Genomic DNA, 111653 nt, shown 5'->3' on the forward strand with positions numbered 1-111653 from the left:
GTAGTACCAGGTGCCGAGTCCCGCGGCGACGACCACCAGGACGGCGGCGGTCGCTCCGAGCCCCTGGGCTATTCGGCGGCCTCTTCGGCCGCGGGGCGGGGCCGCGGCAGGACTCTGGGTGGCGTCGGTCATCGGTCCGGGATCTCTCTGCGCGCAACGGGAACTGGTGCCCGAGGGCAGGCACTTGCCGCCTCCACGGCATTGCGGAGGGGGCGTTCGTCACCACTTAGACGGCGCGGCGACGGGAATGGTTACACGCGAACCATCATTTCCGAGAGATTTTTCGAACCTCGAACCGGGGTGCCTCCGAACCGTCCGGTCAGCGGCCCGACCGGCGGCCCGGAGGATGGTTCGGCGGGGTCAGTCGCGGGCCGAGGAGTCGAGCATCCGCCGCAGCAGGTCCCGCAGTTGGGCCCGCTCGGAGGCTTCCAGCGCGGCCAGCGGCTCGCGGGCGAAGTTCAGCGATTCGCGGAGCTCGGACGAGGCGGACAGCCCCGTGTCGGTGGCGACCACCAGCTTCACCCGGCGGTCCTGCGGGTCGGACTCGCGGGTGACGAAACCGCGGCCCTCCAGCCGGTCGACGATGCCGGTGACGTTGGACGGCTCGCAGGAGAGGGTCTGCGCGATGTGCCGCATCGGCATCGGGCCGCGGCGCAGCAGCGCCAGTACCTTGGCCTGCGCACCGGTCAGCGAGCGGGCGGCGGCGGCTTCCTCGTACTCGCGGTGGAAGAGTCCGACCAGGCGCGCCATGAGGTCGACGACCTCCACGGTGATCGGGTCGGCGGTCGGGACCGATGCCTGCTCCATGACCTGCTCCTTCTCCATGGTGTCGAGTCTAGCTGAACAGTTGACAACATGAACCTTTCATCCACAGGATTACTTGAGTCAGTGAACGTTTCAGGTTGATGAGGAGTGTGTGATGGCAGAGCAGGACCTTCCCGCCACCGGCCGCGAGTGGCACCTGGCCGCCCGGCCGCAGGGCTGGCCGGTGGCGAGTGACTTCGCGCTGGTCGAGGCCCCCGTCCGGCAGCCCGGCCCGGGCGAGATCACCGTGCGCAACGCCTACCTGTCCGTCGACCCCTACATGCGCGCACGGATGAACGACGTGAAGTCCTACGCGCCGCCGTACGCGCTCGGCGCGCCGATGGACGGCGGCGCGGTCGGCCACGTGGTCGCCAGCAACGCGGAGGGCTTCCGGGTCGGCGACGCGGTGCAGCACTGGCTCGGCTGGCGCGAGTACGCCACCCTGGACGCCGCGCACGCCGTCAAGGTCGACCCCGAACTCGCCCCGCTCTCCGCCTACCTGGGCGTGCTCGGCATGCCCGGGCTCACCGCGTACGCCGGACTGCTGGAGGTCGCCTCGTTCCGCGAGGGCGACACCGTGTTCGTCTCCGGCGCGGCCGGCGCCGTCGGTTCGACGGTCGGTCAGATCGCCCGGATCAAGGGGGCGAAGCGGGTGATCGGTTCGGCCGGCTCCGCAGAGAAGGTCGCCACCCTGGTCGACGAGTACGGCTTCGACGCCGCCTTCAACTACAAGGACGGTCCGGTCGCGGAGCTGCTCGACCGGGCCGCCCCCGACGGCATCGACGTCTACTTCGACAACGTCGGCGGCGAGCACCTGGAGGCCGCGATCGGCGCCCTGCGGGTGCACGGCCGGGTCACCCTGTGCGGGGCCATCGCCCAGTACAACGACACCTCCGCCCCGGCCGCGCCGCGCAACCTGGTGCTGGCCATCGGAAAGCGGCTGCGCCTGCAGGGCATGCTGGCCGGCGACCACGCCGCGCTGCGCGGCCGGTTCGTCGAGGAGGTCGGCGGCTGGCTGCGGGACGGTTCGCTGCGCTACGGCGAGACCGTGGTCGAGGGCGTGGAGAACACCGCCGAGGCCTTCCTCGGCATGCTGCGCGGCGCCAACACCGGAAAGATGGTCGTCCAGGTCTGAGGATCCGACGATGTGACGATACGTCGACTGACGCTCCGTCAATCCGCCCCCACCGGAAGCGCGATCCGGTGGGGGCGCGCGTTTAGGTCCGTTCGGGGGAGGTGGGCGCTGTGGGGGTAGACCTCCCGGGGGAACCGACTAGCATGGGGTGAAAGCTTGTCCGTTTTGCTCGATTTGATGACCTAATGTCGAATAAGTTGAGCGTCACGGGGTAGCCACTCGTCAGTACCTACCGGCGACGGCGCGAGGCAGCTGGGGAAGGCGACCCTCGTCCACAGCCAGGAGGTCCCGGTGACGACACGTGGTGTGCTCTACATCCACTCCGCGCCACGCGCGCTGTGCCCGCACGTCGAGTGGGCGGTGGCAGGCGTCCTCGGCGTGCGGGTCAACCTCGACTGGATCCGGCAGCCCGCCGCGCCCGGCCACTGGCGGTCCGAGCTCTCCTGGCAGGGAGAGCCCGGCACCGCCTCCAAGCTCGCCTCCGCGCTGCGCGGCTGGCAGTTGATGCGCTACGAGGTGACCAGCGAGCCCTGCGCCACGGCCGAGGGCGAGCGGTACTCCTCCACGCCCGGCCTCGGCATCTTCCACGCCGTCACCGGCATCCACGGCGACATCCTGGTCCCCGAGGACCGGCTGCGGGCCGTGCTGCTGCGCTCCCGCAGCGAGGGCAGCGACCTGGAGGCGGAGATCGGCCGTCTGCTCGGCAAGCCGTGGGACGACGAGTTGGAGCCGTTCCGGTACGCGGGGGAGGGCGCGCCGGTCAGGTGGCTGCACCAGGTGGTGTGACGGAGACGGGGCCGGCCCGGCACTCGCTGGGAGTGCCGGGCCGGTCGCGCAGTGCCGCGCGCGGGTCTCAGACGGTGCGGAAGGCCAGCACCACGTTGTGGCCGCCGAAGCCGAAGGAGTTGTTGAGGGCGGCGATCCGGCCCTCGACCGGGAGCTTGCGGGGCTCGTCGCGGACGATGTCGGCGTCGATGTCGTCGTCCAGCTCGACCACGTTGATGGTCGGCGGGGCGATCCGGTGGTGCAGGGCGAGGACGGTGGCGACCGTCTCGATGCCGCCGGCGCCGCCGAGCAGGTGGCCGGTCATCGACTTGGTGGCGGAGATCGCCACGTGCTCCAGGTGCTCGCCGAGTTCGCGGCTCAGCGCCTTGATCTCCGCGGTGTCACCCTGAGGGGTGGAGGTGGCGTGCGCGTTGACGTGCACGACCTCGGCCTTGTCCAGCTCGTTGCGGTCGAACAGGTCGGCGATGGCGCGGGACACGCCGGCGCCGGTCGGCTCCGGCTGCGCGATGTGGTGGGCGTCCGAGGACAGGCCCTGGCCGATCGCCTCGCAGTACACGCGGGCGCCGCGGGCGGCGGCGTGCTCGGCGGACTCCAGCACCACGACACCGGCGCCCTCGCCGAGGACGAAGCCGTCACGGGCCTTGTCGTACGGGCGGGAGGCGTGCTCGGGGTCGTCGTTGTTCTTGGACATCGCCATCATGTTGGAGAAGGCGACGATGGGCAGCGGGTGGACCGCCGCCTCGGTGCCGCCGGCCACCACGACGTCGGCGCGGCCGCTGCGGATCATCTCGATCGCGTAGCCGATCGCCTCGGCGCCGGAGGCACAGGCGGAGACGGGGGTGTGCACGCCGGCCCGGGCACCGACCTCCAGGCCGACGTTGGCGGCCGGGGAGTTGGGCATTAGCATCGGGACGGTGTGCGGGGAGACCTTGCGGACGCCCTGCTGCTTGAGCACGTCGTACTGGTCGAGCAGGGTGGTGACGCCGCCGATGCCGGAGGCGATGACCGTGCCCAGGCGCTCGGGGGCCAGCTCGTTGGTGTCGGCGGTGGCCGGGCCCTCGAAGCCGGCGTCCTTCCAGGCCTCGCGGGCGGCGATCAGCGCGAACTGGGCCGAGCGGTCCAGCTTGCGGGCCACCGGGCGGGGCAGGATCTCGGACGGCTCGACGGCGACCTTGGCGGCGATCCGGACGGGCAGCTCGGCGGCCCACTCCTCGGTGAGGGCGTGGACCCCGGACCGGCCGGCCAGCAGGCCCTCCCAGAATGTGGCGGCGTCGCCGCCCAGCGGCGTGAAGGCGCCGATACCCGTGACGACCACGGTGCGGTTTTCAGCAGTCACTGGTTTCTTCTTCTCTCACGTTGAGCATCGAGCGGAGGGCCGGACGGGCCGGAGGGCCGGAACGAGCCGGGGGAAAGGGGGACGGCCGGGGCGCGACGAGCGCGCCCCGACCGGCAGCCTGACGGCTGGTCAGACGTTGGCGACGATGAAGTTCACCGCGTCGCCGACGGTCTTCAGGTTCTTGACCTCGTCGTCCGGGATCTTCGCGCCGAAGCGCTCCTCGGCGGCGACGACGACCTCGACCATGGACAGCGAGTCGACGTCCAGGTCGTCGGTGAAGGACTTGTCGAGCTCGACGTCCTCGACCGGAATGCCGGCGATCTCGTTCACGATCTCGGCAAGGCCTTCGAGAACCTCGGTCTGGGTAGCCATATCGGCTGCTCCTCTTCGTGTTGACGCGTGCGGTCAGGCGGACCGCCGCGGGTTTTCTTGGGGTGGTGCGGAGAAAAAACGCCTAGGGGAGAGTAACGACTGCTGCGGCGTAGACCAGTCCGGCCCCGAAGCCGATGATCAGCGCGAGGTCGCCGCTCTTGGCCTGGCCGCGCTCCAGCATCCGCTCCATGGCGAGCGGAATGGACGCGGCGGAGGTGTTGCCGGTCTCGACGATGTCGCGGGCCACCGGGACCTCGGCGGGCAGCTTCAGCGTCTTGATCATGGCGTCGATGATGCGCATGTTGGCCTGGTGCGGGATGAACGCGCCGAGCTGGTCGGCGGTGATCCCGGCGGCGTCCAGCGCCTGCTGGGCGACCTTCGCCATGTCGTACACCGCCCAGCGGAAGACCGTCTGGCCCTCCATCCGCAGCGCGGGCCACTTGATCTCCTCGCCCGCGCCGTTGACGGCGTCCGGCTTGGCGAAGGCGGTGTCCCAGGCCCGGGTCTGCGAGATCACGTCGGCCTGCGAGCCGTCCGAACCCCAGACGACCTTGCCGATGCCGGGCGTGTCGGACGGGCCGACGATCGCCGCGCCCGCGCCGTCGCCGAAGATGAACGCGGTCGAGCGGTCCGACTTGTCGGTCAGGTCGGAGAGCCGCTCCACGCCGATCACCAGCACGTACTCGGCGCTCCCGCCGCGCACCATGCCGTCGGCCAGGCTCAGGCCGTAGCCGAAGCCCGCGCAGGCGGCGGAGATGTCGAACGCGGGGGCGGTGCCGCAGCCGAGCCGCTGGGCGATCTCGGTGGCGATCGCCGGGGTCTGCTTCAGGTGCGAGACGGTGGCGACGATGACGCCGCCGATCTGCGCCGGAGCGATCCCGGACATCGCGATGGCCTTGGCGGCCGCCTGCACCGACATCTCGGCGACGGTCTCCTCCGGACCGGCCCAGCGGCGCTCCGCGATGCCGGACCGGGACCGGATCCACTCGTCCGAGGAGTCGATCCAGTTCAGCACCTCGGCGTTCGGGATCACCCGGGTCGGGCGGTAGCCGCCGACACCGTGGATGCGCGAGAACTGGGCGCCGGTGACCGGCTTGATGGTGGCACTCATGCGGACTTCTCCTGGCTGCCGTGCTCGGCCACGAGCTCGCGGGCCCGGTCGAGATCGGCGGGGGACTTCAGGGCCAGCGTTGCGACGCCCTTGACGTTCCGCTTGACCAGATTGGTGAGGGTGCCGGCGGGCGACAGCTCGATCACGGCGGTCGCGCCCAGCTGCTGCAGGGTCTCCATGCACAGGTCCCAGCGGACCGGGTTGGACACCTGCGCGACCAGACGGGCCAGCACCTCGGCGCCGTCGCCGACCACCTCGCCGTCCCTGTTGGACACGTACGCCACCGTCGGGTCGGCCACGGTCAGCGTCGGCGCCAGCTTCTCCAGCCGGGCCACGCCCGGGGCCATGTGCTCGGTGTGGAACGCGCCCGCGACCTTCAGCGGGATCAGCCGCGCGCCGGCCGGCGGGTCCGCCTTCAGCGCGGCCAGCTGCTCCAGCGTGCCGGCCGCGACGATCTGCCCGCCGCCGTTGTTGTTCGCCGGGGTGACCCCGTGCGCGGCGAGCTTCTCGGCGACCGCCTCGGGGTCGCCGCCGAGCACCGCCGTCATGCCGGTCGCGGTGGCCGCGGCGGCCTCCGCCATGCCGAGGCTGCGCTCGCGGACGAAGGCCAGAGCGTCCTGCTCGGACAGCACTCCGGCCAGCGCGGCGGAGGTGATCTCGCCCACGCTGTGGCCGGCCAGCGCGCCGACGGACGCCGGAACGCCCTGCGGCAGCAGCGCCTGAGCGGTCACCAGGCCGGCGGCCACCAGCAGCGGCTGGGCCACCGCGGTGTCCTTGATCTCCTCCTCGGAGGCCTCGGTTCCGGCGTGCACCAGGTCGAGACCGGCCACCTCCGACCACTGGCGCAGCCGGTCGGCGACGCCGTCCAGTTCGAGCCAGGGGTTGAGGAAGCCGGGAGTCTGGGCACCCTGTCCAGGGGCGACGATAACGAGCACGGTTCAACCCTCTCTCGCCGGACGCCGTGGGGCGGGTAGGCGACGATGACGAAGAAAAGCACGTCGGATTGTGGATTCCCTACAGTTCGATCAGCCCTGATCAGGCCCGGAACCGAGACGCCCCAGGGCAAGGGCGATGCGCAGGGTGAACGCCGAACGCACGTCCGACGGAGCATAGCCGGTGACATCAGTCACACGACGCAGCCGGTAGCGGACGGTGTTCGGGTGGACGAAGAGCATCCGGGCGGCGCCCTCCAGGGAGGACGCCTGCTCCAGATAGACACTCAGCGTCTCCAGGAGTGCCGAACCGGCCTCCTCCAGAGGTGTGTAGATCTCCTCCACCAGCTGACGGCGCGCCACCTCGTCGCCCGCCAGGGCGCGTTCCGGCAGCAGGTCGTCGGCCAGCACCGGGCGCGGCGCGTCCGGCCACGCCGCGCACGCCTTCAGGCCCTGCGCGGCGGCGTGCGCCGAGCGGGTCGCCGACAGCAGGTCGCCGACCGTCGGGCCGACCACCACCGGGCCCGGCGCGAACTGGCCGATCAGCGCCCGCGCGGCGTGCACCGGCTCCTTGTCGCCGCCGACCACCACCACCAGACGGCGGCCCAGCACCCCGGTCAGCACGTGCAGCTTGGCGTACCGGGCGGCGCGCCGGATGGCCTCGACCACCAGCTCGCTGTCGCCGTCCGGGGCGCTGCCCATCACCACCCGCACCTGGCTCGGCTGGCCCCAGCCCAGCGCCGCCGCCCGGGACAGCACGCCCTCGTCGGCGTCCCCGGACAGCAGCGAGTTCACCACCAGCGCCTCCAGCCGGGCGTCCCACGCGCCGCGCGCCTCCGCGGCCTGCGCGTACACCTGGGCGGTGGCGAAGGCGATCTCCCGGGCGTAGACCAGCACCGACTCGCGCATGCCCGCCTCGTCGCCGGGCGCGGCCACCTCCTCGATGGCCTCCTCCATCACCTCGATCGTGGTGCGGATCAGCTCCACCGTCTGCCGCAGCGTGATCGCCCGGGTCAACTCCCGGGGCGCGGTGCCGAACACGTCGGTGGAGATCGCCTGCGGCGCCTCCGGGTGCCGGTACCACTCGGTGAACGCCGCGATGCCCGCCTGCGCGACCAGGCCGATCCACGACCGGTGCTCCGGCGGCATCCGCCGGTACCAGGCCAGTTGATCGTCCATCCGGGCGATCGCCGCGGACGCCAGCTTGCCCGCCGACTTCTCCAGTCGCTTCAGCGTCGCCGCCCGCAACTCGGCCCGGTCCGCCGCGAGCCGGCGCTCCTCGGCGGTCATCCGGCCGCGGCCGGGCACCGCGGCGGCACGGGCGGCCTGCGCCGGACGTCTGGCGGACCTCTTCTCCGGGCCCCGGTCGGCGGGCCGCTCCGGGGCGGGGGGCTCGCCGGACGTCCGGTCGGATGCTTTGTCGGGTTTCGCTGAAGCGGATGGCACGGCACTAGCCTGCCTCACGCGGACGGGTGCTCGTGCACACCCCGCGCCGAGAAGACCGGTGGCACCGGTCACACCGGCTACCGTGGTGCCCGTGAGCGTGGATTCCTCGGCCCGGGACGGGCACCCCTTCGAAACCTCCGAACCCGCCTCCGCGGCCGGACGGAAGGACCGCGGACGCGCCGATCTGCGCCGCACCGGCGAGCGTTACCTGTCGGAACCCGCCGAAGGCATCACCACCCGGCACGCGTTCTCCTTCGCCGGCCACTACGACCCGAAGAACACCTCGTTCGGCGCACTGCTCGCCTGCAACGAGGAGACCCTCGCCCCCGGCGCCGGGTACGACGCCCACCGGCACACCGACACCGAGATCGTCACCTGGGTGGTCGACGGAGCACTCGCCCACCGCGACGACGCGGGCCACGCGAGCGTGGTCCGCCCCGGCATGGTCCAGGTCCAGTCCGCGGGGGCGGGCATCACCCACACCGAACGCAACCTCGGCGGGGCGACGGAGCCGGTGACGTTCCTCCAGATGTGGCTCCAGCCCGACCGGTTCGGCGTCGAGCCGGGCTTCGGCATCCGTTCCGTCCCGGCCGCGGACGGGCTGACCCTGCTGGCCTCGGGACACCCCTCGGACGACGCGCTGCGACTTCGGCGCACCGACGCGGCCCTCTGGCTGGTCCGGGCCGGCGCGTGGGCGGCGCTGCCCGAACTCCCCGCCGCCCCCTACCGCTACGTGCACGTCGTCGCGGGATCGGTCGGCTACCGCACCGTCCCCGGCCCGCAGGGCGGCGGGCGCTCGGCGAGCGCCGGCGACGCGATCCGGATCACGGGAGACGCGTTCGCGGACCCGACGGCAGGTGAGAGCGGCGTCGAGCTGCTGCTGTGGGAGATGCACTCGCCCTTGCAGTTCGGCTGAGCGCCCGCCCGCCTAGATCTCGGCGAGGACCGCGTCGCTGAGCTGCGGCCACACCTCCGCCGCCCACGGCCCGAAGTCGCGGTCGGTGAGGGCGAGGCAGGCGAGGTCCGCGGCGGGGTCGACCCAGAGGAAGGTGCCGGACTGGCCGAAGTGGCCGAAGGTGGCGGGGGAGTTGGCGGTACCGGTCCAGTGCGGGGCCTTGTGGTCGCGGATCTCGAAGCCGAGGCCCCAGTCGTTGGGGCGGCGGTGGCCGAAGCCGGGCAGGACGCCGTTGGTGCCGGGGAAGGCGACCTCGCGGGTCGCGGTGTGCAGGGTGGCCGGGTCGAGCAGCTTGGGGGACTGGAGTTCGGCCGCGAACCGGGCGAGGTCGGCGGCGGTGGAGAGGCCGCCCGCGCCGGCGGGCGCGCGGTGGGCGGTGTTGATCAGGGTGGCGTGCATGCCGAGCGGCTGGAAGACGGCCTCGGCGGCGTACTGGGCGAACGGGATGCCGGAGGCGTGCTCCAGGGTGGCGGCGAGGACGTCGAAGCCGGCGTTGGAGTAGAGGCGGCGGTTGCCGGGGGCGGCCATCACGCGGTGCTCGTCGAAGGCCAGGCCGGAGGTGTGGGCCAGCAGGTGGCGGACGGTGGAGCCGTCGGGGCCGGCCGGGTCGTCGAGCTCGAAGACGCCTTCCTCGACGGCGATCAGCACCGCGTAGGCGGTGAGCAGCTTGGTGACGGAGGCCAGCGGGAACAGGTGGTCCTGCGGTCCGTGCGCGCCGAGCAGAGCGCCGTCGCTTCCGCGTACGACCGCCGCCGCTGCGTTCGGTACCGGCCAGTCCTCGATCGTGCGCAAGCTCTGCATGGGCCGAACTCTAAACGACGGGTGGGGAGATCCGTTGTGCCAGGCTTGCTTGGAGTGCACTCCAACTGAGTAGCGTCGGAGTCGTCGTCGCCGAGACCGGGGGTCGAGTTCCAGATGGCAGCGTCGGAGCAGTGGAGTGAGCGGCTGTCGGGGTGCGAGCGGGCGTTCGGTGCGCCGAGCGCGGTGCCCGACCGGACGCCGCGGCACGGGATCAGCGAGGTGTCCGCGACCAGCGGACTGTCGGCGCACACACTGCGCTGGTACGAGCGGATCGGTCTGCTGGACCCGGTGGACCGCTCGCACGCGGGCCAGCGCCGGTACAGCGACGCGGACCTGGCCCGGCTGGCGTTCCTGACGAAGCTCCGGCTGACCGGGATGCCGGTGGCGGACATGGTCCGGTACGTCGAGCTGGTGCGGGACGGGGACGCCACCCGGGCGGAGCGCCGGCAGCTGCTGGTCGACCACCGGGCGGAGGTCCGGCAGCGGCTCGCGGACCTGCACGCCACGCTCGCCGTGATCGATCGGAAGATCGACCTCTACGGCGAGCCGCCCGCGGCCGGTACGGACGGCGACGACACGACGGAGACCACGGGGCATCGCCCGATCGAGGACAGGAAGAGCGCATGAGCAGCATCGAGACCACCCGGCTCGGCAGCAACGGCCCCGTCGTGGGCGTGCAGGGCCTGGGATGCATGGGGATGAGCGAGTTCTACGGGCCGACCGACACCGAGGAGGCGCTGGCCACCCTCGGCCGGGCGCTGGAGCTCGGGGTGACCCTGTTCGACACCGCCGACGTCTACGGTTCGGGCGCCAACGAGGAACTGATCGGCCCGTTCGTCCGGGCGCACCGCGACCAGGTGGTGCTGGCCACCAAGTTCGCCATCGAGCGGCGCGCCGACGACCCGGGCTACCGGGGCGTCAACAACGACCCGGCGTACATCCGGCAGGCCGTGGACGCCTCGCTGCGCCGGCTCGGCGTGGACGAGATCGACCTGTACTACATGCACCGGCGCGACCCCGGGGTGCCGCTGGCCGAGTCGGTCGGGGCGATGGCCGAGCTGGTCGCGGCCGGCAAGGTGAAGCACCTGGGCCTGTCCGAGGTGACCGGTCCGGAGCTGCGCGAGGCGTACGCGGTGCACCCGATCGCGGCGCTGCAGTCCGAGTGGTCGCTGTTCGCCCGGAGCCTGGAGCGCACCGCGGTGCCCGCGGCGGCCGAGCTGGGCGTGGCGCTGGTGCCGTACTCGCCGCTCGGCCGGGGCTTCCTGACCGGGGCGTTCGCCGACGCCGCGCAGCTGGGTTCGGACGACTTCCGGCGCTACCTGCCGCAGTTCACCGGCGAGAACGCGGCCGGGAACGCGGAGCTGGTCGCGCCGATCCGGAAGATCGCCGCCGAGCGCGGGGTGACGGCCGCCCAGGTCGCGCTGGCCTGGGTGCAGCAGCGGGCCGAGGTGCACGGCCTGACGGTGGTGCCGATCCCGGGCACCCGCAAGCGCAGCCGGCTGGAGGAGAACGCGGCGGCCGCCGCGCTGAAGCTGACGGCGGAGGAGCTGGCCGAGCTGGACCTGATCGGCGGCCGGGTGCAGGGCACCCGCTACGCGGACATGAGCAACACCTCGGACGCGCGCGAGGTCTGACGGGACGTCAGTTGCCGAAGGTCGCCGAGCGGCTGACGTCGCCGTAGTGGCCGAGGGCGATCGCGGCGAAGTTGTGCCGGCTGGCGGTGCCCTCGGCCAGGTAGCCGTTGTGGCCGCTGGCGCCCGCCGAGGAGACGGCCGTCGCGCCGAACGCCTGGGTGGTCGGGTCGGCGCCGTGGCCGAGGCCGCCGACCTCCAGGTACGGCACGTTGCCGATCCAGTCGCCGGGGTTGCGGGCCGCCCAGACCTGGACGCCGGTGCCGAGTTCGGCGGCCGACTCGACGCCCATCCCGGGGCTGCCGAACGCCACCAGGTCGGTGGGCTGCGCGCCGTGCACGGACGGCGCGGCGGCGCCGCACACCACCGAGCCGTAGGAGTGGCAGAGCAGCGCGGGCGGTGCCTCCGGCCGACTGGTCTGCCGCAGGCCGGCGAGCAGCCGCTCCAGGCGCGGCGCGGCGGCCTCGGCGAGCCGGGAGGTGGCCGCGTCCGGGCCGAGGCCCTGCGGGGTGACGTAGCCGGTCCAGGCGACCACCGCGGTACGGGTGCCGGGGGCCTGGGCGCGCTCCTCGGCGTACAGGGCGCGGCCCATGCCGGCGGGGGAGCGGAGCGGTTCGACGGCCTGGTCGAAGTGGCCGAGGTCGGCGTCCGAGCCGGGCACCAGGACGGCGACCCGCTGGGCGCTCGCCAGGTCGCCGTAGACCTCGGTGACCAGGCCGCGGCCGCGCGGGTCGAAGGCCAGGATCTGCCGGCCGGGGGCGAGCAGCGCCTCGGAGTCGTTGGCGCGGGAGACGGCCAGCGCGCGGGTGGCCGGGTCCAGGGTGCGGTCCTCGGCGCGTTGCCGGGCCCGGTCGCGTTCGGCGGCGACCGCCTCCCGGTTGGCCCGGTAGCGGACGGCCGGCGACGCGCCGTCCAAGTTGCCGACCACCAGCGGGTATTCGAGGATCAGCCGGTCGAGGTCGGCCTTCGTCAGCGAGGCGAAGAAGGCGGCCACGGCGGCCGGGGCGGCGGTCGCCGGGTCCGGCAGGGCGCGGCCGAAGGTGCCGTCGGCGACCCAGGCGGCGCTGCCGGCGGGCGGGGTGGTGATGGCCAGCTGCTCACTGGACGCGGTGGCCTGGGCGACCGCGGCCCCGGCGTCCACCAGCGCCGCGCAGCCCGCGAACACGCCGATCAGGATCCGCTTGACCCGCCTGCGGTGCATGGCGTCCACTCCCTCGGGCCGGGACATCGCAGCGGGACGGGCCCGATGGTGCTACGACTGCCAACTACTAGTCAGCCAGACTAGAGGGCGGCAGACGCGCCGGGCAGGGAGCAAACAGTGTTCCGCGTCACATTCCCCCGGACGCTACCCCTGGTACCCCTCCCGGACGCGTTTCGGGGCGATCGAACGCCACGCCTCGGTGAGCAGCTCGCGCAGCTCCTCCGGCTCCACCCGGGCGAGTTGCACCTGCACCCAGCCGAACCGGCCGGTGTACGGGGCCACCGAGTACACCTCGGGCGCGGCGGCGATCAGTTCGGCCTGCTCGGAGACCGTGGCCTTCACCGAGACCTGCCCGGACTCCGGGTGGCCCATCGCGAAGATCTTCCGGCCCACCCGGAACGTCTCCTGCTCCCAGGTGGTCTCCCGGTGCGCCTGCGGCAGCCGCAGCGCCAGCGCGATCAGTTCGTCGAAGGTCGCCATGGCCGCCAGGGTAGGGCCCCGCACCGACAGGGAACGGGTGATGACGCGTCGACGGATTGACGTGGCGTCAGACCGCGCCGAACGCGTACACCGCGAACAGCGCCGCGCCCGCCGTGGCCGCCGCCCGCCAGGCGCGGGACCGCCACGGGCCGTCGAAGCGCCGGGCCCAGCGGCCGATCAGCGCCAGCACCACCGCGAACACCGGCAGCCAGGCCAGCCGGGCGAGCGCCCACAGGCCGGAGTCCGGGGCGGTGGTCAGACCGGGCACCGCGCCCAGGTGCGAGCCGGCCAGCGCGGTCAGGAACATCGCGGTCTGGTGCCAGCAGAAGATCGTCATCGCGCCCAGGTTGACCACCACCACCGGCAGCCACAGCAGCGGCCGGCGCAGCGCCCGGCCCAGCCGGTCCTTCAGCAGCATCGCCGCGCCGCCCTGCACCGAGGCCAGCGCCAGCACCAGCAGGGACGGCGGGTGCGAGTTGGTGCGGGCCGCGCCCGGCACGCCCACCATGCTCGCCGGGTAGTGGAACACCAGCAGCAGCACCGCGAACAGCGCCGCCCCGCCGAGCGCCGTCAGCCACGCCCCGGCCCGGGAGATCCGGCCGTGCGCCCAGTCCACGCCCAACTGGTAGGCGAACAGCCAGCCCGGCAGCAGGTTCAGCAGGCTCAGCCACCCCGGCATCGACGCGCCCCACGGCCCGTACCGCAGCAGGTCCACCGCCGCGACGGCCGCCAGCAGTGCCGCCGAGGCCCAACCCCGGCTCCAGGCGCCGAACCTGACGCACAGCGGGGTGAGCGCCGTCAGCACCAGGTACATCGCGATGTACCAGAGCGGCTGCACCATCAGCACCGCCCCCGTCCGCACCGTGTCCGCCGGCACCCCCAGCCCGCGCAGCACCGGGATCAGCGCCGCCCACACCGCGGCCACCCCCAGCACCGGCCGGGCCAGCCGCAGCACCCGGCCGCGCAGCCACTCCCCGGCGCCCACCCCGCGCTCGGCCGACCGCCGCAGCGACAGCGCCGACGCCCGGCCGCCGACCAGGAAGAACACCCCCAGCATCTGCAGCACCCAGCTCAGCGGCGCCATGAACGACAGCGCCGCCAGCGGGCTCGCGTTGTGCAGCACGTTGTCCGAGACGGTGAACCCGCCGAGCAGCCAGTGGCCCAGCGGCACCGAGAGCAGGGCGACGGCGCGCAGGCCGTCCAGCGCGCGGTCACGGGTGGCGGGGGTCCTGGCATCGACGGTCGCCGCGGCGCGGCGAACGGAAACAGGCAGCATCGGACGTCTCCTCGACAGATCGTCAGGCGGTGGTGGTGGGGGAGCCGGTCGCGGCGAGAGCGGCGAACGCCGCCAGCGAGGCCGAACCGGGGGCGAAATAGTCGCTGTGGCCGTGCGAACCCGTCGACGGCAGCAGCTGGGCGCCGAAGCCGGGGGACGTCGGGTCGGCGCCGTGCCCGAACCCGAGGAACGAGACGTTCGGCACGTTCGAGATCCAGTCCTCCGGATTGCGGACCACCGCCCACACCGGCACCCGCACCTCGTCCGCCCGATCCAGGCCCACGCCCGGCGAGGCGAGCACTACCAGCCCCGCGACCTGCGCCGGATCCGGCGCGGACCGTCCGCACACCACCGAGCCGTAGCTGTGGCAGAACAGCGTCACCGGCCCGGTCACCGGGGCCAGCCCCGCCACCAGCCGCCCCAACCGTGACGCCCCCGCCCGGGCGAGCTCCTCCCGGGCCGCGTCCATCCCCACCCCGACCGGCGTGGTGTACCCCACCCACGCCACCACTGCGACCTTCTCGCCGCTCTCGGCACGCAGCGCCTTCGCCATCGCGGCGAGCCGGTCGGCGGTTCCGAGGTCGACGTCCGAGCCGGGCACCAGGACGGCGGTGCGGGTGTCGTGCGTCAGGTCGCCGAAGACCTCGGCGAGTTGGCCGCGGCCGCGGGGATCGAACGCCAGGAGCCGGCGGCCGGCCAGCTCGCGGTAGCGGGCGGCGTGCTGCGCGGCCAGTTCGCGCTCTTCCGCGGTCAGCGCCGGATTGTCGGCGCGGGACTGCTCACGGCTGCCCTCCTGGGCGACGGCGAGCGAGTTCGCCAGGTAGCGGAGCTCGATCGGCGCGCCGTCCAGGTTCCCGACCACCCGGGGGTGCCGGAACGCGAGCTGCCGCTGCTGTTTGGGGGTCAACCCCGAGAAGAGCGCCGCCACTTCGGCCGGCGAGGCCTTCGCCGGATCCGGCAGCCGCACCCCCAGCCCACCGTCCGCCACCCACTCCGCGGACCCCGGCGGCGGCCCCGTCAGCGGCGTCTGCGCATCCGCCGACGCCCACGACCCCACCCCCAGCACCGCCGCCAGCACCAACCCCGCAACGGCGGTCTTCCGACGCAGACGCGACAGCACCGCTTCCTCCTCCCGTTCGGCAACAGGGAGGAAGGTAGGAAGAGGGTGACCGAGGGGGCGTCAACCTGCGGAGCCAAGCGGGGAGTCATACCGGGGTGGGAGCGAGACCAGTGGGAGCACCGGTCTCGCTCCCACCCCCTACCCGCCGGGCTGGACCAGGCCGCTCTCGTAGGCCAGGACGACTGCTTGGGCGCGGTCGCGGAGGTTGAGTTTGGCGAGGATGCGGCCGATGTGGGTCTTGACGGTCTGTTCGGCGAGGACCAGGTGGGCGGCGATCTCCTGGTTGGAGAGGCCGCGGGCGATGAGTTCGAGGACTTCGGTCTCGCGCGGGGTGAGGCCGTTGAGGCGGAGGCGGGGGTCGCGGCGGGGAGTGGGGCGGTTCTGGGCGAAGTCGGCGATCAGGCGGCGGGTGATGGACGGGGCGAGGAGGGCGTCGCCGGCGGCGACCACGCGGACGGCGTTGATGAGGTCGGCGGGCGGGGCGTCCTTGAGGAGGAAGCCGGAGGCGCCGGCGCGGAGGGCCTCGTAGACGTAGTCGTCGACGTCGAAGGTGGTGAGCATCAGGACGCGCGGGCGGTGGACGGTGCCGGGCGGGGGGTCGAGGAGGCGGCGGGCGGCTTCGAGGCCGTCCATCTCGGGCATGCGGACGTCCATCAGGACCACGTCGGGGTGGGTGTGTCCGCTGACCTCCAGCGCCTGGCGGCCGTTCGCGGCGTCGCCGACCACGTCGATGTCGGCCTGCGCGTTGAGCAGGGCGGCGAAGCCGGCCCGGACCATCGCCTGGTCGTCGACGATGAGGACGCGGATGGTCATGCGGTGTTCTCCCCTGGGGCGGTGTCAACCCGCCGTGGCGGGACGGTCGATCGGCAGGACGGCGGCGACCCGGTAGCCGCCGTCGGCGGTCGGGCCGGTGTCCAGGGTGCCAGCCAGCAGCCGGACGCGCTCGCGCATTCCGGTCAGGCCGTGCCCGGTGGAGGCGGAGGTCTCGACGGCGGGGGCCTTGCCGGGCGCCGGGTCGTTCTCGACGTCCACGGTGAGCGCGCCGTCGGCCGCCGCGACCCGGACCCGGGCGGTGGCGCCGGGCGCGTGCCGGACGACGTTGGCCAGCGCCTCCTGGACGATCCGGTACGCGGACAGGCCGACGGCCTCGGGGACGGGGTCGAGCTTCCGGACGTCGTCGGCGAGGTCGAGTTCGGCGTGGACGCCGGCCTGGGCCACGGTGGCGAGCAGGCCCGGCAGGTCGGCGAGGCCGGGCTGCGGGGCCTTGTCGGCCTCGGTCTCGGCGGCCCGGAGCACCCCGAGCAGGCGGCGCATCTCGGTGAGCGAGCCGCGGGCGGCGGTGGCGATCTGCCCGAACTCGGCGACGGCGGGCTCGGGCAGGCCCTCGATCCGGTACGGGGCGCTGTCGGCCTGGACGGCGATCACCGACATGTGGTGGGCGACCACGTCGTGCAGCTCGCGGGCGATCCGGGCGCGCTCCTCCAGCAGGGTGCGCCGGGCGCGTTCGGTCTCGGAGATCTGCTCCTGGGCGGCGAGCAGCCGTCGTGCCTCGCCGCGGCCGCGCAGGCTCCAGCCGAGCAGCAGGATCACCCCGGAGAGCGCGGTGACCACCACCGAGGTGCCGTCGAAGTAGTCGGCGAAGACGGACCAGCTGAGGCTGTTGCCGACGAAGGTGACCGCCCAGACGGCGAGCAGGGTCCGTCCGCGTTCCCGGATCGCCAGGAACACCATCAGGAACAGGTAGCTCAGCAGGGTGGTGACCGGCCAGGGCCAGGCCTGGGTGGCGGCCTCGCCGTGGGTGACGATCGCGCCGACCAGCACCGACGGCGCCACCAGTTGCCAGGCGGTCAGCGGCCGGACCAGCGCCAGCGCCAGCGCCCCGGCCTGGACGGTGGCCAGCGCGGCGGCGAGGCCCCCGTTCACCCCGTAGAACCTGGTCAGCGAGACGATGCCGGTGGGCAGCAGCGCACCGATCATGGCCAGTACCACCACGAAGGGCAGCGCCCGGACCCATGCTCTGTGGGCGCCGGCCAGCGGCGGCCGGTTGCTCGGGACGGGCTCGACGAGGGCGCTGAGGAAGGTCTTCCAGGTGGTCACCGGCCCGAGAGTAGGCCGAGGTGGGGCCGGTGTCCTCATACTCCGGTCGGGTGCGGCCCTGATACCGCAGTACTACCGGGGCCCGGGGTCAGCGCCAGGAGCCGGCCAACGCCGGTCCGAGCTGGTCGAAGTGGCGCTCGATCAGGGACAGCATGCCGTCCATGCAGTGGCCGTGCTGGTCGGGCGCGGCGGCGTACGACAGGTGGGAGAGCCGCACCACGGTGCCGAACACGGCGGCGAGCAGCCGGGGGCGCAGGTCGACCGCCGGGTCGAGGCCCTCGCGGTCGGCGAGGACCCGGGCCACCTCGACCTCCTGGTGCAGGGTGTGCCGCAGGTGGGCGGCGAGCAGGGTGGGGGTGGACTCGATCAGTTCGAAGAGTTCCAGCGCGCCCGTGACGGTGCCGCGTTCGGCGACCCGGCCCTGGTCGAGCGAGTGCCACACCTGCCGGACCGCGCCGCGCATCGCCTCCAGCGGGCTCTCCGCGGCGGGCCGGCCGCGCAGCAGCTCCAGGAAGGTCTCCTCGGCGTCGGCCAGCACCGCCAGGGCGACCTCCTCCTTGTTGGCGAAGTACCGGAAGAAGGTGCGCTGGGAGACCTCCACCGAGGCCGCGATCTCGTCGACCGTGGTCTTCGCGTAGCCCTGCTGCAGGAACAGCCGGTGGGCGGCGTCGACCAGCGCGTCGCGGGTCTTCTGCTTCTTGCGTTCGCGCAGGCCAGCGGAGTGCGGGTGGACGGCGGAGACGGGGGTGGCCATGGTTCAACGATAGCGGTCTGCCACTTGTCATCAAGTGACACGAGTCACCGCTTGTCGATTGTCAGCGACTGACATAATGGCGGAGCCGCTCTCTCGTCACACCATACGAACGGGGATGTCCCGAGCCATGAGCCAGTCCGTCGTCATCGACAAGGAAGCGGCCCCGGCCGCCGGAGGGAAGCTGCGGGGACACCCCTGGCTGACCCTGCTCACCGTCGCCGTCGGCGTCATGATGGTCGCCCTCGACGGCACCGTCGTCGCCATCGCCAACCCGGCGATCCAGACCGACCTGAAGGCCAGCCCCGCCGACATCCAGTGGGTCACCTCCGGCTACCTGCTGGCCCTGGCGGTCTTCCTGATCACCGCCGGCAAGATCGGCGACCGGTTCGGCCACAAGTCCACCTTCCTGGTCGGCGCGGTCGGCTTCGCCGCCACCTCCGCCGCGATCGGCTTCGCCGGCTCGATCCAGCAGGTGATCTTCTTCCGCGTCCTGCAGGGCCTGTTCGGCGCGCTGCTCCAGCCCGCCGCGCTCGGCCTGCTGCGCGGGGCCTTCCCCGCCGAGAAGCTCAACATGGCGATCGGCATCTGGGGCGGCGTCATCGGCGCCTCCACCGCGGCCGGCCCGATCGTCGGCGGCCTGCTGGTCGAGCACGTCAACTGGGAGTCGGTCTTCTACATCAACATCCCGGTCGGCGTCGTCGCGGTGCTCCTGGGCGTGCTGATCCTCAAGGACGTGCGCTCCGAGAAGGCCGCCAAGTCCTTCGACATCCCCGGCATCGTGCTGCTCTCCGGCGCGATGTTCATGCTGGTCTGGGGCATCATCAAGGCCCCCACCTGGGGCTGGAGCGACCCCGCCACGCTGCTCTTCCTCGGCGGCGCGGTGCTCGCCCTGGTGGCGTTCGCGGTCTGGCAGAACTTCGCCAAGGAACCGCTCGTCCCGCTCGCCCTGTTCCGCTCGGTCCCGCTGTCGGCCGGCACCCTGCTGATGGTGCTGATGGCGTTCGCGTTCTTCGGCGGCATCTTCTTCGTGACCTTCTACCTGCAGAACGTCCACGGGATGGCCCCGGTCGACGCCGGCGTCCACCTGCTGCCGATGACCGGCATGATGATCGTCGGCGCCCCGGTGGCCGGCTTCCTGATCGGGAAGGTCGGCCCGCGCATCCCGATCGTCGGCGGCATGCTGCTCACCACCGGCGCGATGCTCGGCATGTCCACCCTGGACATCCACTCCGGCAACGGCGTCATGTCGCTCTGGTTCCTGCTGATGGGCCTCGGCCTCAGCCCCGTCATGGTCGGCGCCACCGAGGTCATCGTCGGCAACGCCCCGCTGGAGCTGGCCGGCGTGGCCGGCGGCCTCCAGCAGGCCGCGATGCAGGTCGGCGGCAGCCTCGGCACCGCCGTGCTCGGCGCGGTGATGGCCTCCAAGGTCACCAGCGCGCTGCCCGGCAAGTGGGCCGCCACCGGTGTGCCGTTCCCGGACGGCGAGCAGGGCGAGCAGCTCAAGCAGGCCGCGCAGCTCGGCATCGCCCCGCCGCTGCCGGAGGGCACCCCCCAGCAGGTCGTCACCGGCATCGCGGACGCCGTCCACTCCTCCTTCGTCAGCGGCATGGGCGTGGCCTTCACCGTCGCCTCCGTCGTCGCCCTCGCGGCCGCGGGCCTCGGCCTGCTCACCAAGCGCGGCGCGAACGAGGCCGGTCCGGCAGTCCACATCTGACGTGCGGTTGCTCTGCGCCCCTGACGGGGCGCGGGGACGGCGGAGCGGGTGGTGCGGTGGAGCGGCTTGCGCTTAGGCGTCGCCGCCCGCGGCACCCGGCTCGGCCGCGGCCACGTCGAGGAGCTGGTAGCGGTCGATCGCGGACTTGAGGACCGAGCGGTCGATCTTGCCCTGCTTGGCCAGCTCGGTGAGGGTGGCCAGGACGATCGACTGGGCGTCGATGTGGAAGAAGCGCCGGGCCGCGCCGCGGGTGTCGGCGAAGCCGAAGCCGTCGGCGCCCAGGGACTGGTACTGGCCGGGGATCCAGCGGGCGATCTGGTCCGGGACGGCGCGCATCCAGTCGGAGACGGCCACGAACGGACCCTCGGCCCCGGAGAGCTTGGAGGTCACGTACGGGACGCGCTGCGGCTCCTCCGGGTGGAGGAGGTTGAACTCCTCCGCCTCGACGGCGTCGCGGCGCAGCTCGTTCCAGGAGGTGGCCGACCAGACGTCCGCCTTGACGTTCCACTCCTCGGCGAGGATGCGCTGCGCCTCCAGCGCCCACGGCACCGCCACGCCGGAGGCGAGCAGCTGGGCGGGGATCTGGCCGGCGGCGCCCTCGGAGAGCTTGTAGATGCCCTTGAGGATGCCGTCGACGTCGACGCCCTCCGGCTCGGCCGGCATCTTGATGGGCTCGTTGTAGACGGTCATGTAGTAGAAGACGTCCTCGCCGTGCGGGTGCTCGGCGGAGGAGCCGTACATGCGGCGCAGACCGTCCTGGACGATGTGGGCGATCTCGTACCCGTAGGCCGGGTCGTAGGCGACCACACCGGGGTTGGTGGAGGCCAGCAGCTGCGAGTGGCCGTCGGCGTGCTGCAGGCCCTCGCCGGTCAGCGTGGTGCGGCCGGCGGTGGCGCCGATCACGAAGCCGCGGGCCAGCTGGTCGGCCATCTGCCAGAACTGGTCGCCGGTGCGCTGGAACCCGAACATCGAGTAGAAGACGTAGACCGGGATCAGCGGTTCGCCGTGCGTCGCGTAGGACGAGCCGGCGGCGATCAGCGAGGCGGTGCAGCCGGCCTCGGAGATGCCGTCGTGCAGCATCTGGCCGGACGGGGACTCCTTGTACGCCAGCAGCAGCTCGCGGTCGACCGACTCGTAGGTCTGGCCGAGCGGGTTGTAGATCTTGGCGGACGGGAAGAGCGAGTCCATGCCGAAGGTGCGGTACTCGTCCGGCGCGATCGGCACGAAGCGGTTGCCGATGCCCTTGTCCCGCATCAGGTCCTTGAGCACCCGGACGAACGCCATGGTGGTGGCGATGGTCTGGTTGCCGGAGCCCTTCTTGACCGCCTTGTACGCGTCGTCGCCCGGGAGTTCGAGCTTGCGCGGGCGGACCTTGCGGGTGGGCACGTAGCCGCCGAGCTCCTCGCGGCGGTCGTGCATGTACTGGATCTCTTCCGAGTTGCGGCCCGGGTGGTAGTAGGGCGGGTAGCCCTCGTCGAGCTGCTTGTCGGTGATCGGCAGGTGCAGCCGGTCGCGGAAGCGCTTCAGGTCCTCGACCGTCAGCTTCTTCATCTGGTGGGTGGCGTTGCGGCCCTCGAAGTTGGGGCCCAGCGTCCAGCCCTTGACGGTCTGCGCCAGGATGACGGTCGGCTGGCCCTTGTGCTCGCGGGCGGCCTTGAACGCGGCGTAGACCTTGCGGTGGTCGTGGCCGCCGCGGCCCAGGTGCTGGATCTGGTGGTCCGTCATGTTCTCGACCATGGCGCGCAGGCGCAGGTCGCCGCCGAAGAAGTGCTCGCGGATGTACGAGCCGGACTCGGTGGCGTAGGTCTGGAACTGGCCGTCCGGGGTGGTGTTCAGCTTGTTGACCAGGACGCCGTCGCGGTCCTGGGCCAGCAGCGGGTCCCAGGTGCGGTCCCAGACCAGCTTGATGACGTTCCAGCCGGCGCCGCGGAACTGCGACTCCAGCTCCTGGATGATCTTGCCGTTGCCGCGGACCGGGCCGTCCAGGCGCTGCAGGTTGCAGTTGACCACGAAGGTCAGGTTGTCCAGGCCCTCGCGGGCGGCCAGGGACAGCTGGCCGAGCGACTCGGGCTCGTCCATCTCGCCGTCGCCGAGGAAGGCGTACACCTGCGAGTCGGAGGTGTCCTTGATGCCGCGGTGCTCCAGGTAGCGGTTCATCCGGGCCTGGTAGATCGCGCCGAGCGGGCCGAGGCCCATCGAGACGGTCGGGAACTCCCAGAAGTCCGGCATCAGCCGCGGGTGCGGGTAGCTGGACAGGCCGTACGGCGCCTTGGACTTCTCCTGGCGGAACGCGTCGAGCTGCTGCTCGGTCAGTCGGTCCAGCAGGAAGGCGCGGGCGTAGATGCCCGGCGAGGCGTGACCCTGGAAGAACACCTGGTCGCCGGACTCGCCGTCGGCGTCCTTGCCGCGGAAGAAGTAGTTGAAGCCCACGTCGTACAGCGACGCGGAGGAGGCGAAGGTGGCGATGTGGCCGCCGACGCCGATTCCCGGGCGCTGGGCGCGGGAGACCATGACGGCCGCGTTCCAGCGCGTCGCGTTGAGGATCTTGCGCTCGATCTCCTCGTTGCCGGGGAAGAACGGCTCGTCCTTGGTGGCGATGGTGTTGACGTAGTCCGTGCTGCGCATCTCGGGCACGGCGACACGCTTTTCACGGGCGCGCTCGATCAGCCGCAGCATCAGGTAGCGGGCACGCTCGCGCCCACGCTCGTCGATGGCAGCGTCAAGCGACTCCAGCCACTCCGCGGTCTCCTCGGGATCGAAGTCCGGGACCTGGCTCGGGAGGCCGCCAATGATGATCGGGTTGCGATCGGATCCGGAAGCCACGCTGTTCCTTCACTGTCGGTCGAAACTGAGTTGTCGCGCCGCCTCCATCGTGCTACCGCGTTCGGAGATCCGTCATCTCTACCGATCGGTAACCGTTCCGCCGGTTGGGCGGTACGGTCAGGAGGTGGTCCGACCTGGGACCCCGGTCGGTGGATGGCCGCCGGTCGGGGTGAGGGCCAACAGAAGACTTTACGCCCGCACACGGGGCTGGCCCGAATGCCGTTCGCATCTCGGGCAGGCGTACGGCCTGTGCGAGGGTGGGAGACGAAGCGTCCTGGTCCGGTACGGATACGGACATTTCGGTGTGATTGGCCACACGGAGGGCGGCGTGTCGGCCCTCGACGCGTCAACCTTTGGGTGGGATCGGGGGTCGGGTACTTGCGCGAACCGCCGCTCCCGTGTGGACTACGGCCACAGCCTCGGCATGGATGCCGAGCCGAATACTGGAGGTTATTCCCGTGAGCGCGACCGCGGACCCCGCGGACAAGTCCAACCCGGCGCTTCGTCTGGGCTTCGAAGAGGGCCAGATCATTCAGGAGCTCGGGTACGACGACGACAGTGACCAGGAGCTCCGCGAGGGCATCGAGGACATCACTGGCACCGAGCTCGTCGACGAGGACTACGACGACGTCGCCGACGGCGTCCTGCTGTGGCACCGCGACGAGGACGGGGATCTCACCGACGTCCTGGTCGACGCCCTGGAGTACCTGGCGGAGGGCGGCCTGATCTGGCTGCTGACGCCGAAGACCGGCCGTGACGGGCACGTCGAGGCGCACGAGATCGCCGACGCCGCGAAGACCGCGGGCCTGTCACAGACCAGCTCGGTGGCGATCGCCAAGGACTGGGCGGGCACCCGCCTGGCCACCCCGAAGGCCTCGAAGACCGGCAAGCGCTGAGCTTCGAATCGTGACACGGGCCCCGGCGGAGTTCCTCCGCCGGGGCCCGTGTGCGTCGCCCCGCCACCGTGTTCGCTCAGGGCTGAACAGTACGTCGAACGGCCCGACGTCTCCCCCGAACGGCCGAACGGGCGCGCGCGGATGCGAAGATTCCCCTGCCCGCACCATCACGTCCCGGCAGGAAGGTTCCACCATGGCCATCGAGATCGGCGCCCAGGCCCCCGACTTCGAGCTGAAGAACCAGCACGGCGAGTCGGTGAAGCTGTCCGACTTCCGCGGCGAGAAGAACGTCGTCGTGGTCTTCTACCCGTTCGCCTTCACCGGCGTCTGCACCGGCGAGGTCTGCGAGATCCAGAAGGAGCTGCCGCGCCTGCAGAACGACGAGGTGCAGGTGCTCGCCGTCTCCGCCGACTCGCCGTTCTCGCTGCGGGTGTTCGGCGACCAGCAGGGCCTCGAGTACCCGCTGCTGTCGGACTTCTGGCCGCACGGCGAGGTCGCCCGCGCCTACGGCGTCTTCAACGAGGAGAAGGGCTGCGCGGTGCGCGGCACCTTCGTGATCGACAAGGAGGGCGTGGTCCGCTGGAGCATCGTCAACGGCCTCCCGGACGCCCGCGACACCCAGGAGTACCTGGCCGCCGTCGGCGCGCTCTGACGCCCCCTCGGCCCGGCGGGCGCCGATTTCCGGCGCCCGCCGGGCCGAGTCGCCGCCGAGGTCCGGGAACCCCGCACTACGATCGGGCCGTTGACGGATCGGGAAACCGACTTCTTGGAGGACCACGTGGGTGTCAGCCTGAGCAAGGGCGGCAATGTCTCGCTCACCAAGGAGGCGCCGGGCCTGACGGCCGTGGTCGTCGGCCTCGGGTGGGACGTACGCACCACCACCGGCACGGACTTCGACCTGGACGCCAGTGCGCTGCTCTGCACCGAGCAGGGCCGGGTCCGCTCCGACGCCGACTTCATCTTCTTCAACAACCTGAAGAGCGCCGACGGTTCGGTCGAGCACACCGGCGACAACCTCACCGGTGAGGGCGAGGGCGACGACGAGCAGATCAAGGTCCACCTGGACGGCGTCCCGGCCGACGTGGCCAAGATCGTCTTCCCGGTGTCGATCTACGACGCGGAGAACCGGCAGCAGAGCTTCGGCCAGGTCCGCAACGCCTTCATCCGGGTGGTGAACCAGGCCGGCGGCGCCGAGATCGCCCGCTACGACCTCTCCGAGGACGCCTCCACCGAGACCGCGATGGTCTTCGGCGAGCTGTACCGCAACGGCGCCGAGTGGAAGTTCCGCGCCATCGGCCAGGGCTACGCCTCCGGCCTGCGCGGCATCGCGCAGGACTTCGGCGTCAACGTCTGAGGTCGCGCCGGGCACGGTGCGGGCCGGGTCCGTCCGCGGAGCCGGCCCGTCGCCGTCGCTACTCCGGCGGCAGCGCCATCACCCGGTCGCCCTGGACGGCGATCAGCAGGTCGTCGTTGCCGGCCAGGTGCCAGGGCAGGTCGATCGAGGCGCCGGTCTGGAAGGTCCAGCGGAGCTTGCGGTCGACCACGTCCACCGCGTGGATGCCGCGGTCCGCGGTGGGCACGAACAGGGTGTCGCGGACCAGCACCGGGCTGTCCATCAGCACCTCGGTGGGCAGCTCCAGGTGCCACAGCTCGGTGCCGTCGGCCGCGTTGAAGGCCACCACCCGGCTCGGGGCGGTCGGGGTGTAGGTGGTGCCCTGGACGGTCATGGTCAGGCCGCCGAGCACCGCGTACACGACGTGCTTGCCGGCCGCGGGCGGCGAGTACCACAGGCGGGTGGAGCGGTCGGAGGTCTTCGCCCACACCTGCCTGCCGTCGGAGACCCGCACGCCCTGCAGGCCGTTCGGCTCGACGGAGCAGAACACCAGGCCGTCCTGCAGCACCGGCTGGTAGGTGGAGCGCGAGTCGGTGGTGGCGAACCAGCTCTGGGCGCCGTCGGCCAGTGAGCGGGCGACCAGGTTCTCCTTGCTGTCGGTGTACAGCAGGGTGTCCGAGGTCAGGTCGGAGCTGACCAGGTAGTCGGCGGTCTGGTTGCGGTGCTGGTTCCACAGCATCGAACCGTCCTTGCGGGACAGCGCCATGATGCCCTTGCCGGTCTTCGCGCCCGCGTCGGGCAGGCCGGACGAGTCCAGCGACAGGTAGGCGCACATCGCGTACACGGCGCGGTCGTCGGCGGCCAGCACGGTGTCCGAGGCGATCTGGGTGCCGTTCGGCTTCGGCGGCTCGGGGCGGTACTTCCACAGCACCGCGCCGGAGCCGGCGTCCACCGTGATCAGGTCGGCGATGGTGCCGTAGGAGACCGAGCCGCCCGCGACGGCCAGGTGGTAGGCCATCGCGTCCTTGGTGATCCACTTCTCGCTGCCGTCGGCCAGGTTCACCGCGACCAGGTCCGCGCCGCCCAGGTGCAGCAGGCCGGGGGAGAACGCCATGCCGAGGCTGCCGGCGCTGCTCGACGACAGCCGGTACGTCCACAGCGGGGCCGGCGGCACGCCCGGGGCGCGGGTGCTGCGGGCCGGGGACGGGGAGGCGGGGCCACTGGACGGCGGCGCCGGGTCGGGGTGCGGAGCGGCGCCGCGGCGGCCCAGCGCCCAGGCGGTCAGGCCGCCGGCGCCGGCCAGCACGGCCGCGCCGCCGCCCAGCAGCAGCGCCCGGCGGGACGGGCGGGCGGCCGCGGCGTCGACCGGCTCGGTGGCCGGCCCGTCCGGGGCGGCGGGGGCCGGGGTGCGGACCCCGAGCCGGACGGTGCCGGTCGGGGAGTCGGAGACCTCGGTCGGGGTGCGGACGGCCGGGGCGCGGCGCGGGTCGACGGGGGCGGCGACCCGGACGGGGTCCTCCAGGTCCATCACCTCGGCGGCGCGGGTGGCGATGTCGGAGGCGACCGCGACGGGCAGCCAGCCGGAGCGGGCCGGGGCGACCGACTCGCCGAGCAGTGCGCCGAGTTCGGCGGGTGAGGGCCGCTGCGCCGGGTCCTTGGCCAGGCAGGCGGTGACCGCGGGCCGCAGCGGCTCGGGCAGCGCGGTCAGGTCGGGGCGGTCGTGCACCACCCGGTACAGCAGGGACGCGGCGGACGGCGCGCCGCCGTCCTCGGCGTGGTCGAACGGGGCGCGGCCGGTGGCGGCGAGCACCAGGACCGACCCGAGCGAGAACACGTCGGAGGCCGGGCCGATCGGGCGGCCGCCGGCCTGTTCGGGGCTCATGTAGCCGGGCGAGCCGACCACCACGCCGGTGGAGGTCATCCGGTCGCCGTCCAGGGCCCGGGCGATGCCGAAGTCGATCACCCGGGGTCCGTCGGCGGCCAGCAGCACGTTGGACGGCTTGAGGTCGCGGTGCACCAGCCCGGCCGCGTGGATCGCCGTCAGCGCCTGCGCCAGGCCCACGCCGAGGGTGCGGACGCTGTCGACGGGCAGCGGCCCGTGGTCGTCGACCGCGTCGACGAGCGCGGGGCCGAGCACGTACGCGGTGGCCAGCCAGGGGGTCTCGCCGTCCTGGTCGGAGTCGACCACCGGGGCGGTGAAGGTGCCTCCGACGGAGCGGGCGGCGGTCACCTCGCGGCGGAAGCGCTCGCGGAAGTCGGCGTCGTGGGCGAGTTCGGCGCGCACCACCTTGACCGCGACGGTCCGGCCGCCGGCCGAGCGGGCCAGGTAGACCCGGCCCATTCCGCCGACGCCGAGTCGCGCCAACAGGCGGTAGGGGCCGACGGATTCGGGGTCGGTGCCCTCGAGCGGTTCGAACGGCATCGTGGCGATGCTCCCTCTGTTCGTCCTGGTGCGTCGGTGCCCGCGCGACGGTTCGTTCGGCGGCGGGGGCAGCGTACCGGGCGGGTTCCGGCCGGTTCCGGTCGGCGGGGAAACGGATGCGCGCTTGATAGATTCGGCCGCGATCCGCCCCCGGCCGGGGCGCGTGCGCGGACGGTTCCGGGCCCGCGGGGCCCACCGGTCGGGCCGGGCGGTGAGCGGAGTTCAGGAAGTTCAGTCGGGTGTGCAGCACTGCAGGGCCGTCGAGGGGCGTAGATCTCTTGGGGTGCGTCCTTCGGACGTGCCCGGTCGGACCGGCCCTCCCGGGCGGTCCGACGGCCGACCACCGCAGCACACCCCGGGAGCCCCGGAGACGGGAGCTGGGAGGAAAGTCCGATGACCGTCACCCTTGCCAAGGGCGGAAACGTCTCGCTGACCAAGGCCGCGCCGAATCTGACGCAGGTCCGGATCGGCCTCGGCTGGGACGCCCGGTCCACCACCGGCGCGCCGTTCGACCTGGATGCCAGCGCACTGCTGTGCTCCGCCGGTCGAGTCCTCGGCGACGAGTACTTCGTCTTCTACAACAACCTGCGCAGCCCCGAGGGCTCGGTCGAGCACCAGGGCGACAACCTCACCGGCGACGGTGACGGCGACGACGAGGTGGTCGAGGTCCACCTGGACCTGGTGCCGGTGCAGATCGACAAGGTCGTCTTCGCCGTGTCCATCTACGACGCCGACGCCCGGCTGCAAAGCTTCGGGCAGGTCTCCAACGCCTACATCCGCGTGGTCAACGTGGGCGACGGCAGTGAGATCGCGCGCTACGACCTCTCCGAGGACGCGTCCGGCGAGACCGCGATGATCTTCGGCGAGCTCTACCGCTACCAGGGCGAGTGGAAGTTCCGTGCCGTGGGCCAGGGCTACGCGTCCGGCCTGCGCGGCATCGCGCTCGACTTCGGCGTCAACGTTCAGTAAGCAGCCCGGAATCGGTCAATTCCGGTAGCCAGAAAGGTAACTGACCCCGTGTTCCTCCGTACGTTCGGATGGTCCTTCGCCATCACGATCGCCGGCCTGATCGCCGCCGGCCTGATCTGGGGGGCCGAAGGATTCGGCGTCGTCCTGATCCTCTCGATCCTCGAGATCTCCCTGTCCTTCGACAACGCCGTCGTCAACGCCACCGTTCTCAAGCGGATGAACGCCTTCTGGCAGAAGATCTTCCTCACGGTCGGCGTGCTGATCGCGGTCTTCGGCATGCGGCTGGTCTTCCCGCTGCTGGTGGTGGCGCTGACCGCGCACCTCAACCCGGCGACCGTGGTCCAGCTGGCGCTGGACTCCAGCAAGACCCACGACGGCCACACCTACGCGCAGTACCTGGAGATGGCCAACCCGGCGATCGCCGCGTTCGGTGGCATCTTCCTGCTGATGATCTTCCTCGACTTCATCCTGGAGGAGAAGGAGTTCAACTGGCTGCGCTGGATCGAGAAGCCGCTGGAGAAGATCGGCAAGCTGGAGGCCCTCTCCTCGGTCATCGCGCTGGTGCTGCTCGCCCTGTCGGCCCGGCTGTTCGCCGGTGATCGTGCCGAAACGGTCCTGCTGGCCGGTGTCTGCGGTCTGGCCACCTATCTCGCCGTCAACGGCCTCTCCGGGGTCTTCGAATCCGGCCTGGAGGAGCAGGAGGAGGCCGAGCACGAGGCCGAGCGCAAGGGCAAGTCGATCGTCCAGGTCGGCGGCAAGGCCGCGTTCTTCCTCTTCCTCTACCTGGAGGTCCTGGACGCGTCCTTCTCGTTCGACGGCGTGGTCGGCGCGTTCGCCATCTCGCAGGACATCTTCCAGATCACCCTGGGCCTCGGCATCGGCGCGATGTACATCCGCTCGCTGACCGTCTTCCTGGTCCGCAAGGGCACCCTGGACGACTACGTGTACCTGGAGCACGGCGCGCACTACGCGATCGGCGCGCTGTCGCTGATCCTGCTCGCCTCGATCAAGTTCCACGTCCCGGAGATCGTCACCGGCCTGATCGGTGTCGCCTTCATCGGCGCGGCACTGGCCTCCTCGATGATCCGCAACAAGCGGGAACAGACGCTGGAGGGCGCCGAACCGGCCGAGAGCTAGCCGGCGCCGCCCAACGAGAGAGCCGCCCACCGGGACGTCCCGGCGGGCGGCTCTCGTCGTGGTGCGGAGGATCAGCCGAGCTGCTGCTCGATCGCCCGGAGCTTGCGCTCCAGCGAGTCCAGCTTCGGCATCGACAGGGTGTCCTCGTCCATCGTCAGGTCGATGCTGGACGAGTACGAGCTGCCGGTGGAGGGCGATTCGACGGCGGCGCGGGGGCGGCGGCCGGCGTTCAGGGCGGCGGGCTCCAGGGCGGAGGGGCCGACCCGGTCGAGGGTGGTTTCCTCGGCGGCTAGGGCAGGCTCCGTAGCGGACGACGGGGAGTCGCCAGCGGCGGCCAGAGCCGGCACCTGACGGCCGTGCCGGGCCCGGCCCAGCATGCCGGTCTGCCGGGAGATCGCCTTCAGCTCGGCCCGCTCGCGGCGGTCGGCGCTGCGGGCGCGGACCTTGGCGTCCAGCTTGGCCTGACGCTCCTCGCGGACCTCCTCGACGGCCTCGTCCAGGCTGCGGACGTTCTCCAGCAGCATCAGCGACCAGGCGGCGTAGGTCTCGCGGGGGGCGCGCAGCCAGCGGACCACGCGGATCTGCGGCAGCGGGCGGGGCACCAGGCCCTGCTCGCGCAGCGCCGCCCGGCGGGTCTGCTTCAGCGCCCGGTCGAACAGCACGGCCGCCGAGATCGACATGCCGGCGAAGAACTGCGGGGCGCCGTCGTGCGCGCCGCCGCGCGGGGCGTGCACCCAGTTGAACCAGGCCGAGGCGACGGCGAACAGCCACACCAGCATGCGGGAGCCGAGCGCCGCGTCACCGTGGCTGGCCTCGCGCACCGCGAGCACCGAACAGAACATCGCGGCGCCGTCCAGGCCGAACGGGACCAGGTACTCCCAGCCGCCGGACAGGTTCAGGTTCTGCTGGCCGAAGCCGACCAGGCCGTGGAACGACAGCGCGGCTGCTACACCGGCGCAGCAGAACAGCAGCACGTACGACGCGCCGCCGTAGACGGCCTCCTTGCGGCGGCGGCGCTCCTCGCTGCGCTCCCAGGAGTCGTCGGACCCCTCGGCCTTGTTGTTCTTGAAACGCAGGAAGGCCACCAGGATGGCGGTGAACAGCAGGGCTGCGCCGCCGACCACGGCCCAGACCAGCTGTATGGAGGAGAGGTTCATCGCGGGGAGGGCCTCGGCTTTCCGCAGGGCAGGGGAAGTTGGAGGTGACGTGGCGCACGGGACAACGCACGGGACACCTGTGCGGAGAGACGATATCGCGTCCGAGGAGCGGGCATCGTACGGGAGTGACGAACCCTCTGCCAGCGGGCCCCGCCGGAGGGTTGACGTTGACTCAGGGACCGTCGGGTGGGTATTGGAGAGGCTGAGGACAGAACCGGCGCTGGGGGAGGACACGATGGTCTCGGTGTGGGAGTTCCTGAAAGGGGACCGCAGCGACAGCTTCGACACCGGAGGGCAGTTCAAGGTCACACTGACCAAGTCCCAGCCGCAGCACGCCATCACGGGCTCGGCCGCCACCACCGGCTACCTGTACATCAACCTGCACTGGTCGACCCGCGGCGCCGAACGCCCCACCGTGGGCCGCACGCTGCGCCGGTTCTTCGACCCGCGCATCCTGCGCCCGCTGGAGCCCGCCACCGCCGGCTCCGCCCCGCAGAGCGTGGACCTCGACCTGGCCTGCATGTACGAACTCGCCGACGGCAGCCGGGGCGTGGTGCAGCCGCTCGGCCGACTGTTCGGCGACCTGAACAAACCGCCGTACATCAAGCTCTCCGGTGACGACGTGTCGGGCGCGTCGTCCGGCGAGACCATGCACATCAACCTGGAGAAGAAGGACCAGTTCAAGCGGCTGCTGGTGTTCGTCTACATCTACGACGACACCCCGGCGTTCGACCGCACCCAGGCGGTGATCACGATCGTCCCGCAGAGCGGCCCGCGGATCGAGATCGAGCTGGACGAGCGGGCCGCGGCGGCCCGCTCGTGCGCGGTGGTGCTGATCGAGAACGACGGCGAGGGCAAGCTGTCGATCCGCCGCGAGGTGCGGTACGTGCACGGCTTCCAGTCGGACCTGGACCGGCTGTACGGCTTCGGCATGCAGTGGGAGCGGGGGTACAAGACCGCCGAGAAGCCCGGAAGTTGACGGCTCAGCGCGGCTGGAACTGCGGGCCCTGCGGCGGCAGCGCGAACGGCGCGCCCGGCTGCGGGGGCGCCGGCGCCTGCACGGGCTGCTGAACGGGCGGTGCGGGCGGCTGCTGCGGATAGCCGTAGCCCGCGGCCTGCGGCTGCGGCCGGCCGTACCCGCCGGCGGCGGCCGGCTGGGGGTAGCCGTAACCGCCCGCCTGCGGCTGCGGGTAGCCGTAGCCCTGCGGTTGCGGCTGCTGCTGCGGGTAGCCGTAGCCGGCGGCCTGCGGGGCGGGCGGCCGGTCGCCGGTCTGCGCGGCGTGGTGGACGGTCGGCGGCAGCGCGGGCGGCGGCGGGGCGAGGATCGGGGCGGGCGGCGCCGCGACCGGCTCCGGGGCCGATGCCTGGGTGGGCAGCGCCGGGGCGAGCGTCCAGTCGTCCTCGTCCACCGGGAGCGGCGCGGGCCGCTGCGGCGGCTCGGGGGCGGCAGCCGGTCCGGGCAGCCGCGGGTCGGCGGCCAGCGGGGCGCCGCCGTCGCCGCCGGAGTCCTCCACGGTGATGCCGAAGTCGGTGGCCAGCGCGATCAGTCCGTGCACGTACCCCTGGCCGACGGCGCGGAACTTCCAGCCGCCCGAGCGGCGGTACAGCTCGGCGGCGACCAGCGCCGTCACCTGCTCGTGCTCGTCGACGGCGAACTCGGCCAGCGCGGGCGTCCCTTCGGGCGCGCCGACGTCGAACAGCAGCACCCGCAGGTTCGGCACGGCGGGGAACGCCCCGCCCTCGGCGGAGCCGGCCAGCACCACCCGGTCCACCCCGGCGGGCAGCTTCGCCAGGTCGATCTCCACCGCGTCCCGGATCCAGCCGTCCGCGGCCTGCTTGGGCAGGTGGCGGACCAGACCGGACGGGTGCCGGGGCTGGTTGTAGAACACGAAGTCCAGGTCGTCGCGGACCCTGCCGTCCTCGGCCAGCAGCAGGGCCGAGGCGTCCACGTCCGGGATGCCCGGGGTGTCCGTCCAACGCAGGACGGCACGGACGGCGTTGGCCGTCAGCGGGATGTTGGCGCCCTTCGCCATCACATGCGTCATAGCGCACCATCCTGCCGCCTGCCCGGGGCCCGGGACAACGCGGGCGCGGCGTCGGCGGGCTCGGGCGACGGGGCGGCGGGCCGGGGGCGGTGGGGGCGGCAGGCCGGGGGCGATGTCGGACGACGGGGCCGAAAAGCTTGTGGGAATTCGATGTTTCGAACTGCTTCGCCGGCCTCGTCCGGCCGTACGATGGGCGGCCGGCGGCCCGGTGCTCCCGACTCCGCACGGTGACCGCGCCCCGGCGAACTATCCGGCCGCGCCAACCGTCCATGTGTCGAGGGGGCAGCCGTCACCGGCCCCCCAGCGGGCCCCACAGATCAGAGCGGGAGAGCACTTTGCGCCACTTCGGGCATCTCGCGGACGACGTCCGCAGCCGGCTCTTTCACGAGCAGCCCGTCGCCTTCGACCGGGACAGCGGGGCGGACGTCCTGGCCACCGCGCTCGGCGCCACGCTCTACAGCCCCGCCACCCGTCCCACCCTGGCCCGCGACATCCGCCGACAGGCCGCCCGCGGCGTGATCTCCATGGTGCTCTGCCTGGAGGACGCCATCGCCGACCACGAGGTCGACGACGCCGAGCACAACCTGGTCGCCCAGCTCACCGAGCTCGCCGGGCCGGAGGACCGGGACGCGGCCGCCGAGCTTCCGCTGCTGTTCGTCCGGGTGCGGTTCCCCGAGCAGATCACCGACCTGGCCCGGCGGCTCGGCCCCGCGCTGCGGCTGCTCAGCGGCTTCGTGGTGCCCAAGTTCACCGAGGACAGCGGACGGCCGTTCCTGGAGGCGCTGACCCGCGCCGAGGAGGCCGGCGGGCAGCGGCTGTTCGTCATGCCGGTGCTGGAGTCGCCCGAACTCGCCCACCTGGAGAGCCGCCGCGAGCAGCTGTTCGGCATCGCCCGGCTGCTCGACAAGCACCGCGAGCGGGTCCTCGCCGTACGGCTCGGCGTCACCGACCTGTGCTCCGCGTACGGGCTGCGCCGCTCGCCCGACCTGACCGCCTACGACGTGTCGCTGGTGGCCCAGGTGATCGGCGACGTGGTCAACGTGCTCGGCCGCGCCGACGGCACCGGGTTCACCGTCACCGGCCCGGTCTGGGAGTACTTCCCGCTCCAGGAGCGGATGTTCAAGCCGCAGCTGCGCCGCACCCCGTTCGCCGAGGCCACTCCGCCCGCCGACCGGGTCCGGCAGCGGCTGATCGAGCACGACCTGGACGGGCTGATCCGGGAGATCGAACTCGACCGGGCCAACGGGCTGTTGGGCAAGACCTGCATCCACCCCAGCCACGTCGCCGCCGTGCACGCGCTGTCCGTGGTGACCCACGAGGAGCTGTGCGACGCCCACGACATCCTCCAGCAGCACCGCGGCGGCGGCGGGGTGAGCCGCTCCGCGTACACCAACAAGATGAACGAGGCCAAGCCGCACCGGGCCTGGGCCGAGCGGGTGCTGCTGCGCGCCGAGGTGTTCGGCGTCGCGCGGGCCGAGGTGTCCTTCGCGGAACTGCTCTCAGCCTGCGTCTCCTGAACCCGGAAACGTCCCGGGAGCTGACTGCGCGTCAACCGATCGGAGGACGCCGGCCTCCACCGGGCGGTCACCGGATCCTCACCGATCGGTACGCGAAGCGTCGCCGGTCGGTCGATCCACGGGCCTCGGCGCGCCCCGTACGCTCGAACCCGGACGTGCAGCCGTGCGTCCTCACCGAGCCCCACCAGCACCACCAGCCCCACCAGCACCACCAGCACCACCAGCACCACCAGCACCACCAGCACCACCAGCACCACCCGTCGCCGTGAGGAGAGGAGTCCCGATGACCGTCGACACCACCGCCCCCGGGCCGGTCGGGGCCGACCCCTGGACCGGCCAGTGGGTCACCGACCGGCTGGGCGTGCGCCTCACCGGCGGGCCCGAACTCACCGCGCTGATCGGCCTCGCGCTGCGCCGCAACCCCAAGCGCGCCCACCTGCTGGTCTCCCAGGTGCTGGGCAAGCACGTCCCGCAGCGGCCCGAGGTGGTGCACGGCGCCGGGCTCGACCTCGGCCGCCGGGTGGCCGCGCTGCTCGGCCCGGCGGAGACCGCGCGCGCCGTGGTGCTCGGCTACGCGGAGACCGCCACCGCCCTCGGCCACAGCGTCGCCGACGGCCTCGACGCGCCCTACCTGCACTCCACCCGCCGCCCCGTGCCCGGCCTCGCCCCGCTCGGCGGCTTCGAGGAGGAGCACTCGCACGCCACCAGCCACCTGCTGCTCCCGGAGGACCCGGAACTCCTCGCCGGCGACGGCCCGCTGGTGCTGGTCGACGACGAGTTCTCCACCGGCACCACGGTCCTCAACACCATCCGCGCCCTGCACGCCGCCCACCCCCGCGAGCGGTACGTGGTGGTCGCCCTGGTCGACCTGCGCACCCCCGCCGACCGGTCCCGCCTGGCGGCCGCCGCGGCCGAGCTCGGCGCCCGGGTCGACCTGGTGGCCACCGCCGACGGCGGCGTCCACCTTCCCGTGGACGTCCTGGACCGCGCCCGCGCGCTCATCGACGCCGTCCCCGAACAGCCCCAACCCGCCGCACCGCAGGGCGAGTTGACCCGCCTCCCACTGCCCTGGCCGGACGGCCTGCCGGACGGCGGCCGACACGGCTTCACCCCCGCCCACCGCCGCCGGCTGGACGAGACGCTCCCCGCCCTGGGCGCCGCCCTCGCCGACGCCGTCGGCCCCCGGGCCCGCCGTGTCCTGGTGCTCGGCTGCGAGGAGCTGATGTACGCCCCGCTGCGCCTCGCCGACGCCCTGCAGCGCCGACTCCCGGACGCCGAGATCCGGTTCTCCACCACCACCCGCTCCCCGGTGTTCGCCCACGACCACCCCGGCTACGCGATCCGCACCCGGCTCGCCTTCACCGCCCACGACGACCCGGCCGGCGACGACTCCACCGAGCGCTACGCCTACAACGTCGCCCCCGGCAGCGACCCGGCCCGCCGGTTCGACACCGTCGTCCTGGTCGTCGACGACCCCGCCGACACCCCCGCCCTGCACCACGGCCCCGACGCCCTGCTGCCCCGCCTGCGCACCGCCACCGACCACGTGGTGCTCGCCGTTCTCCCGTCGTACCGCCCGGCGCCACCCGCCTGACGCCCCACCGACCGCCCGCTGCCCGAGCATCACCCCTGCGCACCCCACCGAAGGCCCGGCATGACCGCACACACCGCCCCCTCCCCGCCCGCCGCCCGCCCGCTGCACGGACCGGCCTTCTCCAGCTACCCGGCCGCCGACGTCACCTGGCTGCTCAAGGACCTCTCCGACGTCCACCTCGAAGCACCCACCGAGGAACGCGAGGAGGCCGTGCAGTCCGGCGGCGCCCACTACGCCGAGTCGCTGCCGGTCGAGTACCAGCCCAGCCCCGAGTACCAGCAGCTGTTCCGCACCGCGCTGGCCGCTTCCGCGACCCGGCTGGCCACCGCCGTCGGCGCGGTCGCCGAAACCCTGCTGCGCGAACGCGGACCGCACCTGGTGCTGGCCTCGCTGGCCCGGGCGGGCACCCCCGTCGGCATCCTGATCCGCCGCTGGCTCGCCCACGCCCACGGCCTCGACGTGCCGCACTACACCGTCTCCATCGTCCGCGGCCGCGGCATCGACCGGGTCGCGCTGCGCCACCTCGCCGCCCACCACCGCGCCGCCGACGTGGTCTTCGTCGACGGCTGGACGGGCAAGGGCGCCATCACCCGGGAGCTCGACCGGGCACTGGCCGGCACCGGCTTCGACCCCGACCTCGCCGTCCTCGCCGACCCCGGCAGCTGCGTGCGCACCTACGGCACCCGCGACGACTTCCTGATCCCGTCCGCCTGCCTCAACTCGACCGTCTCCGGCCTGGTCTCCCGCACCGTGCTGCGCGCCGACCTGACCGGGCCGGACGAGTTCCACGGCGCCAAGTACTACCGGCACCTGGCCGACGCCGACGTCTCCACCCGGTTCGTCGACACCGTCGCCGCCGCCTTCCCGGCCGTCGCCGACGCCGTCGCCGCCGAAACCGCCCGCCTCGCCACCGCCGACCGCACCCCCAGCTGGGAAGGCTGGGCCGCCGTCGAGCGGATAAGCGCCGAGTACGGCATCGACAGCGTCAACCTGGTCAAGCCGGGCGTCGGTGAGACCACCCGGGTGCTGCTGCGCCGCGTTCCCTGGCGGATCCTCGCCCGCCGCGGCGCCGGCCCCGACCTCGACCACATCCGGCTGCTCGCCGCCCAACGCGGCGTCCCCGTCGAGGAGATCGACCACCTGCCGTACAGCTGCGTCGGCCTGATCCACCCGCGCTACACCCGCGGCGCCACCGGCGCGGACGGCACCGCCGTCCACACCTGACCCTGCCCCCGAACGAAGGAGATCCCGCCCGTGCCGCAGTTCCTGGTCGCCAGCGACCTCGACCGCACCCTTGTCTACTCCAACCGCGCGCTCGCCCTGGACGTGCCCGACCGGCTCGCCCCGCGACTGCTCTCGGTGGAGGTGCACGACGGCAAGGCGCTCTCCTTCATGACCGAGACGGCCGCCGAACTGCTCGCCGAACTCGCCGTGCAGACCCCGGTCGTCCCGATCACCACCCGCACCCGCACCCAGTACGAGCGGATCAACCTGCCCGGCCCCACCCCCGGCTGGATCCCCCCGTACGCGGTCTGCTCCAACGGCGGCCACCTGCTCGTCGACGGCGTGCCCGACGCCGACTGGCAGCGCGAGATCCGCGCCCGGCTGGACGCGGCCAGCGCCCCGCTCCCCGAGGTGGTCGAACACCTCGCCCTGACCGCCGACCCCGAGTGGACGCACAAGCGGCGGGTCGCCGACGACCTGTTCGCCTACCTGGTGGTCGAACGCGCCGAACTCCCCGCCGGCTGGATCGACGACCTCACCGCCTGGTGCGCCGACCGCGGCTGGACGGTCTCCCTCCAGGGCCGCAAGGTCTACGCGGTGCCCGCGCCGCTCTCCAAGAGCGCCGCGCTCGCCGAAGTCCGTCGCCGCACCGGAGCGGAGACCGTCCTCGCAGCCGGCGATTCACTGCTCGACGCGGAGTTGCTGCTCACCGCCGACCACGGCTGGCGGCCCGGCCACGGCGAACTCGCCGAGACCGGGTGGGAGGCCGACGGCGTCACCGCGCTCACCGAGATCGGCGTCGCGGCCGGCGAGGAGATCCTCCGGCAGATGCTGGCCCGGGTCCGCGCCGGGGCGGTGGTGCCGGTCACCGGCTGACCGGCGACCGGCCGATGCCCGGTCAGCCGCAGCAGCCGCCCCCGCAGCAGCCGCCGCCCCCGCCGCTCGGGGCGGGGGCGGCCGCGCCGCCCGCGCCGGTGACGGCGACGGTCGACAGCAGCTTCACGGTGTCGGGGTGACCCTCTGGGCAGACGGCCGGGTCGTTGGCCTGGGCCATCGGGCGGCTGAGTTCGAACGTGGCTCCGCAGGAGCGGCAGCGGAAGTCGTAGCGAGGCATGGTCAGCAGCGTACCCAGGCCCGGCTGCGCGCAGGCGCCCCCTCGGCCGCGCCTGCGCTCAGTGACCGCGGATCATTGTGACGACCTCGGCCGCCGTCTCCCGGACCGCCGCCAGCTCGGTCAGGAACTGCCAGTAGTCGGGGTGCCGGCCGGCCTGCTCCAGCGAAGCGACCGCACGGTCCAGGCGGCCCACCGCCGCGTCCAGCGGCCCCGCGTGCCGGGGGTCCGGCGCCTGTCGGCCGGCCATCGCCAGCCGCTGGGCGTCGCGCAGCGCGAACCGGGCCCGCTCGATCTCGCGCTGCGGATCGTGCTGCACCTCGTTCAGCTGCCGCAGCCGCTCATTGACGGCCGTCACCGACCCCTCGGCCGTCTCCAGCAGCGCCCGCACGGTGCCGATCGCCGACGTGGCGTCCGCCCACCGCTGGTCGCCCCGGGCCCGCACCGCCTCCGTCAGCCGGGACCTGGCACTGCGCACCGCGTCGGCGGTCTGCGCCGACACATTCTGCAGGTCCTGCCAGCACGCCGTCGAGAACCGCCGCCGCAGCTCGCTCAACGCGGGCTCCACCGTGCCGGCCCGGTTCTCCAACGCGTCGATCCGGGTCCGCAACGTGCCCACCCGGCGGTCGATCTCACCGGCCCGCTCCGGCAGCTGCGCCGCCTCCGCCCGCACCGCCTCGGCCCGCCGCGCCACATCCTCCGCACGCTGGAGCGTGGCCGGCACGCCGTGCTGCGAGACGCCCTGGTTCAACCTGCTCAGCTCCGGCGCGAGTTCGGCCAGCCGCGCGGCCAGGTCGTCCGCCTTCAACCCCGCGCCCCGCGCCTGCTCCAACGCGACGGTCGCCGCCAGCAGCGCCTGCTTGGCCCGCTCCACCGCCGGCGTCACCCGGATCAGCTGCGCCTCGGCATGCTCCACCAGCGGCTGCAACCGGCCGACGAAGGTGCCGAGCTCGGTCCGCTTCGCGTCCAACTCGCGCTTGGCCTGCTCCAACTGCTGCTTGGCCCGGAACGCCGCCGACGGGTCCAGCTCGGCCGCCTCCAGGTCGACCGCGTCCAGCGCCCCCAAGTAGGCCACCGTCACCTGGTCGATCCGGGCCACCAGGTCCGCGTACTCCTGCTCCACCCGGCGGGAGGTGGCCGGCTCGCCCGCCGACTTCACCGTCTCCACCGCGAGCAACGCGTCCCGCTGCGCCGAATCCAGCTCGTAGAACGACTCCTGCGCCGCCTCCCGGGCCGCCCTGGCGTCCGCGCGCGCGCCGTCCCGCCGGCCGCCGCCCCACCAGCCGCCCCGACCCCCGCCACCGCCGCCGGCCACCCTCACCACGTGCTCCCTGCTCCGTCCCGTCCCACCACTCCGACCGCCATTCTTGCCGATCACCCACCCCACCCGGCACCCCCCGACGACACCCCCGTCCCCACAGGGCGGCGAACCACTCCCGGGACCAGGTAGTCTGTCCACTCGTCGTGCGACCGGCCCCACCGGTCCACCTCGACGCGGGCGCATAGCTCAGCGGTAGAGCGCCGCCCTTACAAGGCGGATGTCGGCGGTTCGAAACCGTCTGCGCCCACACTGAAGATGCAGGTCAGAGGCCCTTCCCCCGAATCCGGCGGAAGGGCCTCCGGCGTTGCGGCGCACCTTCCCGGACGCGTACGGTCACCTCTCCGCCACCGCGGTCGCTCGGCAGGCCCGTCATCACCTCGCCGTCGGCGTCTGCTCCGTCCTTCCCGAAGCCGAGCAGGCCGAGATTCTTCACATCGGCGCTGCCCAGTACTCCAGCTGTGGATCGTGATCACGGACGGGAGGGTCAGGCCCGGGACACTCCGAGGAACCGCAGCACGGCCAGGACGCGGCGGTGGTCCGCGTCGACCACGGGCAGGTCGAGCTTGGCGAAGATGTTGTTGATGTGCTTCGCCACGGCGCTCTCGCCGACCACCAGCGCCTGCGCGATGCCGGCATTGGAGCGCCCCTCGGCCATCAGGCCGAGCACCTCCCGTTCGCGGGGGGTCAGCCGCGCGAGCGGGTCGCTGTCGCGCCGCAGCAGCAACTGGGCGACGACCTGCGGGTCCAGGGCCGTGCCCCCGTCCGCCACTCGCCGGACCGCCGCCACGAAGTCGGCGACATCGGCGACCCGCTGCTTGAGCAGGTAGCCCACACCGCTGGTGTTCGCAGACAGCAGGTCGGCCGCGTACCGCTCCTCCACGTACTGCGAGAGCAGCACCACCGGCGTCCCCGGCCAGCGCCGACGGATCTCCATCGCCGCCCGCACCCCCTCGTCGATGAAGCCGGGCGGCATCCGGACGTCGATCAAGGCAAGTTCGGGCCGGTGCTCCGCCACTGCCGCCAACAGCCCCTCCGCGTCGCCGGCTTCCGCGGCGACCTGGAACCCGCCCATCTCCAGCACCTTGATCAGGCCGACCCGCAACAGCACCGAATCCTCGGCGATCACCGCGCGCACGGCAGCTCCGCGGTGATGGTGGTGGGCCCGCCGACGGGGCTGCTGACGTGGAAGGCCCCGTCGAGGGAGCCGACCCGCCTGGCCAGCCCGGTGAGCCCCGTGCCGGCGGCGTCGGCACCGCCCAGCCCGTCGTCGGTGACGCGCACTCGCAGCACCTCGCCGACCTGACGGACGATCACCTCTGCCTGCATCGCGCCGGCGTGCTTCGTCGCATTGGTCAGCGCCTCGGAGATCACGAAGTACGCGACCGACTCCACGGTGGGCGCCATCCGCTCCTCCAGATCGACCCGCAGCCGCACCGGCAGGGGCGTGCGGGCAGCCAGCCCGGACAGCGCCGCGTCCAGCCCCCGGTCTTCGAGCACGGCCGGGTGCAGCCCCCGCACCAGGTCATTGAGTTCGGCGATCGCCTCCTTCGCGTCCAGGTGCGCTCTCGTGATCACCTCGCGGGCATCGCTCGGCAGGTCCGGGCGGGTGGCGATGGCCAGACCCAGGTTGACCGCGAGAGACACCAACCGCTGCTGGGTGCCGTCGTGCAGGTCGCGCTCGATCCGGCGGCGCTCCGCGTCGACGGCCTCGATCAAGTCGGTCCGGCTCACGGCCAGCTGATCGACCCGCGCCTGGAGCCGCTGCGCCCGGCTGGGCCCGAGCAGGCCCAACGCCAGCCGCGCCTCGGCCCGGGCCACTGCCCGCGCCGCCCAGGGCAGGGCGCACAGGAGGAGGAGTCCGGCCGCTGTGCAGGCCGGCAGCTGGATCAGGTAGCCGAACCAGTCCTGGCGGATTCCGGCCGGCAGCGCCCATGCCCAGGCGTAGGCGACGGCGCCCGCCAGGCACGCCGCTGCCACCGCGAGCACCAGCAGCTCCAGCAGCGCGAGCAGCGGGCCCAGCACGAGGTGGTAGCCGATCTTGCGCCAAGGCCGCGTCGCCGCGAGCCACCGGGCGGTCGAGGCCCACGTCCATCGTTCCGGCGCGGTGAGGGAGGGCCGGGGAATGTCCACGCCCATGAGCACCCGGTAGCGAGCCCGCTGAACGGCCGTCAGCACCGGGGCGCCGAGCAGAACCAGGGCGGCCGACACGGAGGCCGTGAGGAGCCAGTTCCCCGTCCTGGCGGTAGTCGTCGCCGCCCAGGACCACACGGGCACCAGCGCCAGGTGCGGCAGCACACCAGCAGCAAGAAAGCCGGCGTCCCGCTGCGCCCGGAGGACTGTGCGCCTCAGTCCAGCTGGAATCGTCATGGCACGAAGCTAGGGCACCGAGGGAGGACGGTGCCATGAAACCTGTACCCGATTTCATGGTGAACCCAGTACCACCACTAGATCTTGATCCCGACCTGTGGGCGGACCGCATCCCTGGTCGGCAGGTCGGCTTCTACCCGGCCGCCGGCAGGTGGACCCGGGCCTGGTGAACAGGCGCTGTGCCCCGGTGAGCATCGTCGTCACGTTCTTCGTGGCACCGGACGCCGAAGCGGCCGCTGCTGTCGGGGAGGCCGGCCCCGACGGCCGTGGGCCGCAGCGTGATTCTGCCCGGCCTGGACGAGCACCGGGTCCGCCGCTGGACGTCCTGGCAGCACTGGACCGCGCCGGCCATGCTCGCGCACGAGTTCCGCGTGGTCACGGCCGCCATTGAACGGACCACCGTGACGGATCGCGGTCGTTCGCCGAGCCTGGATGCGACGGGCCTTTGACTCAGTCGAGTTGACGGATGATCAGGTCGGCGAGGTCGGAGAGGGAGTCGACCGTCCAGTCCGCGTCGGGTGCTCGGGTGGTCAGGCCGATCGGGCCGCGGCGGAGGTGGGCGGTGCGGAGGCCGGCTGCTTTGGCGGGGGTGATGTCGTTGGCCGGGTGGTCGCCGACGTAGACGGTTCGGGGGCGCTCGCCGTGCGCCCATTCGGCTACTCGCTCGAAGAAGGCCGGTGCGGGTTTCGAGACGCCCCACTCGCCGCTGGTGGCGATTGCGTCGGCGGGGAGGTCGAGTGCGCGCAGCAGGCCGGTGACGGCGGCGCTCTGGTTTCCGGTGATGCCCACCCACAGGCCGGCGTCCCGTAGTCGTCGGAGTGCCGGGCGAACGTCGGGGTAGAGGTCGCTCTCCTCCAGGCGCTCGCCCTGGCCGGCGGCCTGTCGGGCCTGCCACTCCGCGTCGATGTCGCAGTCCGGCCGCAGGATGCGGAGGGCCTCGGCGTTGTCGAGCCCTTGTGCGAGAACGTGGCCGACGAGCGCGGACATGGTGTGCGGGGGGACGTCGAACCAGTGGGCCCAGTCCGTCCAGTAGCGGGTGTCGCTGGTGAGGGTCTCGCCGATGTCGAACACCACGGCCTGGATGGTCATGCGGGGAGCGTAGCCAGGCGGGCCCGGCTGGTCGACACGGCGTCACACCGGCTGCCCGTCAAGGGCGTTGTCCCTGCACGCCCGCGCCGCGACGGTGGTCGCCACCGTGGCCGCCGCCACTCTGGGGACCCTCGTGGTGCCGGCCCAGGCCGAGACCGTGACCGCGGTCGAGAACGACTTCAACGGGGACGGCGAGGCCGACCTCGTTGTGGTGGGCAGCCAGGGTTCGCTCGCCCCCGGTCTCTGGCTCGCGGCGGGGACGGCGGGCGGCGGGCTCGCCGGCACTCCGAGCAACATCGGGGCAGCCGGAGTAACGGGCATGGGCGGGTCCAACCCGAGCCCCGAGGGCTACAACGGTCTGCAGGTGGTGGTCGGCCACTTCCGCTCCGGGTCGGGCCCCAACGACGTCCTGCTCTACGACCCGGCCTACGGACTGGGCAAGCTGCTCTACGGCACCGGCGACGGGTCTCCGCTCAACGAGTTGGTCGGCAAGGGCGTCGTCTCCGGCACCTTCACCTCGCGCACCACTCACGCGAATGCCACCTCCATAGCCAACGCCGGCCAGCTCTACACCACGGCGGCGCAGGGCGAGCCGAACCCCTTCCCGGCGCTGCTGAGCGTTCTCGACGGCGCGCTGTGGCTTCAGCCCACCTCGGCCCAGTCCGGCGGGTTCTTCCCGGCCGAGGTGGTTCTCGCCGACACCAATCCCACCGGCGCCGGCAACTGGAACGGCTGGAGCATCACGACGGCGCTGGTCGACGACATGCCCGCCCTGTTCGCCCGCTCCGAGGCGGGCGGTCAGCTGTACTACTACAGCCCGGCCGCTACAGCCCGGCCGCGCTGCTGAGCCTGACTCTCGGCACCCCTGCCGCGCCGGTCCTGGTCGCCGCCCAGGGCTGGGACGCCGCGGCGAAGCCGGTGGTCCAGGCCGCGGACGTCGACCACGACGGCATCGTGGACCTGCGGGCGGTCGACCCGTCCGGCAACGCCGCCACCTACCGGTTCGACGGGGCGACCCTCACCGCTCTGGGCAGCCACAACCTGCTCACCGGCGCGGACACGGCTCCGGGCGGGACCACGACGGCGCCCGGGCGGCACCCGCACAAGCCCGAGCCGCACAAGCCCGAGCCGCACGGGCACTGACGGCTCGCGGGGAGGGATTGCGGCGGCCGCCACCGGCCCGGTTGCATGGCGGGATGGAACGCAGCAGCGGGGCCGGGCGGCCGGTGGTGTACCTGTTCGGGGCGGGAGCGGGGGCGGTGTTCGGGCTGCCCGATGCTGTGCGGGAGGCCCGGGGGCGGGGGTGGGAGGTGGCGGTCGGGCTGACGCCGGTGGCGCGGGGGTGGTTGGAGGCGCAGCTGCCGCGGCTGGAGGAGGAGACCGGGTACCCGGTGAAGTCGGCGTACCGGTGGCCGGGCCAGCCGGATGTGCTGCCGGTGCCGGACGTGGTGCTGTTCGCGCCGGCGACGTTCAACTCCGTCAACAGCCTGGCGCTGGGCCTCACCACCTCCTGGGTGGTCGGCTACGCGGCGGAGGCGCTCGGCAAGGGCATCCCGGTGCTGGTGATGCCCTGCGTCAACACGGCGCTCGCCGCGCATCCCCAGTTCGCCCGCAGCGTGGCGACCCTGCGCGAGGCGGGCGTGCATGTCCTGCTCGGCGAGGAGGGCTTTGTGCCGGACGAGCCGGGCATCGGCGACGCCCGCCCGTACCCGTGGGACGCGGCCCTGCGAGCGGTGGAGCGGGTGTTGGGCGAGCGGGGAGCGGAGGGCTGAGACGGCGTGGCGATCGAGGCGGAGCTGAAGGCCCGGGTGGGGGAGCCGGAACGGCTGGTGGCGGGATTGTCCGCGTGGGCGGGGGCGGCCGGGCGGGCGGAGGTGTACCGGGACGTGTACTTCGACCGTCCGGGTGGGGAGTTGACGGCGGGCGGGGCCGAGCTGCGGGTGCGGACGGTGACGGGGGAGGCCGGGGCGCGGACGGTGCTCACGTACAAGGGGGCGGCCGTCGACGAGGTGTCGGGTTCGAAGCCGGAGACCGAGACGGCGGTGGCCGATCCGGTGGCGCTGCGGGCGATCCTGCGCGGCAGCGGCCTGGTCGAGACGGTCGCGTTCGAGAAGCGCTGCCGGAACTGGGAGCTGCTCCTGGACGGCCGTCCGCTGCTGGCGACGGTGGTGGAGGTGCCGGAGCTGGCCGGGGTGTTCCTGGAGGTGGAGACCCCGGCCGACGACGAGGCGGAGCTGCCGTCCGCACTGGCGGCCGTCCGGCTCGCGCTGCGCCGGCTCGGCGTCGCGGACGCGGACCTGACCACCGAGCTGTACACGGACGCCGTGGCCCGGGCGAGGAGCCGGGTCCGACGCGGAGCTCAGAGCAGCTTGCGCGGACCGACGGCGGGAAGCGGGTCGGACGGCTCGCGGTAGGCGTGCAGCAGGTCGTGCGCGCCGCGCAGCTTCGCGGCGAGGCGGGTGGGGAGGACCACCGTGTAGAGCAGTCCCTCGCCGCCGGGGCCTTCGACCAGCCAGGAGCTCCACGGCAATTGGAGGGTGGCGGCGGGGCTGAAGGCGATCGGACGCAGGCCGGTCAGCGGGAGGTCGTGCAGCCCGAGGCGGCACCAGCTGGAGAGGGTGAGGGTGCGCCGCGCGGGGTCGAAGCCGGCGGGGACGCAGTCGGCGATCCGGTCCCGGCCGACGCGCCGCAGGAAGTTCAGGTTGCTCCGGGTGGAGAGGTGCTTCCCGGTGAACTCCTCGACGGCGGTGCGCAGCTCGGCGGCGTACCGGGCGGGGGTGGTGCCGGGCCGCCAGGGCAGGCGGATCTCGCCGAGCAGGTTGCCGAGGGCGCCGTCGGGCAGGCCGAGCGGGCGGCGCAGGTTGACCGGCATGGTGAGGGTCTGTTCCTGGTCCCGGTGGCCGTCGAGTTCGCGCAGGACGTGCATCAGGTGGGCGCAGAGCGCGTCGTTGACGGAGAGCGGGCGGCCGGCCTCGGCGGCCAGGGCGGCGCGCAGGCGCTGGGTCTCGGCGGGGGCGAACCAGATCTGCGCGGTGCGGTTGGCGAGGCCGGCGGCGGCGACGGTACGTCGCAGTTCGGCCGCCTCGGCGGGTTCGGGCAGCCGGAGGGAGGGGACGCCGCTGTCCTCGGCGGGCAGGTGGGCGTCGAGCTGGCGTTCGCGGTCGGCGGTGGGGGCGAGGGCAGGCGGTTCGGTGCCCTCGGTGCAGGCGGACCAGGTGCGCAGCAGCAGGGCGAAGGTGTGCATGTCGCCGACGGCGTGGTGCCAGGAGATGCCGAGGGCGCAGGTGCCGTCGGTGAGGCGGTTCAGTCGGACGGTGAGCAGCGGCAGGGGTTCGCGCCGGGCGTCGGTGGCCCGGACGTGGTCGACCAGGCCGCTCGCGGGCAGTGCCATCCGGTCGAACGCCTCGGTGAGGGTGTGGGGCGCGTCGGCGACGGTGAACGGGACGCCGGAGTCGTCGGTGTCGATGAAGAGGTCGCCGTCCGCGGCGGTGCGCAGGCGGCCGGCGAATTCGGGCAGCCGGGCCAGGGCGCGGGCGAGGCCGGTGGCGAGGGCGTCGGCGTCGAGCGGCCGGTCGTAGAAGAGGACCACGGAGACCGGAAGGTCGGCGAGCAGCAGGTCGCCGACGGAGCAGCGGACCGGCCCGGGGCCGGGTCGTCCGGCCCGGACGGTGCGGATTTCGGTGTCGGACGTCAGCGCGCCGGTCATACCGGTCCCCTCCCTGGAGTGACGGGGGAACCATAGGGGCCCGCGGGCGGGAGAAACCAGAGGTGTTCGAACGGTTGCTGACGTGTCGTCCGGGCCGCCGGTTCCGTTCCGGGCAGGTATGTGGTGTTTCTCATATCGATGCCCGAAAGGGCCGGAACGGGGTGATGTGCGGTTTTCGTCCCGGGGTGAAAGGCCGTTAACAGAGCTGAAATAAAGGCGATCCCGCCTAAAGGATCATGCAATCAACGGAAGCCAAGCCTACCAGCAGATGAAACGCAGGCGAACGGTCGGCTTCTGCCGTGGTCTGCTGCGGAAACAGTGGGGGTTACGGTTCCCGCATGGTTCAGCTCGACAATCGCCCGGGAGCCGGCGCCGACGTCGCCACCGGCTCGGACGCCCCCGGCGGCGTCCGCTCCAAGGGCCTCAACAGCAACTCGATAGGTCTGCTCGGCAACGCCGTGATCGGCGTCTCCACGGTCGCCCCGGTGTACTGCCTGACGACGACGCTGGGCACCACCGTGGCCGCCGTCGGCCTGCAGATGCCGGCGCTCTTCCTGGCCGGCTTCCTGCCGATGCTGCTGGTGGCCTTCGCCTACCGGGAGCTGAACAAGGCGATCCCCGACAGCGGCACCTCCTTCACCTGGACGGTGAAGGCGTTCGGCCCGAAGATCGGCTGGATGTGCGGCTGGGGCCTGGTGATCGCCACGATCATCGTGCTGTCCAACCTCGCGGGCGTCGCCACCGAGTACCTGTACCTGCTGCTCGGTGAGATCACCCGCAGCGACTCGGTCACCGCGCTCAACGACAACAAGCTGGTGCACGTGGTCACCTGCCTGGCGCTGATCGCGATCGCGACCATGATCAGTTACCGCGGCATGACCGCCACCAAGGGCGTCCAATACGCCCTGGTGGGCCTTCAACTCGTCGTCCTCGGCCTGTTCGGCGTGATGGCGATCGTCAAGGCCTCCGGCCACGGCGCCGCCGGGTCGCTGCACTTCTCCTGGAGCTGGTTCAATCCGTTCGCGGCCAGCTCCTTCACTGCGTTCGTGGCTGGTCTGTCGCTCTCGCTGTTCATGTACTGGGGCTGGGACGCCTCGCTGAGCGCCAACGAGGAGACCGGCGGCAGCGAGAAGACCCCCGGCCGCGCCGCGATGCTCGCCATGGTGGTCCTGGTCGGCTCCTACCTGTTCACCGCCGTCGCGGTGCAGATGTACGCGGGCGTCGGCACCACCGGCACCGGCCTGGGCAACCCCGAGACCTCCTCCAACGTGCTCGCCGTGCTGGCCGGCCCGGTGATGGGCCCGGCCCTCGGCGTGCTGCTGTTCGTCGCCGTGCTGGCCTCCGCCTCCGCCAGCCTGCAGACCACCTTCATCCCGGTCAGCCGCACCGTGCTGGCGATGAGCGTGTACGAGGCGCTGCCGTCCTCCTTCACCGAGGTCAACGAGCGCTACAAGACCCCGGGCCGGGCGATCGTCACCGCCGGTGTCGGCACCGGCGCGTTCTACACCGTGATGACCATGGTCAGCTCGCACGTGCTGGCCGACACCATCGCCGCGCTGACGCTGATGATCTGCTTCTACTACTCGCTGACCGCCTTCGCCTGTGCCTGGTACTTCCGCGGCGACTTCCGCAACTCGGTCCGCGACGCGGTGCTCAAGGTGATCTTCCCGCTGATCGGCGGGCTCACCCTGGCCGCGATCTTCAGCAAGTCGCTGGTCGACATGATCGACCCGTCCTACGGCAGCGGCAGCTCGGTGTTCGGCGTCGGCTCCGTCTTCGTGGTCGGCGCGGGCCTGCTGGCGCTCGGCCTGGTCGTGATGGCCGTGATGACCCGCCGCAGCCCGGCGTTCTTCCGCGGCGAGGTGCTCACGCGTGAGACCCCGGCCCTGGTCATCCCCGACTGAGCCGAAGCAGGGGCTGCGCCGACCGGGGCGCGGTGAACTGCGCGACAAGCGCCGGCCCGTCCGTCAGGTCGCGATCAATGGCACGTCGTTGCCTGCGTCGCGATCCTGCGGTCGGTGCCCTCCGCTTCGCGCAGTTCGCCGCGCCCCGGTGTGTTCCGGGCCGGCCGCCGTCAGTAGGCGACGGTGAAGCGCTCGCCGATGTGCTTGGGCTGCTCGATCTCGTCGACGAGGGCCACCGCGTAGTCCTCGGTGGAGATGCGGCTCTCGCCGTCGGCGCCGATCAGCAGGTCTTCGAGGGCCTCGCGGTAGGCGCCGGTGCGCTCGCCGGGGGCGATGGTGCCGGCGGGGGAGAGGTTGGTCCAGCGCAGGTCGGTGACGGTGCGGAGGAAGTCCAGGGCGTCGCCGTGGGCGTGCATGATCTGCAGCAGGAACTCCGGCAGGCCCTCGGTGTCCCACACCTGCTTGCCGTCGGGGGTGCGCAGGGAGCCCGCGCCGCCGACCGTGACGAGTCGCGGGGTGTCGGTGCCGAGCGTGCGCAGGCCCGCCACCAGGGACTCGAAGGACGGGGCGATCAGGGCCTGGTGGCCCGGTCCGTCGCCGCCGCCGACCGCGCTGACCACCACGGCGGAGCCCTTGGCGTGCTCGGCCACCGACGCCGGGTCCAGCACGTCGCCGACCGCGACGGTGAGCGCCGGGTGGGTGACCGTCAGCTTCGCGGGGTCGCGCACCACGGCGGTGACGGTGTGGCCGCGGCGCAGCGCCTCGGCCAGTACGCGGGAGCCGATGGTGCCGGTGGCGCCGTACAGGGTGATGGTGCTCATGGGGGTTGTCTCCTCTTGCCGTTTTCCGTCTGCTGTTCGACCGTACGGCGGGTGTCTGCGGGTCGGCGAGGTGCCGGGCCGACAGGTCGTGGTGAAAAACGGACAGCGGAGGGAGGGGGGTCAGCCCAGGCGGAAGAGGGCGCCGTGGTCGGCGGTCGCGGCGGCGGCGAGGCCGAGGGGCAGGTCGAGGCGGGTGCGGGTGAGCTGCGGCGCCGGCGCTGGTCGAGGGGGCCTCGTGGAGCGGGTCGCGATCGTCGACACGGTGCGCACCCGGTTGCGCCTGATCAACCTGGGGAGCCGTCACCGGAAGGCGAGTTGACGAACTGTTGAGGGAATTTCGGGCATGCGATGACTCTTGACATCGTGTCATGGGCGCGCCAATTTAGGGGAACTCCAGTGGGACCCCACACCCCGAGAGGCAACCCTCATGAAGAAGCCGCTCATCGGCGCGCTCGGCACCGTCCTGCTCGCCGGGACCGCCCTGGTCACCGCCACCCCGGCGTCCGCCGTCACCGTGAACCTGGCCGGGACGGTCGCGCTCAGCAACTGCTCCGGCTCGCTGATCCGGATGCCCGGCTCCGTGGACACCGACCCCGGCCTGATCCTCACCAACGGCCACTGTCTGGAGACCGGCATGCCGGCCGCGGGGCAGGTGATCACCGACAAGGCGTCCACCCGCAGCTTCACCCTGCTCAGCGGCAGCGGCAGCAGCCTCGGCACGGTGCGCGCCAACCGGATCGTCTACTCGACGATGACCGACACGGACGTCACCATCTACCGGCTGAGCACCACCTACGCGAGCATCAAGAAGACCTACGGGATCTCCCCGCTGACCATGTCCACCACCCACCCGGTGGCCGGCAGCGCGATCAAGGTGCCATCCGGTTACTGGAAGACCATCTACTCCTGCAACGTGGACGGCTTCGCCTACCAGCTCAAGGAGGGCGGCTGGACCTTCAAGGACTCGGTCCGCTACACCTCCGGCTGCAACATCATCGGCGGCACCTCCGGCTCCCCGGTGGTCGACGTCAACAGCGGCCAGGTCGTCGCCGTGAACAACACCATGAACGAGGACGGCCAGACCTGTACGTTGAACAACCCGTGCGAGGTCGACCAGAACGGGGCGGTGACCATCCACCCCAACATCGGCTACGCCCAGGAGACCTACACCATCCCGAACTGCTTCGCCCCGGGCAACGTGTTCGACCTGACTCGGGCAGGCTGCGTGCTGCCCCGCCCGTAGCCGAGCCCGCCGCGCGCAGCCACCCGCGTACCCCTCCGCGGGTGGCTGCGCGCGATCGGCGTCACATGAAGCGGCGCAGCAGCCGGGACTTGCCGGACGTGAACGGCGGGTAGGCGAGCCGCAGGGTGTCCAGCGCCAGCGGCTTGGACAGCACCGCCTTGGTGTGGCTGAACGTCTCCACCGAGAGGCGGCCGTGGTAGCCGCCCTGGCCGCTCTCGCCGACCCCGCCGAACGGCAGCCCCGGGACGGAGAGGTGGGCGTTCGGGATGCCGAAGGCCAGCGCCCCCGAGGAGGTCTCGGCGGTCAGCCGGCGCCGGGTCTGCGCGGAGGACGTGAAGGCGTACAGCGCCAGCGGCTTGTCCCGGGCGGTGATGAACGCGATCGCCGCGTCCAGGTCGGGGACCCGGACGATCGGCAGCACGGGGCCGAAGATCTCGTCCCGCATCACCGGCGACTCCGGGTCGACGTCGGCCAGCACCGTCGGCGCGAGGTAGCGGGTGGCGCGGTCGTGCTCGCCGCCGGCGACGGTCCGCCCGTCAGCCAGCAGCGCCGTCAGCCGGTCGAAGTGGCGCTCGTTGACGATCCGCCCGTAGTCCGGGCTGCCGGCCGGGTCCTCGCCGTACATCTCCCGGATCGCGGCGGCCAGTTCGGCCTCCAGCGCCGGGCCGGTGTCGCCGATCGCGAGGACGTAGTCGGGGGCGACGCAGGTCTGGCCGGCGTTCATGAACTTGCCCCAGACGATCCGGCGGGCCGCCGCCGCCAGGTCGGCTCCGGGGTCGACGACCGCCGGGCTCTTGCCGCCCAACTCCAGCGTCACGGGCGTGAGATGACGGGCGGCGGCGGTCATCACGATCCGGCCGACCGTGCCGTTGCCGGTGTAGAAGACGTGGTCGAAACGCTGCTCCAGCAGGGCGGTGGTCTCCGGCACGCCGCCCTCGACCACGGCCACGGTCTGCGGGTCGAGGACCCGAGGCAGCCAGTGGGCGAGCGCCGCGGAGGTGGCCGGGGCGAGCTCGCTGGGCTTGACCACCGCGCAGTTGCCCGCGGCGATCGCACCGACCAGCGGGGCCAGCGCCAACTGCAGCGGATAGTTCCACGGGCTGATCACCAGCACCGTGCCCAGCGGCTCGCGCACCGTACGGGCCCGGGCGGGCGCCAGCGCCAGCGGCACCGGGACCCGGCGCGGGCGCAGCCAGCGGGCCAGGTGGCGCAGGGTGTGGTCGATCTCGTTGACGGTGAAGCCGATCTCGGTGAGGTACGCCTCGGTCGGGCTCTTGCCGAGATCGGCCTTCAGCGCGGCCGCGAACACCTCCTCCTGCTCGACCAGCAGGCGGCGCAGCGCGCGCAGTTGGGCCTTGCGCCAGGCGAGCGGCCTGGTCCGGCCGGTGGCGAAGGCGGCGTTCAGGCGGGCGACGGTGGTGGCGGCGTCGGCGCCGGAGCTGTCGGCGGCGGGGTGGGGCGCGGTGGGCGTGGAAACGCCGGTGGAAGCGTTCATGCCGTCGAGCATAAACGAAACGAAGTGATTTCGTTTCGTTTTGCGCCCGTCGTAGGCTGATGCCATGACCCGCACCGCACCCCCCGCCTCCCCGGACGACCCGCGCACGCTCCGGCGGCCGGCGGCCGAGACCGCGCCGCGAAGGGGCCGCCCCCGCGACGCCGCACGCGACCGGGCCATCCTGGACGCCACCCTGGCCGTCCTCACCGAGAGCGGCTACCGGGCGCTGACCACCGCCGCGGTCGCCGCCCGCGCGGGCGTCTCCACCGCCACCCTCTACCGCCGCTGGTCCTCCAAGGACGAGCTGGTGATCGCCGCCGCCGCCACCCACGTCGAGGACGTCCGCACCCAGCCCGACACCGGCACCCTGGCGGGCGACCTCCGGGTCCTGCTGCGCGACAAGGCCGCCGCGCTCACCGGCGAGGCCGGCCGCCTGATGCAGGCCCTGGTCGGCGAGGCCGCGCAGAACACCGCCTTGGCCGACGCCCTCACCGCGGCCTTCCTCGAACCCGTCCACCGCCGGGTCGGCGAGGCCGTCCGGCGGGCCGCCGAACGCGGCGAGATCGACCCCGTCCCGGACGCGGACCTGCTCGGGGCGGTGGTGGTCGGGCCGCTGATGAGTCGCTTCCTGCTGATGCCGCGCCCGGACCAGGTGGACGCGGCGACGGCGCAGGCCACTGCGGACCGCTTTCTGCCGTTCGCGCTGCGAGCTGTCGGGGCGGGCTGACGGAAGGGGCCCGAAACGGTGGAGGGCTCAGCGCCGGCGGCCTTGGCCCCGCCGTTCCCCGGGTCCCTGATCGCGGCCCCTGACTGCCTGGACCAGGGCGGCGGCCGTTTCGGGCCAGTGGGTGTGGTCGAAGCGGAAGCCGGCGTCCAGCAGTCGGCCGGGGGTGACCCGGCGGCTCTTGAGCAGCAGTTCGGTGTCCGACCGGAGGGCGAACGCGCCGAGTTCGGCCATCCAGCGGGTCGCCGGGAGGCCCACCGGGATGCCCCGGGCGGTTCGGATCGCGTGCATGAAGTCGCGGTGGGGAACGGGGTTGGGGGCGGCGAGGTTCACCGGGCCGGAGAGGTCCTCCCGGGCGGTCAGGAAGTCGAGTGAGCGGACCAGGTCGCGGCCGTGGATCCAGGACATGTACTGGGCGCCGCCCGCGATCGGGCCGCCGAGGCCCAGGCGCGCCAGGCGCAGGACGAGGTCGAAGGCTCCGCCGCGTTCGGGGCTCATCACCATCGCGGTGCGCAGCGCGACCTTGCGGGTCCGCGGGGTGTCCGCCTCCTCCTGGGTGCGTTCCCAGGCCTTGGCGATCTCGACGCTGTAGGCCCAGTACGCGGGGACGCCCGGTTCGGCGCCGCCGAGCAGGCCGGTGGCTTCGTCGTTGGGTGCGTCGAAGCGGTGGGCGTAGATGGTGGCGGTGCTCATCTGGAGCCAGGTCCTGGGCGGTCGGGCGGCTCCCGCGATGGCCTCGCCGACGATCCGGGTGGAGTCCACGCGGGAGTCCATCATGGTCCGGAGGTTGGCCGGGGTGTAGCGGCAGTCGACGCTCCGTCCGGCGAGGTTGACCACCAGGTCGCTGCCGTCGACGGCCTCGGCCCAGGGGCCGAGGGTGCGGCCGTCCCAGTGGATCTCCCGGCCGCGGTCCGGCCCTCTGGTCAGGATCAGCACTTCGTGGCCGGCGGCGGTCCACTCGCGTTCCAGCAGTCTGCCGACGTGCCTGGTGCCTCCGGGCAGCACGATCTTCATAGAAGCCCTCCCTCGGTGTCTCCGGGGTGAGCCCAGCAAAAAGTGAACGCGTTCAAAACCTGTCGCAGGCCTTTCTGAAGAGCTGAATCGGTGCTTCAATCCTTGGTATGGCCTATCGACGCACCGCCGCCGTCCAGGCCCGGCTCGACGGTCAGCGCGAGGCCGTCCTGCGGGCCGCCGTCGCCCTGCTCGCCGAACGCGGCTACGCCGGCTGCTCGATGGCGGCCGTCGCCGACCGGGCCGGTATCGCCACCGGCAGCATGTACCAGCACTTCGACGGCAAGGCCGATCTCGCCGTCACCCTGTTCCGCACCGTCTGCGGCCGGGAGATCGCCGCCGTCACGGAGGCCGCCGAACGGGCCGCCGACCCGCTGGACGGGGTCGCGGCAGTGGTCTCCACGTTCGCCGCCCGTGCGCTGAAGTCGCCCCGGCTGGCGTACGCGCTGCTCGCCGAACCGGCGGACCGGGTGGTCGAGGCCGAACGCCTGGTGTTCCGGCGGGCGTTCCGGGACTTGATCGCCGGCCGGATCGACCGGGCCGTGGCGAAGGGGCAACTCCCCGTCCAGCGCGCCGAACTGACCGCCGCCGCGATCGTCGGCGCGGTCGGCGAGGCGCTGGTGGGGCCGCTCACCGGCGGGCAGCCGCCGGAGACCGTCCTGCCCGAGCTCGTCACCTTCACCCTGCGCGCCCTGGGAGGGCACTGATGGCAAGCACGCACGAGGTCACCAACCAGGTCCCCGACCCGTACGGCCACGACGTCGCCGAGGATCCCACCCTGCTGGCCGCCCTGGGCCGGGCCGGCGCCGGCTGGGCCGCGGACGAACTGCACGCCCTGGGCCGCCTGGCCGGCACCGAGCAGGCCGCCGACTGGGCCCGGCTCGCCAACGACAACCCGCCGGTGCTGCACACCCACGACCGCTACGGCCACCGCATCGACGAGGTCGAATTCCACCCGTACTGGCACGAGTTGATGCGCACCGCCGTCGAACACGGCCTGCACGCCGCGCCCTGGCAGGACGAGCGGCCCGGCGCGCACACCGCCCGCGCCGCCAAGTTCTACGTCTGGGGGCAGGTCGAGGCCGGGCACACCTGTCCGATCTCGATGACGTACGCCTCGGTGCCCGCCCTCCGCACCAGCCCCGAACTCGCCGCCGCCTACGAGCCGTTGCTGGCCGCCCGGGAGTACGACTTCGGGCTGCGCGAGCCGCACGGCAAGCGCGGGCTGATCGCCGGCATGTCGATGACCGAGAAGCAGGGCGGCTCCGACGTCCGCACCAACACCACCCGCGCCGTCCCCGCCGGCGACGGCACGTACCGGCTGGTCGGCCACAAGTGGTTCACCTCCGCCCCGATGTCCGACCTGTTCCTGACGCTGGCCCAGGCCCCCGGCGGACTGTCCTGCTTCGTGCTGCCCCGGGTGCTGCCCGACGGCAGCCGCAACGCGCTGCGCCTGCAGCGGCTCAAGGACAAGCTCGGCAACAAGTCCAACGCCTCCTCGGAGATCGAGTACGAGGACGCCGTCGGCTGGCTGGTCGGCGAGGAGGGCCGCGGCGTGCGGACCATCATCGAGATGGTCAACATGACCCGGCTGGACTGCACCATCGGCGCCGCCTCCGCGATGCGGTACGGCGCGCTGCGCGCCCTGCACCACGCCACCCACCGGCGGGCGTTCGGCAAGGCGCTGGTCGAGCAGCCGCTGATGCGCAACGTGCTGGCCGACCTGGTGGTCGAGTCGGAGGCCGCCACCGCGATCGCCATGCGGCTCGCCGAGGCCACCGACCGGGCGCTGGCCGGCGACGAGCAGGAGGCCCGGTTCCGCCGCCTGGGCCTGGCCGTCGCCAAGTACTGGGTGTGCAAGCGCGGCCCCGGGCACGCCGCCGAGGCCCTCGAATGCCTGGGCGGCAACGGCTACGTCGAGGAGTCCGGGATGCCCCGGCTCTACCGCGAGGCGCCCCTGGTGTCGATCTGGGAGGGCTCCGGCAACGTCGCCGCCCTCGACGCGCTGCGCGCGATGGCCCGGCAGCCCGAGTCGGTGGCCGCCGTGTTCGCCGAACTCGACGCCGCGAGCGGACTCGACCGCCACTTCGACACCGCCGTCGCCGACCTCCGCAAGGACCTCGCCGACCCCGACCACCTCGAATACCGCACCCGCCACCTGGTCGAACGCCTCGCCCTCACCCTCCAGGCCGCCGCCCTCCTCCGCCACGGCCACCCCGCCGTCGCCGAGGCCTTCACCACCACCCGCCTCGCCGGCCGCTCCGGCCTCGCCTACGGCACCCTCCCCACCGGCCTCGACACGCAGGCGGTCCTCTCCCGGATCCCGTCCCTCCCGACCGGCGCGTAAGCCCCCGCCGGGGCCCGGCAGGGCCCCGGATAAGCGCTGCTAGCGTGGCGGACGATTTCTTTCCGGTGGTTTTTCGAAGGGTTGCGGCGGCGATGGCCAAGTTCCTGCTGAGTCTGCATCTGGTGGTCGCCGTGCTGGCCGTCGGTCCGGTCGCGGTGGCGGTGAGCATGTTCCCGCGGAAGGCGAAGGCCGCCCTGGTGGCGGGGCCCGAGCAGGTGACGGCGCAGGCGTCGGTGCGGTTGCTGCACCGGATCAGCAACATCTACGCGCTGATCGGGATCGCGGTGCCGCTGCTGGGCGTCGGTACGGCGCAGGCGATGCACGTGCTGGGGAACGGCTGGCTGATCGCGTCGATCGTGCTGACGGCGATCGCGGCGGGTGTGCTGCTGCTGTTCGTGCTGCCCGGTCAGCAGGCCACCGTGGACGCGCTGGACGCGACCGAGAACCAGGAGGCGGAGACCACCCGGGCCACCGGCATGCTGAAGATGCTGCCGATGACCGCGGGGCTGTTCAACCTGCTGTGGGTGGTCGTGCTGGTGCTGATGGTCATCCGGCCGGGGTCGACGAACGGGGCGTGACGCCGCGCACCTCCAGCCCGGCCAGCAGTTCGGCGGTGGCGGCCGCGACGGCGGCCACCGCCGCGTCGAACACCTCCCGGTTGTGCGCGGCGGGCGCCCGGAACCCGGAGATCTTCCGGACGTACTGGAGTGCCGCCGCGTGCACGTCCTCGGGGGTGGCGTCGGGCGTCATTGGCGGGCGGAGCGTCTTGATGCTTCGGCACATGCCTCCAGTCTGCTCCGCCCCGCCGACAACGGGCCGGGCCGCCGGCCCGGCGCCACGGCTCCACCGAGCCGGACGGCTGCCGCCCCGACTCCTGGGCGCTGCCGGTGGACGCCGAGAAGCCGGGCGCCGCGCCCGAGCCGGAGGATCAGCGGTGGTTCAGAGCTCGCCGAGCGTCGTCGGCAGGGTGGCCGCCGCCGTGAACACCACCTGTTCGGTGGTGAGTTCGAGGTAGTGCAGGTCGCCGTGCCGGTGCTGGGCGGGCGGGTCGAGGGGGAGTGCGGACAGGTCGATTTCGGGCAGGCTGTCGAGGGTGGCCCGCCCGAGCTTGATCAGGGCTTCCTTGCGGACCCACTGGCGGAGGAACGCCCGGGTCGGGTCGGGGTGGTCGCGGATGAGCGCGGCCTCGGCGGGGCTGAGCACGTGGCTGAGCGAGGCCGGGTCGGTGGTGCGCGGGCCGAGGTGTTCGACGTCCACGCCGATCGGGACGGGGCCGGCCGCGGCGGCGATGATCCCGCCGGTGTGGGACAGGCTGAGGTGGGTGCCGGGGCGGTCGGTGAGCAGGGGCCGGCCGTGTCCGGTGCGGCCGCAGCCGGGGCACTGCTGGCCGAAGGCGATGTCGGCGGGGTCGATGCCGAGGTGCGCGGCCGCGCAGTACCGGACCAGCAGGTGGGCGGCGACGTAGTCGTCGCGGTCGGCGGGGCGGCGGAAGCGGTCGGCGCGTTCGCGCTCGTAGTCGGCGAGCAGCCGTTCGTCGGCGTCCGGCCGGGCGAGGACCTCGGCGGTGGTGGCGAGCAGGGCGAGCGGATGGTTCGACACGGGTCTCCTTGTCCAGGCGGGCGCCGTCATCGGTGCACCAGCAACTTAGTCCGTTCGAGTGATCTTTCTGCGTGTCAGTTGTCAGACGGTCGGGTTTTTCCCGCCAACACCACTTTGCTGGCCGGGGTTCGCTGCCTGCTGACCCACCGTCAACGAAAGGGGTGTCCGTGCGACACGGCGCTCGTCCCAAGAGCCGGCTGGTCCGGTATGCGGCGGTGGCGGCCCTCGCCGCCGCCCCGCTCGTCACACTGGCCTCGATCGGGCAGGCGGACCAACTGGCCCCGCCGCTCGGTCCGTGCGTCGGCGACTGTCCGAACCCGTTCCCGGTGCCGGTGCACAACGGCCCGCCGGCGGGCACCGACAACACGATCAACGTCTTCGTCGGCGGCAACTACACGGTGGAGGGCCGGGCCGCCGAGGTCGAGGGGAAGGTCGTCACGGTCAAGGACCTCACCGTCGCCAAGGACGGCGGCGGCCTGTTCAACATGGGCGTGGTCGGCGTCGGCTCCCAGGTCGCGCCGCCGCCCGGCACCGACCACGTGACGGTCGGCGGCGCCGTCGACGTCGTCACCGGCAACCGGGTGCAGATCGGCGGCGGCGACCCGGCCCGCTGGGGCAACCTGGCCTTCGGCACCACCGAGAGCGGCATCCTGGAATTCTCCGGCCCCGGCGCGGCGCGCCAGGACCCGGCGGCGATCGACCCGTTCCTCGGCCTCACCACGGTCATCAAGGACGACTCGACGTGCATGGCCGAGCAGACCGCCACCGGCACGCTGAGCGTCGAAGGCAACCTGTACACCTTCACCGGCGACGGCCACAGCATGCGGCAGATCTTCAACGTCGACCGGAACATCGGCAGCGACACGGCCGCCGCCGACCTGGTGTTCGCCGGCATCCCGGCCGGCGCGACGGTGATCGTCAACATGGTCGGCCCGGACCCGGTGCTGATCCGCACCAACACCGGCTCCGGCTTCCCCGGCGACCAGCTCACCGACATGCAGCCGCTGCTGATGTGGAACTTCCCCACCGCCGCCGACGCGACGATCTCCGGCGGCGCCCAGTTCCAGGGCTCGATCATGGCGGGCAACGCGGCGGGCACCGTCACGCTGTCCAACCCGGGCACCAACGGCCGCGTCTACGTGGCCGGCAACCTGGTGCAGACCGGCACCTCCGGGACGGAGATCCACGCCTACCCGTTCAACGGCGACCTGCCGACCTGCGGGCAGAGCCCGTCGCCCTCGCCGTCGCAGAGCGAGAGCACCTCGCCGTCGCCGTCGCCCTCGGCGAGCGAGTCGGAGAGCCCTTCGCCGTCGCCGTCCGAGAGCGGGGGCCCCGAGCCGTCGGAGAGCGTCGAGCCCACCCACGGCGAGCGCCCGGAGCCCGGGCAGAGCCACCGGCCCGGTGGCGGGCTGGCGAACACCGGTAGCAGCCTGGTCGCCCCGCTGGCCGGCGGCGCCGCGGTGCTGCTCGGCCTCGGCGCGGCGGCCGTGACGCTGGCCCGCCGCAACCGCGGCCGCCGTCACTGACGCCCCGCGGCCGAACCGCCGAACGGCCGGAGCCCCCACGGGCCCCGGCCGTTCGGCCTGCGGTCGACGCGCCGTCAGGTGACGTCGCCGCGCCGGGCGAACCGGTCCTGCCGCCACTCCCCGGAGGCCAGCACCTCGCGCAGCGCCGTCGCCGCGTCGTGCACGTCCGCCCGGGACAGGTACAGCGGGGTGAAGCCGAACCGCATCAGGTCGGGCGCCCGGAAGTCGCCGATCACGCCGCGGGCGATCAGCGCCTGGACGATCCGGTGGCCCTCCGGGTGCCGCAGCGCCACCTGGCTGCCACGGCGCTCGTGCTGACGCGGCGTCACCGGCTCGACGTCCAGATCGGCCGTCAGCTCCAGGAACAGGTCGGAGAGTTCCAGGCTCTTGGCGCGCACCGCCGCCGGATCGGCCAGCTCCCACACGTCGAGCGAGGACTCCAGCGCGGCCAGGCCGAGCACCGGAGGCGTCCCGGTGAGGAACCGGGTGATGCCCTCGGCGGGCCGGTAGCCCGGCTCGAAGTCGAACTGCCGGGCGTGGCCGAACCAGCCGGTCAGCGGCTGCCGGGCCGCCGCGTGGTGGCGCTCGGCCGCGTACAGGAACGCGGGCGCGCCCGGCCCGCCGTTCAGGTACTTGTAGCCGCAGCCGACCGCGAAGTCCACGTCCGCCGCGTCCAGTCCGATCGGCAGCGCCCCGGCGGTGTGGCACAGGTCCCAGACGGCGAGCGCCCCGGCCCGGTGGATCCGCTCGGTGACGGCCGCCATGTCCAGCAGCTCGCCGGTGCGGTAGTCGACGTGCGAGAGCAGCACCACCGCGGTGTCCGCGTCGAGCACCGCGTCCAGCTGCGCCGCCGAGTCCACCAGCACCGGCCGGGTGCCCGGGTGCAGACCGGTCAGGCCGTCCGCGATGTACAGGTCGGTGGGGAACGCGTGCCGCTCGGCGACCAGCGCGCCGCGCCCGGGGCGCAGCCGCAGCGCCGCGCCGAGCACCTTGAACAGGTTGACGGAGGTCGAGTCGCAGACCACCACCTGCCCGGCCGCCGCGCCCAGCAGGTGCGCGCCGAGCCGGTCGCCGAGCCGCCCGGGCTGGTGGAACCACCCGGCGTCGTTCCAGGACCGGATCAGCCCGTCGCCCCACTCCTCGGCGACCACCTTCGCCAGGTGGCCGGGCGTGCGGCGGGGCAGCGCGCCGAGCGAGTTCCCGTCGAGGTACAGCACGCCCTCGGGCAGTTCGAAGTGCTCGCGCAGCGGGTGCAGCGGGTCGGCGGCGTCGCGGGCGACGCAGTCCTCGCGGGTGGGAGCCGCGGTGTGAGTTGTCACAGTTCGTTCCTGACGGACCACAGTTCGGGGAAGACGTCCTGGTCGGCGGAGTGCTTCAGCCAGCTCAGGCCGGAGGAGCCGCCGGTGCCGGGCTTGCCGCCCATGGTGCGCTTGACGGCGGAGTAGTGGCGCTGGCGCCAACGGGTGACCCGCTCGGCGGTGTCGAGCAGCGCCTCGCCGAGCCGGGCCAGGTCGGCGAGCGCCGGGTCGGTGTACACGGCCCGCCAGGCGGCCTCGACGGCGTCGTCGTGGTCGCGGCGGGCTGCGGCGGGGGCCGCGGGTATCTCCAGGCCGCGGCGGGCCAGCACGGCCAGCGCCTCGTCGTACAGGCTGGGGGTGCGCAGCTCGGTGAACAGCTCGTCGTACTCGGCGGGGGAGTCCTGGTACATGGTCAGCAGGCGCTCGCTCTTGTTGCCGAGCAGGAACTCCAGCCGCAGGAACGCCGAGGACTGGAAGCCGGACGCCTCGCCGAGCACCGGCCGGAACGCGTTGAACTCGGCCGGCGTCATGGCGGCCAGCAGGTCCCAGGAGGAGACCAGCACGTCCTGCGCGTGCAGTCCGCGGCGCAGCGCGTCGCGGGCGGCGGTCAGGTCGTCCTCGCGCAGCGCGGCGCGGGCGGCGGTCCACTCGCGGTGCAGCAGGTCGAAGAGCAGCTCCATCACCTGGGTGGCGACGATGAACGTGTACTCCGCGGGCTCCGCGGAGCGCGGCTGCTGGAGCGCGTGCAGCTCGGTCAGGTGCACGTACTGCGCGTACGGGGTGGACGCGCCGCCCTTCTGGTCGCCGCCGAAGGTCAGGTGGGGCCGGTGGGTCTGCCCGGTCATGGCCGGTACCTCCTGGTTCCGCCCGCTCCGGGGTGCGGCGGGCGCCACCATTGTGCGGCGCGACGGCCTGCTCTTGAATGGGCGTCGTAGCCCGGTTGGCGGCATTGGCCTGCCGTTCGCAAGGTGCTGCGCCCCGATCGCCTGACGAACGCAAAGGAGCCGCCGATGGACGCGGTGGACCGGCTGCTGCTGGCCGAACTCCAGGCCGATGCGCGCCTGTCGTACAACGAGCTGTCCCGCCGGGTGAACCTGTCGCCGCCGGCGGTGGCCGAGCGGGTGCGCCGGCTGGAGGCGGACGGGGTGATCACCGGCTACCACGCGCACCTGGACCCGGCGAAGGCCGGGGCGGCGGTGATGGCCCTGGTGACGGTGCAGTGCTACGGCCCGCGCTGCGTGCTGCGCGATCCGGAGGTGGCGCACTGGCCGGAGGTGTTCCAGCTGCACCGGGTGACCGGCGGGGCGTGCTGCGTCCTGCTGGTCGGCGTCCCGGACATGCCGGCCTTCGAGCGGCTGACCGACCGGCTGGGCGGCTACGGGCAGCCGACCAGCTCGATGATCCTCTCCAGCCCGGTGCCGTGGCGGGCGATCCGGGCGTCCTGACGGGACCTCAGTAGCCGTTCTTGGACGGGGCCAGGTGCACGCCGAGGCTCTCCAGCCCGTACAGGAACATCTCCACGCCGACGGCGGCCAGCAGCAGGCCGAGCAGCCGGGACAGCACCTCCAGCGAGGTGCGCCGGCTGGCCCGCAGCAGCGGGGCGAGCAGCAGGACGGACACGCAGTCCACGGCGATCACCGCGACGTACATGGCGGCGACCGTGGAGTGCCATTCGAGGGTGTCCCGGGTGAGCGACTCGACCAGCAGCGCGGTGATCGCCAGCGGGCTGGCCACGTACGGCAGCAGCAGTTGGCGGATGCCGTCGGCGAGCGGGTTGTCGAGGTGGCCCTCGCTGCTGCCGCCGCCGAGGTGGACGCCGAGCACCAGGGCGACGGCGTAGATGAAGAAGATCACCCCGCCGGCGATCTGCAGCGACTGGTCGGAGATGTGGAACAGCGCCGCCATGACGTCCGCGGTGTACGCCAGCACCAGGCCGACCACGGCGGCGACCACCGAGGACACCAGGGTGAGTTTTCGCAGTTCGGCCGGGGTGCGGCTCTGGCTGAGCTGGGCGAAGGCCAGCAGCACCTTGGGCGGGCCGACCACGGCGAAGAAGGTGACGAAGACGGTGCTCAGGTTGATCGCCGACATGCGCCCATGATGGGCGGTCAGCGCAGCCGGACGGTGACGCCACCCTGGCGCAGGACGTCGAGGACGGCGTCGAAGTAGGAACGCTCCTCGTCGTCGGGGCCGATCACCCGGCGGGTGAGCCCCTGGGCGGAGACCAGGGCGTGGCGCCAGATCAGCACGTACGGCGGCTCGGGGGTGAAGCCGCCGCGCAGGACGTCGGCGAGGGCGTCGAGGTTCTTGCCGTAGTAGTCGCCGGGGGCGTGCACGGCGCGGCCGAGTTCGGCCCAGAAGCTCGGCTCGTCGGTGACCCGGTCGCCGTGCAGGACGTACTCGGGCGGCTGCGGTGCGGTGGGCATCGGGAGTCTCCCTGCGGGGTGGGTCGGGTCGCCCGGATGGGTTCGCCGGGTCGAGCGGGGCCGGTGCGCACGCTGGGATGGGCCCTACGGTCTTCTCTTCACACCCAGGGGCAACACCATGTCCAGTCTGCACCGCAAGGATCTCGGTCTGTTGGCACTGCGCTCGGTCGTCGGCGGTGTCCTGTTCGCGCACGGCGCGCAGAAGCTGTTCGGCTGGTTCGGCGGCGGCGGCCCGGAGGCCACCGCCCAGGCCATGGAGCAGATGGGCTTCGAGCCGGGCGAGCGCAACGCCCTGGCGGCGGGGCTGGGCGAGGCGGGCGGCGGTGCGCTGCTCGCGGTGGGCCTGGCCACCCCGGTGGCCGGGTCGGTGGTCGCCGGGACGATGGCGGGCGCCATCGCGGTGCACTACCCGGCGGGCTTCTTCGCGCACGGCGGTGGCTACGAGTACCCGGCGCTGCTCGGCGCCTGCGGCCTGGTGCTGGCGGTCTCCGGCCCGGGCGCCTACTCGCTGGACGCGGCCTCCGGGCACGCGCTGGGCCGTCCGTGGGTCGGTGTGCTGGCGTTCGCGGCGAGCGCGCTGGGCGCCGTCGCGGTGGTGTCGCGCCGTCAGGACGCGATGCGCAGGCGGGAGGCCCGGGCCGCGGACGAGGCGGCGGGCGAGAACGGCACCGGGCTCTCCTGAGCGCCGCGACGAGAGAGGGAGATTCACTGATGGAGCGACGGATTCGGGTCGCCGCGGGCTGGACCGCGGCCGTGCTGGTGGGCGCTGCTGCGCTGGCCGGCTGTACGTCGAGCGGCAAGCCGGCCGGAACGGCGTCCTCGGCGTTGGAGGGCGGCAAGTCGGCGGTGGCCTCGGCCGCGGAGTCGGCACTGGGGTCGGCCACCGCCGCGATCGGCTCGGCTGCGGCCTCGCTGGGCGCCTCCGCGCAGGCCGCGGCGTCCTCGGCGCTGGCGAGCGTCAAGGGCGGGCTGAACGTGAAGGGCGATGTGGCGCTGGGGTCGGTGACCACCGAGTCGGACGGCAAGCTGTCGGTGCCGGTGACCGTCACCAACCACGGTTCCCAGGCGGGCAAGTACACGATTCAGGTCAACTTCGACGACGCGTCGGGGAACCTGCTGGACGCCACCGTGGTGACGGTGCCGGAGGTGGCTGCCGGGGCGACTGCGCAGGCCACGGCGCACAGCAACCGGTCGCTGAACACTCCCGTGACGCCTGTGGTGGCGAATGCGCTGCGGTACTGATCGGTCACCGAACCTTAAGCGGGGCGTAAGCGTCAGATCCCGCTCTTGACGGCCGAGTTGGTCTAGTCCATTTTACTTGGCAGGTGCAGGGAGCCCCTGGGCCGGCGCCGGTGGTTCAGACCACCGGCGCCGGTTCGGCTTATCCCGTACCCGGCGTTTTTGCAGGCCAACGCTCGATTCCCCCTGTCATGCCCCTGGCTGTGCGGCCCCACCTCGCACGGTTCGTATCCGGGTTTGTCAGGACCCCCACAACCAGGAGTCACGCAGCCATGCTTCGTACCGTTCCCCAGTCGCCCTCGCGGCGGCGCCCCAAGGGCTGGGCCGCGCTCGCGGCCGGCACTGCGGCGTCCCTGCTGCTCGGCGGCACCCTGGCGCTGTCCGGCGGCACCGCCCAGGCGGCCCCCACCAACTCGACCGGCGCGCCCGCCACCAGCGGTGGCATCAAGGTGGCCTACTTCGACCAGTGGTCGATCTACACCAACGGCTACTACCTGAAGACCATGAACGACACCGGCGCCGCCGGCAAGCTCGACTACCTGATCTACGACTTCGGGAACATCGACCCCACCAACCTCACCTGTTTCGAGGCCAACAAGGCCGCGTCGCAGAACGAGGACGACCCCAACGCGGGTGACGGCGCGGGTGACTCCTTCGCGGACTACCAGAAGAGCTTCGGCGCCGACATCTCGGTCGACGGCGTGGGCGACACCTGGAACCAGCCGATCGTGGGCAACTTCAACCAGCTGAAGAAGCTGAAGGCGAAGAACCCCAACCTCAAGGTGCTGCTGTCGATCGGCGGCTGGACCTACTCGAAGTACTTCTCGGACGCCGCGGCCACCGACGCGTCCCGCAAGAAGTTCGTGTCCTCCTGCGTCGACCTGTACATCAAGGGCAACCTGCCCGTGCAGGGCGGTTACGGCGGCCCCGGCACCGGCGCCGGCATCTTCGACGGCATCGACATCGACTGGGAGTACCCGGGCGGCAACGGCCACACCGGCAACCACTCCTCGCCGAACGACAAGCAGAACTTCACCTCGCTGCTCGCCGAGTTCCGCAGCCAGCTGGACGCCCAGGGCAAGACGGACGGCAAGACCTACGGCCTGGCGGCCGCGGTCGGCGCCGGTCAGGACAAGATCAAGTACGTCGAGACCGACAAGATCGGTCAGTACCTGACCTTCCTCGACATCATGACGTACGACATGCACGGCGGTTGGGAGGCCAAGGGCCCGACCAACCACCAGGCCCCGATCTACACCAACCCGAACGACCCGATGAACCCGGTCCCGGGCGGCAACGGGAAGTACTCGCTGGACAACGCCATCAAGGCGTACACCGTGGGTGACCCGCAGTACGGCATCGCGGGCGGCTTCCCGGCGAAGAAGATCAACGTCGGCGTCCCGTTCTACTACCGCGGCTGGACCGGCGTTACCGCCGGAAACAACCACGGCCTGTTCCAGCCGGCGACCGGCCCGGCGGCCGGCGGCTCCTACTCGGGCAACGTCGCCGGCATCAAGATGTACAAGGAGCTGAACGGCTTCGTCGACAACCCGTCCTACACGTACTGGGACGACGCCGCGAAGGCCGCGTACTTCTACGACGGCACCACCTTCTGGTCGGGCGAGAACGCCCAGTCGATCCAGGCCAAGCTGGACTACGCGCACTGCAACGGCCTCGGCGGCTCGTTCGCCTTCTCGATGTACGACCTGGGCACCCAGACCGCGCTGTTCGACAAGATGGTGACCGCGACCAACGGCTCCGCCGCGAACTGCCCGGCCGCCCCGAACTCCCCGTCGCCGTCGGCCTCCGCCTCGCAGTCGGCCAGCCCGTCGCCGTCCACCTCGGCCTCCTCCTCGGCCTCGGCGTCCCCGTCCTCCTCCGCCTCCCCGTCGCAGTCCGCCACCTCCGGCGCCTGCTCCGGTGCGCCGAGCTGGAACGCGGGCACCGTGTACGCCACCGCCACCAAGGTCTCCTGGAAGGGCCACTACTACACCAACAAGTGGTGGACCACCGGCGAGGACCCGAGCCTGAGCGGCCAGTGGGGCACCTGGACCGACAACGGCGCGTGCTGAACCCCGGCTGACCGGCAGTAGCCCTTGAACGCGAGGGGCGCAGGGAGATCACTCTCCCTGCGCCCCTCGTCGCGTTTCCCCGGCCGCCGCCTTCCCGTCGCAGCGGCGGGTCAGCAGGTCAGGTCGTCGGTGCGGCCGAGGGCGTCCGGCTGGGACTCCTCGATCCGGCGCAGCATCCGGGTCAGCGCCGCGGCCAGCTCGGGGCGGTCCTCGCCGGGGACGTCCTGGAGCAGGTCGCCCTCGAAGACGGCGGCCATCCGCATCAGCTCGATCCACTTGTCGCGGCCGATCGGGGTGAGCTCGATGATCACCCGGACCCGGTTGGCCTCGTCGCGCTCGCGGGTGACCAGGCCCTCGGCGACCATCCGGTCGATCCGGTGGGTCATCGCGGCCGGAGTCAGGCCGAGACGCTTGGCGAGCTCGCCCGGGCCGAGCCGGTACGGGCTGCCGGCGAACACCAGCGCCTTGAGCACCTCCCACTCGGCGTTGGTGATGCCGAGGGTGGCCAGCTGGCGGCTGTAGGCCACGTTCATCCGGCGGGAGAGTCGGGAGAGGGTGGAGACGATGGTCTCCACCTGGGGATCCACGGTGGGGAACTCCCGCTGGTAGAGGGCCACCTGTTCGGCGATGCCGAGTTCGGTGGCGGAGTCGGGCTCCGCTCTGCGTGCGCTCATACGGTCATTGTTCCACGCATGGTGCAGCTGTTAAGCCTTTGACTCGTTAAGGTTTCTATGCGTAGACTTTAGGTCTGAAATCTTACGGGGTAAAGCGAGGGCCGCAGGGGCCTGCTTTCGGAGTCTTCGAGGGGTGCCAAGTGAAGGAGTGGGGCGGCCGACTGCGTCGCGTCCAGATCGGCAACGCGCTCAGCGCGTTCGGCAGCGGCTTCACGCTGCCGTACATGTTCGTGTACGTGAGCGAGGTGCGCGGCCTCGGCTCCGCGGCGGCCGGCGCGGTGTTCACCGTGTTCGCGCTCGCCGCGCTGGCCGTGCTGCCGTTCACCGGCCGCGGCATCGACCGGTACGGCCCGCGCCCGGTGCTGCTGGCCGGCACCGCGATGGCCGCCGTCGGCGCGTTCGCCTTCGGTCAGGCCGCGAGCACGCCCACGCTGCTGATCTCCTCCTTCCTGTTCGGCGCCGGCGTCACCACCTGCCAGCCCGCACTCGCCACGATGATCGTCCGCTGCACCCGCAAGGCCGAGCGCTCCCGCGCCTTCGCGCTCCAGTTCACTCTGGTCAACCTCGGCATGGGCATCGGCGCGCTGGTCGGCGGCCAGGTCGTCGACACCGCCGACCCGGCCAGCCTGACCAGGCTCTTCACCATCGAGGCGCTGACGTTCCTCGGCCTGGCCGCCGTCACCGGCACCGCGAGGATGCCCGCGGCGGAGGTCGAGCCGGCCGGCCCGGCCGCGGCCGGGAGGAGCAGCGGGCTGCGGACGCTGGTCGCCGACAAGGCGATGCTGCGGCTGTGCCTGCTCGCGGGGCTGATCTTCTTCACCTGCTACGGCCAGTTCGAGTCCGGCGTCGCCGCGTTCGCCACCGACACCGTCGGCACCGCGCCCTCCACCCTGGGCCTGGCGATCGGCGCGAACGCGCTGACCATCGTGCTGCTGCAGATGTTCGTCGTCCGGATCACCGAGCGTCGCCGTCGCACCACCGCGATGGCCGCCGCCGGTGTGGTCTGGCTCGCCGCCTGGGGCATGGCCCTGGTCGCCGGCCTGATCCGCGAGGACGCGATGGCCGCGACGATCGCCATCGTCGCGATCTATGCCCTGTTCGGTGTCGGCGAGTCCCTGCTCGCCCCCACCATGGGCCCGATCGTCGCGGACCTCGCCCCGGCCCGACTGCTCGGCACCTACAACTCCGGCTACGCCCTGGTGAAGCAGACCGCCGTCGCGGTCGGCCCCGCCGTCGGCGTCCTGCTGGTCGGCTCCGGCACCTGGCCGCTCTACCTCGCCTCGATGGCGCTCTGCACCCTGCTGATCGTCGCCCTGGCAGTCCGCCTCCGCGGCTACCTGACGCCCGCACAGGACAACGTCCGGGTGCTGAACGTCCCGCAGCACGAGCTGCGCGAGCTGGAGGCCGTGGCCTGACGCGAAACCGGCCTGACGCGAAACCGGCCGCCCACCCGGGAGTCCTTCCCGGGCGGGCGGCCTTTTCGGGTCCGCGGGCGGGTCAGCGGCGGGTGGGCATCAGGAGGGAGAAGGTGTCCTCGCGGGCCGGGAAGCGGATGGCCAGCGGGGCGATCGGGCCGGTCAGTTCGAGGACCAGCTGGTCGGCGCCGCCCACGGCCTCCAGCAGGAAGTCCCGGTTGACGTGGACCAGCAGCTCGGCCGGGTCGGTGCCCGGGAGGGCGTCGGCGGCGGTGGCGGTGAGGGGAGCGACGGGGAAGTCGACGCCGTCCTGGGAGCGGGTCACCACGGACGGCTCGGTGGCGGCGAGCATGCTGCGCAGTTGGTCGGCCGTCAGCGTGAGGCGGTGGGTCGGCTCCAGGCGGACCAGGCGGCGGTAGTCCGGGAAGTCGTGCTCGACCCGCTCGCCGGAGAGCTCGCGGCCGGCTGCGCGGACGGTGAACTGCTCGCCGTCCAGGACGAGTTCCGCCTCCTCCGCATCCGCGAGCAGGGCCCGGGCGGCGTCCGTGAGGGCGGTCGGGAGCAGCGCGGAGACGGCCGGGCCGTCCAGCACGGCCGGGCAGTCGGCGACCGCCAGCCGGTAGCGGTCGGTGGCGACCAGGTGCAGCACGCCGTCCTCCGCGTCCAGGAAGATCCCCGCCACGGCGGGCACCGAGGCGTCGGACGGGGCGGCGAAGCGCACCGCGTCCAGCGCGGCGGCAAGGCGGTCGGCGGGAACGGTCAGTCGGGTCTGCGGCACGGGGAACTCCCTCGAATCGAGCGCGGCACGGACGGCGGAGAGCTCACGGCGGGCATCGGACAGGCCGTCCGCCAGCCGCCGCACATGCGCGTCCAGCTCGGCCCGGGCCTCGGCCGGCGTACCGGTCAGCACCCTGGTGATCCCGGCCAGCGGCATGCCCACGCGACGCAACCTCGCCAGCAGGCGGGCGTCCGGCAGCTGCTCGTCCGCGTACCACCGGTACCCCGACCGCGGGTCCACCACGGCGGGGGCGAAGACGCCGGCGCCGTCGTAGAACCGCAAGGCGCTGACGCTCAGTCCGCTGGCGCGGGCCGTCTCGCCGATGCTGCGCAATCTGCTCTCCACGCGGTAGACCCTGATGCCTCGACCTGGTCGAGGGTCAAACGTAAGGGGTGAGGGGAACCGCGTGACGAGCGCACGGCCCGTCCGGAAGGTCGCGATCACGTGCACGCCGTCGTCGGGCGTCGCGACCTTGCGGTCGGGTGAGTTCCCCTCCGTGCAGTTCCGCCCCCTCGGCTTTGCCCGGGGGTACCCCCGGCGCCCCCGCTTATGCATCCCTGCGCTTCTTGGCCGTTAGGATGCGGACATTGCGGACATGTCGTCAACTTGCGGACGGGAAGGGTATGGCGCTGGCGGTCGAGTCGCGGCAGGCGGTCGTGGGGGTCGCGGTGAGGCGGGACCGGTTCCGGTGGTGGGGGCCGCTCGGGGTGGCGGTGTTCGCGGGGGTGTTGCGGCTGTGGGACCTGCCGTACCCGAATGCGTTCGTGTTCGACGAGACGTACTACCCGAAGGACGCGTGGTCGCTGCTGCAGCAGGGCTACGAGGGGGTCTGGCCGGACAACGCGAACCAGTTGATCCTCGGTGTGCCGCAGGTGATCCCGCTCAGCGGGGCACCGGCCTTCGTCGCGCATCCGCCGCTCGGCAAGTGGGTGATCGCGGTGGGGGAGCACTTCTGGGGCCTGCACCCGTTCGGCTGGCGGATCACGGTGGCCGTGCTGGGCTCGGTGAGCGTGCTGATGCTGGCCAGGATCGGGCGCCGGCTGTTCCGGTCGACGCTGCTGGGGTGTGTCGCGGCGCTGCTGATGGCCGTGGACGGGCTGCAGTTCGTGATGAGCCGGGTCGGTCTGCTGGACGGCATCTCGGCGTTCTTCGTGCTGGCCGCGTTCGGCTGTCTGCTGATCGACCGGGACCGCACCCGTGACCTGCTGCGCGCAGCGCTCGCGGAGGGGGGCCGGGCCGGCGACGAGGTCCGGCTCGGGGTGCGTCCGTGGCGGGTGGCCGCCGGGGTGCTGCTGGGTGCGGCGTGCGCGGTCAAGTGGAACGGCCTGCAGATCCTGGCGGTGTTCACGGTCCTCGTCCTGCTGTGGGACCAGGCGGGGCGGCGGGCGGCGGGTGCGCGGCGGGCGTGGCGGTCGATGCTGCGGCGCGATCTGTGGCCGGCCGCGCTGTCGATGGTGGGCAGTGCGCTGGTGGTGTACGTGGTGGCGTGGAGCGGCTGGCTGGCGACCACGGGCGGTTACGGCCGGCAGTGGGCGGACGGCCGGGCGGGGCTGTCCCCGGCCCGGACGCCGCTGGTCGACATTCCGCTGCCGCAGGTGTCGATGAGCTGGGTGCCGGCGCCGCTGCGCAGCCTGTGGCACTACCACGCGCAGATGTACGACTTCAATACCGGCCTGTCGTCCCCGCACAGCTACCAGTCGAACCCGTGGAGCTGGCTGGTGCAGGGCCGCCCGGTGTCCATGTACTGGGAGCAGGTGCCGGACGGGCAGCGCGGCTGCACGTCCGCCGAGGGCTGTGCGAGCCAGATCCTGGCGCTGGGCACCCCGTTCCTGTGGTGGACGGCGTGCTTCGCGCTGGCGTACGTGCTGTACCGGTGGTTCTTCCGGCGGGACTGGCGGTCCGGCGCGATCCTGGCCGGGGTCGCCGGGGTCTACCTGCCGTGGTTCCAGTACCAGCAGCGGACGATCTTCTCGTTCTACATGGTGCTGCTGGTGCCGTTCCTGTGTCTGGCGGTGACGCAGATGCTGGGGGCGATGCTCGGGCCGGAGGGCTGCCCGCCGAGCCGCCGCCGGTGGGGCGCGGCCGGGGCCGGGCTGATCGTGCTGGCGATCGTGGGCTGTTTCGCGTATTTCCACCCGCTGTACACGGCGGAGGTGATCCCGATGTCCGAGTGGCGCGCCCGGATGTGGTTCACCAGCTGGATCTGACGGAACCCACAGAACGTGAGAACGCTTTCCGCAGGCGCGGGTTCGCAGTTGCTGCCGGTCACCTGGCCGCTCGGCGTGGCGTGCGCGGTGCTGCTCCTGCCGGACGGCCGCCGCGACCTCGTTGGTGCCCGCGCTCGACCAGACCCGCACCGTCGGCCTGGTCACCCTGCCCGGCGCGTTCGTCGGCATGCTGCTCGGCGGCGCGACGCCCGTCCAGGCCGGGGCGGTGCAGATGTTCGTGCTGGTCGGGCTGCTGGCGGTGGAGGCGGTGGCGGTCACCGCGGTACTGGAACCGGTCGGCTGCGGGCTGGTCGGCGGCCCGGGCGGCAGCCGGTAAACTCGCCGGGTTGTTGAAGGGGAGTAGCCCTCCACCGGACCGTCGACATACCGGCCCGTCCCTCGCGGACGTGCCCGGCGCCCGGGGCACCTCACGGGGTGTCGGCGAGACCTTCGGCCGCAGTGCTGTGACCATGAACCAGTGCTGCCGGGCCGAGGCGTCCCCTTCTGCGGGTGCCCGGGGCGCGGCGGCCCGAGACCGAGAGACCCCCGTATCCGATGAACAGCCTGACCATCGCCGCGCTCACGTTCGGCATCATCTTCCTCTCCGAACTGCCGGACAAGACCGCGCTGGCCAGCCTGGTCCTCGGCACCAAGTACCGGGCGAGCTACGTCTTCGCGGGCATCGCCGCCGCGTTCGCTGTGCAGGTCGCGCTCGCCCTGGTCGCGGGCAGTCTGCTGGCGCTGCTCCCGCAGCGCTGGGTGGAGGGCGTCTCCGGTGTCCTGTTCCTGGTCGGCGCGGGCATGCTGCTGTGGCACAAGGAGGACGAGGACGAGGAGGGCGAGGCCAAGGAGCCCGCGAACAGCTCGTTCTGGAAGGTGGCTGGCACCAGCTTCGTGATCGTCGCGGTCGCCGAGTTCGGCGACCTCACCCAGATCATGACCGCCAACCTGGCCGCCAAGTACGCCGACCCGCTGGCCGTCGGGCTGGGCTCCTGGCTGGCGCTGTGCGCGGTCGGCGGCATCGCCATCGTCGGCGGGCAGAAGCTGCTCCAGCACGTGCCGATGAAGGTCATCGTCCGGGTCGCCGCGCTGGCGATGATCGCGCTGGCCGGCTTCAGCCTGTTCAAGGCGATCACCGGCTGACACTGCGTCAAGCATGGCGCGGGGGTCAGCAGTTGGGGTTCTGTGCCGTCGACTCCAGCAGGGCTCGGGTCTGCGGGTCGTAGACACCCCGCTCGATGCCCTTCAGCGTGCTGCGGTTCTGCTGCTGGAAACTGGCCAGCGCGGTCTCCGTCCAGAAGCCGAAGCCGACCTGGTTGCTGCTGGTCCGGTCCCTGTCGAGGTCGCCGATCCGGTTGCAGCCGACCGTCATCAGCAGCCGCTGGAGCTGCACCACGTCCGGCCCGGTGTCGTTCCGCCGGAGTGTCCGGATCGGGGCGGACGAGGACGGCTGGGCGGTCGGGGAGGCGGACGGGCTGTTCGTGGCCGGGGCGGTGGTGACGGGCGCGGCCACCGGCTGAGTGCTGATGACGGTCTGGGACGGCCGGGCGGAGGTGCGGGTCGGCGACGGGCTGTTCGCGCTCGCCGACGCGTCCGGGGACGCCTCGACGCTGGGCAGTGCGCTCGGCGTGCCCTCGGCGGACGAGGCCACCGCCGGGCCGCTCGGCACGGGCAGCGCGTTGTCGACGGTGCTCGGCGAGGAGGACAGCAGCATCGCCAGGCTCGCGCCCAGTGCCGTCACGCCCACCGCGCCGCCCGCGATCACCAGCCGCTTGCGGTCGGCGCTGCGCCGCCGCTGCGAACGGCGCTCCGCCCGGCTGACCGGCGCGGCCGACTCCTCGTCGTGGAAGCTGAACATGCCCAGGTCGGCAGGCGGACGTGCCGAACCCGGGTCCGGGGGGATCGGCATGGCGGCCGGGTCGGGTCCGGCGGGCACCGGCGGGAGCAGCGCGGTGACGGGTTCGGGGCCGGCGGGTATCGGCGGGAGCAGCGCGGTCGGCGGTTCGGGCTGCGGCTGCGGCGGCGGCACCACCCGGCCCAGCGGGAACGGGACGCCCTGCTCGGTCTGCACGAACCGTCCGGGCGCGGCCGTTCCCTGCGGCGGGACGGACGGCAGCAGCTGCGTCGCGGCGGCGTCCGGCTCGGGGAGGGGCGTCTGCGACGGCGCGAACGGGCCGGCGGCCTGCGGGACGTGCGGCGGCAGGCCGGGCGCCGACGGCGGGACGGCCCCGGGAGCGGACTCCTGCGGCGGCACGAACGGCGCCCGGTCCGAGGGCGACTGCGCGGTGATCGGCTGCACCGAGGGCCGGCCGACCCGGGTCGCGAACGGGTCGGCAGCCGGGTTGCCGGGCTCCACCACGGGGGTGCCGGCGACGTACGGGCGCACCAGGTGCGGGCCGTCCAGCGGCGGGAGGACCGCGGTCTGCTCGGCCGGGGAGAAGGCGTGGCACGCGCAGCTGCCGGCCGGCCCTACGGTGCCGCAGCGGGGGCAGCGGTCTGCCGGCATCGGCCGGTCCTCCTCGGGTCGGAATCGAACGGGGTGATTATGCAGGACCATCCCACGGGGCAACAGGGACGCCCGGCGTCGGGGTGCATCCTGGCCGGTGCGAGCGGCCGTCCGGAAGCCGGGTCCGTCAGCCGACTGCGGCGCCCGCCAGCTCGCGGAACTGCTGCGGGCTGACCCCGCGGACCCGCTTGAACGCGGCGCTGAGCGCGAAGCCGCTGCCGTAGCCGACCCGGCGGGCGACCGCTGTGAGGGTGGCGTCCGGTTCGGCCAGCAGGTCGGCGGCCTGGGCGAGCCGCCAGTTGGTCAGGTACGCCATCGGGGGTTCGCCCACCAGGTCGGTGAAGCGCCGGGCGAGCGCGGCCCGCGAGACGCCCGTCTCGGCGGCCAGCTCGTGCACCGTCCAGGCGCGCGCCGGGTCGGTGTGCAGCAGGCCCAGCGCGCGGCCCACCACCGCGTCGGCGTGCGCCCGGTACCAGGCGGGGGCGTGTCCGGCGTCGCGGGCGAACCAGCTGCGCAGCGCGGAGATCAGCAGCAGGTCGAGCAGCCGGTCCAGCACCACCTCCTGGCCCGGCTCGTCCCGTCCGATCTCCGCCTCCAGCAGGGACACCAGCGGCGAACTCCACTCCTCGGCGGCCAGCCGCAGCACCGGCGGCAGCGCCCGCAGCAGCCGTCCGCTGACCTCGCCGTGCAGCTGGTAGGTGCCGCTGAGCAGCACCGTCGCGGCGTCCCCGGCGGTGCCCCAGGTCCGCACGCCCTGGTCGAGCTCCTCGCACATTCGCTCACCGTCGACGGTGGTCGACACCTGCCCCGGGTGGATCACCACCTGCGGCGCGGTCTCCGGCCGGTCGGCGACGGTGTACGGCTCCGGCCCGCGGACGATCGCCAGGTCGCCGACCCGCAGCGGCACCGGCGGCGCGCCGTCCGGGACGATCCAGCCGTCGCCGCGCACCGTGGTCAGCACCGTCAGCGGCGCCCGGTCCTCGATCCGGATCGCCCACGGCGGGTCGAACACCGACCGCAGCAGGAACGCCCCTTGGGCCCGGGGGCCGGTCAGCAGTGCGGCGAGCGCGTCCATGGCGGCCAGCGTAGACGTCCGGCGCCCGGCCGGGTGGACTCTCGCGCATGCCAACGAGCTTCTGGGCCATGGATCTTGAGCCTCCCCGCCGGTTGACTTGAGGGCATGACCACACGAACGGGGGCCCACGGCATGGCAGTTCTTCGCACGGTGACGCTGATCGGCGCGACCCTCACCGCAGGGCTCAGCGCGGGCCTGTTCTACTCCTACGCCTGTTCGGTGATGCCCGGCCTGGCCAAGGTCGAGGACCGCGCCTTCGTCGACACCATGCAGCGCATCAACGTGGCCATCCTGAACGGCTGGTTCATGCTCAGCTTCGTCGGCGCGCTGGTGCTCATCGTCGCCGCGGGCATCCTGCAGTGGCGCGGCGGAAACCGAACCGTCCTGCTGTGGATCGGCGCCGCCGCCGTCCTCTACCTCGCCATGTTCGTCATCACCAGCGCCGTCAACGTCCCCCTCAACGACAGACTGGCTGCCGCCGGCGCCCCCGACAAACTCACCGACCCGGCCGCCGTCCGCGCCGCCTTCGAGGACGTCTGGGTCCGCTGGAACGTCGTCCGCGCCCTCGCCGCCACCGCCGCCTTCGCCTGCCTGACCTGGGCGCTGGCCCTGTCGGGCCGCCACTCCTGACCTCCCGTCATGCCAACCGGACGGTGTGCGTGCCGTCCGGCGTGACGGTGAGCTCGAACTGCTCGAACCCCGGGCGGCCCCGGGCGTCCCACCACCGCCACGCGGCCTCCACCTCGTCCCACAGCCGGCGCGGGCCGGACTGCACCACCTCGAACTCCGCCCGCCCCGGCTCCCGATCGGCCGTCGCCCACAAGGTGACGGCCGTGTCGTGCAACCAGAGCGTGCAGGACCCGTCCGGGTACCGTTCCGTCAGCGGGAAGACCCCCGGCACCCGGGCGCCGATCGCGAACATCGCGTCCCAGCCGCCGAGTTCGTCCGGCGAGAGGGCGGTGGTGGACCGGACCCCGTCGGCGGGCCACGGCGCGGACAGGTAGGCGAGACTGCTCGGACGACTGGTGCGCTGGGCGCGCAGCCGCATGAACGCCGACGAGTGGACGAAGCTGCCGCGGGCGCCGCCGTCCGGCCGGGTCGTCAGCCTCACGACGGCCTCGCCGCCGTACTCCGGCCCCCAGGGAGCGACGATCACCGCGCCCGGGCGGCACTGTTCGATCCAGGCGCGGGGCACCTCGCGCACCGAGCAGGTGGCGATCACCCGGTCGAACGGCGCGGCCGGCGCGTGCCCGGCCGCGCCGTCGCCGACCACGGCGACCGGGGCGTACCCCGCTCGGGCGAGGCGGCGGCCGGCGTCGGCGGCCGTGGTTCTGTCGACCTCGACGGTGGCGACGTTCGCCGAGCCCAGACGGTGCGAGAGCAGCGCGGCGTTCCAGCCCGTCCCGGTGCCGATCTCCAGCACGCGGTGGCCGTCGGTGACGTCCAGTGCCGCGAGCATCGTGAACACCATCGTGGGCATCGAACTCGACGAACTCGGTGCGGCTCCCCGGGAGTTGCCGAGGTGCGCCCCGTCGTCCCACTGCGTGGTCAGCGGCACGTCCGCGTACACCGCCCGCCACCACGCGGCCGCGTCCTCCTGCCGGCTCACCGCGTCGCCCTGCCGCACCCCGTCCGCCATCCCCGGCCACACCGTGTCCGGCACGAACAGGTGACGGGGAACGGCGTGGTACGCCGCGAACCAGTCGGACCGCAGCGAACCGTTGGCGATGAGCGCGGAGGCCAGCCGCTCGCGACCCGCCGGTCCTGCACCGGTCGATGACCGGCGGCCAACTGCCGTCGCCAGGAGCGGGATTGCGTTTCGAACGCGCGAAGGCGGGCCGACGGCTCGGCCGCCGCCTCGGGCTGCCCGACACCGTCCGCCCAGGCCCGAAGGTCCTCGTGGGTGGCGGTCTGGCGGCCGGTCTCCAGCTTGCTGACCTTGGACTGCGTCCATCCGAGCCGGTCGCCCAGCTCGCGACCGGTGAGACCGCCCTCGGCCCGCAGCTCGCGGAGCCGCAGACCGAGGGCGTAACGGGCCTGTTGGAAATCGGTGGTCACTCGCCGGACGGCACCCCAGCCCGGAACTCGCGGTGCGGCACGGCGAAGTGCCAGGCGGCGTCCCGCTCCTGGCAGGCGCGGTTGACCAGGACCGGGTCGGTGATCACCTCGATGTCGGTCAGCACGTCGTCGGCGTCGAAGTGCAGCAGCGCGATCACCCGGGAGTCGAACACCCAGGCGTCCTCCAGGGGAAGGCCCAGCCGGTCGGCGTCCTTTCGCCACAGGTAGCGGACGTCCTCGCCCACCGTGCCGATCTGTTCGGCGTTGTCGAGCAGGTAGCGCTGGCCGAGGGTCGGCGGGTTGTCCATGATCCGCACCCGTTCGAACCGCTTGCCCTGCGCGGACTGCGCACGGCGGTTGCGCGCCCAGTCGTCGTCCATGTCCCACCCGGGATCCTCCCCGGCTACGAACCGGCGGTAGGTCTCGGTCTGCTCGTCCGAGCGGTACTGGCGGCGGGTCTCCAACCGGAAGGCCGTGTGCTGGAAGGTGTGGAACATCGACTCGAACTCGTCGTAGCTGATCATCACCGGCCCGCGCTCGGCGGCGCGCGGGGCGAAGTCCGCGAGCAGGACGCGGGGTACGGTCACGAACCCCGCGCCGGGCTTGATGTCGCGGAACTGGGCCACCTCCGCCGGGTCCGTGACGAGGTCGCCCTGCACGACCACCTGCCCGGTCTCCTCGTCCTCGTACAGTGTCGGGCAGCCGTCGCTTCCGGAGTTGCTTCCGATGTAGCGCAGTCGACGGGTCATCTGTCTGCTCCTCCCGTGGATGGTCGGCCTCAGAATGCCCGGGCGTCCGGCGGGGCAGGGCGCTGATTCGCGAATATTCGTCCGGAGGGGCCGGCATGACGAGCGTCACGGGAACCCGTGGATGGGTGCCGGACAGCTCATAGGAGTGATCACAGATATGCGAACCCGGGTGCGGGCCGGGGACCCGAGTGTGTTCGGGGAGTTGTTCGACCGCTATGCCCGGGCCGTCTACAACCATGCGTTCCGGCTGACGGCGGACTGGTCGGTCGCGGAGGACGTCATGTCGGCGACGTTCATGGAGGCGTGGCGGTTGCGGGGCAGGGTGGCCGAGGAAGGCGGGTCGTTGCGGCCGTGGCTACTGGGCGTCGCGACGAACCTGGCGCGCAACCACTGCCGCAGCAACCGGCGTTACCGCGCGGCGGCCGCGGCGCTCGCCGCGAGCGGGGCGTCGGTGGTGGAGGTGCCCGACCATGCCGAGGAGGTGGTCGGGCAGGTGGACGACCGGCGGCGGCTCGCGGCGACGATGGCCGCGATGGGCGCGCTGCGGCGTGCTGAGCGGGAGGTTCTGGTGCTGTGCCTGTGGGACGGGCTGGAGTACGCCGAGGCGGCCGAGGCGCTCGGCATTCCGGTCGGGACGGTGCGTTCCCGGCTTTCGCGTGCCCGTACCAAGCTGCGCAAGCTCGCGGATTCGGAACTGGCGGCGGAAAAACGGGAACCCGCCCGCCGTCCTCGGCAGATGAATGGGGACCGCGCGACAGCGGTCCGGCCCGTACCGGAAGGACACCGATGAACGCCAGCCCCTCCCAGCCGCGCCCGGCTGACCGGCCGGAGACCGATGGTTTCCTGCCGACCGTGGAGCGGGATCTGCCGACGGGTCGCCACCAGTTCCACAAGGAGCGCCTGATGGCCCAGATCCACGAAGACCCCGCCGTTTCCACCCCCGCCGCCCGGCGGCGCAACCCGTTCCTGCGCCGCGTCGTCCTGCTGCCGGTGGCAGCGTGCGTGCTGGCCGGCGCCGTCGTGGTCGGTGCGGGCCTGAGCCGGGGCAGTGACCCGGTCCGGTCCGCCGCCCCCGGCGCCGGTCCCGTCCTGACCACCGACATCCGCCCCGCGGACGCGCAGGGAGCCGTCCAGTTGCTCGACCGGATCTCGGTGGTCGCCCAGGAGACCACCGCCCCGCAGGCGCGTGCGGGCCAGTACGTCTACATCGAGTCGAAGGTCGCCGGCACGTCCGTGTGGTCGGTCAACGGCAAGGACTCGGCCGTCGGCGAGGCCCTGGACACCCGGCGGAGCTGGAAGTCGGTGGACGGCCACAAGGGTTGGCTGATCGATCGGCGGAACAAGGACGGCATCACCCTGGACACGACGGAGGCGCCGGGGCTCAACGCGCCGTCCTACGACTACCTGGCCGCCCTGCCCACCGACCCCGACGTCCTGCTGAAGAAGATCTACACGGAGACGGCGGGCCACGGCCCCGGCCCCGATGCCGAGGCGTTCACCACCATCGGCGACCTGCTGATCGAGAGCTACCCGTCCCCGCAACTCGCCTCCGCGCTCTACCGGGCCGCCGCCAAGATCCCGGGCGTGACCAAGGTGGACGACGCCGTCGACGCCGCCGGCCGCCACGGGATCGCGGTGGCCCGGTTCGAGCAGAAGACCGGCGTGCGCACCGAGTGGATCTTCGACAAGTCCTCGCTCGCCTTCCTCGGCGAACGCACCGTCCAGGTCGAAGGCACCTCCGGCAACGGCCTGATCAAGCCCGGCACGGTCATCTTCACCAACGCGATCACCGCTCGCGCCGTCGTCGACGGCGTGCAGCAGACCTCCGCGCAGTCGGCCTGACCGCTGCCGTCTCCCGCCACCCCCGCCGTCCTGCCGTGCCTTCGGGTTCGGGGGTGTGAGGTGGGGGAGGATGGAGGCATGAGCGTTGTGAAGATCAATGTGCTGACTGTTCCTGCGGAGCAGCGGGAGGTGTTGGAGCAGCGGTTCGGGTCGCGGGCCGGGGCTGTCGAGGGTGCGGACGGGTTCGAGTGGTTCGAGTTGCTGCGGCCGGTGGAGGGGACGGACCAGTACCTGGTGTACACGCGGTGGCGGGACGAGGCGTCGTTCCAGGCGTGGATGGAGGGCCCGATGAAGGCGGCGCACCAGGGCGGGGGCGACCGGCCCAAGCCGGCGGCGACGGGGTCGACGGTGTGGTCGTTCGAGGTGGTGCAGTCGGCCGGGCCGAAGGCGTAGGGGACGTGCGGGGCCGGTCCCGGGGGAGGCCGGCCCTACGCGGGGTGGAACGGGACGGCGATGTCGGCCACGTGCTCGTCCGGGCCGGCGGTGGCCCAGTTCGGGTAGTAGACCTCGCGGTTGGAGGCGCTTCGGGCGTAGCCGCGCAGGGTGAGCCAGGTGCCGACGGCGTCGTGGGCGGCAGCCATGGCCGCGAAGCCCGCCTGGCTCTTCGTGCGGGTGAGGTAGGCCTCGCGGTGGGCGGGTTCGATGCGGACGCCGATCTGCCCGGCGGGTCCGACCGCGTCGTGGGTGGGGGCGCAGACCTCGACGGGGCCGTCGGAGTCCTCGCTGACCAGGCCGTCGAAGACGGCGAAGATCGGTCCGGACAGGCAGGCTCCGGTTTCGCGCAGGTGGGCGAGGAGCAGTTCGGTCGACGAGGCGAGGAAGTCGGGGAGGTTCGCGGCGGTGACATGGCGTCGGGTGAACAGGACTTTCTGCTCCGCCACTTCGCGTTCGGCGATCTCGTCCATGCTCGGGCTCCTTCCGGTGAGGACTTCTCGGGCGTAGCCCACCGCGTCCCGGCGGGCCGTGTGCGCGGATTCCTGCTCGCGCCAGTACGCGGCGAGCAGCGCGGCGGGCTCCGCGCCGGGGGAGTCGAGCACGGTCGCGATGAGGGCCAGCGGCATGCCGATGGCGCGCAACAGGGCGATCCGGCGGGCGCGTTCGACCTGGGCGGGGCCGTAGCGGCGGATGCCGGTCCGCGGATCGGTCCGGGCGGGCGGCAGCAGGCCGCGGTCGCCGTAGAGCCGTAGGGCCTTGAGGCTGAGCCTGGTTGCGGCCGCGAGTTCCCCGATGGTGATCAGATCCTCTTGCACGGGGATCACTGTGCCCGCTGCCCCTGGGGGAGGGGCAAGCCGCCGGTCCGGCGGAGGACGCGGGGTGGGAGTGCGGTGGGAAGTCAATGCCGGTCAGTACGCCGCAGGTTGGAGGGCAGGGCCATCCTGCGGCGGTACGTGGGGCGGGGGTGGCGGAACGGAGACTGGAGGTGATCCGAGGCACTGATTCTGCACAGAGGACTGACATGGTTCTGCGAGACGGGCGAACGACTTCCCTGCTGACGGTGGGGGCGGTGGCGGCCGTGCTGGCGGCGCTCACCCCGGCGACGGCGTTCGCGGCGGGGGATCCGTTGCAGCGGTACGCGCAGCAGGAACTCCGTTGGGAGCGCTGCGAGATGGGCGGGCTCCCGGCGTTCGAGTGCGCGAAGGTGAAGGTGCCGCTGGACTACGCGAAGCCGGCGGGCCGGACGATCGAGATCGCGATCTCGCGGGTCAGGGCGGGGAGCGCGAAGGAGCGGCACGGGGTGCTGCTGATGAACCCCGGGGGGCCGGGCAGCCAGGGGCTGACGATGCCGGTGGAGATGGAGCCGCTGCTGCCGGCGGAGGTGCGGGCGCGGTTCGACCTGGTCGGGTTCGATCCGCGCGGGGTCGGGCAGAGCTCGCCGGTCGGGTGCGACCTGACGGAGGACGAGCGCAGCCTCCAACACCCGTACCGGGAAGCCACGTTCGGCAAGGACGTGGAGCGGGCCCGGTCGGTGGCCGACAAGTGCTGGGCGAAGGCGGGGGACGTGCTGCCGCACATCACCACCCGGAACACGGCGCGGGACATGGACCTCGTCCGGGCGGTGCTGGGCGAACGGCGGATCTCCTACTTCGGGTACTCGTACGGGACGTACCTGGGCGCCGTCTACACGCAGATGTTCCCGCAGCGCTCGGACCGGATCGTGCTCGACAGCGCGCTCGATCCGAAGCTCGCCTGGCGGGGGACCTTTCGGGGCTGGTCGACGGCGGCCGAACTCGCCTTCACCCGCTGGACGGAGTGGGCCGCCGAGCGTGACGCCACCTACGGGCTGGGGGCCACCGCGGCGGAGGTGCGCCAGACGTACTGGGGGCTGGTGGAGCAGGCCGGTCGGACGCCCGTCCCGACCGACGACGGGAAGGCGCTCGACGGCGACGCCATCCGTTCGGGGTACCGCGCGTTCGTGCAGGTCGAGGCCGTCACGCCGTGGATCGTCGCGCTGAAGGCCGCGGCTGCGGGCGGGCCGGCCGCGCCGGGCGTCCCGCCGGGCGTCGTGGACGACAACCAGACGGCCGTCACCTGGGCGGTGTTCTGCGGCGACACCCGCAGCTGGCCGCGCGACCCGGAGCAGTACCGGCGGGACGCGATCCGCGACCGGGCCACGTACCCGCTGGCCGGCGACCTGGGGGCGAACATCCAGCCGTGCGCGTTCTGGAAGTCGGCGGCGGTCGAGCCGGCCACCGCGGTCAACAACGACGTCGACGCGCTGATCGTGCAGAACCAGTGGGACCCGCAGGCGACGCTCGCCATGGCCCAAGGCATGCGGCGGGCCCTGCACGGCTCCCGGATGGTCACGGTCGCCGACGGCGAGGGCCACGGCGTGGTGGTGGCCGGCCCGTCCTGCGCGGACGGCGCGTTCACGCGCTACCTGACCACGGGCCGGCTGCCCGCGAAGGACCTCACCTGCGCCAACCGGTGACCCGCGCCGATCGGTGACCCGCAGCACCTAGTGGAAGGCCGCGCGGCGCGTCGCGCGGCGGAGGGCGCGCAGCAGGGGGCCGCCGACGGTGAGGCAGAGGACGGCGGTGAGGGCGGCGCGGGGGAGGTCCCAGCCGAGGGAGGTGGTGAGGCAGTAGAGGGCGAAGCGGGTGAGGTTGGCGGGGAGGGGGTCGCCGGGGACGAAGGAGATCGAGGTGGCCAGGCCGCCGATGTAGGGCCAGCCCTGAAGGTTCATCACGGTGCCGTAGCCGACGGCGGAGACGACGCCGTAGAGGGCGAGCACCAGGAGTTCGGCGCGGCCGCGCAGGCGGGCGGCGCCCGGGAGGAGGCCGGCGCCGAGGCAGACCCAGCCCATGGCGAGCATCTGGAACGGCAGCCAGGGTCCGACGCCGCCGGTGAGCAGGCCGGAGGCGAACATGGAGAGCGCGCCGAGGACGAAGCCGAAACCCGGGCCGAGGGCGCGTCCGGAGAGCACCATCAGGAAGAACATCGGCTCCAGCCCGGCGGTGCCCGCGCCGAGCGGGCGCAGCGCGGCGCCGGCGGCGGCCAGGACGCCGAGCATGGCGACGGCCTTGGCGTCCAGGCCGGGTGCGCCGGCGGCGGTGCGGCCCTCGGAGAGCTGGGCGACCAGGACGGCGAGCAGCAGCGGCAGCAGCAGGGCGAACAGCCAGGGCGCGTCGGTGGAGTGGCCGACCAGGTCGGAGTCGCGGGCGGCGAGCAGCGGCCACCCGAACGCGGCGACGCCGACCGCGGAGACCAGGGCGAGCGCGAGCGCCGAGCGCCGTCCGAGCGGCACGGGGCGGGCGAGTCCCCCGGAGGTCATGGCAACTCCCTGAGGGCGGCGGCGACTTCGGGGACGGTGAGGTACGGCGGGAGGATCTTCGCGGTCTGCGGGGCGAAGGTGGGCGAGGCGAGGACGACTTCGGGCGTGGGTCCGTCGGCGACGATCTCGCCCTCGGCCAGGACGGCCGTGCGGTGGGCGAGTTCGGCGGCGAGTTCGACGTCGTGGGTGGCGAGCAGGACGGTGTGGCCGTCGGCGGCGAGGGCGCGCAGGATCTCGACGAGGCGGGCCTTGGCGGCGTAGTCGAGGCCGCGGGTGGGTTCGTCGAGGAGCAGGACCGGCGGGCGGGCGGCGAGCACCACGGCGAGCGCGAGGGTGAGGCGCTGGCCCTCGGAGAGGTCCCGGGGGTGGCACCGGTCGTCGATGCCGGGGAGCAGGGCGGCCAGGATGCTCCGGCAGGCGCCGGGTTCGGCGCCGGCGTCCTGGTCGGCGGCGGTGCACTCGTCCGCGACGGTCTCGGCGTACAGCAGGTCGCGCGGGTCCTGCGGGACCAGGCCGACGGAGCGGATCAGGTCCTTGGGGCGGGACTTGTGCGGCGTGCGGCCGTCCACCCGGACGGTCCCGGAGTCGGGGGCGTGCAGGCCGACCAGGCTGCCCAGCAGGGTGGACTTGCCGGCGCCGTTGCGTCCCATGAGCGCGGTGATCTGCCCGGGGAACAGGGCGAGTTCGACGCCGCGCAGGGCCGGGACGGGGCCGCGGGAGACCACCAGCCGGGAGACGGTGGCGATCGCGGGAGCGGTCGGCGGGGCAGGGGCGGGGGCCGGCGCGGGCAGCCGTTCGCGCAGCGTCGCCGCGCGCCGGCGGGCGTTCCGGACGGTGAGCGGCAGCGGGTCCCAGCCCGCCAGCCGGCCGAGGTCGACCACCGGGGGGCGGACGGGCGAGCGGGCCATCAGCACGGCGGGGTCGCCGAGCACGGGCGGCTCGCCGGGCCCGGGCAGCAGCAGGACCTGGTCGGCGTACTGGACGACGCGCTCCAGGCGGTGCTCGGACAGCAGGACGGTGGTGCCGAGGTCGTGCACCAGCCGCTGCAGGACGGCCAGCACCTCCTCGGCGGCGCCCGGGTCGAGCGCCGAGGTGGGCTCGTCCAGCACCAGCACCTTGGGGTGGACGGTCAGCACCGAGCCGATCGCGACCCGCTGGCGCTGGCCGCCGGAGAGCGCGGAGAGCGCCCGGCCGCGCAGCTCGGCGAGGCCGAGCAGGTCGAGGGTCTCCTCGACCCGGCGCCGCATCACGGCGGGCGGCAGGCCCAACGACTCCATGCCGTAGGCGAGTTCCTCCTCGACCGTGTCGGTGACGAAGTGCCCGGCCGGGTCCTGGCCCACGGTGCCGACCACGTCGGCGAGTTCACGCGGCCGGTGGGTGCGGGTGTCGCGGCCGGCGACGGTGACCCGGCCCTCCAGCACGCCGCCGGTGAAGTGCGGCACCAGGCCGGAGACGGTGCCCAGCAGGGTGGACTTGCCGGCGCCCGACGGGCCGACCAGCAGGCAGAGTTCGCCCTCCGGAACGGTCAGGTCGACGCCGCGCAGGGCGGGTTCGGAGGCGTCGGCGTACCGCACGCCGACCTGCTCGAAAGTGATCACCGGTTGCTCCGGGGCGGCTCGGGGGTGACGAAGGCGGGCAGCAGACCGATCAGCGCGGCCGCGGCGGGCAGCAGCGGAAGCCGGGGCGCGGTCGGCGGCACCACCGACGGCGTCAGGGCCTCCGGCCAGCGGCCCGCGTACCAGATCAGCGCGGCCGCGACCAGTGCGCCCGAGGCGGCCGTCAGCCACTCCGGGAGCGCCCACGGGTCGGGCCGGTAACGCGTTCGGACGGAGCGCCGGCCGCCCAGGGCGAGCCCGGCGGCGGACGCGGCGACGCCGGCCAGCAGGACGGGCAGCGCCCAGGCGTGGCTGCCCGCGGTGAGCAGGCCGTAGGTGGCGCCGCACACGCCGAGCAGCCCGGCCAGCGTCAACGCCCCGGCGGTGCGCACCAGTCGGCGCGGCACGTCGGCGGTGCGGCCGAAGCCGCGGGTGTCCATCGCCGCCGCCAGCGCCACCGAACGCTCCAACGCGCCCTCCAGCACCGGCAGTCCGACCGACAGCACCGCGCGCATCCCCCGGTCGGTGCGCCCGCGCAGCCGCCGGGCCGCGCGCAGCCGGCGGACGTCCGCGACCAGGTTCGGCGCGAAGGTCATCGCCACCACGGCCGCCACCCCCACCTCGTACAGCGCGCCCGGCAGCGAACGCAGCAGCCGCGACGGGGAGGCCAGCGCGTTCGCCGCGCCCACGCAGGCCAGCAGCACCGCGAGGCGCAGGCCCTCGTACAGCGCGAACAGGATGCCCTCCAGGCTCACCGAACCGCCCAGTCGGACGCCCTGCGCCCAGGAGGGGAGCGGGAGTTGGGGCAGGGTGAACAGGACGTGGGTGCCGCCGACCGGGGAGCCCAGCACGACCGCGAACACCACCCGGGCGGCCAGCACCAGCAGGCCCAGGCGCAGGAACGCCGCGTACGAGCGGGCCCACGGGGCGTCGCCGCGCCGGGCAGCCACCACGAAGCCCGCCACTGCCAGGATCAGCAGCAGGAGCACCGGATTGGTGGTCCGGCTGGCCGCCGCCGCGAGGCCCAGCGACCACAGCCACCAGGCGCCCGGGTGCAGCTGCCGGGGCAGCGAACGGCTGTGCACCGCACCCGAGTTCGAGACCTCGGGGGCGGTGCGGCGCAGACGGTCGACGGACATGGTCAGCGGGTGCGGCGGCGACGGGCCTGCCAGAGGGCGCCGGCGCCCAGCAGGACCACCACGCCGACTCCGGCGATCACGCCGACGGCCGGTCCGCCGTCGCCCTTGTCGGCCGGACCGCCGGACCCGGTGGCGGAGTCGGAGCCCGCCGCGACCTGCTCTCCGCAGCCCGCGCGCGGGTAGCCGGCTATCGCGCACAGCAGCCCGCCGGAGTCGTAGCGCAGCGGCGCGGCCACCGCGGCCAGCACCTCTGCCGAGTTCGCGGCGGTCGGCACCGAGGCGCACACCGAGCGGGCCTCGGCGGGCTTCTCACCGTTCGGCGCGTCCTTCCCGGTGCCGAAGTCGAGCACCACGGCGACCCGCTTGTGGCCGCCGTCGGGCGCGGTGTTCGCGCAGATCGCGGCGAAGTCGGCGGGCAGCGACGGCCGCGGCGCGTCCTGGCCGCCGTCCGGGCTGAGCACGAACCGCCAGCCGTCCACCGCCCCGTCCGCCGGCACGTTTCCGGTCGGGCCGACCTGCTGGAACGCCCAGCCGTCGGCGCCGCCCTTCCAGAACGACCAGTACCGGTAGTCCGCGGCGTGCGCGGACCCGGCGGCCGGGCCGAGCAGCGCCGCCAGCACGCCCAGCAGGGCGACGACCGCCGCCGCGGGCAGGGGAGTTCGGCGGATCCGCCCGGTCACCGGTCCTGCTCCGGCTTCTCGTCCGACGAGGCGCCGCCGGTCGAGGCACCCCCGGTCGGGGCGTCGCCGGACGTGGCGCTCGCGGCGGCGGCGTTGTTGCGGCGGCGGTTGAGGCTGAGCAGGATGCCGGCGCCGATGCCGACGAGCAGGCCGACGGCGATCAGCCAGCCGGCCGAGAAGCCGCTGTTCTCGTCGGGTTCGGTGATCGCCGAGCCGGGCGCCCGGGTGGCCTGCGGGTCGCCCCCGACGGGGCCGACCTTCGGCTTGGGGCCGGAGTCGGCCAGCAGCTGCACCAGGTTGGCGCCGCCGAAGTTGTACGGGTCGAGCTTGGCGGCGCGGGCCGTCAGCACCAGGGTGGCGGTGGCCGACGGGTCGGTGCCGCTCTTGCCCTGCGCGGCCCAGGCGTAGCCGTTGCCGGCCAGCCAGTCGGCGGCGCTGGCGGCCTCGGCGGGGTGGCCGGTGGCGACCAGGCCGAGCACCGCCCAGGCGGTGGAGTTGAAGTCGGCGGTCGCGGCCGCGCCCGGGGTGTCCAGCATCAGGCGGTGCCCGCCGGCGGCGAGCCGGCCGGCCAGCCAGGCGGCGTCCGCCTCGGCGGAGTCGGCGTGCGCGACGGGGCCGTCGCCCGGGGTGTCCGGGCAGGTCAGGGCCTTCGGCGCGGTGTCCTTGCGGTCGGAGGTGGTGACCGGCAGGTGCCCGCCCGCGGAGGCCAGCAGGGCCTGCGCGGCGGCGAGCGTGTTGGGCGCGGCCGGGGCACCCGACACCGGCTGGTAGACGAACGCGCCGCGCTGCTCGGCGGGGGACCAGCAGCCCAGCTGGAAGGAGGCCAGCCCGGCGTAGGCGGACTGCCCGCCCGGGACGGACGTCGCGGCCGGGTCGAGACCGGCGGCCAGCAGCGCGTTCACCGCCAGCGCGGTGGAGTTGGCGTCGCCGGGGGCGCCCGGGTTGTACGCCCAGGTGCCGTCCACGGTCTGCTTGGCGCGCAGCCAGTCGGTGCCGCGGGTGACCTGCTGCTGGTGGTTGCCGAGCACGGTGAGCGCCTGCACGGCCATCGAGGTGGCGTTGGAGTCCTCGGCGGCGGGGGTGCAGGCCACGCCCTCGACCCGGTACGACGGCCAGCCGCCGTCCTCGCACTGCTGGTCGAGCAGCCACTGCACGGCCGCGTCGGCGGGTTCGACCCGCTCCTGGTGCAGGGCGATCAGCGCCAGCGACTGCCGCCACACGCCGTCGTACTGCGGGTCGCCCTTGCCGTACAGCCCGGCGGGCACCCCGGGCGTCGCCGGCGGGGCGGAGGCCGAGCCCGAGGCCGAACCGGACGGGGAGCCGGAGACGGACGCGTCGGGGGAGGGGTCGGCGAGGGCGGGCGCGGCGGCGGCGCCGGCGAGCAGGGCGCCGGCCAGTGCGGCGGCGCCCAGGCGGGCAGCGGTCAGCATGGGGAGAAAGCCTTTCGGGAGCGGTCGCAGCGGACCCGAAGGCACGGGCCGCCCGTAGACCCACGACGGAGGAGGGCCGCTCGTCTCCGGCCGGGCAGTCCGACTGCGCCGCGCCGGTCGAACGGCGCGGCTCACGGTTGCGGGTCAGTGCCGGAATCGCACCGGCTTCCCCCGGCCTCGGAGGCGGATGAAGTTGTCGGCGGTCCGGTGGGGGCCGTTCCGCGCCCCCACGACTCTAGCCGCCGACCCGCGCGGCGCCCCTGGGAGGTGGTGGAACCGGTTGCAGTTCGTCCTCGGCAGTGGCGGGCTTGGCGGGCGTGGCGAGGGTGAGCAGCCGGGCGGCGGTGTGCAGGTCGGCCCGGACCTCGGCCAGCGAGGACCGCCCCGACAGCCAGGCCAGCAGGGTGGCGTGCCAGGTGTGGGCGACCACCCGCAGCGCGGCCTGCTGGCCGGCCGTCGGCGGGTCGGGGAGCCGGGCGGCCGCCAGCACGATCGCCGAGGTGACCTGGGCGACCTCGTCCACCTCGCTGCCCACCGAGCGGTCCGCGAAGGACAGCGCCCGCACCATCGCCTCCGCCAGCCGGGGCTCGCGCTGCAGCGCGTGGAAGGCGTGGGTGAGCGCCTCGGCGACCCGGGCCGCCGGGTCCGCCCCGGTCGGCGGACGCCGCCTGACCTGCTCGTGCAGCCGTTCCAGCTGCTCGCGCATCACCGCCACCAGCAGGTGCACCTTGGACGGGAAGTAGCGGTACAGCGTCCCGAGGGCGACCTGCGCGCTCTCCGCCACCTCCCGCATCTGCACCGCCTCGAAGCCGCCCCGGGCGGCCAGCGCGGTGGCCGCCCGCAGGATGCCCCGGCGGCGCTCGGCCTGGCGCGGTGTCAGCGGCCCGGCGGCGGTGTCGTTCGCGGTCACGTTCACTCCCGGGGCGGAGGATCGAAAGGGCGGGTGGCCGGGACCGTGGTAACCGGCGGTAACAGCGGAGGGGCGGGCGGCTGAACAGCGTGGCGTGAATCACCTGCCACGGCTCCTGACGGCAAGCTACGGCCCGGTAATCTTCGAGGTCTCTCGTTGTCCGCTTTCCCCGACGGCGAGCCTGCACCACTGTGAAACGTGATCTACTTTACCGGTCGGCGGCCCCGCTCGTCGCCGGTCCCGGTGAGTAGGAAAGAGGGGCCCCGGATGACCGCGTTGCCGCCGCCGTCGCTGCGGATCGCCCTGCTGTCGTACCGCGGCGACCCGTTCTGCGGCGGCCAGGGCGTGTACGTGCGCCACCTGTCCCGGGAGCTCGCCCGGCTCGGCCACCACGTCGACGTGATCGGCGCGCAGCCGTACCCCGTGCTCGACGAGGTCGAGGGCCCCGGCTCGGTGCGCCTGGTGGAACTGCCCAGCCTCGACCTGTACCGCGCCGACGACCCGTTCCGCACCCCCGCCGCCGGCGAGTTCCGTGGCCCGGTGGACCTGCTGGAGTTCGCGGTGATGCGCACCGGCGGCTTCCCCGAGCCGCTGACCTTCTCGCTGCGCGCCCGCCAGTACCTGGCCCGGCACAAGGGCCGCTACGACGTGGTGCACGACAACCAGACCCTCGGCTACGGCCTGCTCGGCCTGGCCCGGCACGGCTTCCCGCTGGTCACCACGGTCCATCACCCGGTCACCGTGGACCGGCAGTTGGAGATCGACGCGGCCGCCGGCCGGCTGGAGCGGCTCGGCAAGCGCCGCTGGTACGCCTTCACCCGGATGCAGCAGCGGGTCGCCCGCCGGCTGGAACACGTCATCACCGTCTCGGAGAGCTCCCGCGGCGAGATCGCCGACCACCTCGGCGCCGCCCCGCACGCCATCTCGGTCGTCCCGATCGGCGCCGACACCCGCCTGTGGTCGCCGTCCGACGCCGTCGCCCGGGTTCCCGGCCGGATCGTCGCCACCTCCAGCGCCGACGTCCCGCTCAAGGGCCTGGTGCACCTGGTCGAGGCGCTCGCCAAGGTCCGCACCGAACGCGACGCCCACCTGGTGGTGGTCGGCAAGCCGCAGAAGGGCGACGGCCCGGTCGCCGACGCGGTGCGCCGGTTCGGCCTGGAGGAGCACATCGAGTTCCGCACCGGCCTGACCGACGCCGAACTCGTCGACCTGTACCGCTCCGCCGAGGCCGCCTGCGTCCCCTCGCTGTACGAGGGCTTCTCGCTGCCCGCCGCCGAGGCGATGGCCACCGCCACCCCGCTGGTCGCCACCACCGGCGGCGCCATCCCCGAGGTCGCCGGACCCGACGGCGAGACCTGCCTGGCCGTCCCGCCCGGCGACGCCGGGGCGCTCGCCGCCGCACTCGGCCGACTGCTCGACGACCCCGCGCTGCGCGCCCGGCTCGGCGAGGCCGGACGGGCCCGGGTGCTGGAACGATTCACCTGGGCCCGCGCCGCCGAACTCACCGCCGACCGCTACCGGGCCGCCATCGCCACCGGAACGGGCGCCGCCGCCCGCTCCGGGCCCGGCTGGCGCTACGTCGGCTGACCGGACCCGTTCGGCCGACAGACCGTCAACACCCGTACCACCCTTCGTGAATGGGAGCCCCGCAGTGCTGACCGTCGACTTCTCCCGCTTCCCGCTCGCCCCAGGCGACCGGGTGCTCGACCTGGGCTGCGGCGGCGGCCGGCACGCGTTCGAGTGCTACCGGCGCGGCGCCAACGTGGTCGCCCTGGACCAGAACGGCGAGGAGATCGCCGAGGTCCGCAAGTGGTTCGCCGCCATGGAACAGGCCGGCGAGGCGCCCGCCGGGGCCAGCGCCACCGCCATGGAGGGCGACGCGCTGAACCTGCCGTTCGACGACGACACCTTCGACCGGATCATCATCTCCGAGGTGATGGAGCACATCCCCGACGACAAGGGCGTGCTCGCCGAGATGGTCCGCGTCCTCAAGCCCGGCGGCCTGCTCGCCGTCACCGTGCCCCGCTACCTGCCGGAGAAGATCTGCTGGGCGCTGTCCGACGAGTACCACGAGGTCGAGGGCGGGCACATCCGCATCTACAAGGGCGACGAACTGGTCGAGAAGGTCCGCGAGGCCGGCCTGGAGCCCTACGGCAACCACCACGCGCACGCCCTGCACTCCCCGTACTGGTGGATCAAGTGCGCGATGGGCGTCAACAACGACAAGGCCCTGCCGGTGCGCGCCTACCACCAGCTGCTGGTCTGGGACATCGTCGGCACCCCCGTCATCTCCACCCTCACCAAGGCCGCCGAGAAGGCCCTCAACCCGGTCCTCGGCAAGTCCTTCGTCGTCTACGCCAGCAAGCCGCACCAGCCCCGGACCGGCGCGTGAGTGCCGCCGTCCCCGCGGCCCTGCTGCTGGACGGCGTCCTCGACGCCGCCCAGGCCGCCGACACGGTGCGCTCGATCCTCGCCCACCAGCAGAGCGACGGCGCGATCCCCTGGTTCCACGGCGGCCACCTCGACCCCTGGGACCACACCGAGGCCGCGATGGCCCTCGACACCGCCGGCGAACACGCCGCCGCCGAAGCCGCCTACCAGTGGCTCGCCGACCGGCAGAACCCCGACGGGTCCTGGTACGCCGCCTACGCCTACGGGCAGGACGGCATCGCCGACGGCACCGCCACCGACCGGGCCCGCGAGACCAACTTCTGCGCCTACCTCGCCGTCGGCGCCTGGCACCACCACCTGTCCACCGGCGACGACCGCTTCCTGGAACGGATCTGGCCCACCGTCAGCCGCGCCCTCGACCACACCGTCCGGCTCAGCCTCCCCGGCGGGGCGATCGCCTGGCGGCAGGACGAGGACGGCGCCGCCGCGACCGACGCGCTGCTCACCGGCTCCTGCTCGATCCTGCACGCCCTGCGCTGCGGACTCGCCATCGCCGACCACCTCGACCGGCCCCAGCCCGACTGGGAGCTCGCCGCCGGCCGCCTCCGCCACGCCATCGCCCACCACCCCGAGCGGTTCCTCGACAAGGACCGCTACTCGATGGACTGGTACTACCCCGTCCTCGGCACCGCGCTGCGCGGCGAGGAGGCGACGGCCCGGCTGGCCGCCGACTGGGACCGGTTCGTCGTTCCCGGCCTCGGCGTCCGCTGCGTCAGCGACCGGCCCTGGGTCACCGGCGGCGAGAGCGCCGAGCTCGCCCTCGCGCTGTGGGCCGCCGGACAGTCCGACCGAGCCGTCGAGATCCTCCGCTGGATCCAGCACCTGCGCCACCAGGACGGCTCCTACTGGACCGGCTACGTCTTCGAGGACGACGCGATCTGGCCCGAGGAGCGCACCACCTGGACGGCCGGCGCGCTGCTGCTCGCCGTCGCGGCCCTCGGCGGCGACCACGCGACGGTCAGCGTCTTCGGAGGGGAGCACCTGCCGGCCGGGCTGGTCGTCGGCGACTGCTGCTGAGCCCGGAGCAACCGAAAGGTCCGCCCGAGGAGGGAACTCCCTCCTCGGGCGGACCTTTTGGTGCGAGCGGGGTCGCTCGCGCGGTTCCCCGCGCCCCAGGGGGCGCGGGTCGCACGTCAGCCGCGCTGGATGCCCGTGGTGTCGTTCAGGACGCCGTGGGTGCCGTCGGGCAGCTGGGCGACGAGCGCCGCGCCGCGCTGGTCGACCGCCAGGTACCAGGTGCCGGGGACCAGTTCGCCGACCGGCGGGCCCATCGGGTTGTCCTTGTTGGCCAGCTGACGGACCGCCGGGACGGCGAACCAGAACGGGGCGAACGGAGCGGCGGCGGCCTGCGGCGGGACCTGGTCCTGAATGGCCGGCTGAACGGCCGTGGGCTGCTGCGCGGCCGGCTGCGGGGCCGGGGCGGCCGCCTGCGCGGGCGCCGGGTAGCCGTACCCGCCGGCCGGCTGGCCGCCGAACTGCTGGGCGGGCGCGGGCTGGTCGGCGTGCGGCTGCGACTGGCCGGGGAACGGCTGCGGCTGCTGCTGCGCGCCCGGGTAGCCGTACGCGCCGGGCTGAGCGGGCTGGCCGGGCTGGCCGGGCTGGCCGGGGGTGCCGGGCTGGCCGGGGGTGCCGGGCTGGCCGCCGTACGGCGGGAACGGCTGCGGGACGGTCTGCGCCGCCGGGGTGCCGGAGACCAGCGGGCCCTGCAGGGCCGGGACCAGCGGACCGGCGATCACCGCGCCCGCCAGCACCAGGGTGGAGAGCAGCGCCAGGTAGGCGCCCGCACCGTTGGCGAGGCCCTTCTGGACGCCGAGCAGCGTCCACAGGCAGCCCCAGAACGAGACCACGGACAGCGCCGTGCCCCACTGGTCCAGCCGCAGGCCGACGACCTGCTTGGTGCCCCAGTTCTCCTTCTGGAGCCGGAACAGCAGGATCAGCGCCGCGCCGATCAGGCCGGTCAGGATGACCGAGGGCAGCACCGGGAACAGGTCCGAGGACCAGCCGTTCCGGGACAGGCTCGTCGGGCAGTACTTGCCGGAGCAGTCGACCGCCACGAAAGGCAGGAAGGACGAAATCAGGAGCAGTACCGCCGCACCGGCGACGGCGGCGTCTCCCCTGGTGAGAGCGCGCAGATTCACTGACGTTCCCCTCATTGGTGTAGTCGTGGTCGGCGGGCGGTGACCGAGCCCCCGTGGTACCGGAGCGGTACAACGGGGCAAAAGCCTAGGGCCAAGGCGACGCCGTGTGCACAGCGCCCTCCGGATCCGGTACGAACCGGACGGCCCGGCAGGGCGGCCCGCACGGGGCAGAACAGGTCTTGACGGTGGGTCTGCTGGTGAATCACCCCGTGAGGTAGCTGGTCAGGGCATCGGCGACGGCCTGCGCGGCGCGCTGGCGCCACTCCGGGTCGGACATCCGCCCGGCGTCACCGGTGTTGCGCATGTTGCCACACTCGATGAACACCTTCGGGACCTTCGACAGGTTGAGTCCGCCCAGGTCGCTGCGGGTGTCCAGGCCCTGCTGGCCGATGTAGGTGGAGGTCGGCTCACCGGTTCCGGCCTTGAACGTGTCGCGCAGCAGCACGCCCAGCCGGTGCGACGGGTCGACGATCGCGGAGGTGTCGGCCGGGCCGGCCACCACCTTGGCGGGCATGATCACGTGGAAGCCGCTGCCGGAGGCCGGCGCGCCGTCCGCGTGGATCGACACCGCGGCGTCCGCCTTGGCCTCGTTGCCGATCCGGGCCCGCTCGTCGATGCACGGACCCCACGGCCGGTCACCGTCCTGGGTGAGCACCACGGTCGCGCCCCGGTCCTGGAGGATCTGCCGGGCCCGGTGCACCACGTCCAGGGTGTACTCGGCCTCCGAGTAGCCCGCGTTGGTGGAGGTGCCGGTGGTGTCGCACTCCTTGCGGCTGTTGCCGATGTCCACCTTCCGGTTGATGTCGGCGGTGTGCTTGGCGTTGCCGGTGTTGTGCCCCGGGTCGAGCAGCACCGTCCGCCCGGCCAGCGGGAGGTTCGCCGTGCCCGCGGCCGAGGCGGACGGCGACGGCGCGGGCGCGCCCGCGGACGGCGAGCCCTCCGGGGCGGCGGCGCCCGACGGGCCGTCCGCGTCCACCCGGTCGCCCTCCGCGTAGTGCGGAGACACCGCCGGGTGCGAGGTGACGTCCCGGGTGCTGTTCGCGACCGCCTGCCAGCTCAGCCAGCCGATCAGACAGACCGGCAGCACCACGCTCGTCAGCTTCGCGGCCCGCCGCAGGCGGACCGCGCGCCGCTCCCGACCGGAGTGCGGGTCGGGCTCGACGGGGGGCGAGGTGGTGCGGCCGGTCACGAGTTCCTCAGATCCTGTCCCAGGTGCGCGCCGTCAGACCGTAGGTGTCGGCGATCGGCTTCCACTTCGCCACGAAGTCCTTCTTGGACTGGGTGGCCTGCGGGTTGAGGTCGTTGGCCCGGCCCAGATCGGCGGTACTGGGCGCGGTGTTGTTGGCGCAGCCCTGGGCGGAGACGGCGCGCGCCCACGCCGCGTACGCCCGGTCGATGTCCCCCGACGCCTGCCAGGCGTCCTTCAGCTTCGCCGCCGCGTCCGCCCCGCCCGGCAGGTTGTCGGTGTGCAACTGGGCCAGCTCGGCGAGCAGTTGGTCGCGCTGCTGGGCGCCCGCGTCGAACACCTTCGCGGCGTTGTCGATCTCCGTCTTCGGCGGGCAGCTGCGCACCTTCGCCACGGCGTTGCCGATCGGCGCCTTCGCGTTCTCGCCCTTGGTCAGCAGCGCGTCCAGCGCCTTCGCCTCGGCCGCGGCGTCCGGACCGGCCGAGGGCGCGCCCGACGCGGACGGCCCGGCGCTGCTCGGCGCGGAGGCCGCCGGCGAGGCGCCGCCGCCGCCCGGGACGCTCTGCGACTGGTCCGGCGCCGGGACGGAGCTGCCGCCCTTCGACTGGGACGACGTCCCGCTGTCGCTGTTCTGCACCGCCCACACCACGCCGACGCCGATCACCACCAGCAGCGCCACCGCCGCACCGATCAGCACCGGGGTGCGCCGCCGCCGCGGGTCGTCCTCGTAGTCGAAGTCGGACTCCTGCCCGCCGTACCCGCTCGGGCCGTTCGGGAACTGCTGTCCGCCGAAGGTCTGCTGACCGCCGTACGAGGGCGGCGGGCCGCCGAACTGCGGCTGCCCGAACTGCTGCTGCTCGAAGGGCTGTTGGCCGTACGGCTGCTGGTCGAACTGCTGCTGGCCGCCGAAGCTCTGGCCCTGCGGCGGCTGGGGCGGGAACTGCTGCCCGCCGAACGTCTGCTGCGGACCGCCGAAGCCCGGCTGACCGCCCTGCGGGGGCGGCGGAGCGCCGAACTGCTGCTGCTCGTACGGCTGTTGGCCGTACGGCTGCTGGTCGAACTGCTGCTGGCCGCCGAAGCTCTGGCCCTGCGGCGGCTGGGCCGGGAACTGCTGCCCGCCGAACGTCTGCTGACCGCCGTACGAGGGCTGCGGGCCGGGCGGGGCGGCGGGCGGCTGTTGGGCCGCCGGGGGCTGCGGGGCGGCGGGCGGCTGCTGGGCGGTCGGGGGCGCGGGGGCCGGCTTCGGGGCGCGGGGCGGGGTCGCCGGACCGGTGGCCGCGGCGACGCGCGGCGCTTCGGGCTGCGGCGGCTGGGGGACGACGGGTGTAACAGGTGCGACGGGCGCGACAGGGGTGACCGGGGCGGCGGGTGCGACCGGGCCGGCCGGGATCTTCGGGAGCGGGATCGCCGTGGTGGGCGGGCCCGCGGCCGCCGGGTCGTCCGCCACCGGTCGGCGGACCCAGCCGCCCGCGCCGTTGTTCGCGGTCGGATCCCACACCGCTCGTGCGGCCCTGCCCTGCTCCGTCATGCCGTGTCCCTCGCCCCCGCCTATGACCCGCCGATGCCTGCCCGCCGTACCGACCGTGCCGCGCAGGCCGTCCACCGCCCCGACACCGTACCGGCCGTCGGCGGGGCGGGTCACGGCGGTCCTGCAACGCGTCGCGGTGGGGACGACGCCGGAACCGCGGTGATCGTTCCCGGTCGCGGCCGGAAAGTCGTCGCCCGGCCCGCCCGGACCGGTCCACCGGTCCGATCGGTGGCGGGAGGTCAGGACGCGGCGCGGCGCAGCACCCGCAGCGAGCCCGTCACCGAGACCTCCGCGAAGCCCTCGTCCAGCGCCCGCAGGTACACCCGGTACGGGGCCTGGCCGCCGTCCGCCGGGTCGGGGAACACGTCGTGCACCACCAGCAGGCCGTCCTCGGCCAGGTGCGGGACCCAGCCCAGGTAGTCGCCGGTGGCGTGCTCGTCGGTGTGCCCGCCGTCGATGAACACCAGCGACAGCCGGCCCTGCCACACCGCCGCGATCTGCGGCGAACGACCCACCAGCGCCACCACGTGCGGCTCCAGGTCCGCGGCGTGCAGGGTGCGGCGGAAGCGCGGCAGGGTGTCCATCAGGCCGACCTCCGGGTCGACCAGCGTCGGGTCGTGGTACTCCCAGCCCGGCTGCTGCTCCTCGGACCCGCGGTGGTGGTCGACGGTGAGGGCGACCGTGCCGCTGCGACGGGCGGCGTCGGCCAGCAGGATCGCCGAACGCCCGCAGTAGGTGCCGATCTCCAGCACCGGCAGCCCGGTGCGCCCGGCGGCCTCCAGCGCGGCGGCGTACAGCGCCAGGCCCTCGTCCTCGGGCATGAAGCCGGTGGCGGCGCGGAACGCGGCGAGCACCTGCGGCTCGGGCGTGGCCTCGGCGGTGGTGAGGTCGGTCATCGGGCGCTCCTGCCGGGCTGGTCGGGGACTGACCAGGACCCTACTGGATGGTAGGAACGCCCTCCGTCGCCGGACAGTCCCCTGCGGGGGCGCCCGTCGGACCAGGTCGACGGCGAGCCGTTCGTGGCGCCCGGCGAGCTCGGCCTCGATCAGGGCGGCCCGGCCGGTGGTCACGGGGTGCGGCAGGAGCGGGTGGTGTGCGGACTGCCGTCCGGCGGGGCAATGCGCTATACAGGGCCCGCAGTGGAACGTGTTCCACCCCCTCACCCTCCACCCGGCCCTCGGTGGCCCGCACCCCGGGAGCAGCCCGTGCGCGCAGCGATCCTGCACAAGACCGGACAGGACACCCTGGACGTCCGTGACGACGTGGAAGCGGTCGGCTTCGGGCCCGGCCGGGTCCGGGTCCGGATGCACGCCGCCGGCCTCTGCCACTCCGACCTGTCCGCGATGACCGGCGTCCTGCCGCAGCCCGCGCCGTTCGTGCCCGGTCACGAGGGCGCCGGCGAGGTGGTCGAGGTCGGCGAGGGAGTCACCGACCTCGTGCCCGGCGACCGGGTGGTGCTGTGCTGGATGCCGCCCTGCGGGGACTGCCACGCCTGCCGGCACGGCCGGACCCACCTGTGCGTGGCCTCGCTGCGCCGGCTGTCCACCCCGACGTTCCGGATCGGCGGCGACACCGACGCGTACGGGTTCTACAGCACCGGCGCCTTCGCCGAGGAACTGGTGGTCCCCGCCGACGCCCTGCTGCCGGTCCCCGCCGACCTGCCGTACGAGCTCGCCGCGCTGATCGGCTGCGGCGTCACCACCGGGCTCGGAGCCGCCGTCAACACCGCGCAGGTGGAACCCGGTTCGACCGTCGCCGTGATCGGCGCGGGCGGCGTCGGCATCGCCGCCGTCCAGGGCGCCCGGATCTGCGGCGCCGCCCGGATCACCGTGGTCGACCCGGTGGCCTCCCGGCGCGAGCGGGCGATCGGCTTCGGCGCCACCGAGGCGATCGCCCCCGAGGAACTCAAGTCCGCCGCCCGCGGCGTCCCCGGCGGCGGCTTCGACTACGTCTTCGAGGCGGTCGGCCGCTCCGAGACCGTCCGGGCCGGCTACGACGCCGCCCGGCGCGGCGGCGCGGTGGTGGTGATCGGCGCCGGCGCGGCCGACGACCGGGTCTCCTTCAGCCTGGGCGAACTCTTCTTCAACGAGAAGCGGGTGCTGCCGTCCATGTACGGCGGCGGCGACGTCCGCCGCACCGCGGACCGGGCCGTCGACCTGTGGCGGGCCGGCCGACTGGACCTGGCCGGAATGATCACCCACCGGCTGCCGCTCACCGAGGCCAACGAGGCGATCCGGCAGATGCGCAGCGGCGAGGCGCTGCGCACGGTGCTCACGGTCGACTGAGACGGGCGCTCGCCGCGGTCGGCTCGGCCGGGTGGTGCCGAGTCGCGGGCCGGACGGCCGACGCCCCCGGGCCCGTCAGGACGGTGACGGGACCGGGGGCGTCGGCGGTGCGAGGTGGTCGTGCGGCGGGCCGGGGGCCCGCGGCGGCCGGAAACGTCAGCGGCGGTGGCGGCCGTGCGGGTCCGCGTCCGCGCTGTCGTCGCTGGCAGTGGTACCACGGTGCCGGCCGTGAGCCAGGCCGTCGGCGGCCTCGTCGGCGCCGGGCGCGCGGTGGTCGTGCGTGGTGTCGTCGATGGACTCGGACATCTGGTCAGTCTTCTCCGTGCGAATGGGCGGTCTCTGCGGAAGGTGCACCGGTACGCCTCGGCGCGCCGGTGTGTCCGGGAGCCGGACAGCAGGAAGCAGGCCGTCCTCGTGGTCGGCCCGCGCGGGGGCCACGATAACGGCCGAATCGGATCGGAGCCTACCCAAACCGCTGCGCGTCGCGCCCCCGACCCGCACCGTCCGCGGCTGCCACTCCCGCGGGTTCCTTGCCGGGAACGCGCGGCGGCAGTTCGAACAGCCCCGCGGGACGCCGGTGCGACGGACCCTCGGGAGCCTTCCCGTACTGCCCCGCACGAGGGTGGCCGAGGCGATGGAACGAGCCCTGCGCGACCGCTCGACCGTGGTCGCGGCCGCGCGGGTCCTGGTCGGGACCGCGCCGAACGGCGACGGCGCGGAGTTCGTCGAGCACCGGTGCGTCCAGGTCGGGACGAGGGCCGAGGCGGACCCGGCGGATTGTCGACGCCCGTGCCCTCGGCGGCTGCGACGGTGTCCGAACCTTCGTGCACCTGTGGTGACTTGACGCCGAGAGTTTCGCCGGAGGTCGGGTCGTCGCTCGTGCACCCCCTCGAAACGGCTCGCGCCGGACCTGCTGCCCGGGGTCGGTGTCGACTCGGCCGCGCCGAGCACCGACCGGGCAGCCGGTCCGGCGACGGCCCGGCCTGCGTCGTGACGTCCGGGGCTGCGCCCGCCACCTCGGGCGGGGCCGGTGCGATCGCGGCCTCCGGCGGTTCCGACACCGTCGGCGCGATCGACCGGCCTCACGCCCGGTCAACTCCCGGTGGGCGCAAGGCGAACCGGACGGTGCGGGCCGGGTCCGCCCCTTCGCGGGGGCGGACCCGGCCCGGGTGTCCCGGCGTCAGCTGATGGTGAAGATCAGGCAGGTCAGGACCAGACAGGTGAACTGGCACCCGGCTCCGTGGCCGCCCAGCTCGACCGACTCCAGCTCCGGCAGCTCCTGCAGGGCCGCGAGTTCGGTCTCGAGCGCGGTCATGTTCTCCATGGTGTTTCCTCCCCTATGGGTTCCGTCGGGCACGGACGTGTCCGACTACTGCGACGGAAAGCGTTTTCCCGTTGCAGGTCAGGCCCCGCCGGACGCGCTCCTGGCCGCAGCCGGGCAGGCCGGCGGGCTCCCGCGCGCGGCGGGAAGTCTGGTGACGAATCGTCAGGATCCGGGACGGCTCAGGCGGGTCTGCCGGTGCGCAGGAAGCCCGCCAGCAGCTCGTGCAGTACGGCCGCGCCCTCCTCGGCGAGCAGCTCGTGCCCCGCGCCCGCCGCCTCCACGTAACGGAAGTCTGAGCCCTCGGTCCGGCCGAGGCGCAGCAACTCGTGCCGCAGCGACCGGGACTGACCGACCGGCACCACCTCGTCCCGGTCGCCGTGCACCACCAGCAGCGGGGTGCGCAGCCGGTCCGCGAGGTGCAGGACGTCGCGCGGGCCCCGGGCGTCGTCGATCGGACGGTCGCCGCCGAGCCGGGCGGTCAGCGCCCGTACCGGGGCCGAGGCCTCCGCCAGCAGCCGGCCGCCCGACAGGAACGGCGCCACCACCGCGCACCGCGACACCGTCCCGGCCGGGGCGTGCGCGGTGGCCAGCAGCGCCAGGAACGCGCCGTAGCTGACGCCGAACAGGGCCGGCGGCTCCAGGCCGAGCGCGGCCCGCCGCCCCGCCACGCTCGCCAGCAGCGCCAGGACGTCGTCCAGGTCGGGGCCGCCCCACGCGCCGCGGATCGCCATCGCGAACTCCGTGCCGTAGCCCGTCGAACCGCGCTGGTTCGGGGCGAGAACGGCCAGGCCCTGTGCCGCCATCCGCTGCAGCGCCGGGTCGAACTCCAGCCGCCAGACGTCCGCCGGCCCGCCGTGCAGCGCCAGCACCAGGTGCGGGGCGGACAGCCACTGCTCGCCGCCGTACACCACCGCCTCGACCGGACCGGCCGGACCCGCCAGCCGAACGCACCGCGCCGGCCGCCACCGGCCGCCGTCCCCGGGCGTCGCCGAACCGTCCAGCCGCCAGCCGGCCGGCGAGGCGGTGTCGAGCGGAGCATCCTGGCGGGCCGTCAGCAGCGCGTCCACGTCCAGGGTGGCGAGGGCGGCCGGACGGTCCGGCGCCGAGTACGGCATCCGCAGACCCGCCGGCGACCAGTGCCCGATCGCACCGAGCCGCCCCGGCGGCACCGGCAGCGGATCGAGCCGCCCGCTGCCCGGCTGCCACAGCACCAGCGAGGACACCGCTCCGTGATCCACCTGGAGCACCACCCGGGGCTCCGTGCCGGGCCCGTCCGGCGCGAGTGCGATCGGCCGGAGCAGGCGGTCCGGCTGGTGCAGGCAGTCGGGGAAACGCACCGGCTCGGCGCCGCCGATCAGCGCCCAGCCCAGTCGGTCCACGCCCGGCGCGTCGCTGCGCAGCATCCCGAAGCCGGTCGCCGGATCGAACAGCACCAGCCGGTCGTTGCTGCTCGCGCCCAGTTCCAACAGGGGGGTGGCGACGCCGAGTCGGAGATCCAGCACGACGGTCTTCACCATGCCGTCGGCCACCCGGTCCAGCGCCAGCAGGCGTCCGACCTCGTCCAGCCACACTCCGCCGCCGTACAGTCCGGGCAGCTCGGCCGCCACGTGCGGCGCGGAGCCGTCCGCGGTCAGCAGCCACACCGTGGTCACCGGCCGGGTGTCGGTCCCGAGCAGCACCGCGATCGGCGCGTCCGCCGCCGTCCCGGCAGGCCCGGGCATCGCCAGCATCCGCAGCCCGGGCAACCGCATTCCCGCAAGCGGGAGTTCGACGGCCGGCCGCCCCGGCCCGCCGTCCGCGAGCGCCACCACCGTGTGCCGATCGCCGTCGTGCCGACACACCACCACCCGCCCGTCCGGCAGCGCGACCAACTGCGACCGCAGACTCTCCGCCCGCCCCTCCGCCAACGCCAGCGGCCCCGGCGTCGCCACCCCCTGCTCCGGCAACCGCCAACTCTCCACGTACCAACCGCCGTCGGCCCCGGCCGCCAGGCACGCGGCGTGCGAGCCGTCACCGGCGAAGGTGAAACTCAACCGCCGCAACGCCTGCGACGCGGTGCGTACAGTCGCGGTGCTCATCGGGGTCCTCCAGTGGGGCGGTGGGGCAAGGGCGGTGCAGGGAGCGGAAGGTGACGGGCGGGCAGCTGCGGGGTGTGCGCGGTTGCTCCGCTCCGCGACGGGTGCGTGCGAGGGCCGGATCCCGGCGCGGCCCCTGGCCGGCAGGTGCAAGCGGCCGCGCGGTGTGCGCGTCCGCTCCGCTCCGCGACGATGCGGAGACCGGCGGGCGAAGTGGCCGAGTCGACGGCTGCGGCAGGCTCACGCCGGCAGGTGCGGACAGCCGTGTGGTGCGGGCGGTGGCGTCACCCCCCAGTGACGCGACAACCGGCGGCCGGGGCCTGCGAATTGATGCCGACACCGGGTTCCTGCCGGCGGACGCGTTCGTGGCGCTCATCGACGCCCTCCTGTCGACCCAACGCTCAACTGGCCCGGCAGTGGGCCAAGTCGATATCCCTGCGAAGCGGCCTCGCGGTACGCCTCCGGGTCGGACCACAGGCGCGGTCCCTGGTGGTGGAGGCGGAGGAGGAAGGCGAGGGGGCCGGTGGTGCCGGTGCCGTGGGCGGGGGTGCTGGTGGTGCCGGTCTCGTCGGGGAGGAGCAGGAGACCGTCGTGGCGGGTGGCGCGGTCGGCGAGCAGCCGGGCGATCTCCCGGGCGCCGTGGCGGAAGCGGCTCTCGCCGGTGGCCCGGGCCAGGTCGAGCAGGAACTCGCCGTTGCCGGCCAGGCCGTGGCACGCGGAGGTCCCGCTGTGCCAGCGGGCGCTCAGGACGGCCCGGCCGGCGGCGCGGGCCAGGTGGTGGGCCCGGTCGTCGCCGGTGGCCTGCCAGTGGCGGATCAGGAAGCTGCCGACCCCGGAGGAGCCGCTGCACCAGTGCGCCAGCCGGACGTGCGCCGGGTCGCCGTGGCTCTGCGGCCACCACGCGGCGTCGCCGTCCCACCGGGCGGTCGCGGCCAGGGTCTGCGCCGCCAGGCCCGCTCCGGCCGTCAACTCGTCGGCGGCATCGGGAAGTTCGGCGGCGCGCAGCCGTTCCGCGCAGGCCAGCAGGAAGGCTCCCACTCCGGCCACCCCGTGGGCGTGACCGAGGTGGACCGCTCCGGCGAGGGCCGAGTCGAAGTCGGCGGGCACCGGCCAGACCGTCCCGTACGGTTCGGTGCGGGCGGCGGCCAGCAGGGTGCGGGCGCAGTGCGCGGCGCGGTCGAGGAACCGGGGTGCTCCGGTGGCGCGGTGGGCGCGCAGCTGGAGGAGGCCGGCTCCGGCGGCGCCGTGGCAGACGTCCGGGTTGGGCCAGGCCAGGGGGACGTCGAGCGCCATTGCGGCGGCCCGTTCGGCGAGGCCGGGGTCGTCGAGGGCGTCCGCGGCGTCGAACAGGGCCCAGGCGGTGCCGGAGCGGCCGAAGTGCAGGCCGGGCAGCACCACGGGTTCGGCGGCGCAGCGCCGTTCGATCCAGTCGGCGGCCGTCGCGGCGGTGGCCCGGGCCTGTTCGCGGACGGGTTCGGGCAGCGGGGCGAGGCTCGCCCGGGCCAGGACGGCGAGGACGCCGGCGGCGCCGTGCTGCACGTTGCACGGGTCGGTGAGCTGCCCGCTCGGGACGGTCGGCCACAGGCGGTCGGGGCGCTGTGGGGTGGCCGTGGACGCCAGGTGGCGCAGCCCGTCGTGCAGCAGCCGGTCCAGTGGGGGAGGCGTCCGCGGGCCGGGGGCCTGCGGGGCGGGTCCGGCGAGTTCGTGCCGGACCCGGGCGAGGTTCCACCGCCGGTCGGCGTGTTCCTCGCGCAGCCCGAGCACCAGCGGGGCCAGTCGGCGTGCGGTGAGGCCCGCGCGGGCGGCCGACGCCAGCCAGTGGTCAAGGGGCCCGTCGCCGGGCAGCAGCGGGTCGTGGCCGGTGGCGAGCAGGAAGAAGAGGCCGCCGAGTGCGTACAGGTCGGCGCCGGGGTCGGCCCGGCGGGTGCGGTGCGGGCCGGAGTTCTCGGGGGCGCGGTAGCCGGGGGTGCCGGCGGTTCCGGCCAGGGTTCCGGCGGGGACGGCGAGTTCGAGGTCGACCAGGCGGACGGCGCCGTCCGGCCGGACCAGCACGTTGCCGGGGGAGAGGTCGCGCAGCACCAGCCCGCGCCGGTGGACGTGCTCCACCAGGTCGAGCAGGGCCAGTGCCAGCGGACCGGCCTCGGTCCACGGCACACCGGGGGTGCCGTCGCGCCGCAGTCGGGCGGCGACCCAGCTGCCCAGTGCCTGGCCGGGGATGCGCTCCTGGACCAGGAAGAGCGAGTCCTGCTGTTCGACGAGGGCGTGCACCCGCGGGGTCAGCCCGCTGTCGGCCAGCAGGTCGAGCAGCTCGGCCTCGTGCCGCAGCGCCTGCCGGGCGTCGGTGCCGGCCCGGTCGACCTCGATGTGGGCGCGGGCCTGCTTGACCACCACCTCGGCGCCGGTGGCCGGGTCGGCGCCCAGGAACACCCCGCCCTTGGCGCTGTGCCGCAGCGCGGCGGTGAGCGCCCAGCGGCCGTCCAGCAGCACGCCGGCCCGCCGTCCGTTCGCACCCGTGCCCGTGGTCGACCCCGCCCCCTCGACGGGGTCGACCACCCACGGCGGGCAGCGGTAGGACGCGGTGCGGACGTCCTCGACCGACTCGCCGGCCGGGCCGCGCAGCATCGAGCGGTACGCGCCGTCGTTGCCCAGCACCGCGCGGCCGGTGAAGACGCCGTAGCGGTAGTGCACCGAGCTGCCCGGGCGGTACGGGCGGTCGGAGAGAATCACCGGTCCGGGCATTCCCACGGTGGCCAGGTGGAGTTTCTCGGCGAGCCGGCGGAATTGCTCCTGGTCGCCCGGATAGGCGGTGAGGAATTTCCCGGCCGAAGCCCGGTCGCTGTTGCGGGAATTGATTTCGTGCAGGCGCTCCCGGTCCGCGGCGAACTTGAACGTGCACGGGTCCTCGGCGATCACCGCGGCGACCGCGGCCAGCACCTCGACCGCGACCGGGGAGGCTGCGGCGACGTGCAGCTTCCACCCCTGCTCGGGGAGTTCAGGGCCGGGCGGCCGCACCGTGCACCAGAAGCCCTCGACCGCGACCGTCCAGTCGCCGTCGTCTCCCCGGGCCCTGCTGCCGGTCACGGCCGCCCGCGCCACCTCCACCAACGCGCCGTCCGCGCCCGGCTCGTCGTCGACCGGTGCCGGCCCCCCTGTCCTGCGCAGCGGTGTGCCCGTCCCCATCTGCTTCACACCCCTTCGCGGTGGACTCGACCCGTCACGGTCTGCGGAAGTCACGAGAGGCTCGCCCGTGCCGGCCGAATTCTTTCGGGAATTCCGGCCGGTCACCCTTTTTTCGACCCCCCGGTCGAGGCAACTCTCGTTCGCAGGACTGAAGTTACTTTCGGGGCGGGGGTGACTCAACACCGGCCGAGTCACTTCACTCGTAAGGGTGATCAAATTTCGTTTTCGAATACGTTCGCCCCGGGGCGTGTGGGCAGGGCCCTCCGCGCTCCCACCGGCCGGTCCGCCGTCCGTCGGCCTCCGGGAACGCCGTCCGCGCCCCGATCGGCCGCCCGACATCGCGTTGACGCGCAGGTGTGCGGGCCGTCCGCAGCGCGGGTGGCGGACGGGCCCGGCCGGGCGGGGCCGTGGCACGCGGTAGTCTCGACAGGTGCCGAAACTGTCCGACGTCATCGCCGTGCTCGAAGAGATCTACCCGCCGCAGTGGGCGGAGTCCTGGGACGCGGTGGGCCTGGTCTGCGGCGATCCCGAGGCCGAAGTGGGCCGGGTGATGTTCGCCGTCGACCCGGTGCAGACCGTGGTGGACGAGGCCGTCGAGTGGGGCGCCGACCTGCTGGTCACCCACCACCCGCTCTACCTGCGCGGCACCACCACGGTCGCCGCGACCGGCTTCAAGGGCCGGGTGGTGCACACCCTGATCAAGCACGACATCGCGCTGCACGTCGCGCACACCAACGCCGACCACGCCGACCCGGGCGTCTCGGACGCGCTCGCCGAGGCCGTCGGGCTGAAGGTCACCGGCCCGCTGGTGGCCGACCCGACCGACCCGGCGGGCCGCCGCGGCAGCGGCCGGATCGGCGAACTCCCGCAGCCGATGACGCTGAGCGCGTTCGCCGCCCAGGTCGCCGACGGACTCCCCGCCACCGCGGCGGGCGTCCGGGCCGCCGGCGACCCGGAGCGGCAGGTGCGCCGGGTCGCGGTCTGCGGCGGCTCCGGCGACTCCTTCCTCGCCGAGGCCCGCAAGGCCGGCGTGGACGCCTACCTCACCGCCGACCTGCGCCACCACCCCGCGTCCGAGGCCACCGAGGCGGCGCCCGTCGCCCTGGTCGACGCCGCGCACTGGGCCACCGAGTGGCCCTGGCTAACGCTCGCCGCCCGCGAGCTCACCAGCCGTGCCACCGACCGAGGTTGGCCACTGGAGACCCGCATCTCCACCCGGGTCACCGACCCGTGGACGGCGCACGCGCCGATGCCGTACACCCCCTGACACCCCGTCGAACCACACACAGGAGCCATCCCGCGTGAATGCCGCGCCCGCCGACCAGATCCGCCTGCTCGACCTGCAGGCCATCGACTCCCGTCTCGACCAGCTGGCCCACCGGCGCCGTACCCTGCCCGAGCACGCCGAGATCGACAAGGCCACCGCCGACCACACCGCCCTCAAGGACCTGGTGGTCGCCGCCCAGGCCCAGCTCGGCGACACCACCCGTGAGCAGACCAAGGCCGAGGCGGACGTCGAGCAGGTCCGTGCCCGGTCCGCCCGCAACCAGCAGCGGATGGACTCCGGTGCGGTCACCTCGCCGAAGGACCTGGAGAACCTCCAGCACGAGAACGCCTCGCTGGCCAAGCGCCAGGGCGACCTGGAGGACGTGGTGCTGGAGGTGATGGAGCGCCTGGAGTCCGCGCAGACCCGGGTCACCGAGCTCACCGCCCGCCTGGAGCACTCCGCCGTGGTGGTCGCCGAGGCCGAGGGCCGCCGTGACGCCAAGTTCGCCGAGATCGACGGCGAGGCGGAGAAGGTCCGCCGCGACCGCGAGGCCGTCGCCAACGTCATCCCCGCCGACCTGATGAAGGCCTACCTGCGCCTGCGCGAGCAGCAGGGCGGCGTCGGCGCGGCCCGCCTGTACCAGCGCCGCTGCGAGGGCTGCCGCACCGAGTTCTCGATCACCGAGTTCAACGCGATCAAGGCCGAGCCCACCGACAAGGTGCTCCGCTGCGAGAACTGCGGCCGGATCCTGGTCCGCACCGGCGAGTCGGGCGTCTGACCCCGGTGGCCGGAGCCCAGTTCATCGTTCAGGCCGACGGCGGCTCCCGGGGCAACCCGGGGCCGGCCGGCTACGGCGCGGTGGTCCTCGACGCCCGCACCGGCGAGATCCTGGCCGAGGCCGCCGAGTACATCGGGCGGGCGACCAACAACGTCGCCGAGTACAAGGGCCTGATCGCCGGCCTGAAGGCGGCCCGCGAACTCGACCCGGACGCCCGGATCCTGGTCGAGATGGACTCCAAGCTGGTCGTCGAGCAGATGTCCGGTCGCTGGAAGATCAAGCACCCCGACATGCAGCCGCTGGCCGCCGAGGCCCGCGGCATCGCCGCCCGCGGCAACGTCGAGTACAGCTGGATCCCGCGGGAGAAGAACAAGGAGGCCGACCGGCTCGCCAACGAGGCGATGGACGCCGGCAAGCAGGGTCGCCAGTGGGAGCCCAGGCCCCGCGCCGCCGCGCCCGCCGCCGCGGTGGACGAGCCGCTGCCCGCCGCACCCGCCCCCCGGGCCGGCTGGGCCGCGCCCGCCGACCTCGGCGCCCCCACCACCCTGGTGATGCTGCGGCACGGCGAGACCCCGCTCACCCCGCTCCGGCAGTTCTCCGGCAGCACCGGCACCGACCCGGGCCTCTCCGAGAAGGGCGTCTGGCAGGCCGAACGCGCTGCCGAGGCGCTCGCCGCCCGCGGCACCGTGCAGGCCGTGGTCTCCTCGCCGATGCTCCGCACCCGGCAGACCGCCGAGGCCGCCGCCCGCCGACTCGGCCTCGACGTGCGGATCGAGGAAGGCCTGCGGGAACTCGACTTCGGCGACTGGGAAGGCCTCACCTACGCCGAGGTGATGGAACGTCACCCCGAGGACCTGGCCGCCTTCTTCGGCTCCGCCAAGGCCAAGCCCACCGGCAGCGCCGAGTCGCTCACCACCCTCGCCCACCGGGCCGGGCAGGCCCGCGACCGGATCCTCGCCCGCTACCCCGGCAAGACCGTCCTGGTGGTCTCGCACGTCAGCCCGATCAAGACCCTGGTGCGACTCGCCCTCGGCGCCCCGCCGGACGCCGTGCACCGGATGGAACTCTCCGCGGCCTCACTGTGCGCCGTCCAGTACTACAGCGACGGCAACGCGTCGCTGCGACTGCTGAACGACACCGCGCACCTTCGCTGACACCCTCGTGGTGGCGGACGGTCAGTGCACGTCCGTCACCACGACGTCCAACTGCCACGGCTTGCGGGCCGTGCCGCGCGCCGAGACCTCCACCCGGTAGCCGAGCTGCTCCAGCGCGTCCACCAACTCGCCCGGCGAGGACGGCTCCAGGCCCTCCGCCAGCAGGTCGCGCACCAGCCGGCCCTTGGTCGCCTTGTTGAAGTGGCTGACCACGGAACGCTTCAGCACCCCGTCCACCTCGCGCTCCTGCAGCACCCGCATCGTCACCGTCCGGCCCGCCACCTCACCGGCCGGCTTCCACGCCGCCGCGTACGCCGAACTGCGCAGATCCAGCACCAGCCCGTTCCCGGCCTCCGCCGGCAGCACGCCGTCCATCGCCGCCCGCCAGTACGCGGCGAGAGTGCCCAGCGGCGGCAGCTTCACCCCCATCGCGCAGCGGTACGGCGGAATCCGGTCGCCGATCCGCACCGCACCCCACAGGCCGGAGAACACCAGCAGCGAACGCTCCGCAAGGGCGTACGCCTGCTCGTCCAGCTTCGCCAGACCCAGGTTGTCGAACAGCACCCCCGTGTACACCTCGCCGGCCGGCCGCGCCCCCGCCGTCAGCAGCCCCGCGTTCTTGGCCACCTCCCCGCGCAGCCCCTTGCTCAGCCCGAGCACCTCGGCGGCCCGCTCCTCGTCCCCCGAGCACAGCCCCACCAGCGCCGCCAGCACCTCCTGCCGCGCCGCGCCCAGCCCCGCCAACGAAAGCCCCGCCACCTCCACCGGAACCCCCGCCTCCGGCGCAGCCTTCCCCTCCGACGGCGGCAGCAGAACCAGCACGGCAACACCTTTCAACGACCCACACCGGACCCCGACAACCCTAACGACCTGCGGGCCTGCACCCCGAATCCCCGGGTGCCTGCGGCAGCCTTCTCGCGGGTTCGGACGGTTCCGGGGTGCTGTGCGTGGGCTCGTGACGGTGTGCTGCGTGCCTGCGGCGGCGGTTCGCGGATTCGGGCGGTTGCGCGTCGCCCAGTAGTGGGCTGCCGACCGTGTGCGGTGTTCGGCGCCGAGCGCCTGCGGCAGCCGTCGGCGGGGTTTGCGGCTGCGCCGAGGGCCTTCGGCGGGCGTCCACAGGTTCGGGCGGTTGTGGGTTGCCTGGGGCGGGTCACTGGCTGCGTGCTGCGTGCCTGGGACGGGCGCCGACGGGGTCTGTGCGGCTGCGCCGCGGGCGTTGCGGCGGTCGTCGCCCTCGGATCCGAAGGACTGTGCCTCGCCCGGGGTGGGCCAGTGGCCGGGTGGGTGTTTTCGTCGTGCACAGTGCCCGTCACGGCGAGCGGTCGGGGCCGTAGGGCTGTGGGTCGATGCCCTTGGTTCGCGGCGGCGGTCGGTGCTTCCCGTCGGACCGCCCACCTGCGGCGGCCGTCTGCAGGTCGTGTGTTGTGTGCCGTCGGCAGCCTGCGGCGGGCGACCGGGGGCCCGTGTCGTGGTCCCCCGTCGGGCCCAGGGGGCTACTTTCCGCGGGCGGCGACCACTGCTGCGCCGGTGCCGAGGGCCAGGCAGAGGGGGGCGTAGAGGCGGCGGTCGAGGTGGACGAAGGCGGGGGTGCGGTGGGCGAAGGCGAGGGGGCCGGCGAGGGCGCGGGTCAGGAGGACGCCGGCGACGGTGGCGGTGCCGGTGGTGCGGAGGCGGCGGGGGCCGATCGCGGGGAGTGCTCCGCCGCGGGCGGCGACCAGGTAGGCGGCGGTGCCGAGCAGGCCGGCGACGCCCAGGCAGGCCTGCGCGGAGGGGAGTTGTTCGGGGGCGCCGCCGACCACCAGGTCGGCGAACCGTTCACGGTCGCGGCACGGCCACGGCGAGCGCGACCAGACCGCGTGCAGTCCGCCCAGCGCGGCCAGTGTGCCCGCGACGGCCACCGCCGTGGCCCGCGTCCCGGGAGACAGAACCCGGCGTACAGGCCGACTCGTGTCCACTGCGCAGCACCGGCACTCCGCCGCTGCCCCCTGCCGGATGTCCGTCCGACCTGTCACGGTCTGCCCCTTCCCACGGCCAAACCCCGTGCGCCACAACCGGCTTCATGGCCGGTCCGGTGCGTCGACCACGCTACTGCGTCTTACGCTGCGACCATGCCGCGCCGACACTTCAGCGTCCGGGCCGCCCAGACCGCCAGGATCAACACCGAACTCGCCGACCTCAGAAGCCGCTTGGAGATCCGTGCCGACTGGCCGCCGGAGGTGCTCGCGGAGGCCGAGCGGGCCGCCTCGCTGCCGCGGCTGCCGGAGTTCGACGCCACCGATCTCGACCTGTTCACGCTGGACCCGCCGGGCTCCCGCGACCTCGACCAGGCCATGCACCTGGCCCGTCGCGGCAGCGGCTACCGGGTGCACTACGCGATCGCGGACGTGGCGGCCTTCGTCTCCCCGGGCGGTGCGATCGACACCGAGGCCGGCCGCCGCGTCCAGACGCTGTACTTCCCGGACGGGAACGTTCCGCTGCATCCGGCCCGGCTCTCCGAGGGCGCGGCCAGCCTGCTGCCGGGCGAGCTGCGGCCCGCGCTGCTGTGGCAGCTCGACCTGGACGCGGACGGCGCGCTGGTGCTGGCCGACCTGCGCCGCGCCCAGGTCCGCTCGCGTCGGCGCCTCGACTACGCCACCGTCCAGGGCCGGATCGACGCCGGCCGCGCGGACGGGCAGCTGGCCCTGCTCGCCGAGATCGGCCGGCTCCGCGAGGCGCAGGAGCAGGCCCGTGGCGGGGTCAGCCTGCCGATCCCCGAGCAGGAGGTGACGGCCGTGAACGGCGGTTACCGGCTCGGTTACCGCGCGCCGCGCCCGGCCGACGGCTGGAACGCGCAGCTCTCGCTGCTCACCGGGATGGCCGCCGCCGAGCTGATGCTGGACGCCGGGGTCGGTCTGCTGCGCACCCTCCCCGCCGCCCCGGAGTCGGCGTACGCCCGGCTGCGCCGGGTCGCCGCCGCGCTCGACGTGCCGTGGCCGGACGGGCTGCCCTACCCACAGCTGGTCCGCTCCCTCGACCCGGCCCGCACCGCCGACGCCGCGTTCCTGAACGAGTGCACCGGCCTGTTGCGAGGCGCGGGCTACCACGTGTTCG

Annotated in this window: 104 protein-coding genes, 1 tRNA gene, 3 pseudogenes and 1 riboswitch (2 of these 109 only partly in view); of the genes and pseudogenes, 49 read left to right on the forward strand and 59 right to left on the reverse strand. The window is 73.4% G+C overall.

The window, feature by feature from the left end; all coding sequences use genetic code 11:
* A protein-coding gene (locus ACI1MP_RS25820; protein WP_404869572.1) for an LCP family protein crosses the window boundary here: on the reverse strand, nt 1-132 show its start. It extends 1473 nt beyond the left edge of the window; 132 of the gene's 1605 nt are visible here — the first part of the coding sequence; it begins with the start codon at nt 130-132; its stop codon lies off the left edge, out of view.
* A gap of 228 nt (nt 133-360) precedes the next feature.
* Entirely contained in the window at nt 361-825 is a 465-nt protein-coding gene (locus ACI1MP_RS25825) for a MarR family winged helix-turn-helix transcriptional regulator (protein WP_380335350.1), read from the reverse strand.
* Nucleotides 826-919: 94 nt separating this feature from the next.
* On the opposite strand from ACI1MP_RS25825, the gene ACI1MP_RS25830 reads away from it, so the two are divergent.
* On the forward strand, nt 920-1939 hold the full coding sequence (locus tag ACI1MP_RS25830; RefSeq protein WP_404869573.1) for an NADP-dependent oxidoreductase: 1020 nt from the start codon (nt 920-922) through the stop codon (nt 1937-1939).
* Nucleotides 1940-2230: 291 nt separating this feature from the next.
* Nucleotides 2231-2725: a DUF3145 domain-containing protein gene (locus ACI1MP_RS25835; RefSeq protein WP_043913838.1), complete on the forward strand. Its 495-nt coding sequence runs from the start codon at nt 2231-2233 to the stop codon at nt 2723-2725.
* A gap of 67 nt (nt 2726-2792) precedes the next feature.
* Here ACI1MP_RS25835 and fabF read toward each other — a convergent pair whose 3' ends face one another.
* From fabF to ACI1MP_RS25860, 5 genes are all read right to left on the reverse strand, one after another.
* Nucleotides 2793-4061 carry a beta-ketoacyl-ACP synthase II gene (gene fabF, locus ACI1MP_RS25840; protein WP_043913836.1) on the reverse strand — a complete coding sequence of 423 codons (1269 nt, stop codon included), beginning with the start codon at nt 4059-4061 and terminating at the stop codon, nt 2793-2795.
* Nucleotides 4062-4190: 129 nt separating this feature from the next.
* Complete coding sequence (locus tag ACI1MP_RS25845; protein WP_073812203.1) at nt 4191-4433, reverse strand: acyl carrier protein; 243 nt, start codon at nt 4431-4433, stop codon at nt 4191-4193.
* 82 nt (nt 4434-4515) lie between these two features.
* Entirely contained in the window at nt 4516-5544 is a 1029-nt protein-coding gene (locus ACI1MP_RS25850) for a beta-ketoacyl-ACP synthase III (protein ID WP_100585769.1), read from the reverse strand.
* Complete coding sequence (locus ACI1MP_RS25855) at nt 5541-6479, reverse strand: ACP S-malonyltransferase (protein WP_100585770.1); 939 nt, start codon at nt 6477-6479, stop codon at nt 5541-5543. The genes ACI1MP_RS25850 and ACI1MP_RS25855 overlap by 4 nt, the downstream gene beginning before the upstream one ends.
* Before the next feature lie 90 nt (nt 6480-6569).
* Nucleotides 6570-7766: a CdaR family transcriptional regulator gene (locus ACI1MP_RS25860; protein WP_043913828.1), complete on the reverse strand. Its 1197-nt coding sequence runs from the start codon at nt 7764-7766 to the stop codon at nt 6570-6572.
* A gap of 247 nt (nt 7767-8013) precedes the next feature.
* On the opposite strand from ACI1MP_RS25860, the gene ACI1MP_RS25865 reads away from it, so the two are divergent.
* Entirely contained in the window at nt 8014-8838 is an 825-nt protein-coding gene (locus ACI1MP_RS25865; protein ID WP_404869574.1) for a pirin family protein, read from the forward strand.
* Between the two features lie 12 nt (nt 8839-8850).
* Here ACI1MP_RS25865 and ACI1MP_RS25870 read toward each other — a convergent pair whose 3' ends face one another.
* Nucleotides 8851-9678: a serine hydrolase domain-containing protein gene (locus ACI1MP_RS25870; RefSeq protein WP_380335333.1), complete on the reverse strand. Its 828-nt coding sequence runs from the start codon at nt 9676-9678 to the stop codon at nt 8851-8853.
* A 114-nt stretch (nt 9679-9792) separates the two neighbouring features.
* On the opposite strand from ACI1MP_RS25870, the gene ACI1MP_RS25875 reads away from it, so the two are divergent.
* Together ACI1MP_RS25875 and ACI1MP_RS25880 are read left to right on the forward strand one after the other, a co-directional pair.
* Nucleotides 9793-10305 carry a MerR family transcriptional regulator gene (locus tag ACI1MP_RS25875; protein ID WP_100585773.1) on the forward strand — a complete coding sequence of 171 codons (513 nt, stop codon included), beginning with the start codon at nt 9793-9795 and terminating at the stop codon, nt 10303-10305.
* Nucleotides 10302-11312: an aldo/keto reductase gene (locus tag ACI1MP_RS25880; RefSeq protein ID WP_404869575.1), complete on the forward strand. Its 1011-nt coding sequence runs from the start codon at nt 10302-10304 to the stop codon at nt 11310-11312. The genes ACI1MP_RS25875 and ACI1MP_RS25880 overlap by 4 nt, the downstream gene beginning before the upstream one ends.
* Nucleotides 11313-11319: 7 nt before the next feature.
* Here ACI1MP_RS25880 and ACI1MP_RS25885 read toward each other — a convergent pair whose 3' ends face one another.
* The 7 genes from ACI1MP_RS25885 to ACI1MP_RS25915 all read right to left on the reverse strand — a co-directional run bounded on the left by ACI1MP_RS25885 (nt 11320) and on the right by ACI1MP_RS25915 (nt 18237).
* Nucleotides 11320-12510, reverse strand: a complete 1191-nt coding sequence (locus tag ACI1MP_RS25885; protein ID WP_404869576.1) for an alpha/beta hydrolase — start codon at nt 12508-12510, stop codon at nt 11320-11322.
* 144 nt (nt 12511-12654) lie between these two features.
* Complete coding sequence (locus ACI1MP_RS25890; RefSeq protein ID WP_404869577.1) at nt 12655-12990, reverse strand: MmcQ/YjbR family DNA-binding protein; 336 nt, start codon at nt 12988-12990, stop codon at nt 12655-12657.
* 67 nt (nt 12991-13057) lie between these two features.
* Nucleotides 13058-14266, reverse strand: a complete 1209-nt coding sequence (locus tag ACI1MP_RS25895; RefSeq protein ID WP_404869578.1) for an acyltransferase — start codon at nt 14264-14266, stop codon at nt 13058-13060.
* Nucleotides 14267-14288: 22 nt separating this feature from the next.
* Nucleotides 14289-15386 (reverse strand): alpha/beta hydrolase, encoded by a 1098-nt coding sequence (locus ACI1MP_RS25900; RefSeq protein WP_404869579.1) that lies wholly within the window; start codon nt 15384-15386, stop codon nt 14289-14291.
* 138 nt (nt 15387-15524) lie between these two features.
* On the reverse strand, nt 15525-16199 hold the full coding sequence (locus ACI1MP_RS25905; protein WP_380335316.1) for a response regulator: 675 nt from the start codon (nt 16197-16199) through the stop codon (nt 15525-15527).
* A gap of 24 nt (nt 16200-16223) precedes the next feature.
* Nucleotides 16224-17483, reverse strand: coding sequence for a sensor histidine kinase (locus ACI1MP_RS25910; protein ID WP_404869580.1), 1260 nt, complete (start codon nt 17481-17483; stop codon nt 16224-16226).
* Between the two features lie 88 nt (nt 17484-17571).
* Nucleotides 17572-18237 (reverse strand): TetR/AcrR family transcriptional regulator, encoded by a 666-nt coding sequence (locus ACI1MP_RS25915; RefSeq protein WP_043913817.1) that lies wholly within the window; start codon nt 18235-18237, stop codon nt 17572-17574.
* A gap of 127 nt (nt 18238-18364) precedes the next feature.
* Here ACI1MP_RS25915 and ACI1MP_RS25920 point away from each other — a divergent pair, with 127 nt between their 5' ends.
* The gene (locus tag ACI1MP_RS25920; protein ID WP_380335309.1) at nt 18365-19951 is read left to right on the forward strand and encodes an MFS transporter; all 1587 of its coding nucleotides are present in this window, start codon (nt 18365-18367) and stop codon (nt 19949-19951) included.
* A 72-nt stretch (nt 19952-20023) separates the two neighbouring features.
* Here ACI1MP_RS25920 and aceE read toward each other — a convergent pair whose 3' ends face one another.
* Nucleotides 20024-22774, reverse strand: a complete 2751-nt coding sequence (gene aceE, locus ACI1MP_RS25925) for a pyruvate dehydrogenase (acetyl-transferring), homodimeric type (RefSeq protein ID WP_404869581.1) — start codon at nt 22772-22774, stop codon at nt 20024-20026.
* 458 nt (nt 22775-23232) lie between these two features.
* Between aceE and ACI1MP_RS25930 the strand changes: the two genes are divergently transcribed.
* The 3 genes from ACI1MP_RS25930 (at nt 23233) to ACI1MP_RS25940 (ending at nt 25024) form a co-directional block, all read left to right on the forward strand.
* Nucleotides 23233-23670, forward strand: coding sequence for a DUF3052 domain-containing protein (locus tag ACI1MP_RS25930; protein ID WP_043913813.1), 438 nt, complete (start codon nt 23233-23235; stop codon nt 23668-23670).
* 193 nt (nt 23671-23863) lie between these two features.
* A complete protein-coding gene (locus ACI1MP_RS25935; protein ID WP_043913812.1) occupies nt 23864-24322 on the forward strand; it encodes a peroxiredoxin in 459 nt (152 codons plus the stop codon).
* Between the two features lie 126 nt (nt 24323-24448).
* On the forward strand, nt 24449-25024 hold the full coding sequence (locus tag ACI1MP_RS25940; RefSeq protein ID WP_043916337.1) for a TerD family protein: 576 nt from the start codon (nt 24449-24451) through the stop codon (nt 25022-25024).
* Between the two features lie 58 nt (nt 25025-25082).
* On the opposite strand, the gene ACI1MP_RS25945 is transcribed toward ACI1MP_RS25940, so the two are convergent.
* Nucleotides 25083-27425, reverse strand: coding sequence for a protein kinase domain-containing protein (locus tag ACI1MP_RS25945; RefSeq protein WP_404869582.1), 2343 nt, complete (start codon nt 27423-27425; stop codon nt 25083-25085).
* A gap of 393 nt (nt 27426-27818) precedes the next feature.
* Here ACI1MP_RS25945 and ACI1MP_RS25950 point away from each other — a divergent pair, with 393 nt between their 5' ends.
* Together ACI1MP_RS25950 and ACI1MP_RS25955 are read left to right on the forward strand one after the other, a co-directional pair.
* Entirely contained in the window at nt 27819-28394 is a 576-nt protein-coding gene (locus tag ACI1MP_RS25950) for a TerD family protein (RefSeq protein ID WP_043913808.1), read from the forward strand.
* 48 nt (nt 28395-28442) lie between these two features.
* Nucleotides 28443-29531, forward strand: coding sequence for a DUF475 domain-containing protein (locus ACI1MP_RS25955; RefSeq protein WP_100585784.1), 1089 nt, complete (start codon nt 28443-28445; stop codon nt 29529-29531).
* A gap of 71 nt (nt 29532-29602) precedes the next feature.
* Here ACI1MP_RS25955 and ACI1MP_RS25960 read toward each other — a convergent pair whose 3' ends face one another.
* Nucleotides 29603-30688: a DUF2637 domain-containing protein gene (locus tag ACI1MP_RS25960; protein ID WP_100585785.1), complete on the reverse strand. Its 1086-nt coding sequence runs from the start codon at nt 30686-30688 to the stop codon at nt 29603-29605.
* Nucleotides 30689-30923: 235 nt separating this feature from the next.
* Here ACI1MP_RS25960 and ACI1MP_RS25965 point away from each other — a divergent pair, with 235 nt between their 5' ends.
* Entirely contained in the window at nt 30924-31667 is a 744-nt protein-coding gene (locus ACI1MP_RS25965) for a Tellurium resistance (RefSeq protein ID WP_100585786.1), read from the forward strand.
* 4 nt (nt 31668-31671) lie between these two features.
* On the opposite strand, the gene ACI1MP_RS25970 is transcribed toward ACI1MP_RS25965, so the two are convergent.
* A complete protein-coding gene (locus tag ACI1MP_RS25970; RefSeq protein WP_380335297.1) occupies nt 31672-32733 on the reverse strand; it encodes a TerD family protein in 1062 nt (353 codons plus the stop codon).
* A gap of 335 nt (nt 32734-33068) precedes the next feature.
* Here ACI1MP_RS25970 and ACI1MP_RS25975 point away from each other — a divergent pair, with 335 nt between their 5' ends.
* The 3 genes and pseudogenes from ACI1MP_RS25975 to ACI1MP_RS25985 all read left to right on the forward strand — a co-directional run bounded on the left by ACI1MP_RS25975 (nt 33069) and on the right by ACI1MP_RS25985 (nt 37944).
* Entirely contained in the window at nt 33069-34250 is a 1182-nt protein-coding gene (locus ACI1MP_RS25975) for an HpcH/HpaI aldolase/citrate lyase family protein (protein WP_380335294.1), read from the forward strand.
* Nucleotides 34251-34533: 283 nt separating this feature from the next.
* Nucleotides 34534-37068: pseudogene (locus ACI1MP_RS25980) on the forward strand (phosphoribosyltransferase).
* Nucleotides 37069-37098: 30 nt separating this feature from the next.
* Nucleotides 37099-37944 carry an HAD family hydrolase gene (locus ACI1MP_RS25985; protein WP_404869583.1) on the forward strand — a complete coding sequence of 282 codons (846 nt, stop codon included), beginning with the start codon at nt 37099-37101 and terminating at the stop codon, nt 37942-37944.
* Nucleotides 37945-37966: 22 nt separating this feature from the next.
* Here the strand turns inward: ACI1MP_RS25985 and ACI1MP_RS25990 are convergent, their stop codons facing one another.
* Both ACI1MP_RS25990 and ACI1MP_RS25995 read right to left on the reverse strand, forming a co-directional pair.
* Complete coding sequence (locus ACI1MP_RS25990) at nt 37967-38182, reverse strand: zinc ribbon domain-containing protein (RefSeq protein ID WP_380335289.1); 216 nt, start codon at nt 38180-38182, stop codon at nt 37967-37969.
* A gap of 58 nt (nt 38183-38240) precedes the next feature.
* The gene (locus ACI1MP_RS25995) at nt 38241-39494 is read right to left on the reverse strand and encodes a hypothetical protein (RefSeq protein ID WP_189270521.1); all 1254 of its coding nucleotides are present in this window, start codon (nt 39492-39494) and stop codon (nt 38241-38243) included.
* A 181-nt stretch (nt 39495-39675) separates the two neighbouring features.
* Here ACI1MP_RS25995 and ACI1MP_RS26000 point away from each other — a divergent pair.
* A tRNA-Val gene (locus ACI1MP_RS26000) sits at nt 39676-39747 on the forward strand.
* Between the two features lie 237 nt (nt 39748-39984).
* Here the strand turns inward: ACI1MP_RS26000 and ACI1MP_RS26005 are convergent.
* Nucleotides 39985-40635, reverse strand: coding sequence for a response regulator (locus tag ACI1MP_RS26005; protein ID WP_404869584.1), 651 nt, complete (start codon nt 40633-40635; stop codon nt 39985-39987).
* On the reverse strand, nt 40623-41867 hold the full coding sequence (locus tag ACI1MP_RS26010) for a sensor histidine kinase (RefSeq protein ID WP_380335282.1): 1245 nt from the start codon (nt 41865-41867) through the stop codon (nt 40623-40625). The genes ACI1MP_RS26005 and ACI1MP_RS26010 overlap by 13 nt, the downstream gene beginning before the upstream one ends.
* A gap of 278 nt (nt 41868-42145) precedes the next feature.
* On the opposite strand from ACI1MP_RS26010, the gene ACI1MP_RS26015 reads away from it, so the two are divergent.
* On the forward strand, nt 42146-42316 hold the full coding sequence (locus ACI1MP_RS26015) for a hypothetical protein (RefSeq protein WP_404869585.1): 171 nt from the start codon (nt 42146-42148) through the stop codon (nt 42314-42316).
* 1 nt (nt 42317) lies between these two features.
* Here ACI1MP_RS26015 and ACI1MP_RS26020 read toward each other — a convergent pair whose 3' ends face one another.
* Nucleotides 42318-42956, reverse strand: coding sequence for an HAD family hydrolase (locus tag ACI1MP_RS26020; protein WP_380335276.1), 639 nt, complete (start codon nt 42954-42956; stop codon nt 42318-42320).
* Nucleotides 42957-43023: 67 nt separating this feature from the next.
* On the opposite strand from ACI1MP_RS26020, the gene ACI1MP_RS26025 reads away from it, so the two are divergent.
* From ACI1MP_RS26025 to ACI1MP_RS26040, 4 genes are all read left to right on the forward strand, one after another.
* Nucleotides 43024-43803, forward strand: a complete 780-nt coding sequence (locus tag ACI1MP_RS26025; RefSeq protein ID WP_404869586.1) for a hypothetical protein — start codon at nt 43024-43026, stop codon at nt 43801-43803.
* 71 nt (nt 43804-43874) lie between these two features.
* Complete coding sequence (locus ACI1MP_RS26030) at nt 43875-44099, forward strand: hypothetical protein (RefSeq protein ID WP_404869587.1); 225 nt, start codon at nt 43875-43877, stop codon at nt 44097-44099.
* A gap of 53 nt (nt 44100-44152) precedes the next feature.
* Nucleotides 44153-44728, forward strand: coding sequence for a flavoprotein (locus ACI1MP_RS26035; RefSeq protein WP_380335270.1), 576 nt, complete (start codon nt 44153-44155; stop codon nt 44726-44728).
* A gap of 6 nt (nt 44729-44734) precedes the next feature.
* Nucleotides 44735-45370, forward strand: a complete 636-nt coding sequence (locus ACI1MP_RS26040) for a class IV adenylate cyclase (protein ID WP_404869588.1) — start codon at nt 44735-44737, stop codon at nt 45368-45370.
* Here the strand turns inward: ACI1MP_RS26040 and ACI1MP_RS26045 are convergent.
* Nucleotides 45316-46662, reverse strand: a complete 1347-nt coding sequence (locus ACI1MP_RS26045; protein WP_404869589.1) for an acyltransferase — start codon at nt 46660-46662, stop codon at nt 45316-45318. The genes ACI1MP_RS26040 and ACI1MP_RS26045 overlap by 55 nt on opposite strands.
* 338 nt (nt 46663-47000) lie before the next feature.
* Here ACI1MP_RS26045 and ACI1MP_RS26050 point away from each other — a divergent pair, with 338 nt between their 5' ends.
* Entirely contained in the window at nt 47001-48566 is a 1566-nt protein-coding gene (locus tag ACI1MP_RS26050) for an APC family permease (RefSeq protein ID WP_380335261.1), read from the forward strand.
* A 170-nt stretch (nt 48567-48736) separates the two neighbouring features.
* Here the strand turns inward: ACI1MP_RS26050 and ACI1MP_RS26055 are convergent, their stop codons facing one another.
* Nucleotides 48737-49387, reverse strand: a complete 651-nt coding sequence (locus ACI1MP_RS26055) for an NAD(P)-dependent oxidoreductase (protein WP_380335258.1) — start codon at nt 49385-49387, stop codon at nt 48737-48739.
* A 120-nt stretch (nt 49388-49507) separates the two neighbouring features.
* The gene (locus ACI1MP_RS26060; RefSeq protein WP_380335255.1) at nt 49508-49648 is read right to left on the reverse strand and encodes a hypothetical protein; all 141 of its coding nucleotides are present in this window, start codon (nt 49646-49648) and stop codon (nt 49508-49510) included.
* A 166-nt stretch (nt 49649-49814) separates the two neighbouring features.
* Here ACI1MP_RS26060 and ACI1MP_RS26065 point away from each other — a divergent pair, with 166 nt between their 5' ends.
* A complete protein-coding gene (locus ACI1MP_RS26065; protein WP_380335252.1) occupies nt 49815-50630 on the forward strand; it encodes a serine protease in 816 nt (271 codons plus the stop codon).
* 61 nt (nt 50631-50691) lie between these two features.
* On the opposite strand, the gene ACI1MP_RS26070 is transcribed toward ACI1MP_RS26065, so the two are convergent.
* A complete protein-coding gene (locus ACI1MP_RS26070) occupies nt 50692-52125 on the reverse strand; it encodes an aldehyde dehydrogenase family protein (RefSeq protein WP_380335249.1) in 1434 nt (477 codons plus the stop codon).
* 64 nt (nt 52126-52189) lie between these two features.
* Here ACI1MP_RS26070 and ACI1MP_RS26075 point away from each other — a divergent pair, with 64 nt between their 5' ends.
* A complete protein-coding gene (locus ACI1MP_RS26075) occupies nt 52190-52852 on the forward strand; it encodes a TetR/AcrR family transcriptional regulator (protein WP_404869590.1) in 663 nt (220 codons plus the stop codon).
* A gap of 27 nt (nt 52853-52879) precedes the next feature.
* Here ACI1MP_RS26075 and ACI1MP_RS26080 read toward each other — a convergent pair whose 3' ends face one another.
* Nucleotides 52880-53863 (reverse strand): epimerase, encoded by a 984-nt coding sequence (locus tag ACI1MP_RS26080; protein WP_404869591.1) that lies wholly within the window; start codon nt 53861-53863, stop codon nt 52880-52882.
* A gap of 107 nt (nt 53864-53970) precedes the next feature.
* On the opposite strand from ACI1MP_RS26080, the gene ACI1MP_RS26085 reads away from it, so the two are divergent.
* The 3 genes from ACI1MP_RS26085 to ACI1MP_RS26095 all read left to right on the forward strand — a co-directional run bounded on the left by ACI1MP_RS26085 (nt 53971) and on the right by ACI1MP_RS26095 (nt 56785).
* Entirely contained in the window at nt 53971-54567 is a 597-nt protein-coding gene (locus tag ACI1MP_RS26085; RefSeq protein WP_380344751.1) for a TetR/AcrR family transcriptional regulator, read from the forward strand.
* Nucleotides 54567-56207, forward strand: coding sequence for an isovaleryl-CoA dehydrogenase (locus ACI1MP_RS26090; protein WP_404869592.1), 1641 nt, complete (start codon nt 54567-54569; stop codon nt 56205-56207). The genes ACI1MP_RS26085 and ACI1MP_RS26090 overlap by 1 nt, the downstream gene beginning before the upstream one ends.
* 92 nt (nt 56208-56299) lie before the next feature.
* Nucleotides 56300-56785, forward strand: a complete 486-nt coding sequence (locus ACI1MP_RS26095) for a hypothetical protein (RefSeq protein ID WP_189270367.1) — start codon at nt 56300-56302, stop codon at nt 56783-56785.
* Here the strand turns inward: ACI1MP_RS26095 and ACI1MP_RS26100 are convergent.
* Together ACI1MP_RS26100 and ACI1MP_RS26105 are read right to left on the reverse strand one after the other, a co-directional pair.
* Complete coding sequence (locus tag ACI1MP_RS26100) at nt 56754-56990, reverse strand: DUF2277 domain-containing protein (protein WP_043913756.1); 237 nt, start codon at nt 56988-56990, stop codon at nt 56754-56756. The two genes, ACI1MP_RS26095 and ACI1MP_RS26100, sit on opposite strands and share 32 nt — an antisense overlap.
* A 156-nt stretch (nt 56991-57146) precedes the next feature.
* A complete protein-coding gene (locus ACI1MP_RS26105) occupies nt 57147-57806 on the reverse strand; it encodes a 4'-phosphopantetheinyl transferase family protein (RefSeq protein WP_404869593.1) in 660 nt (219 codons plus the stop codon).
* Nucleotides 57807-57973: 167 nt separating this feature from the next.
* Here ACI1MP_RS26105 and ACI1MP_RS26110 point away from each other — a divergent pair, with 167 nt between their 5' ends.
* Nucleotides 57974-59332 (forward strand): choice-of-anchor A family protein, encoded by a 1359-nt coding sequence (locus ACI1MP_RS26110; protein WP_404869594.1) that lies wholly within the window; start codon nt 57974-57976, stop codon nt 59330-59332.
* Between the two features lie 74 nt (nt 59333-59406).
* Here the strand turns inward: ACI1MP_RS26110 and kynU are convergent, their stop codons facing one another.
* Together kynU and ACI1MP_RS26120 are read right to left on the reverse strand one after the other, a co-directional pair.
* Nucleotides 59407-60651: a kynureninase gene (kynU, locus tag ACI1MP_RS26115; protein WP_404869595.1), complete on the reverse strand. Its 1245-nt coding sequence runs from the start codon at nt 60649-60651 to the stop codon at nt 59407-59409.
* Complete coding sequence (locus tag ACI1MP_RS26120; RefSeq protein WP_363475113.1) at nt 60648-61475, reverse strand: tryptophan 2,3-dioxygenase family protein; 828 nt, start codon at nt 61473-61475, stop codon at nt 60648-60650. The genes kynU and ACI1MP_RS26120 overlap by 4 nt, the downstream gene beginning before the upstream one ends.
* Nucleotides 61476-61640: 165 nt before the next feature.
* Between ACI1MP_RS26120 and ACI1MP_RS26125 the strand changes: the two genes are divergently transcribed.
* The gene (locus tag ACI1MP_RS26125; RefSeq protein ID WP_043913751.1) at nt 61641-62075 is read left to right on the forward strand and encodes an Lrp/AsnC family transcriptional regulator; all 435 of its coding nucleotides are present in this window, start codon (nt 61641-61643) and stop codon (nt 62073-62075) included.
* 7 nt (nt 62076-62082) lie between these two features.
* On the opposite strand, the gene ACI1MP_RS26130 is transcribed toward ACI1MP_RS26125, so the two are convergent.
* Nucleotides 62083-62721, reverse strand: coding sequence for a MarC family protein (locus ACI1MP_RS26130; protein ID WP_363475111.1), 639 nt, complete (start codon nt 62719-62721; stop codon nt 62083-62085).
* A gap of 17 nt (nt 62722-62738) precedes the next feature.
* A complete protein-coding gene (locus tag ACI1MP_RS26135; protein ID WP_100585811.1) occupies nt 62739-63056 on the reverse strand; it encodes a barstar family protein in 318 nt (105 codons plus the stop codon).
* Nucleotides 63057-63174: 118 nt separating this feature from the next.
* Here ACI1MP_RS26135 and ACI1MP_RS26140 point away from each other — a divergent pair, with 118 nt between their 5' ends.
* From ACI1MP_RS26140 to ACI1MP_RS26150, 3 genes are all read left to right on the forward strand, one after another.
* A complete protein-coding gene (locus ACI1MP_RS26140; protein ID WP_100585812.1) occupies nt 63175-63738 on the forward strand; it encodes a DoxX family protein in 564 nt (187 codons plus the stop codon).
* Nucleotides 63739-63767: 29 nt separating this feature from the next.
* The gene (locus ACI1MP_RS26145; RefSeq protein ID WP_380343354.1) at nt 63768-64298 is read left to right on the forward strand and encodes a hypothetical protein; all 531 of its coding nucleotides are present in this window, start codon (nt 63768-63770) and stop codon (nt 64296-64298) included.
* A gap of 269 nt (nt 64299-64567) precedes the next feature.
* On the forward strand, nt 64568-66367 hold the full coding sequence (locus ACI1MP_RS26150; RefSeq protein ID WP_380343357.1) for a glycosyl hydrolase family 18 protein: 1800 nt from the start codon (nt 64568-64570) through the stop codon (nt 66365-66367).
* A 110-nt stretch (nt 66368-66477) separates the two neighbouring features.
* Here the strand turns inward: ACI1MP_RS26150 and ACI1MP_RS26155 are convergent, their stop codons facing one another.
* The gene (locus ACI1MP_RS26155; RefSeq protein ID WP_380343359.1) at nt 66478-67041 is read right to left on the reverse strand and encodes a MarR family winged helix-turn-helix transcriptional regulator; all 564 of its coding nucleotides are present in this window, start codon (nt 67039-67041) and stop codon (nt 66478-66480) included.
* Between the two features lie 140 nt (nt 67042-67181).
* Between ACI1MP_RS26155 and ACI1MP_RS26160 the strand changes: the two genes are divergently transcribed.
* Nucleotides 67182-68456 carry an MFS transporter gene (locus tag ACI1MP_RS26160; protein ID WP_380343361.1) on the forward strand — a complete coding sequence of 425 codons (1275 nt, stop codon included), beginning with the start codon at nt 67182-67184 and terminating at the stop codon, nt 68454-68456.
* An 82-nt stretch (nt 68457-68538) separates the two neighbouring features.
* On the opposite strand, the gene ACI1MP_RS26165 is transcribed toward ACI1MP_RS26160, so the two are convergent.
* Nucleotides 68539-69579 carry a MerR family transcriptional regulator gene (locus tag ACI1MP_RS26165; RefSeq protein WP_380343364.1) on the reverse strand — a complete coding sequence of 347 codons (1041 nt, stop codon included), beginning with the start codon at nt 69577-69579 and terminating at the stop codon, nt 68539-68541.
* A 278-nt stretch (nt 69580-69857) separates the two neighbouring features.
* Here ACI1MP_RS26165 and ACI1MP_RS26170 point away from each other — a divergent pair, with 278 nt between their 5' ends.
* The 3 genes and pseudogenes from ACI1MP_RS26170 (at nt 69858) to ACI1MP_RS26180 (ending at nt 72584) form a co-directional block, all read left to right on the forward strand.
* On the forward strand, nt 69858-71441 hold the full coding sequence (locus tag ACI1MP_RS26170; protein WP_404869596.1) for a dolichyl-phosphate-mannose--protein mannosyltransferase: 1584 nt from the start codon (nt 69858-69860) through the stop codon (nt 71439-71441).
* Between the two features lie 52 nt (nt 71442-71493).
* A pseudogene (locus ACI1MP_RS26175) lies at nt 71494-71778 on the forward strand (ABC transporter permease); the annotation flags it as partial.
* 218 nt (nt 71779-71996) lie between these two features.
* Nucleotides 71997-72584: a TMEM165/GDT1 family protein gene (locus ACI1MP_RS26180; RefSeq protein ID WP_189270354.1), complete on the forward strand. Its 588-nt coding sequence runs from the start codon at nt 71997-71999 to the stop codon at nt 72582-72584.
* A gap of 25 nt (nt 72585-72609) precedes the next feature.
* Here the strand turns inward: ACI1MP_RS26180 and ACI1MP_RS26185 are convergent, their stop codons facing one another.
* Both ACI1MP_RS26185 and ACI1MP_RS26190 read right to left on the reverse strand, forming a co-directional pair.
* On the reverse strand, nt 72610-73947 hold the full coding sequence (locus ACI1MP_RS26185) for a hypothetical protein (protein WP_404869597.1): 1338 nt from the start codon (nt 73945-73947) through the stop codon (nt 72610-72612).
* 127 nt (nt 73948-74074) lie between these two features.
* A complete protein-coding gene (locus ACI1MP_RS26190; protein WP_380343373.1) occupies nt 74075-75022 on the reverse strand; it encodes an AraC family transcriptional regulator in 948 nt (315 codons plus the stop codon).
* Between the two features lie 132 nt (nt 75023-75154).
* Between ACI1MP_RS26190 and ACI1MP_RS26195 the strand changes: the two genes are divergently transcribed.
* Nucleotides 75155-75652 (forward strand): DUF1772 domain-containing protein, encoded by a 498-nt coding sequence (locus tag ACI1MP_RS26195; RefSeq protein ID WP_404869598.1) that lies wholly within the window; start codon nt 75155-75157, stop codon nt 75650-75652.
* A gap of 7 nt (nt 75653-75659) precedes the next feature.
* Here the strand turns inward: ACI1MP_RS26195 and ACI1MP_RS26200 are convergent, their stop codons facing one another.
* The 3 genes and pseudogenes from ACI1MP_RS26200 to ACI1MP_RS26210 all read right to left on the reverse strand — a co-directional run bounded on the left by ACI1MP_RS26200 (nt 75660) and on the right by ACI1MP_RS26210 (nt 77829).
* Nucleotides 75660-76661, reverse strand: coding sequence for a methyltransferase domain-containing protein (locus ACI1MP_RS26200; protein WP_404869599.1), 1002 nt, complete (start codon nt 76659-76661; stop codon nt 75660-75662).
* 110 nt (nt 76662-76771) lie between these two features.
* A pseudogene (locus ACI1MP_RS26205) lies at nt 76772-77080 on the reverse strand (helix-turn-helix domain-containing protein); the annotation flags it as partial.
* Complete coding sequence (locus ACI1MP_RS26210; protein ID WP_404869600.1) at nt 77077-77829, reverse strand: DUF6879 family protein; 753 nt, start codon at nt 77827-77829, stop codon at nt 77077-77079. The gene ACI1MP_RS26210 and the pseudogene ACI1MP_RS26205, both read right to left, overlap by 4 nt.
* Before the next feature lie 157 nt (nt 77830-77986).
* On the opposite strand from ACI1MP_RS26210, the gene ACI1MP_RS26215 reads away from it, so the two are divergent.
* The 3 genes from ACI1MP_RS26215 to ACI1MP_RS26225 all read left to right on the forward strand — a co-directional run bounded on the left by ACI1MP_RS26215 (nt 77987) and on the right by ACI1MP_RS26225 (nt 80064).
* On the forward strand, nt 77987-78619 hold the full coding sequence (locus ACI1MP_RS26215; protein ID WP_404869601.1) for an RNA polymerase sigma factor: 633 nt from the start codon (nt 77987-77989) through the stop codon (nt 78617-78619).
* Nucleotides 78616-79671 carry a CU044_5270 family protein gene (locus ACI1MP_RS26220; protein ID WP_404869602.1) on the forward strand — a complete coding sequence of 352 codons (1056 nt, stop codon included), beginning with the start codon at nt 78616-78618 and terminating at the stop codon, nt 79669-79671. The genes ACI1MP_RS26215 and ACI1MP_RS26220 overlap by 4 nt, the downstream gene beginning before the upstream one ends.
* A gap of 78 nt (nt 79672-79749) precedes the next feature.
* The gene (locus ACI1MP_RS26225) at nt 79750-80064 is read left to right on the forward strand and encodes an antibiotic biosynthesis monooxygenase (RefSeq protein WP_043913727.1); all 315 of its coding nucleotides are present in this window, start codon (nt 79750-79752) and stop codon (nt 80062-80064) included.
* Between the two features lie 35 nt (nt 80065-80099).
* Here the strand turns inward: ACI1MP_RS26225 and ACI1MP_RS26230 are convergent, their stop codons facing one another.
* Entirely contained in the window at nt 80100-80921 is an 822-nt protein-coding gene (locus ACI1MP_RS26230) for a MerR family transcriptional regulator (RefSeq protein ID WP_380343392.1), read from the reverse strand.
* A 206-nt stretch (nt 80922-81127) separates the two neighbouring features.
* Here ACI1MP_RS26230 and ACI1MP_RS26235 point away from each other — a divergent pair, with 206 nt between their 5' ends.
* Complete coding sequence (locus tag ACI1MP_RS26235) at nt 81128-82600, forward strand: alpha/beta hydrolase (RefSeq protein ID WP_380343395.1); 1473 nt, start codon at nt 81128-81130, stop codon at nt 82598-82600.
* A gap of 27 nt (nt 82601-82627) precedes the next feature.
* On the opposite strand, the gene ACI1MP_RS26240 is transcribed toward ACI1MP_RS26235, so the two are convergent.
* The 6 genes from ACI1MP_RS26240 to ACI1MP_RS26265 all read right to left on the reverse strand — a co-directional run bounded on the left by ACI1MP_RS26240 (nt 82628) and on the right by ACI1MP_RS26265 (nt 89197).
* The gene (locus ACI1MP_RS26240; protein WP_404869603.1) at nt 82628-83443 is read right to left on the reverse strand and encodes an ECF transporter S component; all 816 of its coding nucleotides are present in this window, start codon (nt 83441-83443) and stop codon (nt 82628-82630) included.
* Entirely contained in the window at nt 83440-85041 is a 1602-nt protein-coding gene (locus tag ACI1MP_RS26245; protein WP_404869604.1) for an ABC transporter ATP-binding protein, read from the reverse strand. Before ACI1MP_RS26245 ends, ACI1MP_RS26240 begins: the two co-directional genes overlap by 4 nt.
* Entirely contained in the window at nt 85038-86177 is a 1140-nt protein-coding gene (locus ACI1MP_RS26250) for an energy-coupling factor transporter transmembrane component T (protein WP_404869605.1), read from the reverse strand. Before ACI1MP_RS26250 ends, ACI1MP_RS26245 begins: the two co-directional genes overlap by 4 nt.
* 2 nt (nt 86178-86179) lie before the next feature.
* Nucleotides 86180-86857: an SCO2322 family protein gene (locus tag ACI1MP_RS26255; RefSeq protein WP_404869606.1), complete on the reverse strand. Its 678-nt coding sequence runs from the start codon at nt 86855-86857 to the stop codon at nt 86180-86182.
* Complete coding sequence (locus ACI1MP_RS26260) at nt 86854-88287, reverse strand: prenyltransferase/squalene oxidase repeat-containing protein (protein ID WP_380343410.1); 1434 nt, start codon at nt 88285-88287, stop codon at nt 86854-86856. The genes ACI1MP_RS26255 and ACI1MP_RS26260 overlap by 4 nt, the downstream gene beginning before the upstream one ends.
* A gap of 92 nt (nt 88288-88379) precedes the next feature.
* Nucleotides 88380-88459, reverse strand: a riboswitch (cobalamin riboswitch).
* A 63-nt stretch (nt 88460-88522) separates the two neighbouring features.
* Nucleotides 88523-89197 carry a TetR family transcriptional regulator gene (locus ACI1MP_RS26265; RefSeq protein ID WP_404869607.1) on the reverse strand — a complete coding sequence of 225 codons (675 nt, stop codon included), beginning with the start codon at nt 89195-89197 and terminating at the stop codon, nt 88523-88525.
* Nucleotides 89198-89464: 267 nt separating this feature from the next.
* Here ACI1MP_RS26265 and ACI1MP_RS26270 point away from each other — a divergent pair, with 267 nt between their 5' ends.
* The 3 genes from ACI1MP_RS26270 (at nt 89465) to ACI1MP_RS26280 (ending at nt 92665) form a co-directional block, all read left to right on the forward strand.
* The gene (locus ACI1MP_RS26270) at nt 89465-90784 is read left to right on the forward strand and encodes a glycosyltransferase family 4 protein (protein ID WP_043913714.1); all 1320 of its coding nucleotides are present in this window, start codon (nt 89465-89467) and stop codon (nt 90782-90784) included.
* A gap of 64 nt (nt 90785-90848) precedes the next feature.
* Nucleotides 90849-91589: a class I SAM-dependent methyltransferase gene (locus ACI1MP_RS26275; protein ID WP_100585837.1), complete on the forward strand. Its 741-nt coding sequence runs from the start codon at nt 90849-90851 to the stop codon at nt 91587-91589.
* The gene (locus ACI1MP_RS26280) at nt 91586-92665 is read left to right on the forward strand and encodes a prenyltransferase (RefSeq protein WP_198520425.1); all 1080 of its coding nucleotides are present in this window, start codon (nt 91586-91588) and stop codon (nt 92663-92665) included. The genes ACI1MP_RS26275 and ACI1MP_RS26280 overlap by 4 nt, the downstream gene beginning before the upstream one ends.
* Nucleotides 92666-92781: 116 nt before the next feature.
* Here the strand turns inward: ACI1MP_RS26280 and ACI1MP_RS26285 are convergent, their stop codons facing one another.
* From ACI1MP_RS26285 to ACI1MP_RS26300, 4 genes are all read right to left on the reverse strand, one after another.
* Complete coding sequence (locus ACI1MP_RS26285) at nt 92782-93786, reverse strand: hypothetical protein (protein ID WP_404869608.1); 1005 nt, start codon at nt 93784-93786, stop codon at nt 92782-92784.
* 202 nt (nt 93787-93988) lie between these two features.
* Nucleotides 93989-94975, reverse strand: coding sequence for an N-acetylmuramoyl-L-alanine amidase (locus tag ACI1MP_RS26290; RefSeq protein ID WP_380343420.1), 987 nt, complete (start codon nt 94973-94975; stop codon nt 93989-93991).
* A gap of 7 nt (nt 94976-94982) precedes the next feature.
* Nucleotides 94983-96500: a hypothetical protein gene (locus tag ACI1MP_RS26295; RefSeq protein ID WP_380343423.1), complete on the reverse strand. Its 1518-nt coding sequence runs from the start codon at nt 96498-96500 to the stop codon at nt 94983-94985.
* Nucleotides 96501-96739: 239 nt separating this feature from the next.
* Nucleotides 96740-97396 carry a class I SAM-dependent methyltransferase gene (locus ACI1MP_RS26300; protein ID WP_404869609.1) on the reverse strand — a complete coding sequence of 219 codons (657 nt, stop codon included), beginning with the start codon at nt 97394-97396 and terminating at the stop codon, nt 96740-96742.
* 309 nt (nt 97397-97705) lie between these two features.
* Here ACI1MP_RS26300 and ACI1MP_RS26305 point away from each other — a divergent pair, with 309 nt between their 5' ends.
* A complete protein-coding gene (locus tag ACI1MP_RS26305) occupies nt 97706-98785 on the forward strand; it encodes an alcohol dehydrogenase catalytic domain-containing protein (RefSeq protein ID WP_404869610.1) in 1080 nt (359 codons plus the stop codon).
* Nucleotides 98786-98941: 156 nt separating this feature from the next.
* On the opposite strand, the gene ACI1MP_RS26310 is transcribed toward ACI1MP_RS26305, so the two are convergent.
* The 4 genes from ACI1MP_RS26310 to lanL all read right to left on the reverse strand — a co-directional run bounded on the left by ACI1MP_RS26310 (nt 98942) and on the right by lanL (nt 105364).
* Nucleotides 98942-99091, reverse strand: coding sequence for a hypothetical protein (locus ACI1MP_RS26310; RefSeq protein ID WP_157815501.1), 150 nt, complete (start codon nt 99089-99091; stop codon nt 98942-98944).
* An 874-nt stretch (nt 99092-99965) separates the two neighbouring features.
* Entirely contained in the window at nt 99966-100100 is a 135-nt protein-coding gene (locus ACI1MP_RS26315) for a VenA family class IV lanthipeptide (RefSeq protein WP_404869611.1), read from the reverse strand.
* A 188-nt stretch (nt 100101-100288) separates the two neighbouring features.
* Nucleotides 100289-102187: an alpha/beta hydrolase family protein gene (locus ACI1MP_RS26320; protein ID WP_404869612.1), complete on the reverse strand. Its 1899-nt coding sequence runs from the start codon at nt 102185-102187 to the stop codon at nt 100289-100291.
* A gap of 369 nt (nt 102188-102556) precedes the next feature.
* Nucleotides 102557-105364: a class IV lanthionine synthetase LanL gene (gene lanL / locus ACI1MP_RS26325; protein ID WP_404869613.1), complete on the reverse strand. Its 2808-nt coding sequence runs from the start codon at nt 105362-105364 to the stop codon at nt 102557-102559.
* Nucleotides 105365-105794: 430 nt separating this feature from the next.
* Between lanL and ACI1MP_RS26330 the strand changes: the two genes are divergently transcribed.
* Genes ACI1MP_RS26330 through ACI1MP_RS26340 form a run of 3 tightly spaced genes read left to right on the forward strand, consistent with a single transcriptional unit; the run spans nt 105795 to nt 108563 of the window.
* Nucleotides 105795-106631 (forward strand): Nif3-like dinuclear metal center hexameric protein, encoded by an 837-nt coding sequence (locus ACI1MP_RS26330; protein ID WP_404869614.1) that lies wholly within the window; start codon nt 105795-105797, stop codon nt 106629-106631.
* A gap of 34 nt (nt 106632-106665) precedes the next feature.
* On the forward strand, nt 106666-107409 hold the full coding sequence (locus tag ACI1MP_RS26335; protein WP_380343442.1) for a zinc ribbon domain-containing protein: 744 nt from the start codon (nt 106666-106668) through the stop codon (nt 107407-107409).
* 5 nt (nt 107410-107414) lie between these two features.
* Nucleotides 107415-108563: a bifunctional RNase H/acid phosphatase gene (locus tag ACI1MP_RS26340; RefSeq protein ID WP_100585845.1), complete on the forward strand. Its 1149-nt coding sequence runs from the start codon at nt 107415-107417 to the stop codon at nt 108561-108563.
* Nucleotides 108564-108584: 21 nt separating this feature from the next.
* On the opposite strand, the gene yaaA is transcribed toward ACI1MP_RS26340, so the two are convergent.
* Entirely contained in the window at nt 108585-109385 is an 801-nt protein-coding gene (yaaA, locus tag ACI1MP_RS26345; protein ID WP_404869615.1) for a peroxide stress protein YaaA, read from the reverse strand.
* A gap of 671 nt (nt 109386-110056) precedes the next feature.
* Entirely contained in the window at nt 110057-110461 is a 405-nt protein-coding gene (locus tag ACI1MP_RS26350; RefSeq protein ID WP_380343450.1) for a DUF3995 domain-containing protein, read from the reverse strand.
* Nucleotides 110462-110671: 210 nt separating this feature from the next.
* Here ACI1MP_RS26350 and ACI1MP_RS26355 point away from each other — a divergent pair, with 210 nt between their 5' ends.
* Nucleotides 110672-111653, forward strand: partial view of an RNB domain-containing ribonuclease gene (locus ACI1MP_RS26355; RefSeq protein WP_404869616.1) — the 5' portion only. The gene runs 518 nt beyond the window's last position; 982 of the gene's 1500 nt are visible here — the first part of the coding sequence; it begins with the start codon at nt 110672-110674; its stop codon lies beyond the right edge, outside the window.

This window comes from Kitasatospora griseola, assembly GCF_044999035.1.
GTDB lineage: Bacteria > Actinomycetota > Actinomycetes > Streptomycetales > Streptomycetaceae > Kitasatospora > Kitasatospora griseola.

Excerpts from the sequence above, each read along its gene's own strand:
- ACI1MP_RS26215 (WP_404869601.1), top strand. The coding sequence starts at position 77,987 with ATGCGAACCCGGGTGCGGGCCGGGGACCCGAGTGTGTTCGGGGAGTTG.
- ACI1MP_RS26090 (WP_404869592.1), top strand. The coding sequence starts at position 54,567 with ATGGCAAGCACGCACGAGGTCACCAACCAGGTCCCCGACCCGTACGGC.
- ACI1MP_RS26270 (WP_043913714.1), top strand. The coding sequence starts at position 89,465 with ATGACCGCGTTGCCGCCGCCGTCGCTGCGGATCGCCCTGCTGTCGTAC.
- ACI1MP_RS25915 (WP_043913817.1), bottom strand. The coding sequence starts at position 18,237 with ATGGCCACCCCCGTCTCCGCCGTCCACCCGCACTCCGCTGGCCTGCGC.
- ACI1MP_RS26055 (WP_380335258.1), bottom strand. The coding sequence starts at position 49,387 with ATGAGCACCATCACCCTGTACGGCGCCACCGGCACCATCGGCTCCCGC.
- ACI1MP_RS25890 (WP_404869577.1), bottom strand. The coding sequence starts at position 12,990 with ATGGCGACCTTCGACGAACTGATCGCGCTGGCGCTGCGGCTGCCGCAG.
- ACI1MP_RS26300 (WP_404869609.1), bottom strand. The coding sequence starts at position 97,396 with ATGACCGACCTCACCACCGCCGAGGCCACGCCCGAGCCGCAGGTGCTC.
- ACI1MP_RS26150 (WP_380343357.1), top strand. The coding sequence starts at position 64,568 with ATGCTTCGTACCGTTCCCCAGTCGCCCTCGCGGCGGCGCCCCAAGGGC.
- ACI1MP_RS26120 (WP_363475113.1), bottom strand. The coding sequence starts at position 61,475 with ATGACCGGGCAGACCCACCGGCCCCACCTGACCTTCGGCGGCGACCAG.
- ACI1MP_RS25920 (WP_380335309.1), top strand. The coding sequence starts at position 18,365 with ATGAGCCAGTCCGTCGTCATCGACAAGGAAGCGGCCCCGGCCGCCGGA.
- ACI1MP_RS26070 (WP_380335249.1), bottom strand. The coding sequence starts at position 52,125 with ATGAACGCTTCCACCGGCGTTTCCACGCCCACCGCGCCCCACCCCGCC.
- ACI1MP_RS26185 (WP_404869597.1), bottom strand. The coding sequence starts at position 73,947 with ATGCCGGCAGACCGCTGCCCCCGCTGCGGCACCGTAGGGCCGGCCGGC.
- ACI1MP_RS25950 (WP_043913808.1), top strand. The coding sequence starts at position 27,819 with ATGACCGTCACCCTTGCCAAGGGCGGAAACGTCTCGCTGACCAAGGCC.
- ACI1MP_RS26130 (WP_363475111.1), bottom strand. The coding sequence starts at position 62,721 with ATGTCGGCGATCAACCTGAGCACCGTCTTCGTCACCTTCTTCGCCGTG.
- ACI1MP_RS25945 (WP_404869582.1), bottom strand. The coding sequence starts at position 27,425 with ATGCCGTTCGAACCGCTCGAGGGCACCGACCCCGAATCCGTCGGCCCC.
- ACI1MP_RS26100 (WP_043913756.1), bottom strand. The coding sequence starts at position 56,990 with ATGTGCCGAAGCATCAAGACGCTCCGCCCGCCAATGACGCCCGACGCC.
- ACI1MP_RS25885 (WP_404869576.1), bottom strand. The coding sequence starts at position 12,510 with ATGCACCGCAGGCGGGTCAAGCGGATCCTGATCGGCGTGTTCGCGGGC.
- ACI1MP_RS26080 (WP_404869591.1), bottom strand. The coding sequence starts at position 53,863 with ATGAAGATCGTGCTGCCCGGAGGCACCAGGCACGTCGGCAGACTGCTG.
- ACI1MP_RS25870 (WP_380335333.1), bottom strand. The coding sequence starts at position 9,678 with ATGCAGAGCTTGCGCACGATCGAGGACTGGCCGGTACCGAACGCAGCG.
- ACI1MP_RS26020 (WP_380335276.1), bottom strand. The coding sequence starts at position 42,956 with ATGACCATCCAGGCCGTGGTGTTCGACATCGGCGAGACCCTCACCAGC.
- ACI1MP_RS25830 (WP_404869573.1), top strand. The coding sequence starts at position 920 with ATGGCAGAGCAGGACCTTCCCGCCACCGGCCGCGAGTGGCACCTGGCC.
- ACI1MP_RS26085 (WP_380344751.1), top strand. The coding sequence starts at position 53,971 with ATGGCCTATCGACGCACCGCCGCCGTCCAGGCCCGGCTCGACGGTCAG.
- ACI1MP_RS25935 (WP_043913812.1), top strand. The coding sequence starts at position 23,864 with ATGGCCATCGAGATCGGCGCCCAGGCCCCCGACTTCGAGCTGAAGAAC.
- ACI1MP_RS26315 (WP_404869611.1), bottom strand. The coding sequence starts at position 100,100 with ATGACCGCGCTCGAGACCGAACTCGCGGCCCTGCAGGAGCTGCCGGAG.
- ACI1MP_RS26155 (WP_380343359.1), bottom strand. The coding sequence starts at position 67,041 with ATGAGCGCACGCAGAGCGGAGCCCGACTCCGCCACCGAACTCGGCATC.
- ACI1MP_RS26240 (WP_404869603.1), bottom strand. The coding sequence starts at position 83,443 with ATGACCTCCGGGGGACTCGCCCGCCCCGTGCCGCTCGGACGGCGCTCG.
- ACI1MP_RS26195 (WP_404869598.1), top strand. The coding sequence starts at position 75,155 with ATGGCAGTTCTTCGCACGGTGACGCTGATCGGCGCGACCCTCACCGCA.
- ACI1MP_RS26235 (WP_380343395.1), top strand. The coding sequence starts at position 81,128 with ATGGTTCTGCGAGACGGGCGAACGACTTCCCTGCTGACGGTGGGGGCG.
- ACI1MP_RS25845 (WP_073812203.1), bottom strand. The coding sequence starts at position 4,433 with ATGGCTACCCAGACCGAGGTTCTCGAAGGCCTTGCCGAGATCGTGAAC.
- ACI1MP_RS26260 (WP_380343410.1), bottom strand. The coding sequence starts at position 88,287 with ATGCTGACCGCTGCCCGCCTGGGCGCCGCCGCACTGGCCGGCGCCCTG.
- ACI1MP_RS26095 (WP_189270367.1), top strand. The coding sequence starts at position 56,300 with ATGGCCAAGTTCCTGCTGAGTCTGCATCTGGTGGTCGCCGTGCTGGCC.
- ACI1MP_RS26295 (WP_380343423.1), bottom strand. The coding sequence starts at position 96,500 with ATGACGGAGCAGGGCAGGGCCGCACGAGCGGTGTGGGATCCGACCGCG.
- ACI1MP_RS26135 (WP_100585811.1), bottom strand. The coding sequence starts at position 63,056 with ATGCCCACCGCACCGCAGCCGCCCGAGTACGTCCTGCACGGCGACCGG.
- ACI1MP_RS25860 (WP_043913828.1), bottom strand. The coding sequence starts at position 7,766 with ATGACCGCCGAGGAGCGCCGGCTCGCGGCGGACCGGGCCGAGTTGCGG.
- ACI1MP_RS26220 (WP_404869602.1), top strand. The coding sequence starts at position 78,616 with ATGAACGCCAGCCCCTCCCAGCCGCGCCCGGCTGACCGGCCGGAGACC.
- ACI1MP_RS25990 (WP_380335289.1), bottom strand. The coding sequence starts at position 38,182 with ATGCCTCGCTACGACTTCCGCTGCCGCTCCTGCGGAGCCACGTTCGAA.
- ACI1MP_RS26200 (WP_404869599.1), bottom strand. The coding sequence starts at position 76,661 with ATGGCGGACGGGGTGCGGCAGGGCGACGCGGTGAGCCGGCAGGAGGAC.
- ACI1MP_RS26125 (WP_043913751.1), top strand. The coding sequence starts at position 61,641 with ATGGACGCGGTGGACCGGCTGCTGCTGGCCGAACTCCAGGCCGATGCG.
- ACI1MP_RS26250 (WP_404869605.1), bottom strand. The coding sequence starts at position 86,177 with ATGTCCGTCGACCGTCTGCGCCGCACCGCCCCCGAGGTCTCGAACTCG.
- ACI1MP_RS25905 (WP_380335316.1), bottom strand. The coding sequence starts at position 16,199 with ATGACCATCCGCGTCCTCATCGTCGACGACCAGGCGATGGTCCGGGCC.
- ACI1MP_RS25850 (WP_100585769.1), bottom strand. The coding sequence starts at position 5,544 with ATGAGTGCCACCATCAAGCCGGTCACCGGCGCCCAGTTCTCGCGCATC.
- ACI1MP_RS26035 (WP_380335270.1), top strand. The coding sequence starts at position 44,153 with ATGGAACGCAGCAGCGGGGCCGGGCGGCCGGTGGTGTACCTGTTCGGG.
- ACI1MP_RS26075 (WP_404869590.1), top strand. The coding sequence starts at position 52,190 with ATGACCCGCACCGCACCCCCCGCCTCCCCGGACGACCCGCGCACGCTC.
- ACI1MP_RS26140 (WP_100585812.1), top strand. The coding sequence starts at position 63,175 with ATGTCCAGTCTGCACCGCAAGGATCTCGGTCTGTTGGCACTGCGCTCG.
- ACI1MP_RS26310 (WP_157815501.1), bottom strand. The coding sequence starts at position 99,091 with ATGTCCGAGTCCATCGACGACACCACGCACGACCACCGCGCGCCCGGC.
- ACI1MP_RS25960 (WP_100585785.1), bottom strand. The coding sequence starts at position 30,688 with ATGAACCTCTCCTCCATACAGCTGGTCTGGGCCGTGGTCGGCGGCGCA.
- ACI1MP_RS26010 (WP_380335282.1), bottom strand. The coding sequence starts at position 41,867 with ATGACGATTCCAGCTGGACTGAGGCGCACAGTCCTCCGGGCGCAGCGG.
- ACI1MP_RS25825 (WP_380335350.1), bottom strand. The coding sequence starts at position 825 with ATGGAGAAGGAGCAGGTCATGGAGCAGGCATCGGTCCCGACCGCCGAC.
- ACI1MP_RS26210 (WP_404869600.1), bottom strand. The coding sequence starts at position 77,829 with ATGACCCGTCGACTGCGCTACATCGGAAGCAACTCCGGAAGCGACGGC.
- ACI1MP_RS25970 (WP_380335297.1), bottom strand. The coding sequence starts at position 32,733 with ATGACGCATGTGATGGCGAAGGGCGCCAACATCCCGCTGACGGCCAAC.
- ACI1MP_RS26190 (WP_380343373.1), bottom strand. The coding sequence starts at position 75,022 with ATGGACGCGCTCGCCGCACTGCTGACCGGCCCCCGGGCCCAAGGGGCG.
- ACI1MP_RS26050 (WP_380335261.1), top strand. The coding sequence starts at position 47,001 with ATGGTTCAGCTCGACAATCGCCCGGGAGCCGGCGCCGACGTCGCCACC.
- ACI1MP_RS25875 (WP_100585773.1), top strand. The coding sequence starts at position 9,793 with ATGGCAGCGTCGGAGCAGTGGAGTGAGCGGCTGTCGGGGTGCGAGCGG.
- ACI1MP_RS26320 (WP_404869612.1), bottom strand. The coding sequence starts at position 102,187 with ATGAGCACCGCGACTGTACGCACCGCGTCGCAGGCGTTGCGGCGGTTG.
- ACI1MP_RS25895 (WP_404869578.1), bottom strand. The coding sequence starts at position 14,266 with ATGCTGCCTGTTTCCGTTCGCCGCGCCGCGGCGACCGTCGATGCCAGG.
- ACI1MP_RS26065 (WP_380335252.1), top strand. The coding sequence starts at position 49,815 with ATGAAGAAGCCGCTCATCGGCGCGCTCGGCACCGTCCTGCTCGCCGGG.
- ACI1MP_RS26180 (WP_189270354.1), top strand. The coding sequence starts at position 71,997 with ATGAACAGCCTGACCATCGCCGCGCTCACGTTCGGCATCATCTTCCTC.
- ACI1MP_RS26225 (WP_043913727.1), top strand. The coding sequence starts at position 79,750 with ATGAGCGTTGTGAAGATCAATGTGCTGACTGTTCCTGCGGAGCAGCGG.
- ACI1MP_RS26045 (WP_404869589.1), bottom strand. The coding sequence starts at position 46,662 with ATGACCGGCGCGCTGACGTCCGACACCGAAATCCGCACCGTCCGGGCC.
- ACI1MP_RS25965 (WP_100585786.1), top strand. The coding sequence starts at position 30,924 with ATGGTCTCGGTGTGGGAGTTCCTGAAAGGGGACCGCAGCGACAGCTTC.
- ACI1MP_RS26145 (WP_380343354.1), top strand. The coding sequence starts at position 63,768 with ATGGAGCGACGGATTCGGGTCGCCGCGGGCTGGACCGCGGCCGTGCTG.
- ACI1MP_RS26170 (WP_404869596.1), top strand. The coding sequence starts at position 69,858 with ATGGCGCTGGCGGTCGAGTCGCGGCAGGCGGTCGTGGGGGTCGCGGTG.
- lanL (WP_404869613.1), bottom strand. The coding sequence starts at position 105,364 with ATGGGGACGGGCACACCGCTGCGCAGGACAGGGGGGCCGGCACCGGTC.
- ACI1MP_RS25880 (WP_404869575.1), top strand. The coding sequence starts at position 10,302 with ATGAGCAGCATCGAGACCACCCGGCTCGGCAGCAACGGCCCCGTCGTG.